We start from the raw sequence: 115,343 nt of genomic DNA on the forward strand, positions 1-115,343 counted from the left end.
CCGCCCCAAGCCAAGTCGGACATGATCGCCCTCGAGGGCGCGCCTGCCCTGTCGCCATTTCGCCGCGACCGCCTGCAGGCCCGCCTGCAGACCTTCGTCCCAGAACTGCGGATTCTCGGCAGCTGGCACGGATACTGGATCGAACCCGAACCCGGCAGCGCGCCGGACGTGGCGGCGCTGTGTCGCATCCTGCAGGCGGACGATCGCTTCGCGGCGCCCGATCCTGAAACCGTCACCCGCTTCATCGTGCCCCGGCTGGGCACGCTTTCGCCCTGGGCCAGCAAGGCCACCGAGCTGCTGCGCGGGGCCGGTCTGCCGGTGCGACGGGTCGAGCGCGGCACCCGCGTCGATCTGCGCGGCTGGCCGGCGCAGGAGGCGCTGCGTGCGGCGCTGGGTAAGATCCTGATCGATCCGATGACGCAGTCCCTGCTGGACAGCCGGGATGCCGGTGCGGCGCTGTTCACCGCACTGCCTGCCGGCGCGGTTGAAGTCATCCCGCTGGCGCAGTTGGAAACCGCCAATGCGCGCCTGGGGCTGGCGCTGGTCGACGATGAAATCGCCTACCTGCGCGAACGCTATGCCGAGTTGGGACGCGACCCGCACGATGTCGAATTGATGATGTTCGCGCAGGCCAATTCCGAGCACTGCCGGCACAAGATCTTCAACACCAGCTGGACCATCGACGGCCAGGCCCAGCCGCTGTCGCTGTTCAAGATGATCAAGAACACCCAAGCCAGCACGCCCGATCACGTGCTGTCGGCGTACAGCGACAACGCGGCCGTGGTGGAAGGCTACGCCGCCTCACGCTGGCGCCCGGATCCGGCCAGCCAGCGGTATCGCTGCGAGCCGGTGACGGATTCGGCGTTCTGCATCAAGGTCGAAACCCACAACCACCCGACCGCGATCGCGCCGTTTCCCGGCGCGTCCACCGGCGCCGGCGGCGAGATTCGCGATGAAGGCGCGACCGGCCGCGGCGGCCGCCCGAAAGCGGGGCTGTGCGGGTTTTCGGTGTCGCATCTGCGCATCCCGACGCTGGCGCAGCCGTGGGAAACGCCGCGCAGCCTCAATCCGCGCATGGCGTCGGCTTTCGAAATCATGCGCGACGGTCCGCTGGGCGCGGCCGCGTTCAACAACGAATTCGGCCGCCCCAACCTGACCGGCTATTTCCGCAGCTTCGAACTGTTCGAAGCCGACGGGCTGACCCGCGCCTACGACAAGCCCATCATGCTGGCCGGTGGCCTCGGGGCGATCGATCGCGGCCAAGTGGAGAAGCTCAGGCTGTCGCCCGGCGATGCGGTGATCGTGCTCGGCGGGCCGGCGATGCTGATCGGCCTTGGCGGCGGCGCGGCCTCTTCGGTGGCCTCCGGCGATTCCGCCGAAGACCTCGATTTCGCCTCGGTCCAGCGCGACAACCCGGAAATGGAGCGGCGCGCACAGGAAGTGATCGATCGCTGCGTGGCGCTCGGGGCCGACAACCCGATATTGTGCATCCACGATGTCGGTGCCGGCGGGTTGTCGAACGCCATTCCCGAACTCCTGCACGATTCCGGCGTGGGCGGGGTGATCGATCTGGATCGCGTTCCCAGCGACGATCCTTCGCTGAGCCCGATGCAGCTGTGGTGCAACGAATCGCAGGAACGCTACGTGCTCGGCGTAGCGCAGGCGCGCCTGATCGAATTTGAAGCCCTGTGCCAGCGCGAGCGCTGCCCGTTCGCAGTGGTCGGTACCGCCACCGCCGAAGAACGCCTGGTGGTCGGCCACCAATCACGAATCACCCATCACGAATCGCCGCCGCTGGCCATCGACCTGCCGATGGACGTGCTGTTCGGAAAACCGCCGAAAATGCACCGCGATGCCGCGCATCCGGCGCGGCCGCGCTGGCCGTCGCTGGAGACCGACGCGCTGGATCTGCGCGAGGTCGGGTTGCGGGTGCTGGCGCATCCGACGGTGGCGGCCAAGTCGTTCCTGGTGACGATTGGCGACCGCGCCGTCGGTGGTCTGACCGCACGCGACCAGATGATCGGCCCCTGGCAGCTGCCGGTGGCCGACTGCGCGATCACCTATGCCGGTTTTGAAGGCGCAGCTGGCGAGGCCATGGCCATTGGCGAGCGCACCCCGCTGGCCTTGCTGAATGCGGCTGCATCGGCGCGGATGGCGGTGGGTGAGGCGATCACCAACCTGATGGCGGCGCCGCTGGAATCGCTGCGCCGGGTCAAGCTGTCGGCCAACTGGATGGCCGCCGCCGGCCATGCCGGCGAGGATGCGCGCTTGTTCGATGCGGTCAAGGCGGTGGGCATGGAACTGTGCCCGGCGCTGGAGCTGGGCATCCCGGTGGGCAAGGACTCGCTGTCGATGCAGGCGCAGTGGAGCGTGATTGGTGATTCGTCATTGGTGATTGGAAAGAGCGAATCACCGCAAACGGGCGCATCCTGCGCTTCCCAATCACCAATCACCAATCACCAATCACTTTCTCCGGTCTCGCTCATCGTGACCGCGTTCGCGCCGGTGGCCGACGTGCACGGGCAGCTGACGCCGCTGCTGCGGCGGGAGGTGGCGTCCGAGCTGTGGTTGATCGGGCTGGGCGCGGGGCGTCAGCGCATGGGCGGATCGATTCTGGCGCAGTGCTTCCCGGCGGCCAACGGCGAGGGCGTGTTGCCCGCATTCGGTGGCGCGGTGCCGGATCTGGACGACCCGCAGCGGCTGCGGGCGCTGTTCGAGTTGATCCGCGAAGCGCGCGGCGAGGGCCTGTTGCTGGCCTATCACGACCGTTCCGACGGTGGCGTGTTCGCCAGCCTGTGCGAGATGGCCTTCGCGTCCCACCTGGGTCTGGACATCCGCCTCGACGGCTGGGGCGAGAGCCGCACCGGCGATCCGCTGCGGGTGCTGTTCAATGAAGAACTGGGTGCGGTGGTGCAGGTGCCGATCGAGGAGCGCGCCGCGTTCGCCGATCTGGTGGCCAGCCACGGGCTGATCGAATGCGCTCAACGCATCGCCGTGCCGACCACGGCGCCGACGATCCGGGTCAGCGATGGCGACGCGCTGCTGGCGCAGTGGCGCTGGGACGAACTGTTCGACGCCTGGTGGGCGGTCAGCCACGCGATCCAGCGCCTGCGCGACAACCCCGAGTGCGCCGACAGCGAGCGTGAGCACGCCCGTCGCTTCGATGCGCCCGGCCTGCAGCCGAAACTGACGTTCGACCCAGCGGAAGACATCGCCGCACCGTTCGTCGCCACTGGCGCCCGTCCGAAGGTGGCGATCCTGCGCGAGCAGGGCGTCAACAGCCAGATCGAAACCGCCTTCGCCTTCCATCGCGCCGGGTTTGACAGTTTCGATGTGCACATGAGCGACCTGATTGCCGGCCGCTTCGATCTCGCGGATTTCCACGGTCTGGTCGCCTGCGGCGGCTTCAGCTACGGCGACGTGCTCGGTGCCGGGCGCGGCTGGGCCACATCGATCCTGGAACGCGCCGCGCTGCGCGACATGTTCAGCCGATTCTTTGCCCGCGAGACGAGCTTCGCGCTGGGCGTCTGCAACGGTTGCCAGATGCTGGCGCAGCTGCGCGCCATCATCCCCGGCGCCGAGCACTGGCCCAGCTTCCAGCGCAATGCCAGCGAGCAGTTCGAAGCGCGGCTGGTGCAGCTGGAAGTGCAGCGGTCGCCGTCGATCTTCCTGCACGGCATGGAAGGCGCGCGGATCCCGGTGGCCTCTGCCCACGGCGAGGGCCGGGCGGTGTTTGCCGACGGCCTCGACCAGACCGCGGTGGACGTGGCGCTGCGCTACACCATCGGAACCGAGGTCGCAGGCGCCGATTGCTATCCCGCCAATCCGAACGGCTCGCCCGACGGCATTGCCGGCGTCAGCAGCCGCGACGGTCGCGTGCTGGCCTTGATGCCACACCCGGAACGCACCCTGCGGCGCGGCAATTTCAGCTGGGCGCCGGCGGCCTGGCCGGACGCTTCGCCCTGGCTGCGGATGTTCCGCAACGCCCGGGTCTGGCTCGGCTGAGGGCCGCGGACGTGGTACTTGCGGTTCCGATGCGCCCGTTGGCCTGATAAAGTCTGCGGCAGGTGCTCGGAGGGGCGCGCGTGAACGCCGTTGCAGAAGACACAGTCCAGGCCCCGCAAGGTCCGGAAGAACGCATCATCGCCCAGTTGCTCAAGTACGGTCGCCTGAAGGAGGCCGACCTCGCCAGCGCGCGCCGGTTGCAGGAGCAGGACGGGGGCGACATCCTGATCCTGCTCGCGCGGCTGGGGTTGGTGTCCGAGCGCGATCACGCGGTGGCCTGCTCGTCCGAGTACGGGCTCGAGTTGCGCAATACCAAGGACCTGCCCGATCTGCCGCCCGAGGACCTTGCGCTGAGCGTGAAGTTCATGAAGCAGTACCACGTCGTTCCGGTGGGCGTGGACGCGCAGGGCGTGGACGTGCTGCTGGCTGATCCGCAGGACCCGTACATCCTCGAAGCGGTGGGCCTGGCGCTGGGCCGCGAACTGCGCCCGGCGGTCTGCCCGCGTTCGGAAATCGACGAATTGATCGAGCGCTGGTACGGCCAGGGCCGCAGCGCGATGGACAGCATCATCGAGGGTGCCGAGGGCGGCGAGGAAATCCTCGACGACGTCGAGCGCCTGCGCGACCTGGCGTCGGAAGCGCCGGTGATCCGGCTGGTCAACCTGATCGTGCAGCGTGCGGTCGAATTGCGCGCCTCCGACATCCACATCGAACCGTTCGAGAACCGCCTGAAGGTGCGCTACCGCATCGACGGCGTGCTGGAGGAGGGCGAAAGCCCGCCGACCAACCTGACCGCGGCGATCATCAGCCGCATCAAGATCATGGCCAAGCTCAACATCGCCGAGCGCCGCCTGCCGCAGGACGGGCGGATCGTGGCACGGGTGCAGGGCAAGGAGCTGGACCTGCGCGTGAGCACGGTGCCGACCGCGCACGGCGAATCGGTGGTGATGCGCCTGCTCGACCGCGAGACCGTGGTGCTGAATTTCGACAAGCTCGGTTTCAGCGACCATTTCATGTGGCGCTTCAACAAGGTGCTCGAACAGCCGCACGGGATCATCCTGGTCACCGGCCCGACTGGCTCGGGCAAGACCACCACGCTCTACACCGCGATGTCCCGGCTCAACACGCCCGGGGTCAAGATCATCACCGTCGAGGACCCGGTCGAATACCAGATCGAGGGCATCAACCAGATCCAGGCCAAGCCGCAGATCGGGCTGGACTTCAACAACGCCCTGCGCGCGATCGTGCGCCAGGATCCGGACATCATCATGATCGGCGAAATGCGGGATCTGGAGACCGCGCGGATCGCGATCCAGTCGGCGCTGACCGGCCACCTCGTGCTGTCGACCCTGCACACCAACAACGCCGCCGGCGGCATCACCCGCATGCTCGACATGGGCGTGGAGGACTACCTTCTGACCTCCACCGTCAACGGCATCCTCGCCCAGCGACTGGTGCGACGGCTGGAGCCCACCTATGCCGAGCGCTACCTCGCCACGCCCGAGGAAATCCAGAAGTTCGGCCTGCGCAAGTTCCATCCCGACGGCGAGATCTACCTGTACCGGCCGCGGCCGTCCGAGCTGTCGCCCACCGGCTACCTCGGGCGCACCACCATCATGGAGCTGCTGGTGATGGATGACGAGATCCGGCGCGCGGTGATGCGCCATGCCGGGATGGAGGAAATCGAGCGCCTCGCCCGCCGCAGCGGCATGCACACCATGTACGACGTCGGCATCGCCAAGGCGCTGCGCGGCGAGACCACCGTCGAGGAAGTGCTGCGCGTGACCGAGGGCAACTGATCCGATGGCGCTGTACCGCTACCAGGCGCTGAACGCGCGCGGCGAAACCCTGACCGGGCAGATGGAAGCCGGCAGCGGCGCCGAGGTGGCGGCGCGCCTGCAGGAACAGGGCCACCTGCCGATGGAGGCCAGGCTCGCATCCGAGGCCGGCGCCGATTACAACTGGCGCGGATTGTTCAAACCCAAGCCGCTGGCCGGCCCGAAGCTGGTGCAGTTCACCCAGCAGCTGGCGACCTTGCTGGGCGCCGGCCAGCCGCTGGATCGCGCGCTGTCCATCCTGCTGGAACAGCCCGACGACGAGGCGTCGAAACACCTGCTCGCCGATGTCCGCGACACCGTCCGCAGCGGCACCTCGCTGTCCGCGGCGCTGGAGCGTCACCACGACAGTTTCGGCCGCCTGTACGTGAACATGGTCCGCGCCGGCGAGGCCGGCGGCAGCCTGCAGGACACCCTGCAGCGGCTGGCCGACTACCTTGAACGCGCGCGCGCGCTGCGGGTGCGGGTGACCAACGCGCTGGTGTATCCGGTGATCCTGCTGGTGATGGTCGGGCTGTCGCTGCTGTTCCTGCTGGGCTACGTGGTGCCGCAGTTCTCGGCGATGTACGACAGCCTTGGCGCCGACCTGCCGTGGTTCTCGCGGCTGGTGCTGGGCGTGGGCAATTTCGTCCGCAACTGGTGGATCGTGGTGCTGGTCGTGCCGCTGCTGGCGCTGCTGTGGATCGATCGCAAGCGCCGTGATCAGGAGTTCATGCGCCGGTTCGACGGCTGGCTGCTGCAGAACAAGCTGGCCGGCCCGCTGGTGGCCAAGCTCGACACCGCACGGTTGGCGCGCACCCTGGGCACCTTGCTGCGCAACGGCGTGCCGATGCTGTCGGCGCTGGGCATCGCCCGCAACGTGGTCGACAACCGGGTGCTGGCCGCCGACGTGGAGGCGGCCGCCGACGAGGTGCGCAATGGCCGCGGGCTGTCGGTGGCGCTGGCCAAGGGCAAGCGCTTTCCTCGGCTGGCGCTGCAGATGATCCAGGTGGGCGAAGAGTCCGGTGCGCTGGATGTGATGCTGCTCAAGACCGCCGACACGTTCGAACAGGACACCCAGACCGCGATGGATCGCCTGCTGGCGGCGCTGGTCCCGGCGATCACCCTGCTGCTGGCGGTGGTGGTGGGCGTGGTCATCCTGTCCGTGCTGGCCCCGATCTACGATCTGACCAATGTGGTCGGGTAGGCCACATCAAGTTCGAGGTGCGTGTGCTGCTCCCACGATCAGGATGATCGCCCGTCTCCCGTCTCCCGTCTCCCGTCTCCCGTCTCCCGTCTCCCGTCTCCCGGAACAACCATGCCAACCCGACCCAACTTCCGTCCCGTCCCCAAGGCCGCCCAGCGTGGCTTCACGCTGATCGAGATCATCGTCGTGGTGGTGCTGATTGGCGGCATCGTGGCATTTGCCGCCAGCCGCATCCTCGGCGGCGGCGACCGGGCCAAGGTCCGGCTGGCACAGGCGCAAATCCAGACCCTGGCCGACAAGGTCCAGGAGTACCAGACCGACACTGGCACCCTGCCGTCGACGCTGGACGCGCTGGTGACCCAGCCCGGCGATGCACAGGGCTGGCTGGGGCCGTATGCCAAACAGGGCGAACTCAATGATCCCTGGCAGCACCCGCTGCAGTACAAGGTGCCGGGGGATGGGCAGGCGTTCGACCTGATCAGCTACGGCGCCGACGGCAAGCCCGGCGGCGACAGCGTCAACGCCGACATCAAGTTCGAATAAGCCGCACGCCGCCATGCGTACGCGCGGACATCCCGCAGGAGTGCCCCGCAGGGGCGCGATGCTTCCGGTGAGGATTGGCTGCACGTTTGCTGTCGGCTTCGTTCCGGCCCTCGGGCACAGCCCTCGGGCGTTCAGCCGGCCGGGCGGCAGTGCCGCCCGAGCGGCCGGCTTCACCCTGCTGGAAATCCTGGTGGTGATGGTGCTGATTGCCGCCGGCAGCCTGCTCGCGGTCGGTGCCTTCAACGGTGGTGGCATGCGCGGTGCCAAGCTGCACGCGGCGGCGCGCGAGGTGGCGGCGCAGCTGCGCTTCACCCGGGCGGTGGCGATCAGCTCCGGGCAGCCGCAGGAGTTCAGGATCGATCCACGGGCCCGTTCCTGGAGCGCGGCCAAAGGGCGCCACGGCAGCCTGACCTCGACCGGCGAGCTGGTGTTCGTGGGGGCACGCGAGTTGCAGCAGGCGGATACCGAAGGCGTGGTCCGATTCTTTCCCGACGGCGCCGCGACCGGTGGCCGGGTCCGCTTCCTCGCCAACGGCGCCGGCTGGGACGTGGACGTAGCCTGGCTGACCGGCGAGGTGCGCGTGCAGCGCGCGCGGGAAGCGCGGTGAACGCGGCGACCGCAGGATCGGCATCTGTTCGCTTCGGGGCGGCCCGAGGGGCAGCCGGCGCGCGTCGTCAGGGGGGCTTCACCCTGCTCGAAATCATCGTCGCTTTCGGCATCCTCGCCCTCGGCCTGACCCTGCTGCTGGGCACGCTGTCGGGCGCCAGCCGGCAACTGCGCGATGCCGGCGAGGCCGGCAACGCGGCGCTGGTGGCGCAGTCCCTGCTGGCCAGCCATGCCGAACTGCTGACCCAGCCCCTGCGTCTGGACGGCAGCTCGGAAAACGGCCGCTATCGCTGGCAGCTCGATGTCACGCCCTGGCAGGACCCGAGTCTGCGCGGCAGCAGGGCGCCGCTGGATCCGGGTGCCGCGCGCCTGCTCCACGTCCGGCTCGACATGGTCTGGGGCGAGGGCGGCCCGCGCCAGCAGCTGCACCTGTCGACGCTGCGACTGGCGCTGCCACCGCGCGATGTGGAGCTGCGATGAACCGGCCTGCGCGCGCAAGCGGGAATGCGATCCGCCTTGGCCACACGCCCTCGCGGCGTTCCGCGGCGGCCGGCTTCACGCTGCTGGAAGTGATGCTGGCGGTGGCGCTGCTGGCGGCCGCGCTGGCACTGGCGTTCGGCATCCTGCGCGCGGCCGGCGCAACCGTGGAGCGCGGCGAAACCATCGCCGCCCGCAACGAGCGCATCCGCGCCGTCTCGAGCTTCCTGCGTGCGCGCATTGCCGGCAGTGAAGGCATGGTGTTCGGCTTGGATCCCGGCAGCGGGCGCTCCCTGCGCTTCGAGGGCGAGGAAAATTCGCTGCGTTTCGTTGCCGACCTGCCCGATTACCTCGGCCGCGGCGGCCCCTACCTGCACGAGTTCAAGCTCGGGCAGGACGCGGGCAAACGCGCGCTGCTGGTCGATTTCCGAATGATCCAGGGCGATGAGATCCTGCCCTCGGCGCGGCCGCCGGAACCGCTGGCCCGCGATGTCGCGACGGTCGAATTCGCCTACCGGGCGGTGGACGTGACGGGCAACCTCGGGCCCTGGCTGCCGCGCTGGACCGCGGTGGATGCTTTGCCGCAGCAGGTGCGGGTGCGGATTCGCGATGGCAACGGCGCGTGGCCGGAGCTGGTGGTGGCGATGAAGCTGTCCACGCCGGTGCCCGATGCCGGGCAGGGAGGTGGCCCGTGAAGCGCGCGCAAGGTGCCGCGTTGCTGATGGTGCTGTGGATCATCCTGCTGCTGGCCGGCCTGGTGTCCGGTTATGCGCTGAGCTCCCGGGTCGAATCCCTGCAAGGCAACGGCCTGGTGCGCGAGCTGGCGGCACGCGAGGCGGCGCGGGCGGGCGTGGAATACGCCGCCAAGCGGATGCTCGAACCAAACCCCAGGCGTCGCTTCGCCGCCGATGGCCGCGCCTATCGGCTCGTGTTCGAAGGCACGCCGGTGGACGTCGAGGTTCGCGACGAGACCGCCAAGATCGACCTCAACGCCGCCGCGCCCGAACTGCTGCAAGCTTTCTTCATGGCGCTGGGCGAGCCGCGCGACCGTGCCGTCAAGCTGGCGCTGGCGATCGTCGATTGGCGCGACCCGGACAGCCTGACCCAGCCCGGCGGCGGTGCCGAGGACGCCGACTATGCGGCCGCCGGCCTGGCCTGGGGGGCCAAGGATGCGCCGTTTGCCAGCGTCTCCGAGCTGGAACAGGTGCTGGGCATGCGGCCGGCGCTGTTCAAGGCGGCTGCCCCGTTCCTGACCGTCTACACCGGCAGCGCGCTGCCGGATCCCCAGTTTGCCGACGGCATCGTGCTGCAGGCGATGGGGATGAACGGCAAAATGCCGGCCGTCGATCCGAATTCCCCTCCCCGTCCGGGCAGCGGAACGTATAGTATCGACAGCCGTGCACGACGCACCGACGGGCGCATCGCCCGGGTGTCGGTGGTCTTGCGAATGGGAGGCAACGGTTTGCCGGGATCGACATACACGCCCCTGCGCTGGCAGGCGGACGGGGGGTGGCAGTGACGGCTGCCGCCTCCTTCACTGCGTCCGGCGCCAGGCTCGGCACCGGGCTGCGCGGTTTTTTCGGCTGGTGGGGCGCGGGCCTCGCACAGTGGCTGCCGACGCGCGTGCGTGCGGTGCTGGCGGCGCGCGGCGATCGGCTGCTGCTGGTGCCGCGCGGCGATGAATTGCTGCTGCAGCGCTGGCACGAGGGCCAGGTCAAGGAACTGACGGCGCTGCCGCTGCCGCTGCCGGCGGACCGCGATGCGCTCGACGGCGTCCTGCGCGAACCGCTGGCGGAGCTGCCGCGCTGGCTGCTGTTGCCGGCGGCCCAGGGCCTGCGTCGCCCCCTGACCTTGCCGGCCGCGACCCGCGAGCGCCTGCGCGCCGTGCTGGGTTTCGAGATCGAGCGGCAGACGCCGTTTGCGGCCGACGCGGTGCTGTTTGACGGCCGTCTGCTCGGCGAGCGTCCCGACGGTTCGCTCCAGGCCGAACTGGTGGTGGTGCCGCGCCAGCGCTTCGACGCGGTCGGCGCACGCCTGGGCGGACTGGGCGCACGCCTGGCCGGCATTGACCTGGCCGACGCCGAAGGCCGCGCGCTCGGCGTCAATCTGCTGGCGCCGGCGCAGCGTTTCCGCCGGGCGGACCCGTGGCGCTGGCTGAATCTTGGGCTGGGCGTGGTCGCGCTGCTGGCGCTGCTGCTCGGGCTGCATCAACTCCTGAACAACCGACGTGCGGCCGCGGCCGAGTTGAAAGCCACCATCGCCCAGCGCCAGACCCAGGCGCAGGGCATCAGCGCTGCCCGCCAGCGGGTGGTGGATTCGGTGGAAGGCGAGACTTTCCTGCGCGCATTGCGCAACGACAAACCCGCGTCGGTCGAAGTCATGGAAGCGCTGTCTCAGCGCATACCCGACGGGACCTATCTGGAAAAACTGGCGATCGAGGGCAACCAGCTGACCCTGGTGGGCCTGTCGAATCAGGCCGCTGCCCTGGTCGGGCAGTTGGAGGGCGCCCCGCAGTGGACGTCGGCGGCGCTCAGCGGCGCCCTGCAGGCCGATCCGCGCTCGCGCCTGGACCGTTTCACCATGATTGCCCAACTCGCCAAGACCAATGCTGCGGCAGCACCGGCACCGGCGGCAGCACCGACAGGGGGGACTGCCAGTGACGCGCGCTGAGCCCAACCGCTGGTATGCGCTGTTGCTGCTGCTGGGCGCGTTCGGGCTGGCCTACCTGCTGGTGTTGCGCCCGCTGTTCGCGGTGCCGCTGGCCGAGGTCGAGGCCAGGATCAGTGACTTGCAGGTCCGCAACGCGCGCCTGCGCAGCCTGCTGCTGCTGCGCCCGCAAATCGAAAAGCGCCTCGCCGATCTGGACGCGGAGGGCAGCGGCTTCCTGCCCCAGCCCAGCGCCGAACTGGCGACCGCGGCGCTGGTCCAGCAGCTCGAACAGGTGGTCAGCGAATCCAGCCCGGGCGGTCGTGGCTGCGCCATCGTCAATCGTGAACCGCTGGCGGATGACCGCCAGCAGGAGCGCTATCGCCGGGTGACGGTGCAGGTGCGGCTGCGCTGCGGCAATGCCGAGACGCTGAAGGTGCTGCACGCGCTGGAATCGGCGCGGCCCTACGTGTTCGTCGATGATCTGCAAATCACCGCGCAGCGCTATTTCGCGGTGCCCGGCAGCGACCAGCCGCAGGAAGGCGGCCTCGACGTCGGTTTCAATCTGTACGGCTATGTGCTGCCGTTCCCGGAGGCCGCCCGTGGCCGTTGAGCGCAGCGCTACCCGCCGCTTGCTGCAGGCCGGGCCGATGACCTGGCTGTTGACCGCGGTCTGTGGCTGGGCGCTGCTGCTGTGGCTGGCGGCCCTGGTCGGGATGGGCGGACGGATCGGATTGGTGAAGGCGCCCAAGTCCCTGGCCTTGCCCGCGCCCTTGCCGGCGGCGGCTGATCGGATCGGGCCGTTGTCCGATTTCCCGCAGGCCGCGCAGCGCCCGCTGTTCACCCAGGACCGGCACCCGCGCGCCTTCCTTGCCGCCGGCGCCGATGCGGCGGTGGCCGGCGCCGGCGGTGGCGACCTCGACTTCATCCTGACCGGCACCCTGATCACGCCGACCCTGCGTCTGGCCGTGCTCCAGCCCAGCGCCGGGGGCGATGCCCAGCGCGTGCGCGAGGGCGAGGTGCCCGAGGGCGCGGCCGGCTGGCGGCTGATCGAAGTGCAGCCGCGACGCGCCGTTTTCGAGGGCAGCGGTGGCCAGATGACCCTGGATCTGCGCACGTTCGGAGCGCCCGGCGCGCCGCCGTCGGCCACGCCCGCGGACGCTGGCGGCGGTGCGGCACCGGCACCGGATGCGGCCGCTGCACCTGCGGACGACGATGCGGCCACCGCCGCGCAAGTGGACGATATCCGCCGCCGCATCGAGGAACGCCGCGCCCAGCTGCGCCAGCGGGGTGAGGATACAGGCGACGCGAATACACCTTCACGGCCGATGTCCGGGCCAGCCAGACGATGATCGAAGCCAAACTCATGAAATCCAAGCGCACGTTTTCGACCTTCCGCCCGCTGCTGGCCGCCCTGCTGGCAGGCCTGCTGGCCGCCTGCGTCAGCGCGCCCACCGCGCAGATGCACCGCAGCGAGCAGGTGACCGACCAAAGCACCCAAGCGCCCGATGCCGATGCCATCCGTCGCGACGTGCTGGAAGAACTCGGCAACGAGAGCCCGCGTCCGGTGATCCGCCGCGGCACCGCGCCGCGCATCAACGATCGGGTCGCCGCCCTGCCGCCGCCGGCGCTGGCCAGCAGCGGGCAGGCCACCTTCAATTTCGAGGGTGAATCGGTCCAGGCAGTGGTGAAGGCGATCCTCGGTGACATGCTCGGGCAGAGCTACAGCATCGCGCCCGGCGTGCAGGGCACGGTGACGGTGTCCACCCAGCGCCCGGTCGGTGCCGCCGGCGCGCTCAGCCTGCTTGACCAGGTGCTGGCGCAAAACGGCGCGCGCATGGTCTACAGCGACGGCCGCTACAACATCGTGCCGGCGGATCAGGCGCTGGTGAACGGCGTCGTCCCGCGCACCGGCTCGCCGGCGCTGGCGCGAGGCTACGAGTCGCGGGTGATCGCGCTGCGCTACATCTCGGCCGCCGAGATGGAGAAGATCCTCAAGCCTTACGCGCGGCAGGGTTCCATCGTCAGCGTCGATTCCGGCCGCAACATCATCACCATTGCCGGCACCCGCGCCGAGTTGGAAAACTACCAGCGGACCGTGCAGATTTTCGACGTCGACTGGATGTCGAGCATGTCAGTGGGCGTGTATCCGCTGCAGTCCGGACGCGCCTCCGACGTGGTGCAGGACCTCGAACGGGTGTTCGGCGAGCAGGGCCGTACCCCGGTGGCAGGCATGTTCCGCTTCATGCCGCTGGATTCCACCAATTCGGTGATGGTGATCACCAGCCAGCCTGCCTACCTCGACCAGATCCAGCAGTGGATCGACCGCATCGAGGGCGGCAGCGGCGACGGCCGTCTGTTCTCGTATGAGCTGAAATACATCCGCGCCCGCGACCTGGCCAACCGGCTGGCCGAGGTGTTTGGCGGCGGCAGTGAGCGCGGTGGTAGCAATGCCGGCCCGGTGTCGCTGATGCCGGGGCTGGAATCGACCGAGATCCGCGATTCCGGCGTCGATGACCGCAGCGGCGGTTCGGCGGCCACGATCGGCGGTTCGCGTGACAGCGGCGGCGATGTCGGTGGGGCCGGCGGCGGCAGCACCATCGGTCGCGGCGAAGGCGCCAGCCTGCCGCAAAACACCGCCTCCGGCGGCAGCCGTGTGACGCTGCGGGTGGACGGCAGCACGGTGGGCGTCTCGGCGGTGGACGACACCAATTCGCTGCTGGTGCGCGCCACCCCGGGCCAGTGGCAGTCGATCCGGCAGGTGATCGAACGCCTCGACGTGATGCCGATGCAGGTCCACATCGAGGCGCAGGTGCTCAGCGTCGCCCTCAAGGGCCAGCTGCAGTACGGCGTGAACTGGTTCTTCCGCAACTCGCTGCCGTCCGCGCTGCTGCCGTATCCGACCGGGCGCAACAGCTTCGGCGGCTACGCCGGCAGCCTGACGCCGCCGGTGCTCGGCGGCGACAGCGCGCTGAGCTGGACTTTCCTCGGCCACAGCGCGGCGGCGATCGTCAACGCGCTGGACAGTGTGACGGACGTGCGCACCCTGTCCTCGCCGTCGGTGCTGACCCAGAACAACCGCGAGGCCACGCTCAACGTCGGCCAGAAGATTCCGATCGCCTCGGTCAGCTTCAATCCGGCCATGGGCGGCGCCAACGGCACCTACAGCCAGGTCCAGTACCTGGATACCGGCATCATCCTCAAGGTGCGCCCGCGCATCACCCGCGACGGCATGGTCTTCCTCGACATCGTGCAGGAAGTCAGTCGCCCGACCGGGATTGCCGATGCCAACGGCAACGTGCGGATCGACACCAGCCGGGTCAGCACCAGCGCGGTGGCGCCCAGTGGCGAGACCGTGGTGTTGGCCGGCTTGATCAGCGACGGCACCACCCAGGGTTCCTCCGGCATCCCGGGCCTGAGCCGGATCCCGGTGCTCGGCGGCCTGTTCGGCCAGCAGGGCAACAGCAAGACCCGCGACGAGCTGGTGATCCTGATCACCCCGACCGTGGTCCGCAATCCGCAGGAAGCGCGCGAGTTGACCGACGAATACGGGCAGCGCTTCCGCGCCCTGGAGCCGATCTACAAACCCAAGCAGTGAGCCCGGCCGGCGCGCCCACGCCCATCGTCCTGCTGCCGGTCGGCAGCGATGAGGGCGCGCTGGATGCCTGTCTCGCCGCGCTGGATGCGGGGACGCCGCCCGGCACCCGGGTCTGGCTGGCCGACAACGCGCAGTCAGGCCCGCGTGGTATCGATTTGATCGAAAGCTGGCTGGCGCGAACGCGCCTGCAGGCAGGCTATACGCGGCGGACCGCGCCGGTTGCCGAGGCTGCGCATCTGGCCGAAGCGCTGCGCGCCTGCGGTGATTCCGTTGTCGCCGTGCTCAGTCCCGACGCCCGCCCGACGCCGGGCTGGCTGGGCGCGCTCGCCGACTGCTTCCGGCACGATCCGAAAATCGCCACCGCGACCCCGTGGTGCAATGCCGGTGAAACCGCGGCCTGGCCCCGGATCGGCGAGATTGAAACGAACCTGCCTGCGCCGGCGCCGTTGGCCGAGGCCTGCGCCCGGCTCGCGGCCCGGGCGTCCGAGCTTCCTGCCGCCGTCGCCCACGCGGTGCTGCTGCGCGGCAGCGCCTGCGCGGCGGCGGGCGGGCTCGACGCAGTCAGTTTCCATTCCTGGCCGGTGGCCCTCATCGACCTGTCGCTGCGATTGGCCGGACTGGGCTGGCGCAACGTGCTGTGCCCGTCGGCGTTCGTTTTGCGCGAAGTCGAAAGCGTTCCCGGCGCGGGCGACATGGATGCGCTGGCCGCGCGCTGGCCGAACTGGAACGCGCGGATCGCCACCTTCCTGATGGACGATCCGCTGCGGGCGCTGCGCGAGCAGCTGCACGCCGCGCTGGCCGTCGCTCCCGGGCAATCGCCGCAGCTTGACCTGTTTCCGGACGCGACGTGAGCGCGCCCGACATCGCCGTCGTGGTGGTGACTTGGGACAGCGAGGAAACCCTGGATGCCTGCCTGACGCGGCTGCGCGCTGCCGAAGGCGTGGTCGAGATCCGCGTGGTGGACTGCAACTCGACCGACACGACGATGGCCATCGTGCAGCGCCACGCCGTCGTCGACCCGCGCCTGCACTTCATCGCCAATCCCGACCATCCGGGGCTGGGCCCGGCGTGCAACCAGGGCGTGGCCGATAGCCGCGCACCCTGGCTGGCGCTGCTGGATCCGGGCTGCCTGATCGAGCCTGACACGCTGATGCAATTGCGCGACCGGGCGGCGAGCGGCAACGCGCTGGTGGGTGCGGATCCGGTGGACGAAGCCGGCGTGCGCGAGCCGGAGGCGCGGCTGCGCGATTCGGGCAGCAACTCGGCCGACTGGCGCTGGCCGAGGCTTGAGCCAGCGCCGATCACTGCCGAGGAGCTGCAGGACGTCACGGCGATTTCGGGCGCGGTGATGATGCTCTCGCGGGCGCTGTTCGAGGCGCTGGGCGGCTTCAATCCGGCCTATTTCACCGGGATTGGAAACCTCGACCTGTGCCGCCGCGCCCATTCGGCCGGCGCGCGCGTGGCCTGTGCGAATGCCGTGCGAATCACCCGCATCAGCGGCATGGCAGCGCGAACGCACCCGCTGCACCTGACGTGGCACCAACGCCTCGACGCATCACGCTACCTGTGGCGCTGCGGTCCACGCACGGCCGCACTGCTGGCGTGTCCGCGCATTTGGGCACGCTTCCCGCTGGACCTGCTGCGCGTCCTTGCTCGCACCGGCGCGCAGGCGCCTTGAACGCTCAGCCTTCCTTGTGGGCGTGCAGCATCGTGTCCAGCGCGAGATTGGAATGCGCATAGGCGCCACCGGCACGCATCTCCGCCGCCACCCAGATCGCCTCCATGATCTGCGCCTCGGTGGCGCCGTGCTTGAGCGCCTCGGCGGTGTGGCCCTTGATGCAGTAGGGGCACTGGGTAGTATGCGCCACCGCCACCGCGATCAGCTGCTTGGTGACGTTGGGCAAGGCGCCGTCTTCGAACACCGCCGCGCTGAAATTGCGGAACGCCTCCAGCTGCCTGGGCGCCAGCTCGCGGCGCTTGCGCGACAGCTCCCGGTCCGGGGTTGGATACATTGCGTTGTCCATGCTGTTTTCGCCTTCGAATCGACTGGCACATTGTGTGGTCACGCGCGTATGCGGCGCGTGAGCGCGGCGGCGGCCCTCAGCGATGGCGGTTGATCGCGTCGCGCAACTCACACGCGGCGTTCGCCGCCGCCTCCGCGTAGTCCTCGCCGCGCGAGGCGTACAAAATCCCGCGCGATGAATTGATCATCAGGCCGGTGCCGTCCGCGGTCTTGCCGTTGCGCACCACCGCCTCCACGTCGCCGCCCTGCGCGCCCACGCCGGGGATCAGCAGCGGCATCTCGCCGACGATGCCGCGAATCACCTTCAATTCTTCCGGGAAGGTCGCGCCGACCACCAGCGCACAATTGCCGTCGGCGTTCCAGTCGCAGGCAATCGTGCGGGCGATGCGCTGGTACAAGGGCTCGCCGCCGACGTCGAGTTCCTGAAAATCGCGCGCGCCCGGGTTGGAGGTGTGGCACAGGAAGATGCAGCCACGATCGTTGTATTCAAGGAAAGGCACGGCGGAATCCCTGCCCATGTAAGGATTGAGCGTGACCGCATCGGCGCCGAAGCGCTCGAACGCCTCGGCCGCGTACTGCTGCGCCGTGCTGCCGATGTCGCCGCGCTTGGCATCGAGGATCACCGGCACCTCGGGATGCATTCCGTTGATATGCGCGATCAACCGCTGCAGCGCCGCCTCACCGCCGTTGTGGGCGGCGAAGTAGGCGATCTGCGGCTTGAACGCGCAAGCGTACTGCGCGGTGGCATCGGCGATGTCGCGGCAGAACGCGAACAGCGCCTCGCCCGCATCCGGATCGTCGCCGTCCACGAAGCGGTCGGGAAATTTCGCAGGATCCGGATCCAGCCCGACGCAGACCAGCGTATTGGCCTCATGCCAGCGATTGCGGAGTTTTTCGATGAAGGTCATGCCAAGCTCCGTTCGTCCTGAGCCTGTCGAAGGATGAACGGGGCTTGGCGGCCCCCTGCATGTGGTTCGACAGGCTCACCACGCGCGGTTTCGTTGTGCTGTTCGTGGTTCGACAGGCTCACCACGAACGGGGGTACGGTTTACCACGAACGGGCGTGCTGTTCTCTAAGAATGAACGGAATCTGATCACTTCAACGCCTTGAACCGCAGCCGCTTCGGCGCGGCGTCGTCGCCCATGCGGCGGCGCTTGTCTTCCTCGTATTCGCGGTAGTTGCCCTGGAAGAACTCCACGTGCGAGTCGCCTTCGAAGGCGAGGATGTGGGTGGCGATGCGGTCCAGGAACCAGCGGTCGTGGGAGATCACGAAGGTGTTGCCGGGGAATTCCAGCAGGGCGTCTTCCAGCGCGCGCAGGGTTTCGATGTCGAGGTCGTTGGACGGTTCGTCCAGCAGCAGCACATTGCCGCCCTGCAATAGCGTCTTGGCCATGTGCAGGCGACCGCGTTCGCCGCCGGACAGGGTGCCGACCAGCTTTTGCTGATCTTGACCCTTGAAGTTGAAGCGGCCGATGTAGGCGCGCGACTGGATTTCGACGCCGTTGATGTTGAGGATGTCGCGCCCGCCAGAGACTTCCTGGAACACGTTGTTGTCGGGATTGAGCGCGCCGCGGCTCTGATCCACGTAGGCCAGGTTGACGGTCGGGCCGATGTTGATCGAACCCGAATCCGGTTTTTCCTGCCCGGTGATCATCTTGAACAGGGTGGACTTGCCCGCTCCGTTGGGGCCGATGATGCCGACGATGGCGCCGGGCGGCACGATCATCGACAGGTCATCGATCAGCAGGCGGTCGCCGAAGCTCTTGCTGACGTTCTTGAACTCGATCACCGAGTTGCCAAGGCGCTCGCCCGGCGGGATGAAGATTTCGTTGGTCTCGTTGCGGCGCTGGTAGTCGACCGATTGCAGTTCGTCCAGCCGCGCCAGGCGCGCCTTGCCCTTGCTGCGGCCGCCCTTGGCGTTCTGCCGCGCCCATTCCAGTTCCTTCTGGATCGCTTTCTGGCGCGCCTTTTCCTGGTTTTCTTCCTGCTTCAGGCGCTCGTCCTTCTGCACCAGCCAATCGGTGTAATTGCCCTTCCACGGGATGCCGCGGCCGCGGTCGAGTTCGAGGATCCACTCGGCGGCATTGTCGAGGAAGTAGCGGTCGTGGGTGACGGCCACCACGGTGCCGGTGTAGCGGTGCAGGAACTGCTCCAGCCATTCCACCGATTCGGCGTCGAGGTGGTTGGTGGGTTCGTCCAGCAGCAGCATGTCGGGTTTTTGCAGCAGCAGGCGACACAGCGCCACGCGGCGTTTTTCACCGCCCGAGAGCTTGCCGACGATGGCGTCCCAGGGCGGCAGGCGCAGCGCGTCGGCGGCCACTTCCAGCTGGTTTTCCAGCGTGTGCGCGTCGCCGGCGGCGAGGATAGCTTCGAGGCGTTCCTGCTCCTTCGCCAGCGCGTCGAAATCCGCGCCTTCCTCGGCGTAGGCGGCGTACACCGCATCCAGCGCGGCCTGCGCTTGCAGCACTTCGCCCACGCCTTCTTCCACCGCCTGGCGCACCGTGTGCTCGGGGTTCAGTTCCGGCTCCTGCGCCAGATAGCCGACCTTGATGCCCGGCTGCGGCCGCGCTTCGCCATCGAAGTCCTTGTCCACCCCGGCCATGATCCGGAGCACGGTGGACTTGCCGGCGCCGTTCAGGCCGAGCAGGCCGATCTTGGCGCCGGGGAAGAACGACAGCGAGATGTCCTTGATGATCTGCCGCTTGGGCGGAACGATCTTGGACACGCGATTCATGGTGTAGATGTACTGCGATGACATGGATTCTTCAGGACTCGGATGAAGGATGCGTGGATTGCGAGCGCGCAGCGGACGCGGGCACCGGGCCGGCGCCGCTGGGCAATTCGGGAAACGTCGAATTATAGCGTTTGCACCCCGTCATGACGGGCCGGCAACGCATAAAGCCGCTAAAATCGGAGTTCCCGCCACGACCTGGAGCCGCGGATGTATTCCCGTGCCGTCACCCTTGCCGCTTTCGACCCCGAACTTGCCCGTGCGATTGCCGATGAGGACCGCCGGCAGGAGGACCATGTCGAACTGATCGCCAGCGAAAACTACGCCAGTCCGTGCGTGATGGAAGCGCAGGGCAGCCAGCTCACCAACAAGTACGCCGAAGGCTATCCCGGCAAGCGTTATTACGGCGGCTGCGAGCACGTGGACGTGGCCGAGCAGCTGGCCATCGACCGCGTCAAGCAGCTGTTCGGTGCCGACTACGCCAACGTGCAGCCGCATTCCGGCTCGCAGGCCAACCAGGCGGTCTATCTGGCGCTGCTTTCGCCTGGCGACACCATCCTCGGGATGTCGCTGGCGCACGGCGGCCACCTGACCCACGGCGCCAAGGTCAACGTGTCCGGCAAACTGTTCAACGCCGTGCAGTACGGCGTCGACGCGAACGGCCTGCTGGATTACGCCGAGATCGAACGGCTGGCGCTCGAGCACAAGCCGAAGATGCTCGTGGCCGGGTTTTCGGCGTATTCGCAGGTGATGGACTGGGCGCGCTTCCGCGCGATTGCCGACAAGGTGGGCGCGTGGCTGTTCGTGGACATGGCCCACGTCGCCGGCCTGGTGGCCGCCGGCGTCTACCCCAGCCCGATGGCGCACGCGCACGTCGTGACGTCGACCACCCACAAGACCCTGCGCGGCCCGCGCGGCGGGATCATCCTGGCCAGCAAGGCCGGGATGGGTGCGGCTGCGGAGGAGATCGAAAAGAAGCTGCAATCGATCGTGTTCCCCGGCATCCAGGGCGGCCCGCTGATGCATGTGATCGCGGCCAAGGCGGTGGCGTTCAGGGAAGCGCTGGAGCCGGCGTTCAAGACCTACCAGCAGCAGGTGGTGAAGAACGCGCAGGCGATGGCCAGGACGATCATCGGGCGCGGCTACAAGATCGTGTCCGGCGGCACCGAAGATCACCTGATGCTGATCGACCTGATCGGCAAGAGCCTGACCGGCAAGGCCGCCGAGGCGGCGCTGGGCAAGGCCCACATCACCGTCAACAAGAACGCGGTGCCCAATGATCCGCAAAAACCCTTCGTCACCTCGGGCCTGCGCATCGGCACCCCCGCTGTCACCACCCGCGGCTACAAGGAGCCCGATTGCGTGGCGCTGGCCAACTGGATCTGCGACGTGCTGGACAACCCGAACGACGACAACGTGATCGCCGGCGTGCGCGACAACGTGACCATGCAGTGCAAGCAGTTTCCGGTGTATGGCTGAAGTGCGTGATTGGTGATTCGTGATTGGTGATTCGAAAGAGCAACAGCATTTCGAGCCGACACGTTTCCCTCCAATCACCAATCACCAATCACCAATCCCGGCCCCCCATGCATTGCCCCTTCTGCCAGCACAGCGACACTCGCGTGATTGATTCGCGGGTATCCGAAGACGGCGCCACCATCCGCCGGCGACGGGAGTGCGAGGCGTGCGGGGAGAGGTTTTCGACGCAGGAAGCGGTGGAGCTCAAGCTGCCGGCGATCATCAAGTCCGATGATCGCCGCGAGGCGTTCGACGCCCGCAAGCTGCGCGTCGGCTTCGACCGCGCATTGCAGAAGCGGCCGGTGTCGGAGGAGCAGATCGAGGCCGCGGTGCGGGCGGTGGTGCACCAATTGCGGATGACCGGCGAGCGCGAGATCGCGGCGCGTCGGATCGGGGAGTTCGTGATGGTCGAATTGCGCAAGCTCGACCACGTCGGCTACGTGCGCTTTGCTTCGGTGTATCGCAGCTTCGAAGACGTGGCGGATTTCCGCGAAGAGCTCGATCGGCTGGAGCATGATCTGCCGAGCGAAGGCCAGCTGTCGCTGCTGGGCGGGGAAACGATGGGCAAGGGGAGGCGAGGATGAGGGCACTGCAATGGATGCTGGCATGCCTGTTGGCCGGCTGTTCCAGCGCGAATCTGGCGCAGGTACCAACCACGGCAGGGCAAGCGGCCGCAAATGCCACCGCCGCGCAGGTGGGCGTGCCGCATGCTGACGCTGCTCTGGCCGGGGAATATGCCTTGGCCGGGGTGATGGAAACCGGGTCCGGCCTGTTGTTGCGCAGCGACGGCAGCTTCGAGTGGTACTTCAGCTACGGAGCGCTCGACCTCGGCGCGCGTGGCACCTGGGCGCGGCAGGGCGATGGCGTGGAGCTCAAGGTGTCCGAGATGGGCTTCCCGCCGCAATACCCGGAAATGAAGTTTGAGCGGATGCACTTGCGCATCGACGGCACTGCCCTTATACCGGCGTGGCCCTGGGACATGGATGACTTCCAACAGGGTGCGGAGCATGGCCGTTACGAGCGGGACGAGCCATGAGCTACACCGTCACCGACCACGCAATGATGGCGCGGGCACTGCGCCTGGCCGAACGCGGTACCTATACCACCCGGCCCAATCCGATGGTCGGCTGCGTGATTGCGCATGGCGATGAAATCGTTGGCGAGGGCTGGCACCAGCGCAAGGGTGGGCCGCACGCGGAAGTCCATGCCCTGCAGGTAGCTGGCGAGCGCGCCAGCGGCGCAACCGCTTACGTCACCTTGGAGCCTTGCGCGCACGTCGGCAGTACCGGGCCCTGCGCCGATGCGCTGATTGCCGCCGGCGTCACGCGGGTAGTGGCGGCGATGCGCGATCCGTTTCCGAAGGTGGACGGTGCCGGCTTCGAGCGGTTGCGGGCGGCGGGGATCACCACCGAATCCGGTCTGATGGAACGTCAGGCGCGCGAGCTCAACAACGGCTTCATCGCCCGCATGGAGCGCGGCTGGCCGTGGCTGCGGGTGAAGCTGGCGACCACGCTGGACGGGCGCACGGCGACGGCTTCCGGCGATTCCAAATGGATCAGCGGCGAGCCCGCGCGCCGCGACGTGCACCGCTGGCGCGCCCGCTGCGGGGCCCTGCTGACCGGGGCCGGCACCGTGCTGGCCGACGATCCGAGCCTGACCGTGCGCCTTGGCGACGATACCCCGTTCGTTCCGCCGCTGCGGGTGGTGCTGGATCCCGGGCTGGCCACCGTTGCCCGCGGCCGCGTGCGCGAAGGCGACGCGCCGACGCTCTATGTGCACGCGCCGGATGCCAAGGTGCCGCGTGGCGTGGAGATCGACCATGTCGCGGTGCCGGTCGAAAAAGGGCGCTTCGATCCGGGTGGCGTGCTGCGTCTGCTCGGCTCGCGCGGCATCAATGAAGTCCAGATGGAAGCAGGCGCAACGCTGGCCGGTGCCTTCCTCGATGCCGGTTTGGTCGATGAGCTGCTGCTGTACGTCGCGCCGGTATTGCTTGGGCCGCACGCGCGGCCGCTGTTCGACGGCCTGCACATCGACCAGATGACCCAGCGGCTGAAGATGCGGCGCATCGACAGCACCGTGATCGGCGAGGATTTCCGCTTGCAGCTGCGACCGGAGCCGCGTTGATGTTCACCGGGCTGGTCGAAGGCGTGGGCCGCCTGCGTGCGCGCGAACCGCGCGGCGGCGATGCGCGGTTGGTCATCGAAGCCGGCAGCCTGTCTTTCGATGCCGTGCAGCTGGGCGAGAGCATCGCGGTCAACGGCTGCTGCCTGACCGTGGTTGCGTTTGACGCGACTTCGTTCGCGGTCGATGTCTCCAACGAGACCTTGGCCCTGACCACGCTGGGTCAGCTGCCCATCGGTGCGCCCTTGAACCTGGAACGCGCGATGCGGCCCGGTGACCGCCTCGGCGGCCACCTGGTCAGCGGCCATGTCGACGGGCTGGCCACCGCCGTGCAGCGCTGGCACGACGCCCGCGCGGTTCGATGGCGGTTCGAACTCGATCGGGCGCTGCTGCGCTACGTGGCGTACAAGGGCTCGGTGTGCGTGGACGGCGTCAGCCTGACCGTGAATGCCGCCGATGATCGCGGCTTTGAAGTCGCGCTGATTCCGCACACCATCGAGCACACCGCCTTCCACGCGCTGGAAGTCGGGGCTCGCGTGAATATCGAAATCGACCTGCTGGCGCGTTATGTGGAGCGCTTGGGTCAGTTTCCGTCGTCATGAATAGCGTCCGCCGCATTCGCCTGCCTCGGGGCAGGCCTGGGTTCTTGCCCACACGCACGCGTGATGTTTGTTCCCATTCGTGTGTAGTGTTTTCCCATTCGTGTGTAGTGTTTTCCCGTTCGTACGAATTGTTTTTCCCGTTCGTGGTGAGCCTGTCGAACCATGAACGGAGGAGATGAAGATGCCGTTTGCAACGATTCCTGAAATCCTCGACGAACTGCGCGCCGGGCGCATGGTGGTGATCGTCGATGACGAGGACCGCGAGAACGAAGGCGACCTGATCATGGCCGCCGAACTGGTCAAGCCTTCCGACGTCAATTTCATGGTGACCCACGCGCGCGGGCTGGTGTGCCTGTCGCTGACCCGCGAGCGCTGCGCCCAGCTGGGCCTGAACCCGATGGTGCGCGACAACACTTCGCAGCACCACACCAATTTTACGGCCAGCATCGAGGCCGCCGAAGGTGTGACCACCGGCATCAGTGCCTACGACCGCGCGCATACCGTGCGCACCGCCGTGCGTCCCGATGCCAAGCCATCCGATCTCAGCCAGCCCGGTCACATCTTCCCGCTGATGGCCCAGCCCGGCGGCGTGCTCAGCCGCGCCGGCCACACCGAGGCGGCGGCCGATCTGGCCTTGCTGGCGGGCTTCGAGCCGGCCGGGGTGCTGGTGGAAATCCTCAATGCCGATGGCAGCATGGCGCGCCGGCCGCAGCTGGAGGTGTTCGCGCAGGCCCACGAGTTGAAGATCGGTTCGATCGAAGACCTGATTCGCTACCGCCTGGACACCGAACACACGGTGGAGCGCATCGACAGCCGCGCCATTTCTACCGACCACGGCGAATTCACCCTGCACACCTACCGTGACCGTCTGACCCGTGGCCTGCATTTCGCCCTGGTACGAGGCGAGGTGGCGGGCGACGCGCCGGTGCTGGTGCGGGTGCAGGTGCAAAACCCACTGGCCGATGCCCTGCATTGGCGTCGCGATGACTTCGGCCCGTTGGTCGGCGATGTGCTGGCGATGATTGCGGAAGCGGGGCGTGGCGTGCTGGTGCTGCTGGGGGATGCGCCCGATGCCGAGGCCACGCTGGCCCGCATCCGCGAACAGCCGACGACGCCGACCAGCAAGACGGCCGCGCTGGCGCAGTGGCGGCGCAACGGCGCCGGCGCGCAGATCCTCGCGGGTCTGGGTGCGCGCCGCCTGCGTGTGCTCGGCACCCCGCGCCGGCAGGTGGGTCTGGGCGGCTACGGGCTGGACGTGGTGGAGTACGTGGCGATGCCGGCGCGGTAAACTGGCCCACCCTGTCCCGGCCCACCATGATGCCGCACTACGAAGGCGATCTGCGCGCCCATCCGGATGCGCGATTCGCGGTCCTCGCCGGCCGCTGGCATCCGCATGTCGTCGATGCGCTGGTGACGGGCGCATGCGCCACCTTGCAGTCGCATGGCGTGGCCGAGGACGCGATCGACGTGGTGCGGGTGCCCGGGGTCTGGGAATTGCCGCTGGTCGCGCGCGATCTGGCGCGGGCCGGACTGCATGTGGCCATCGTTGCCTTGGGCTGCGTGGTACGCGGCGATACTCGCCACTATGAAGAAGTTGCCGACGGTGCGGCCAATGGCCTGATGCAGGTGGCGCTGGAGACCGGCGTGCCGGTGCTCAACGGCGTGCTGGCGGTCGAGCGGATGGAGGATGCGCTGGCGCGGGCCGGCGGCGTCCGTGGCAACAAGGGCGAAGAGGCGACAATGGCGGCGATCGAGATGGTGGACCTGCAGCGCAAGCTCGCGGCCGGGCTGCGCTGAGGCTGGGCGTCCACACTGCAAGGAAGGGAGCCGACGAATGAACAAACATCGCAAGGACGGGATCGATCCGGTGGCGCGCTCGCGCTCGCGCCGGCGTGCCCTGCAAGCCATCTATGCCTGGCAGCTCAGCGGCGGCGATGTCCGTGGCCTGATCGCGCAGTTCGCCCACGAACAGGCGCACGAGGAAGCCGACCTCGAGTATTTCGAGGACCTGGTGCGCGGCGTGCTCCTGCATGCGGAAGAACTGGATGGCACGCTCACGGCACACCTGGACCGCGGCATCGAGGCGGTCGACCCGGTCGAACGCGCCGCGCTGCGTATCGCCGGCTATGAGCTGATCTATCGGCCCGATGTGCCGTATCGCGTGGTGATCAACGAGGCGATCGATTCCACCAAGCGCTTCGGCGCCGAACACGGCCACACCTACGTCAACGGCGTGCTGGACAAAGTGGCGCTGGCGCTGCGTGGCATCGAAGCCCGGCGGACCCAGTAGGCCGCCGGCCGATCGCCGCGGACGTGGCTGCGAGGCGGACATGGACGAATTCGAATTGATCAACCGCATTCGCGTGCGCGCCGGTGCGCGTGCCGACGTCGTGCTTGGCATCGGCGACGACTGTGCGCTGCTGGAGGTGCCCGCGGGGCTGCAGCTGGCCGTCACCTCGGATACCCTCAACGCCGGCGTGCATTTCCCGCCCGAAACCGCAGCGTTCGACATTGGCTGGAAGGCGCTGGCGGTGAATCTGTCGGATCTTGCGGCGATGGGCGCGCGGCCGGCCTGGTGCACGCTGGCGCTGGCGCTGCCCGAGGCGGATGCAGGGTTTGTCGCAGGATTTCTGGACGGTTTTTTCGCGCTGGCGGATCTGCATGACGTGGCGCTGGTTGGCGGCGACACCACCCGCGGCCCGCTGTCGATCAATGTCACGGCGCACGGCTTCGTTGCGCCCGGCGCCGCGCTGCGCCGCGACGGCGCGCGGGTGGGCGATGACGTCTGGGTCAGCGGCACGCTGGGCGATGCGGCCGCGGCGCTGAGGCAGTGGCGCGATGGCCAGCCGGTCGATGGTGACCTGCGCGCCCGGCTGGATCGCCCGACGCCACGGGTTGCGCTGGGTCAGGCCTTGGGCGGCGTCGCGTCGGCGTGCATCGACCTGTCAGACGGCCTGCTGGCCGATCTAGGGCACGTCTGTCGTGCCAGCGGCGTCGGTGCGCGGATCGAGGTGGAGGCGCTGCCGGCCTCGGCGGCGCTGCTTTCGGCTGGCGATGCCCAGCGCCGACGCACGCTGCAGGCCACCGGCGGCGATGATTACGAGCTGTGTTTCACCGCGCTGCCGGCGTGCCGACAATCCGTGCTGGACGCGGCCCGCTCCAGCAGGGTGCCGGTGACACGAATCGGCCGGATCGACCACGGGAACGTGGTGCTGGCGCTGTCCGCCAATGGCGATGCATGGATTCCCGCGCACGCGGGGTTCGTGCATTTCGGTTGATCGGCGCAGGTGGGGCCGTGTGGACGCCGCCGCCAGGCCCCGCGCCCGGAGCGGATTCAGCGCCTGCGGCGTGGATCCAGTTGTTCTTCGTCCTGTGACGGCAGCGCCTGGATCAGCGGTGCGATCAATGCGCCCGGCACCACCGTGACGGCGCCGCCGTCGCTCAGGCCGGACTGGGCTTCAAGTGGCCGGTCAGTGGCCACGGCGGTGTTGTACGGCAACAGCGGCGCGCGGATCTGCAGGTCACGCGCGCTCGGGGCGTTGCCGGTGATGTCGCGGTACAGTGCCAGCGCCAGCATCAGCGAGGCCTGGATGCTGGGCTGGTTGGGTTCCGGAAACAGCACGGCCTCCGGCTGGGCCTTCCGCAGCGCATTCAAGGTGCCGGCGGCGTTGAACAGCTTGGCGTCGAGATCGCGGGCGACCGAACCGATGCTGAACATCAGGCGGCTATCCCATTTGCGATCCGGCCCCCAGCTGGCGAACAGCAGGACCTTCGCTCCACTCGCCCGCGCTTGTTCGGCGAAGGTCTTGTAGGCGTGCCGGCTGGCGACGCAGGGAGCGCTGCGCTGCGCCTTGGTCTGGCAGGCGGCCAGATTGCCGCCCTGTTCCTGCAGGAGGACCACGTCGTAATGGTTGCGTGCGAGCGCCGCGGAGGCGTGCCCGTCGTTCAGGCGATCGCTGAGGGTGCCGCCCGGGGCAGCGAACGTTTCGGTGATGATCGGCGTGCCCTGCGCGGCGCCGATGGCGCGCAGCAGCGCCGGCAGATTGTTGGTGTAGGACATGGCATTGCCGACCAGCAGCACGCGGTACTGCGTCGGCGCGGCGGCGGCAGCCGGAGCCGCCTGCGCCTTGGATGGCTGCGGGAACAGGGCTGACAGTGACAGTGCGAGTGCGGCAAGCCAGGTGCGCATGAGGGGTTCCTCCCAAGTCGTCGATGTGGATGAATTGAATTTGCTGTGAACAGGTGAAAACCGCCCGATGTCTTATGGCATCCGGAACGCGTTGTTGCCGCGGTCGGCATCCGGCAATGCGTGGTCGGGATCGAGCGACAACTGGGTCACGGGCTGGTGGCTGTCCACGCTGATCGAAGGCGTTGCGCCATAGCGCCATGCTTCCACCGGCACCCGCACGTCGCGCTGGCTGCCGTCGGCAAAGGCAATGCGCAGTGTCGCCGGCATCACCAGCTTCTGCCGGCTCGCCAGCTGCACCTTGAGGCCCTTGGCCGGATCGTTGTCGACATAGCTGGCGCCGGTGATGCCCAGATCGAGCTGCCAGTTGTTGAAATACCAGCCGCGCCACCACCACGACAGATCCTCGCCGGCTGCGCTTTCCATGAAGCGGAAGAAATCCGACGAAGTCGGGTGCTTCCAGCTCCAGGTGGCGATGTAGCGGCGGAACGCCGGGTCGAAGCGCGCGGGCCCCAGGATCTGTTCGCGCAGCAGCACCAGCCCGAGCGCGCCCTTGAAATAGGTGAGCGGGTGGCGGTATTTCTCGCTGATGGTGTCGGGCATGGCCATCAGCGTCGGCGCGTTGGCGTCGGCCAGCAGCGGCAGGATTTCATCGACCGGATTGCCGCCGCCGGGCGCGTATTCGCCATCACGCTTGGGCGCGTATTCGCCGTGGTTGAAGGCGTCCTGTGCGTAGACGTCGATGAAGGTGTTGAAGGCCTCGTCCATGAAGGCTTCGCGGCGTTCGTTGGAGCCGACCATCATCGGAAACCAGGTGTGGCCGATCTCGTGGGCGGTGATCCAGAACAGGAACTTGCCGCCATCGTTGAAGCCATCGAACACGATCCCCGGATATTCCATCCCGGCGCCGTGGCCGCCGAGGTTGATCGCGACCGGCCACGGATACGGCGCCCACTTCGACGAGAAATGCTCCAGCGCGCCTTTCAGGTATTCGGTGGAACGGTCCCATTTGTCCGCGCCAACGGCTTCGGCCGGATACACCGACATCGCCAGCGCGTGCTTGCCGTCCGGCAGGTTGACCCGCGCCGCATCCCAGACGAAGGCGGGCGAGGCGGCGAAGGCCACGTCGCGGGTCGGGCTCATGTGGAAGCGCCAGGTCTGGGTGCCGGCGCGGGTCGGGCGCGAGGCCGGATCGCCCACTTCTTCGGGCTTGCGGATGTAGACGGTAGCGTCACTTTGCGCGGCCTGCGCGAGGCGCTGGCGCTGCGCCGGTGTCAGCACTTCGGCCGGATTCACCAACTCGCCGGAACCGGCGACGATCCAGTTCCACGGCACCGTCACCGAATAATCAATCGTGCCGTATTCGAGATAGAACTCGGAGCCAAGGTAGGGCAGGGTGTCCCAGCCGCGCAGGTCGTCGTAGACCGCCATGCGCGGGAACCACTGGGCGATTTCGTAGATCTCGCCGTTCCTGGTCGGGGTGATCGCGGTGCGCCCGCCCCAGGTGCCGGGCACCGTGTAGTGGTAGCGGATGCGCAGCTTGAGCTGGCCGCCGTGGCCGCGCAGGGCGGTCGGCAGATCGACGCGCAGGCGGGTGTCATCGGCCAGATAATGCAACGGCTTGCCGTCGAGTTCGACCGCGTCGAGTTGGTAGCCCTCGGTGGACAGGTTCGGTTTCTCCGGCCGTGGCGGCGTGGCCGGTGGGCCGCGCAAGCCCGACCGATTCCGACCGTCACCTGCCGATCCAGCAGATCTGGTCAGCGCGCCTCGCGAGTCGGCGCGGTAGGCGTTCTGGTCGAGTTGCAGCCACAGCGCGTCCAGCGCATCCGGGCTGTGGTTGGTGTAGGTGATGGTTTCATCGCCGTGCAGGCTGCGCGTGGCCGGGTCGATGCGCGCGCGGATCGCGTAGTCGGCGCGGTTCTGCCAGAACGCGCTGCCGGGGCGACCGGCACCATCGCGGATGGCAGTGGCGGGGTTGGGCAGTTGCAGCGGCGCGAACAGGGCCTGCGGGTCGAAGGCGGTGCTGGCCGGTGCCGTTTGCGTAGCCGCGGGAAGGCAGGCCGCGAGTGCAAGCGCGCAGCACAGGGACGCCGGGATCCACACTTTCATCGGATGACTCGCTCGCGTTGGCAACACTGGATTCTGCGCCATCGGCAAGGTGCGGCTGATAGGCCGAAAGTCACCAATGATCGGCGTGGCTCAGGACGCGTCCGGCAGCAACTTGCCTGGATTGAGGATGCCGTCCGGATCGAACGCGGCTTTGACCGCGCGCATCGTCGCCAGCGTGGCTGGATCAAAGGCACCCGCCATGAAATCGCGCTTGGACAGGCCGATGCCGTGTTCGCCGGAGAGTGCGCCACCGAGCGCCAGCGCCAGGTCGAAAATGCGCGGCAATGCCGCCTGTGCGCGCGCGGTTTCGTCGGCGTCGTCCGGGTGATACAGGATGTTGATGTGCAGATTGCCGTTGCCGGCGTGGCCGAAGCTGACGATGGTGAGCGCGGATTCCGCGGCCAGCTCCTCCACGCCGGCCACCAGATCGGGAATGCGCGAGACCGGCACCACCACGTCTTCGTTGAGCTTGCCGGGTGCGATCGTGCGCAGCGCCGGGGACAATGCGCGGCGGGCGGCCCACAGGCGCGCGCGGGCGGCACCGTCCAGTGCCACGTCCATGTCCAGCAGGCCCACACCTTCGGCGGCGGCGCCGAGCGCGGCGAGGCTGTCGGGCAGGGTGTCCACGCTGCCATCGGCTTCGATCAGCAGCATCGCGCCGGCCTCGGGAATCTCGCTGCCGTTGCGACGCAGCAGTTCGAGACTGCGACGATCCATGAATTCAAGCGCCGCCGGTACCTCAGGCTGCGCCATCAGCCGCGAGACGGCGGCGGCGGCACTGCGGGCATCGCGATAGAACGCGCGCAAACCGGCTTGCGCGATGGGCCGCGGGGACAGCTTCAGCGTGGCCTCGACGATCAGCGCCAGGGTGCCTTCGCTGCCGACCAGCAGATGGGTCAGGTCATAGCCGCTGGAATTCTTGCTGTACGCACCGCCGACCCGAATCAGCTCGCCGGTGCCGGTGACGGCGACCAGTCCCAGCACGTTGTCGCGGGTGGCGCCGTACTTCACCGCGCGCGGGCCGCCGGCATTGGTGGCGAGGTTGCCGCCGATGCTGCATGTCTCGAAGCTGGAAGGATCCGGTGGCCAGAACAGGCCGTGCGCTTGCAGCGCCGCTTGCAGGTCGCCGTTGAGGACGCCCGGCTCGACCACCGCGCAGCGGTCTTCGGCGCGGATGGCGAGGATGCGGTGCATGCGTGTGAATGCCACCACGATGCCGGCTTGCGTGGGCACCGCCGCGCCGGTGGTGGCGGTGCCGGCGCCGCGCGCAATGATCGGTACCTCGTGCGCGCGGCAGGCGCGCACGAGGGCAATGACTTGTTCGCGTGTCTGCGGCAACGCCACCGCCGCAGGCAAGGCGTGACGGCGGGAGTCGTCCTGCGCGTGCGCCTCGCGGCTGGCCGCGTCCATGCGCCAACCATCACCCAACAGCGCGGACAGTTCGGCAACGAGGGCGGCGGGCAGCGTCATCGATCAGCACTCGTCGGCGCGGAAGGCATCGCGCAGCCATTCGATATCCGGCGCGGCGGGATCGCCGTGTGCCGCGATCACGTCGAACCGGCAGGGCGCGTTGGCCAGGCGCGGATGGTGGGCCAGGAAAAACTGCGCAGCGCGTACCAGCTTGCGACGCTTGCCGCGATCCACCGAGGCGGCGGCGCCGCCGAATGCGGGGTCCGCGCGATAGCGCACCTCGACGAAGACGAGGCCTGCGCCATCTTGCATCACCAGATCCAGCTCGCCGCCGCGTGCCTGGACGTTGCGTGCCAACAGCCGCAGACCGCGCGCCTGCAGGTAGGCCAGCGCGGCGTGTTCGACCGTCGCGCCGATGGCCTTGCGATTCGGCTCAGCGGGCGCCATCGCCCAGCGACACCGGCACGCCGCCGGTGAACTGCGACCAGCTTGGGCGTCGCAGGATGTTGCCGAAGCCGTCCAGGCTCAGGCGGCCGGTAGCGCCGGATACGCTGGCGTTGGGATTTTGCGCCAGCTGTTCCAGATGGCCGGTCAACAGCCAGGCGTCGTAACCGAAGGCGAACAGCCGTGCCGCCGGGCCCTTGGCGGTCTTGGCCTGCGCGGCCGCGCTGGCCTGCGAGGGCAGGCCGGGAACGCGCCGCACCAGCCAGGTTTCGGTGGGGAAGATGATCCCGTCCAGCGCCGCGTCCTCGGCGGGCTTGCCGGTTCCCGACGTGATCTGCGAGCTGGCGTAGCGTGGCAACGAAGCCAGCCCCGCCGACGCAAGCTGCGGCGCGAGGGTGCGCGCCTGCGGGCCCTTCAGCACCAGCAGCACCGCATCCGGGGCAGCATCCGAGTGATTCAACGCATCGGTCATCTGCGTGCCGTAAGCGAGATTGCCGATGATGCGCACGCCACGCCGCTCCAGCGCGAGCTTGGCGGACTGGGCGGTGCGTCGCTGCACGTCCTCGCTGCCGGCGATGATCAGCACGGCGCGGCTGCCGCGATCGATCAACGCCTGGGCGAGACTCACGCCCTCGTCTTCGGGAGACAGGGAGAATGCCGCGCTGCCCGCTGACGGGGGTTTGTTGCCGCGATTGAGTGCCAGCATCGGCACATCCGATGCGTCATTGCTGAAGGCGGTGTCAACCTCTTCCCGCGTCAGCGGGCCCACCAGCAGGTCGTTGCCATCGGCGGAGGCGCGCGCGTAGGCGGCGCCGAAGCCAGTGCTGGTGTCGTAGAAACGCAGGCTCGGACGCCGACGCGCCTCGCCGTAATAACCGGTCAGGTAACCATCACGCACCGATGCGGCGGCAGCGGCCTGACTGCCGGCAAGCGGCAGCAGAATGCCGACCCGCAGCGGCGGGCGATAACCGTCGCTGTCTGCGGGAGGACGATTCGCGCTGCCGAAGGAAACATCCCCGCGATCGAAGGCATGCGGCAGCGGCAGGCCACGGCGCAGCAGCGCGCGCCCGGCGAAGTTGTACAACGGATCGCCGGCCGGGAGTCGGGCGGCATCACGGGCGAGGGTGGCATCATCGAGTTGCGCCAGCAGTCGGTCGATGGCAGCGGCGTTGTCGCGGCGGGCCGAGCCACTGAGGCCTGCATGCCCTGCGGCCAGTGGCCGTGCTTCATTGAACGCGGTGGAATAGCTGACCGCCGGGGCCCGCGACACGTGGGAGACGTTGCCGCAGCCCGCCAGCGCCAGCGCCAGGACGAGGAAAAGCGATCGCATCGAAAACACGGCTTTGGGCGCCTGTCGATAAACTTGGGTGGGATTCTAACCGGCTGGACGCAGACAGGCATGGACGAACCGGGAATGCTGTATGTCGTCGCCACCCCGATCGGCAATCTGGGGGATATCGGCGCGCGCGCGCTGGACACGCTGCGCACGGTCGCCGCGATTTGCGCCGAGGACACCCGCCGCAGCGGGCAATTGCTGTCCCACTTCGGGATTTCCACGCCTTTGCTGGCCTTGCATGAGCACAACGAAGACGCCATCGCGGCGCGGATCGTTGCCCGCCTGCAGGCGGGCGAGTCGCTGGCCCTGGTGTCCGATGCCGGCACCCCGCTGGTCTCCGATCCCGGCTTCCGGCTGGTGCAGGCGGCGCGTGCCGCCGGAATCCGGGTCAGTCCAGTGCCCGGGGCCAGCGCGCTGATCGCCGCGCTCAGCGTGGCCGGCCTGCCCAGCGACCGGTTTGCCTTCGAAGGCTTCCTGCCGGCCAAGGCCAGCGCACGCCGGGAGCGCCTGCAAGGCTTGGCGACCGAGACACGCACCCTGATCTTCTACGAATCCTCGCACCGGATCGGCGAAGCTCTGGCCGACATGGCGCAAGCACTTGGTGGCGAACGCCGCGCAGTGCTGGCGCGTGAGCTCACCAAATTGTTCGAGACCGTGTTGGACGGCAGCCTGGCGCAGTTGCAGGCACGGATCGAAGCCGATCCCGATCAGCGCAAGGGCGAGTTCGTGCTGTTGGTGCATGGCGCAGGCGATGACGCCGACGCCAAGGTGGCCGAAGGCCGCCGCCTGTACGCCAAGCTCAGCCAGCACCTGCCGCCCTCGACAGCGGCCAAGCTCGCTGCGGAGCTGTCCGGCGCGCCGCGCAAGGCCCTGTACGGGGCGGAGTAAGCGTGCAGGCCGTAGAATAGCCAATGGCGGAGTCGGCCAGGCAGTCGCGTCATCGGGCAACCGGTGCCGAGGAAAGTCCGGGCTCCACAGGGTACGGTGCCAGGTAATGCCTGGGCGGCGCGAGCCGACGGACAGTGCAACAGAAAGATACCGCCAGCGGCCTTTCGAGGTGCGGGCAAGGGTGAAATGGTGCGGTAAGAGCGCACCGCGAGTCTGGCAACAGACCGGCACGGCAAACCCCACCGGGAGCAAGACCAAATAGGGAGGCGGTGATGCGGCCCGCAGAGCCTCCGGGTAGGTTGCTTGAGCGTACGGGTGACCGTGCGCCTAGAGGAATGACTGTCCCAGACAGAACCCGGCTTATCGGCCGGCTCCGCCGCTCTTCAACCTGGCCGTTTCATGCCGGGTCATGCGGGTTCTTGTGTCAGCGTGGTTTCACCGAGGAAGACGCCTTCCGGCCCGAACCGGCGTTCGATGATCGTGCCGCGGTTGTCGCGGTCGATGAGCACCAGCGTGCTGGCGCGGGTGCCGTAGCCCTCGCCGCGGACGAAGTTCGCGGACAGCCGCCGTTCCATTTCGACTGAAATGCCGGTTTGGGGCAAGTCCGCGACGTCGGCGATTTGCTCGTCCGCCAGTGCGGCCCACAACGGCTCCAGTGCCTGTGAACCGCGGTCGGCCCAGGATTTCAGACTGGCCTGCAAGCGACGCACCTTCGGCCAGGGCGCATCAAAGGGGCCATTCGAGAGGGCGTGCACGCCGGGCGGGATTGGCCGCATGCCCAGCGCGGGATGGTTGCCGACGTGAACGCAGGCGTGGGCGTCCGCCAGCACCAGGTTGAACGGGGCGTAGCGATCAGCCTGGCTGGCGATTGCCTGGGCACTGGCCGCGGCCGTGATGGTGCCGGCGAGGAAATCGGCGGGCAGGGCGCCGCGCGAGGGGCCGTCGAACGGCGTGGGCGGGCCGTCGCGGACATTGGTGACCACCGCCACCCGCCCGCACGGCCCGAGGCCCATCCAGGTCCCGCCTGAACGCAGATCGCGCCCGGCCAGCACCGGAGCATCCGCCCACGGCGCCAACGCGGCGGTCGGCCGATCGTGCATTTCATCGCGATTGCCGGCCATGACCAGGCGCCAACGCGGGTGGGTTTTCCAGGCAAAACCGACAAGACACATGGGCCGATTGTGGCGCATCGGGCAGGCAGGAGATTTGTGCGGCGCAACATCACCCGAAAATTTGACGTTCCCGCATTCGCATCGGCGCGAGGGAATGACGGGATTTCAAAATCTGAAGGCAAACATTGGCTTGTGGATAACTCTTGAGCAATTTCTTGAAGTTTGCCGCAAGTCCTTGACCGGACAACGGAAAATTCTTCCAAAACTTGTTGACAGCGGTGTGGGGGCTGCCTATGGTGGTGGCTCGTGGGAAAACCGGGGAATTTGTGGTTTTCTTGGGCCGCAGCTGAGCAATCGAGGCATCAGGACAGGATGTTTCAGGGCGAAACCGCCATCACCATCGACGACAAGGGCCGGCTGGCGATTCCGACCGCCTACCGGGAGCTGGTCGCGCAGGCCTGTGGAAACCGCCTGGTCCTGGCCTACAGCCCGTTCGATGCCGGCTGCCTGTACCTGTATCCGCACGCGGTCTGGGAGCGGGTGCGCGATCAGGTCAATGCCCTGCCGCGGATCAAGAGCGACAGCCGCCTGCTGCAACGCAAGTTGGTGGGAGCGGCCGCGTTCGTCGAGCCGGACGGCAATGGCCGCATTTCGCTGCCGGCCAGCCAGCGGGCCGCTACCGGGATCGATCGCAAGGCGGTCCTGCTGGGCGTCGGCGACAAGTTCGAATTGTGGAGCGAGCAGGCGCATCACGAGCAGGTGCGGTTGACCTTCGGGGATGCCGACCTCGGTGAGCATCTGCTGGGTCTGGATTTGTGAGCGGCGGTGGCGCGGACGCCGCGTCCGCCCACCTGCCGGTGATGTTCGCCGAGGTCATGGACGGTCTGGCGGTGAAACAGGACGGAACCTATCTGGATGGCACCTTCGGGCGCGGGGGGCACGCCCGCGGGATCCTGCAACGGCTGGGCGCAAAGGGGCGGTTGTTGGCGATGGACAAGGACCCGGACGCGATCGCGGTGGCCACCCGGATGGCCGACGGCGACGCGCGCCTGCAATGGCGCCGGGGCAGCTTCGCTGGCCTTGCCGATTGGGAGGTCGCCGTCGAAGGCCTGGATGGCGTGCTGCTGGACCTGGGCGTGTCTTCGCCGCAGCTGGATGTCGCCGAGCGCGGATTTTCCTTCGCCAAGGACGGCCCACTCGACATGCGCATGGATCCGGAGTCCGGCGAAAGCGCCGCCGACTGGTTGCAGCGCGCTTCGGAAAAGGACATTGCCGACGTGCTCTGGCACTACGGCGAGGAGCGCCAGAGCCGCCGGATCGCCCGCGCCATCGTGGCCCGGCGGGCGGAAGCGCCGTTGCAGCGGACCGCCCAACTCGCCGAGCTGATTGCCTCGATCCTGCCGCGCGGCGCCAGCAAGACGCATCCGGCCACACGCAGCTTCCAGGCCATTCGCATTCATATCAATCGCGAGCTGTCCGACCTTGAATCCGGACTCGATGCCGCGCTGGCGTGCCTCAAGCCGCAAGGCCGGATGGCGGTGATCAGCTTCCATTCGCTGGAAGACCGGATCGTCAAGCAATTCATGCTGCGGCACGCCAAGGCGCCGCCGGCGAACCGGCGCATGCCGGTCGAGATCGCGTTCACCCCGAGCCTGGCCTTGATCGGTGGCGCACAAAAAGCCGGCGAGGCCGAACTGGCCGCCAACCCCCGTGCCCGCAGCGCCGTGCTGCGCGTCGCCGAAAAACTGGGTCCGGACGCGCCGCTTTCCCCAATCCCCAATCCCCAATCCCCGATCCCGGCCGACGCGGAGCGTCGGCCATGATCCGCGCCTTCATCATCGCCGTGCTGCTGCTGGCCAACGTCGCCACCGCGCTGCTGGTGGTTCGCGATCGGCATGAGCATCGGCAGGCGTTCATCGTCCTGACCCGGCTGGAGAAAGCGCGCGACGAGCTGAACATCGAGTTCGGCCGGCTCCAGATCGAGCAGGCGACCTGGGCGGAAAGCGGCCGCATCAACCAGATGGCGACCACCCGCCTGGGCATGGTGTTCCCGCGCACCGAAGACATCGAGGTGCTGCGCCGATGATGACGCATTTCCGCAAGCGTCCGCGTTGGCTGGGCGGCGGCGATCGCCGCGAGCGCACGCCGCCGCGTCCGCGCGCCCGGGCCGGGTTCGACCTGCACCGGCGGATGTGGGTGGTCGGCGCGCTGCTCGGCCTTGGTTCGGTGACGCTGGTGGGGCGCGCGGTGCAGCTGCAGGTGTTCGATCGCGGCTTTTACCAGCAGCAAGGGGATGCGCGCTTCGTCCGCGAGCTGCCGATCGTGGCCTCGCGCGGCATGATCACCGATCGCAACGGCGAGCCGTTGGCGATTTCCTCGCCGGTCGAATCGATCTGGGCCAACCCCAAGGAGTTGCTGCGGGCGCCGGAGCGGATCCCGGAGCTGGCCGATGCGCTGGGAATCCCGCGCGATGAACTGGCCAGCCGGCTGAGTGCGCGTGCCGACAAGGAATTCGTCTACCTCAAGCGGCGCATGAACCCGGATGAGGCGGCGCGGATCGTCGCGCTCGACATTCCCGGCGTGTCCAGCCAGCGCGAGTATCGCCGCTTCTATCCGCAGGGTGAGGCGATGGCGCACATCCTCGGCTTCACCAACATCGACGATCGTGGCCAGGAAGGGTTGGAGCTGGCCTTCGATGACTGGCTCACCGGCACCCCGGGCGCCAAGCGTGTCATTCGCGACAACCGCGGCCGGATCGTCGAGAACGTCGATCTGGTGCGCGCCGCGCAGCCCGGGCACGACCTGACGCTGAGCATCGATCGGCGGATCCAGTACCTGACCCAGCGCGAATTGCGCAATGCCATCACCGAAACCGGTGCCAGCAGCGGTTCGGCGGTGGTGCTCGACGTGCGCACCGGCGAGGTGCTGGCGATGGCCAACCTGCCGACTTTCAATCCCAATGCGGTCGGCAGTTCGCCGCGCGACGCCCACCGCAACCGCGCCGTCACCGACCTGCTCGAACCGGGTTCGACGATGAAGCCGCTGACCGTGGCCGCGGCGCTGGAAGCCGGCGTGATCACCCCGGAAACGCTCTTCAACACCAGTCCGGGCTGGATCGCCAATGGCAGGTACCGGACCACCGATACCCACAATTACGGGGTGCTCGACACCACCGGCGTGATCCGCAAAAGCTCGAACGTCGGGGCCGCGCTGATCTCCAGGCGGCTGAGCGACGCCCAGTTCAACGAATTCATGCGTCGCTTCGGCTATGGCAGCACGACCGGCAGCGGCTTCCCCGGCGAGGCGGCCGGCCTGTTCCCGCAGCCGGCGCGCTGGAGCGGGACCACCAAGCAGACCATGAGCTACGGCTACGGGCTGTCGGTGACGCCGCTGCAGATCGCCACCGCCTACGCCGCGCTCGGCAACGGCGGCCTGCTGCACCAGCCGAGCTTCATCCGCGGTGAGCACAAGCCGGCGCGACGGGTGCTGGATCCGAAGATCGCCAATGAAGTGCTGCACATGATGCAGACCGTCACCGAACCTGGCGGCACCGCCACCCGCGCCGCGATCCTCGGCTACCACGTCGCCGGCAAGACCGGGACCTCGCGCAAGGCCAGCGGTGGCGGCTATTCGCGGCGCTACATCGGCTACTTTGCCGGACTGGTGCCGGTCGACCATCCACGCTTCGCCATGGTGGTCGCGGTGAACGATCCGGACCCGGCGCGCGGCAGTTATTACGGTGGCGTGGTCGCCGCGCCGGTCTTCCACAACGTGATGGAAGGCGCGCTGCGGCTGATGGATGTCTCCCCGGACAATCTCGAGGCCTGGCTCGCCGTGCGGGCGGCCGCGGACGCCAAGCGCCAGCGCGCGCTGGGCCGGGCCACGCCATCGGCCCCGGCGGCGACGGCAGTCGCGGGGAGGGCGCCATGACCCGCTCGATGCTGCTGCGCGACCTGCTGCCGGAACTGGAGGGGCTGTCGGCCGACCTCGCCATCACCGGGCTGGTGCAGGACAGTCGCGAGGTGCAGCCGGGCAATGCTTTCGTGGCGATGCTGCCAGCACGTCAGGAAGTGCCATCGAGCCACGGTATGCATTTCGTGCAACAAGCGCTTGCGGCTGGAGCGGCGGCGATCCTGTACGAACCGCCGGCCCCGGCGGATGCGGCCGTGCCGGCCGATGCCATCGCGGTTCCTGGACTCCAGGCCAGACTGGGCACGCTGGCCGACCGTTTCCACGACCACCCCAGCGCGCACATGGCGATGGTCGGCGTCACCGGCACCAACGGCAAGACCTCGACCGTGCAATTGCTGGCGCAGGCGTGGACCCTGCGTGGCCAGAAAGTCGGCACGATCGGCACGCTCGGCGCCGGGATCTGGCCGAACGCGGTGCCGACCGGTTTCACCACCCCGCTGGTGCTGCGCCTGCATGCGCTGCTCGCGGAACTGCGTGATGAAGGTGCGGCCGCGGTGGCGATGGAAGTGTCCTCGCACGCGCTCGACCAGGGCCGCGTCGATGGCGTGCATTTCGATGTGGCGGTGTTCACCAACCTGACCCGCGACCACCTCGATTATCACGGCGACATGGCCCACTACGGCGCCGCCAAGGCCAAGCTGTTCCACCTGCCGGGCCTGCGCGCGGCGGCGGTGAACCTCGACGATGACTTCGGTCGCGAACTGTTCGAGGCCGTGGGCGGCAAGGTGCGCGCGCTCGGGTTTTCCTCGCGCGGTGCGGCGGGGGCGACGGTGCGCGCCGAGGACCTGCGGCTCGACGGCGCCGGGATCGGCTTCATGCTGCATGCCGGCGGCCAGGCGCATCCGGTGCGCTCGTCGCTGCTGGGGCGCTTCAACGTCGACAACCTGCTCGGCGTGGCCACCACCCTGTTCGCGCTGGGCATGGCGCCAGCGCTGATCGCGCAGACCCTGTCCGAGCTGTCGCCGGTGGACGGGCGCATGAATCGGCTGGGCGGCGGCCTGTCCGAGGATGGCGTGGCCCTGCCGCTGGTCGTGGTCGATTACGCGCACACGCCCGATGCACTGGAGCAGGCGCTGGCCTCGCTGCGCGCGCATACGGTCGGCAAGCTGACCTGCGTGTTCGGCTGCGGTGGCGAACGCGATACCGGCAAGCGCCCGCAGATGGCGGCGATCGCCCAGCGCCTGGCCGATCGCGTGATCGTCACCGACGACAACCCGCGGCACGAGGATGGCGACGCGATCGTCGCCGATATCCTGGCCGGGTTCAGTGATCTGACCCACGTCGCCGTCCAGCGTGACCGCGCACGCGCCATTGCCGGTGCGATTGCCGCAGCCGGCGCCGATGACGTGATCCTGATCGCCGGCAAGGGCCACGAACCTTATCAGGACGTGGGCGGCGTCAAGCATCCATTCGAGGATGCGGCAGTGGCGCGCGAGTGCCTGCGGAGGCGCGCATGAAGCCGCGCCTGCTGTCCTGGATCGCGCAGGTGACCGGTGGTCGCCTGCCGGGCGTCGATCGCGCGATCGATGCGATCGCCACCGATACCCGCGCACTGCCGCAGGGCGGGGCGCCGCTGTTCGTGGCGCTGAAGGGCGAGCAGTTCGACGGGCACGCCCACGTGCAGGCTGCAGCGAATGGCGGCTGCATCGCCGCGCTGGTGGCGCATGCGGTGGACGTGGACATTCCCCAGGTCATCGTCGCCGATACCGAGCGCGCGCTGGGGGATTTCGCCGCCGCCGTGCAGCGCGAGCGGATGACGAAGGTGCTCGCGATCACCGGCAGCAATGGCAAGACCTCGGTCAAGACTCTGCTGCATTCGATCCTGGCCGAGCTGGGCGCCGCCTACGCCAACCCCGGCAATCGCAACAACGAGATCGGCCTGCCGCTGGCGGTGCTCGCCGCGCCCGATGACGCGGCATTCGCGGTCTACGAGATGGGCGCCGGCAAGCCGGGCGACATCGCCTATCTCGCCGCGATCGCGCCGCCGACCGTGGCCCTGGTCAACAACGTCGCCGCCGCGCACCTGGAGCGCATGGGCAGCCTGCAAGGCGTTGCCGAGACCAAGGGCGCGATCTACGACGCCTTGCCGGCGGACGGCGTGGCGGTCGTCAACGCCGACGACGCGTTCGCCCTGTATTTCGCCGAGCGCGCCCACGGGCGCAAGCTCCTGCGCTTTGGCATTGACGCGCACGCCGACGTGTCGGCGCGCGGCGTGCACGCCGGCTTGGGTGGCTCCCGTTTCACCCTGGTCGCGCCCGGTGGCGCGGTCGAAATCACCCTGCCGCTGCCTGGCCTGCACAACGTGCGCAACGCGCTGGCCGCGGCGACGATGGCATTGGCGGTCGGTGCCAACCTCGAGCAGATTCGCGCCGGGTTGGAACAGTCCACGCCGGTGGCCGGACGGTTGGTGACGCATCGACTGGATGACGGCACGCTGCTGATCGACGACAGCTACAACGCCAACCCGGGTTCGCTGGCGGCGGCGATCGCGGTACTCGCCAGTGCCGCCGGCGCGCGCTGGCTGGTGTTGGGCGACATGCGCGAGCTTGGCGTTGATGCGGCGGCGCTGCACGCCCGCGCCGGTGAGCAGGCGCGCCAGGCCGGGATCGAGCGGTTGTACGCGCTGGGCGAACTGAGTGCGCATGCGGTCGCCGCGTTCGGCGACGGCGCGCGCAGCTTCGATACCCACCAAACCCTCACTGCGGCCGTGCTCGCCGACTTGTCCGCGACCAAGGAACCGCTCTCCCCAATCACCAATCACCAATCACCAATCACGGTTCTAGTCAAAGGTTCGCGTGGCAGCGCGATGGACCGGGTCGTGCGCGAACTGCTCGAACGCGGGGGTGGCCCATGACCACGCGCCGCCCAACTTCCTTCCACCAGGTCACCCCCCATGCTGCTTGAACTCACCCGCTGGCTGGAGCAGCTGCAGCGCCATTTCGGGCTGTTCAACTACCTCACCTTCCGCGCCATCCTCGCGGCGCTGACCGCGCTCGTGCTGGCGCTGTGGTGGGGGCCGGCGATGATCCGCTACCTGTCCACCCTCAAGGGTGGCCAGCCGATCCGCAGCGATGGCCCGAAGTCGCACTTCTCCAAGGCCGGAACCCCGACCATGGGCGGCTCGCTGATCCTGGCGTCGATCACGGCCACCGTGCTGCTATGGGGCGATTTGCGCAACAAGTACGTGTGGGTGGTGTTGGTGGTGATGCTGAGCTTCGGCGCGATCGGCTGGGCCGACGACTGGATCAAGATCGTCAAGCGCGACCCCAACGGCATGCGTTCGCGCACCAAATACGCGCTGCAATCCGTGCTCGGACTGGCGGCAGGGCTCTACCTGTACATCTTTGCCGACGTGCCGGCGGCGACCACCTTCTACGTGCCGCTGTTCAAGTCGGTGGCGTTGCCGATGGCCGGGGTTGGTTTTGTCGCCATCGCCTACCTGTGGATCGTCGGTTTCTCCAACGCGGTCAACCTGACCGACGGTCTCGACGGTCTGGCAATCATGCCGACCGTGCTGGTCGCCTGCGCGCTGGGCGTGTTCGCCTATGCCTCCGGTCACGCCACCTTCGCCCAGTACCTGCAAATCCCCAAGGTCCCGGGCGCGGGTGAATTGATCATCATCTGCACCGCGATTGCCGGCGCCGGGCTCGGTTTCCTCTGGTACAACACCTACCCGGCGATGGTGTTCATGGGCGATATCGGCGCGCTGGCGCTGGGCGCGGTGCTGGGCACCATCGCGGTGATCGTGCGCCAGGAGCTTGTTCTGGTGCTGATGGGCGGGATCTTCGTGATCGAAACCCTGTCGGTGATGATCCAGGTGTTGAGCTTCAAGTTCACCGGCAAGCGCGTGTTCAAGATGGCGCCGATCCACCACCACTTCGAGCTGAAGGGCTGGCCGGAACCGCGCGTGATCGTGCGCTTCTGGATCATCAGCGTGGTGCTGGTGCTGGTGGGTCTTGCGACCTTGAAGGTGCGCTGATGACGGCCGTTCTCGACAGCGCGCGCCAGGCCACCCGCATCCACGAGATCGGCGGTCGCTATGACCCGTGGCTGCTGGGCAGCGTGCTGGCGCTGGCCTGCCTCGGCGTGGTGATGATCGGTTCGGCGGCGATTGCCGGTGGCGGCCAGGGCGCGGGGCCCTGGTACTTCCTGAGCCGTCACGCGTTCTATCTCGGCTGCGGTCTGGTGCTGGCGGCGGCGACGATGCGGATCGAGCTGAAGTCCATCGAAAAATACGGCCAATGGCTGCTGCTGGCCTGTTTCGTGGTGCTGGCAATGGTGTGGCTGCCTTTCCTGGGCAGGAGCGTGAACGGCGCCCGGCGCTGGATCAACCTCGGCCCGGCCAGCTTCCAGGCGGTGGAGATGGTGAAGGTGTTCTTCATCATCTGGCTGGCCAGTTATCTCAAGCGCTTCAACGAGGATGTCGCCGAAACCGCCTACGCCATGTTCAAGCCGGTCGGGGTTGCATTGCTGTTGGTCGGGCTGTTGTTGCTGCAACCGGATTTCGGATCCTCGGTGCTGCTGCTGGGGATCACCACCGGCATGCTGGTGTTGGGCGGCGCTTCGATCAAGAAACTGATCGTGCCGGTGCTGGTGATGGTGCCCTTCCTGATCGCGCTGGTGGTGCTGGAGCCGTACCGCCTGCGCCGCGTCACCTCGTTCATGGATCCCTGGCAGGACCAGCTCGGTGCCGGCTACCAGCTCAGCAATGCGCTGATGGCGATCGGGCGCGGCGAGTGGTTCGGCGTCGGCCTTGGCGCGTCGGTGCAGAAGCTGTCTTACCTGCCGGAAGCGCATACCGACTTCATCTTCTCGGTGCTGGCCGAAGAGTTGGGGTTGGTCGGCGTGTGCGTGGTGGTGGGCTTGTACGTCCTGCTGGCGGGCCGCGCGTTCTGGCTGGGCCTCAAGTGCGTGGAGATGAAGCGCCACTTCTCCGGCTATCTCGCCTTCGGGATTGCGCTGTGGATGACGCTGCAGAGCTTCGTTTCGATCGGAGTCAACCTCGGCATTCTGCCGACCAAGGGCCTGACCCTGCCGCTGGTGTCCTACGGCGGTTCCAGCGTACTGATGACCTGTGTGGCGTTGGGACTGCTGCTGCGGGTGTCGTGGGAATACGAGCGGGCGGTGCGGCAGGTGGCGCTGCGGCGTGCCGTGGGCCATGCGTCGGCCCAGGGCAGCGCGCCGCAACCTCTGGCACCGGCGGACAGTCCCGTGCGCAACAGCGCGCGCGGACGCCCCCGGATCGAGCCGGTGCTGGCGCGTGCGCCGGTCGAATCCGCGGCGCTGTCCGCACTCAGGAGGGCGCGTTGAAAGTGACCTCGCCCCTGGTGGTGGTGATGGCCGGCGGTACCGGTGGCCATATCTTCCCCGGCCTCGCGGTGGCGCAGGCGCTGCTGGATGCCGGCGCGCGCGTGCGCTGGCTGGGCGCGGACGGCGGCATGGAGACGCGGCTGGTGCCGCAGCACGCCATCGCCATCGACACCATCGCGGTCAAGGGCGTGCGCGGCAAGGGGCTGCTGGCCCTGCTCGGCGCGCCGCTGCGGGTGCTGCGCGCAGTCCGCGCGGCATCGCGCGTGTTTGCCGGTGATCGGCCTGACGCCGTGATCAGCTTCGGTGGTTATGCGGCCGGGCCGGGTGGCATCGCGGCTTGGACGCGCGGAATTCCGCTGCTGGTGCACGAGCAGAACCGCGCCGCCGGCATGACCAACAAGGTGCTGGCGTTTTTTGCCAGACAAGTGCTCGTCGGCTTCCCGGACACGCTGGCGCGGGAAACCCTGGTCGGCAACCCGGTGCGTGCGCAGATCGCGCAGGTACCGCCGCCGCAGGCGCGCCAGTTCGATCATGGCGGCCCGCTGCGGCTGCTGGTGCTGGGCGGCAGCCAGGGCGCTCGCGCGCTCAACGCGGCGGTGCCGGCGGCGGTCGCGGCGCTGGGCCAGCCGGTGGACGTATTGCATCAGGCCGGCGAAAAGCTGCTCGATGAAGCCCGCAAGGCCTATGCCGACGCGGCCGTCGAGGCGCGGGTGGAGCCGTTCATCGCCGACATGGCCAGCGCCTATGCCTGGGCCGACCTGGTGGTGTGCCGCGCCGGTGCCTTGACCCTGGCCGAGCTGTGCGCGGTGGGCGTGGGCAGCGTGCTGGTGCCGTTCCCGCAGGCGGTGGACGACCACCAGACCCGCAATGCGCAGTATCTGGTCGGGCGCGGTGCGGCGTTGCTGTTGCCGCAGTCGGACGACCTCGGGCAGCGCCTGCGCGAGGTGCTGGTCGAGCTGTCCGCGTCTCCCGAAAAGCGCCTAGCGATGGCGACCGCGGCACGCGCGCTGGCGCGCCCGGACGCCGCCCGCGCCGTGGCCGATGCGGTGTTTGCCACCCTGTCTGACGAGGCGGCTCGATGAACGCGCATGTTCCCTACCTGCGGCAGATCGGCGATGCGAATCGCGCCTTGCCGCGCGTCCACTTCGTCGGTATTGGTGGCGCCGGCATGAGCGGTATTGCCGAGGTGATGCGCACCCAGGGCTATCGGATCACCGGCTCCGATGCCGCCGAGAGCCCCGTCACCCGGCGGTTGTCGGAGTTGGGGATCGAAATTCACAAAGGGCATGCGTCGGCCCACGTGCTCGGCGCCGATTGCGTGGTGATTTCCAGCGCGATCAAGCCGGACAACCCGGAGCTGCTGGAGGCGCGCGCGCAGCGCATCCCGGTGGTGCCGCGGGCGGAAATGCTGGCCGAATTGATGCGCTTCAAGCGCGGTGTCGCGGTCGCCGGCACCCACGGCAAGACCACCACCACTTCGCTGACTGCCAGCGTGCTGGCCGAAGGCGGCCTGGATCCCACCTTCGTGATCGGCGGCAAGCTGCTGGCCGCCGGCGCCAACGCGCGCCTTGGCAAGGGTGATTGGCTGGTGGCCGAAGCCGACGAAAGCGATGGCAGCTTCCTGCGCCTGAACCCCGCGGTGGCGGTGATCACCAACATCGATGCCGACCACCTGGAAAATTACGGCGGAGATTTCGAACGCGTGAAGCAGGCCTTCGCCGAATTCCTGCACCGGCTGCCGTTCTATGGCTTGGCGGTGCTGTGCATCGACAACCCCGAAGTGGCGGCGTTGGCCCACGGCATCACCCGCCATCTGGTGACCTACGGCTTCGACCCCGAAGCCGATGTGCGGGCCGCCGATGTCCGCCAGCAAGCGGGGCGGATGCTGTTCACGATGTGCCTGCCGGATGGAACGCGGACGGCGTGCAACCTCGCGCTGCCGGGCCGCCACAACGTCCAGAACGCGCTGGCCGCCGCCGCCATCGGCTGGCAGCTGGGCGTGCCGAATGCCGCCATCGCGCGCGCGTTCGAGAATTTCCAGGGAATTGGCCGGCGTTTCAACCGGCTGGCGGAGCTGACCCTGCCGGGTGGCGGCGTGGCCACCCTGGTGGATGACTACGGCCACCATCCCAAGGAGCTGGCGGCGGTGTTCGCGGCCGCCCGCGGTGGCTGGCCCGAACGCCGGTTGGTGGTGGCGTTCCAGCCGCACCGCTACACCCGCACCCGCGACCTGTTCGATGAATTCGCGGCGGTGCTTTCCAGCGTGGACGCGCTGCTGCTGACCGAGGTCTATCCGGCCGGCGAAGCGCCGATCGTCGGCGCCGACGCCAAATCGCTGGCGCGCTCGATCCGCACCCGCGGTCGGGTGGATCCGGTGGTCGTCGGCGGCGTAGCCGAACTGGGCGAGGCCCTGGCGGGAATGCTGTGCGACGGCGACCTGCTGCTGTTGATGGGCGCCGGCGACATCGGCGCGGCAGCCCAGCAGCTGGCCCGCGATGGCTTGCCGAACGGCCAGATCCCGGGAGAACCGGCATGAACCAGAATCTGCCGCCGCTGCGCATCAAGGATGCTTCTGCGTTCGGGCGCGTCGCCGTGCTGATGGGCGGAACCAGCAGCGAGCGCGAGGTGTCGCTCGATTCCGGGCGCAACGTGCTGGCCGGGTTGCAGGCCCGCGGCGTCGATGCGCACGCGGTGGACGGCATCCCGGCGCTGGTCGATGCACTGGTGCACGGCCAGTTCGACCGCGTCTTCAACATCCTGCACGGCAACCGGGGCGGCGGTGAGGACGGCGTGCTGCAGGGCTTCCTGGCGGCGTTCGAGATTCCCTGCACAGGCTCGGGCGTGCTCGGCAGCGCGCTGACCATGGACAAGATCCGCACCAAGCAGGTGTGGATGAGTTCGGGCCTGGCGACCCCGCGCTTCCTGCGGCTTCCGCCCGGGGCCGATCTGCATGCGGCCGCTGCGGAGCTTGGCTTGCCGGTGTTCGTCAAGCCGTCCTGCGAAGGCTCCAGCGTTGGCGCGGTGCGGGTGGAAACGGCCGCGGCGCTGGACGAGGCGCAGCGGGTGGCGCGTGAGTACGGAGGCGAAATGCTGATGGAGGCGCTGGTCGTCGGCGATGAGCTGACCGTCGGCATCCTCGGCGATCTCGCGCTGCCGTCGATCCGGATCGTGCCCAAGTCCGGTTGGTACGACTACCAGGCCAAGTACGTCGCCGAAGACACCCGGTATCTGTGCCCGGGCCTGGAAGGCGAGGAAGAGACCGCGATCCGGGAGCTGGCGCTGGGTGCTTTCCAGGCCGCCGGCGCCAGCGGCTGGGGCCGGGTCGACGTGATGCGCGATGCCGGCGGCCAGCTGTGGCTGCTGGAAGTCAACACCGCACCCGGCATGACCAGCCACTCGCTGGTGCCCAAGGCCGCGCGCGAATTCGGCCTGTCCTTCGAGGACCTGTGCTGGCGGATCCTGGAGCAGACGGTATGAAGATGCCGGGATTGGTGATTCGTGATTCGTCATTCGCAAAGGCAACAGCGGCGATGCGTTTCGCCATGCCACTGGAATTGCGCGCTCTTTCCAATCACCAATCACCAATCACCAATCCCGCTGCCCGGAGGGCAGCCCCATGACCGCCCTCGCGCGCCTGCTGGCCTGGCTGCTGGCGCTGGCGCTGGTCGCGCTGCCGGTGGCGGGCGTGGTCCGAGGCTGGTGGGGCGGCGGCTACTGGCCGCTGCGCACCCTGCGGGTGCAGGGGCCGCTGCAGCGGGTGGATCGGGCGCAGTTGCAGGCGGCAGTGCGGCCGCTGGCGCAGCGCGGATTCTTTGCGGTCGATCTGGCTGCGATCCAGGCGGCGGTGGGCAAGTTGCCGTGGGTCGAACACGCGGAAGTGCGCAAGCAGTGGCCGGACGTGCTCGAAGTGCGGATCCGCGAGTACCGGCCGGTGGCACGCTGGGGGCAGTCGCGAGTGCTGTCCGAGCGCGGTCACCTGTTCCCGGCCGGCGCGCTGCGCCTGCCGCCGGATCTGCCGCTGCTGGACGGGCCGGAAGCACGGGTGCCGGAGGTGGTTGCGCTCTACAACGCCGCGCGCGCGCAGTTGGCCCATGCCGGCGGCGTGCGCGCCGTCACGATCGATCGCCGCGGCAGCTGGTCGATCACCCTGCGCGACGGCACCGCCCTCGTGCTGGGGCGCAGCGACCCGGCGGCGCGGCTGGTGCGGTTCGCAACGCTGCTGCCGCAGTTGCAGGCACAGGACCCGCGCCGGCGGCTGGCCCGCGCCGACCTGCGCTACACCAACGGCTTTGCCCTGACCTGGGTGAAGGCAGAACCCGCGGCCTTGCCCGCGCCCGTGAACGCTCCTGGCAGCCGCAATGCTGCCACCAGCACGAACCCGAACCCGAACCCCGGCTCCAGGACATGAATTCCAAAGGCGGCAAATCCCTCATCGTCGGCCTCGACATCGGCACCTCCAAGGTGACCGCGCTGGTTGGCGAATACGCACCCGGTGAACCGATCGAAGTGATCGGCATCGGCACCCATGAATCGCGCGGCATGCGTCGTGGCGTCGTGGTCGACATCGATTCCACCGTGCAATCGATCCAGCGCGCGGTCGAGGAAGCCGAGCTGATGGCCGGCTGCGAGGTGCGCAGCGTCTACGCCTCGATCTCCGGCAACCACGTGCAGTGCCAGAATTCCAACGGCGTGGTGCCGATCCGCGACGGCGAGGTGAGCTACGACGACCTCAACCGCGTGCTGGAGGCGGCCAAGGCGGTGGCGATCCCGGCCGATCAGAAGATCCTGCACGCGATTCCGCGTGAGTACGTGCTGGACAATTCCCAGGAAGACATCAAGAACCCGGTCGGCATGACCGGCGTGCGGCTGGAAGTCCACGCCCACATCATCACCTGCGCGCAGTCAGCGGCGCAGAACATCAGCAAGTGCGTGCAGCGCTGCGACCTGCAGGTGGATGAGTTGATCGTCTCTTCGCTGGCGTCCAGCACCGCCGTGCTCACCGACGACGAGCGCGAGCTGGGCGTGGTGCTGGTCGACATGGGCGCGGGCACGACCGACATCGCCGTGTTCGTGCAGGGCGCGATTTGCCACACCGCCAACCTGCCGGTGGCCGGCGACAAGGTGACCGAGGACATCGCGCACATGCTGCGCACGCCGACCCCGCATGCGGAAGACATCAAGGTGAAGTACGCCTGCGCGCTGGCGCAGCTGGCGCGCGCCGAGGAGAGCATCCAGGTGGAAAGCGTGGGCGATCGCCCGCCGCGGCGGTTGCCGCGTCACGCGTTGGCGCAGGCGGTGCAGGCCCGCTACGAGGAAATCTTCGAACTGGTCCAGGCCGAGCTGCGGCGCTCCGGCTTCGAGCAGCGGGTGCGCGCCGGCATGGTGCTGACCGGCGGCGCCGCGAAGATGGAAGGCGTGGTCGAGCTTGCCGAGGAAATGCTGCAGATGCCGGTGCGGATCGGCGTGCCCCAGCACGTCACCGGGCTGGGCGAAGTGGTGGGCAATCCGGTCCACGCCACCGGCGTGGGCCTGCTGCTGATGGGCAGCCGGATCGAGGCACCGAGGCGGCCGAAGCTGACGGCAGGCAAGCCGGGCGGACGCCTGGACAAGGTTTTCAAGTGGTTCCGCGGCGAGTTTTGAGGGCAGGCAGACGGCAGGCAGATCGCGCAACAAACAATCACCAATCACCAATCACCAACAAGAAAGGACACGGACATGGCACATTTCGAACTGATCCAGCAGGCGGTACCCAATGCGGTGATCAAGGTCATCGGCGTCGGTGGCGGCGGCGGCAACGCCGTGGCGCACATGGTCAACAACGGGGTCGAAGGCGTGGAGTTCATCACCGCCAACACCGACTCGCAGGCGATCAAGAACTGCAGCACCAAGCTGCACCTCGGCGCCAACGTCACCAAGGGCCTCGGCGCCGGCGCCAATCCGGAAGTGGGCCGACAGGCGGCGCTGGAAGACCGCGAGGCGATCATGGACATGCTGCAAGGCGCCGACATGGTGTTCGTCACCGCCGGCATGGGTGGTGGCACCGGCACCGGCGCGGCGCCGGTGGTGGCGCAGCTGGCCAAGGAAATGGGCATCCTGACCGTGGCCGTCGTCACCAAGCCGTTCCCGTTCGAGGGTCGCCGACGCATGCAGGTGGCGCTCAAGGGGATCGAGGAATTGGGCCAGCATTGCGATTCGCTGATCACCATCCCGAACGAAAAGCTCATCACCGTGCTTGGCCGCAACGCCACCATGATCCAGGCCTTCCGCGCCGCCAATGACGTGTTGCAGGGCGCGGTGCAGGGGATTGCCGACCTGATCGTGCGTCCCGGCCTGATCAACGTCGACTTCGCCGACGTGCGCACGGTGATGTCGGAGATGGGCCTGGCGATGATGGGCAGCGGCAGCGCCCGCGGCGATGACCGCGCCCAGGCGGCGGCCGAAGCGGCGATCCAGAATCCGCTGCTGGACGACGTCAACCTGACCGGCGCCAATGGCATCCTGGTCAACATCACCGCCGGCCAGGACTTCACCATGGCCGAGTTCGACGAGATCGGCCGCACCATCGAGCAGTTCGCCTCCGAGGACGCCACCGTCATCATCGGCACCTCGCTGGACCACGAGCTGCAGGACGAGGTGCGGGTGACGGTGGTGGCCACCGGCCTGAGCCGCGCCACCGCCGGCCTGCGCCAGCCGCTGGCCGACGCCCGGCGTTCGGAGGTCCGCTTCGAACCCGTCAGCGAAGCGCCGCGCCGGCCGCAGGTGCAGCTGATCAATGCCCACGCGCGCCGCGATGGCACCACCGGGCTGGCGATCGATGCGGTCACCGATCCGTTCGAACCGGCGGCGGCGACCTCGTTTGCCAGTGCGCTGCGGCGCGGCGGCGCAGGCGCCGCTTCGGCCCCGGTCAGCGCGGAACTGCCCAAGGACGATTATCTGGACATTCCCGCGTTCCTGCGCCGGCAGGCGGATTGAGCAAGACGCGTCGGCCGGGAGCGGCCGGCGCAGGCGAGGGTCCGCGGCTGCTGCGGATCGGCGCCTGAAGGTGCCGCAGGGAAGCGGTGTCCGGTCCCACGCTGTGGTCGGTCAGGCCGCAGCGTCATTCGGCCGGTCGGTACGCCGACCGGCCGCTTTCATTGGGCGGGTGCAACGCCGTTTCCATATGCGCTTCGGGCTGGGTTCAGCCACCTGCGTGCTAGGCTTTCCGGATGCTCCGTCAGCGCACCCTCAAAAACATCGTCCGCGCCACCGGCGTGGGCCTGCACGGCGGCGAAAAGGTCTTCCTGACCCTGCGTCCGGCCCCGATCGACGCCGGCATCACCTTCCGCCGCACCGACCTCGATCCGGTCGTGGAGCTGCCGGCCAGCGCGGTGCTGGTGAATGAAACCACGCTGTGCACCGGGCTGGGCCGCGATGGCGTCAGGGTGCAGACGGTCGAGCACCTGATGTCGGCGCTGGCGGGCCTGGGCATCGACAATGCCAGCATTGACCTGACCGCGCCGGAAGTGCCGATCATGGACGGCTCGGCCGGGCCGTTCGTGTTCCTGCTGCAGACGGCGGGCGTCGTCGAGCAGAACGCGCCCAAGCGCTTCATCCGCATCCGCAAGCCGGTGGAAGTGCGCCAAGGCGACAAGCTGGCGCGGTTCGAACCGTACGACGGGTTCCGGCTCGGGTTCACGGTCAAGTTCGACCATCCGGCGATCCCGGACGCGCTGTCGCGGGTCGAGCTGGAGTTCTCGACCGAGAATTACATCCGCGAGATCAGCCGCGCCCGCACCTTCGGCTTCATGCGCGACCTGGAATCCATGCGCGAGCACAACCTCGGCCTCGGCGGCTCGATGGACAATGCCATCGTGCTCGACGAGTTCAGGGTCCTGAACGAGGACGGCCTGCGCTACGCCGACGAATTCGTGCGCCACAAGGCGCTGGATGCGATCGGCGACCTGTATCTGGCCGGGCACGCGATCCTGGGGGCCTACGAGGGCTACAAGTCCGGGCACGCCCTGAACAACGCGCTGGTGCGTGCGCTGCAGGCCGACGCGCAGGCCTGGGAGATCGTCAGCGCCGAGGCCGCGGAAACGCTGCCACTGCCGTCCTACGGGGCCGCCCAGCCGGCCTGAGGCACTGTGACCGCGCTCACGCATCGCGCGACGGGCCGGCATTGCCGGGTCTGCGGGGCGGTTTCCTGAACGGATATTTCGGGTTTCTTAACAAATTCCGGCAGTTGCGCGGTTAGGATGCGCCGTGGCCGGTTTCGGGGACCGCTTGCGTTCCCCGCCCTTTCCGGCCCGGCAACCGTCCTTCCGCGGGCTTTTCCGCGGGGTTCGGTCGCAGCAGATCCAGTGCAGTCGCCAGCCCGGTGCGGGCGGCTGCCGAGATCGGGGCACGACCCCCCGCGCCTGGCGACATCGGGCGCAGCGGGCCGGCGGTCGTCCTGACGCCAAGGTCGTTCACCTCGAGCCCGACGGAGCGGGCGACGTCGATCAATGCGGGTGCGGCAAGCCGAAGTTTGGCGTGCCACACCGGAGCGTCGACGACGTACACCAGCTTGTCCTTGCGAACATTGGCAAGGCGGGCATGCGCCGCCAGTCCCTGGGGCAGGTGGGGTCGCAACAACTGGTCCACCGCGTCGAGCCATTGGGCGCGACGCAGGAGGTCACCGGCCGAGCCGGCGAGCAGCGCTTCCAGCGCCGCGCGCGGGCCAAGGGTCGGGGCGCCGCCCCGCGGGGGCGTGGATCGCGAACCAGGCATGGCAGATGACCGAATCGAACAAGCTCCAGGACAACCTGCACGATACCCGCAACCGCGCCCAACTGTCGTTGGAGCGCTTCCGGCATTGGGCCACCGCGCGGCCGCTGGCGGCGCTGGCGCTGCTGCTGGGGGCCGGCATGCTGTGCGGCGCCGGATTGCGCAGTGCGGTGGGCCTGGCCCAGGTCGAGGCCCTGCAGGCGACCAATTCCGAGAAACAGGCCGAGCTGGACCGCGCCAAGCGTGATGCCCAGCGTGAAGTCAATGCGCTGGCGGCGCGACTGGCCGAGCTGCAGGCGCAGGCCAACCGCCTGAACGCGCTGGGCAGCCGCCTGACCCAGACCGGCCAGCTTGAGGATGGAGAATTCGACTTCCAGCGGCCGGTCGGCCAAGGCGGTCGCGGCCGCAGCAGCGACATGCCGGTGGGGGAATTGAAACTGCGGCTGTCGGCGCTGGAAGCCGACTATCGCCAGGCCGATACCCAGCTGTCGGTGATCGAATCCTTGTTGTTCAACCGCCAGCTCGACCTGCGCGCCACGCCCTCGCGCTTTCCGATCGCTGGCAGCTTCATCACCTCGGGCTTTGGTCGGCGCGCCGATCCGTTCGGCGGCGGCGGCGAGTTCCACCGGGGGATCGACTTCGAAGCCAACGCCGGCGATCCGGTGCTGGCGGTGGCCGATGGCGTGGTCAGCTTCGCCGGCGTCCGCAACGGCTATGGCAATACCATCGAGATCGACCACGGCAATGGCTATGTCACCCGCTATGCGCACAATTCGCGGTTGACCCACCAGGTCGGTGACCTGGTCCGCACCGGGCAGGAAATCGCCCGCGCCGGTTCCACCGGCCGTTCCACCGGCACCCACGTCCACCTCGAAGTCTGGCAGGACGGCGTGGTGGTCGATCCGCGCCGCTTCCTTGGCCACAACGACGCCTTGGCCCGCCACGGGCCGACGCACGGCTGACCCGACGGGCGCTCCGCCGGCACGGCGGACCGCGTCCCGTTAAACTGTCTGGCTTCGCTCGGGACGTGTGCCCGCAGCGGGGCCTGACGTTGTCGCCGCTTCCGATGTCGCGCCGCCAGCGCGCATCCCGCCAAGGACTGCACTTCCCATGTTCAACAGTTTGCTCACCAGCGTTTTCGGCAGCCGCAACGAGCGCCTGCTCAAGCAATACGGCACCATCGTCAAGAAGATCAACGCGCTCGAACCGAAGATGCAGGCGCTTTCGGACGCCGAGCTCAAGGCCAAGACCGACGAATTCCGCACCCGCATTGCTGAAGGCCAGACCTTGAACCGGCTGCTGCCGGAAGCGTTCGCGGTCTGCCGCGAAGCCTCGGTGCGGGTGTTCGGGATGCGCCATTTCGACGTCCAGCTGATCGGCGGCATGGTGCTGCACGCCGGCAAGATCGCGGAAATGCGCACCGGCGAGGGCAAGACCCTGACCGCCACCCTGGCGGTGTACCTGAACGCGCTGGAAGGCAAGGGCGTGCACGTCGTCACCGTCAATGACTACCTCGCCCGCCGCGACTCGGCGCAGATGGGCAAGCTCTACAACTGGCTGGGCCTGTCGGTGGGCGTGATCTATCCCGGCATGAACCATGCCGACAAGGGCCCGGCCTACGCCTGCGACATCACCTACGGCACCAACAACGAATTCGGCTTCGACTACCTGCGCGACAACATGGCGCTGGCGAAGGAAGACCGTTTCCAGCGCGGGCTGAATTTCGGCATCGTCGACGAAGTCGATTCGATCCTGATCGACGAGGCGCGCACCCCGCTGATCATTTCCGGCCCGGCCGACGAATCGCCGGAGCTGTACATCAAGGTCAACCAGATCGTCCCGTCGCTGGTCCGGCAGAAGGAAGAAGAGGGCGAGGGCGACTACTGGGTCGACGAGAAGCAGAAGCAGATCCACCTGTCCGAGGACGGCCAGGAGAATGCCGAGCAGAAGCTGCGCGAGATCGGCGTGCTCGGCCCCGAGGAGAGCCTGTACGCGGCGCAGAACATCCACATCGTCCACCACCTGAACGCGGCGGTGCGCGCCCACGCGCTGTTCCAGCGCGACGTCGATTACATCGTCAAGGATGGTGAAGTGATCATCGTCGACGAGTTCACCGGCCGCACCCTGCCGGGCCGGCGCTGGTCCGACGGCCTGCACCAGGCGGTTGAAGCCAAGGAAGGCGTGCCGGTCCAGCGCGAGAACCAGACCCTGGCCTCGATCACCTTCCAGAACCTGTTCCGCATGTACGCCAAGCTGTCGGGCATGACCGGCACCGCCGACACCGAGGCGTTCGAGTTCGACAACATCTACGGGCTCGAAGTGGTGGTCATCCCCACCAACCTGCCGATGATCCGTGTCGACAACTCCGACCAGGTCTTCCTCAATCGCCCGGGCAAGTACCGCGCCGTGATCCGCGACATCGAAGACTGCGTGCAGCGCGGCCAGCCGGTGCTGGTGGGCACGACCTCGATCGAAGTGTCGGAGCTGCTCAGCAGCGCGCTGGATTCGGCGAAGATTCCGCACGAAGTGCTGAACGCCAAGCACCACGAGCGCGAGGCGCAGATCGTCGCCAACGCCGGCGTGCCCGGATCGGTGACGATTGCCACCAACATGGCCGGCCGCGGCACCGACATCGTGCTGGGCGGTTCGCTGGAAGTGGCGCTGGCCGCGCTGGGCGACGACGCCAGCGCGCTGGACCGCGACCGCGTCAAGAGCGAATGGCAGCAGCGCCACGACGCCGCCATCGCCGCCGGCGGCCTGCACATCATCGGCACCGAGCGGCATGAGAGTCGGCGCATCGACAACCAGCTGCGCGGCCGCTCCGGCCGTCAGGGCGACCCGGGTTCCAGCCGCTTCTACCTGTCGCTGGAAGACAACCTGATGCGCATCTTCGCCGCCGACTGGGTGCAGAAGGTGATGGCGAAGATGGGCCTGAAGGAAGACGACGTCATCGAGTCGCCGCTGGTGACGCGCCAGATCGCCAACGCCCAGCGCAAGGTCGAGGCCCACAACTTCGACATCCGCAAGCAGCTGCTCGAGTACGACGACGTCAACAACGATCAGCGCAAGGTGGTCTACGGCCAGCGCCGGGAGCTGCTGGAAGCCGAGAGCATCCAGGAGAACATCGACGGCATCCGCGAGGACGTGGTCGCCGCGATGGTCGAGAAATTCGTGCCGCAGGATTCGATCGACGAGCAGTGGGACCTGCCGGGGCTGGAAGCCGAATTGCTGGGCCAGCTGGGCGTGCAGCTGGACCTGGTCGGCCTGCACCAGCGGGAAACCGAACTGGACGCCACCGGGATCCTCAAGCACGTGGAGGAGGCGGTGGCGGCGCTGTTCGCCGACAAGGAAGCGCAGATCGGCAGCGACACCATGCGCATGCTGGAGAAGCACGTGATGCTCAACGTGCTCGACCAGAGCTGGAAGGAACACCTGGCGCGGATGGACTACCTGCGCCAGGGCATCGGCCTGCGCGGCTACGCGCAAAAGCAGCCCAAGCAGGAATACAAGCGCGAGGCGTTCGAGCTGTTCACCGAGCTGCTGGAGAAGGTCAAGCTCGAAGTGGTCTCGCTGCTGGCGCGGGTCCGTATCCGCAACGAACAGGAAGTGGCCGAGGCCGAGGCGCAGGAGCGCGCGCGCGCCGAGGCGATTGCCCGACAGTCCTCGTTCCAGCACCCCGAGACCGGCAGCCTGGGCGCCGACGACGAGGCGGCAGACGTCGAGCGTGCGCTGGCGCAGGCCAATGTCGGTCGCAACGACCCCTGTCCCTGCGGCAGTGGCAAGAAGTTCAAGTATTGCCATGGGAAGCTCAGCTGAGGCACGCCTGCCGAAAGTCGGGCGTGTTGCGCGGCTTGGGCGGATCGCCGCGGCGACCGGCGCGGCCGTGGATAGCTTGGGGCAGTGGTTTCGACCCGCCGCACGGGCCGCATTGAGCGCATGAAACGGATCCACGTCGTTGCCGCCGTACTGCGCGACCCGCGCGGACGCATCCTGCTGGCGCGCCGCACCGAAGGGCGCGAGCTGGCCGGGCTGTGGGAGTTTCCCGGCGGCAAGGTCGAGCCCGGCGAAGCGCCGGAGGCGGCGCTGGTGCGCGAATTGCGCGAGGAACTGGGGATCGAGGCCGCGGTGGGCATCGCGGTGGTTTGCGTCACCCATGAAGACACCGACAAGTGCCTGTTGCTGGACGTGCGCGAGGCCAGTTTCAGCGGCCGCCCGCGCGGGCTGGAAGGTCAGGCGCTGGCCTGGGTGCCGCTGCACAAGCTGGGCGAGTATCCGATGCCACCGGCAGACCAGCCGGTGGTGGCGGCGCTGCTGGCGCGTGCTTGATCCGGGAGACGGGAGACGGGAGACGGGAGACGGGAAGCGGGAAGCGGGAAGCCGCTGATTGCAATGACTTCCGGATTCGGGAATCAGGGCGTGGTTCGAGGCCCGCTTCAGCGCCGGACTTCCGAGGCCAGCTTGCGGTACAGGCGATCCAGAGCGGCGATCTGCGGGTCCAACGCTTCGGGCGGTGCTTCGTTGGACAGCACGTCGTCGGCAATGACCAGCCGCTGCGCGCGAGTGGCCTGCGCGGCGAGCATCGAACGCGCCAGCGCCGCGTCGATTCCGTCGCGCTGCTGCAAGCGCCGCAGTTGCGTGTCTTCGGCAACGTCGATGACCAGGATGCGTTGCAGCCAGGGATAGGCTTGGCGCCCGCCGGCTTCGGCCAGCAGGGGGATTGAAGCGATGGCATAGGGCCCCTGCGCCGCCACGCATTCGGCGCGCAGCGCAGCGCGCACGCGCGGATGAATGATGGCTTCCAGCCGTTGCCGTGCCTGCGGGTCGGCGAACACCCGCTGGCGCATGGCGGCGCGGTCGAGGTGGCCGTCCGCCGTCAGGACGCCGGTTCCGAAGGTTCGCACCACTTCGGCCAGCCCGGAAGTGTCCGGCGCCACCGCCGCGCGCGCCGCCGCGTCAGCGTCGGCGATGGCCACACCCAGCGCACGAAAGCGTGCTTCGACGGTGGATTTCCCGGACGCCACGCCGCCGGTGAGGCCGAGGATGAAGGCCGTCATGGGCGGGTCGCTGTGGGCATCGTCATCGCCGTGGTCGTGCGGGGTCAATCGTTGGCAGCTGACAGCTCGGCGCCGCGCAACCGCGCCGCGTGGATGGCGTCGGCAACCAGTCCGCGCAGGCCGCCGGCTTCGAACCGTTCCAGCGCGGCCTGGGTCGTGCCGTTGGGGGACGTCACCCGCTTGCGCAACTCGGCGGCATCGACCCCGGATTCAACCAGCATGCGGCCGGCGCCGAGCACGGTTTGCAGGGCCAGCTGGCGTGCGGCTTCCGGCGCCAGGCCTTCCCGGATGCCGGCGTCGATCATCGCTTCGGCCAGCAGGAACACGTAGGCCGGGCCGCTGCCGGACAGGGCCGTCACGGCGTCCATCTGGGTTTCGTCGTCGATCCAGACCGTCGTCCCCGCCGCCGCCAGCAGCGCCTGCGCCAGCGCCCGCCCGCCGGCATCGACGCCGGGACGGGCGTACAGCCCGGAAGCGCCCGCCGCCAACAGCGCCGGGGTATTGGGCATCACCCGCACGACCCGGATGCCACCGCCCAACCAGCGGTCGATCTGGGCGCTGGTGATGCCGGCCGCGATCGAGATGACCAGCGGCGCCTGCGCCTGCGCCGGCGCGGCCAGCCCCTCGCACACCGGGCGCATGACCTGCGGCTTGACCGCGAACACCCAGGTGTCAGCGCCTTCGACCGCCTGCGCCGATTGCTCGAACACGGCCACGCCGAAGTCGGTCCGCAGCGCCTCGCGCAACGGCAGTACCGGCTCGGCGACGCGGAGCCGCGCCGGATCGACGCCTTGGCGCAGCAGTCCGCCGATCAGGCTGCGCGCCATGTTGCCGCCGCCGATGAAGGCGAGGGATCGGGAATCGGTGATCGGGATCTTGGAAGGGTTCATGGCGGTGTGCGTGATGTTCAGGGCTTGGGCGGGCGCGGACCGAACAGGGCGCTGCCGACCCGGACCATGGTCGCACCTTCTTCGATGGCGGTGGCAAAGTCCTCGCTCATGCCCATCGACAGGGTGTCCAGGTCGGGGTGGTCGGCTCGCAGGGCGACGAACAGGGCGGCCATCGCCCGGAACGCGGCGCGCCGACGATCGAAGTCCGGTTCGGGTGCGGGAATCGCCATCAGCCCGCGCAGGCGCAGGCGCGGCTGGGCGGCGATGGCGGCGGCCAGCGTGGCAACCTCCTGCGGCCTGCATCCGCTTTTGCTGGTTTCATCGTCGATGTTGACCTGGATCAGGACGTTCAGCGGCGCCAGCGCCGTCGGCCGATGGCGCGCCAGCGCGGCCACCAGCTTGGGCCGATCCACGGTCTGCACCCAGTCGAAGGCGCGCGCGGCCAGCTCGGCCTTGTTCGATTGCAGGTGCCCGATCAGGTGCCATTCCAGCCCCAGCGGGCGCAGCGCCTCGATCTTGGGCAGGGCTTCCTGCACATAGTTTTCGCCGAAGGCGCGCTGCCCGGCCGCGGCGATGGCGGCGATCGCCGGCGGCGGCCGGGTTTTCGAAACCGCCAGCAGACGCGCGGCTGGCCTGCCGCGGGCGCGGCTTGCGTTCCCGATCAGTGAGAGAATCCGCGCGAGCGCGGCGCTGGGGTCAGGCGGTGCAGGCATGGGGCTGATTCTGGGCTGGACCGGGGCTGGACCGGGGCTGGATCGTGGCGTGAGCCCGGCGGTTGAACGCGGACGCATCTGGCGCTCATACTGCGCCATGGGTGCCGTGGCGCCAACCGGCGGTACAGTACAGGGAATCCACATCAACTGAACGGCGCGGGGGAAACGCATGGACATTGCCGAACTGCTGGCATTTTCGGTCAAGAACAAGGCTTCGGACTTGCATCTGTCGGCCGGCGTGCCGCCGATGATTCGCGTGGACGGCGACGTGCGCCGCATCAACATCCCCGCGCTCGACCACAAGCAGGTCCACGCGCTGGTCTACGACATCATGTCGGACAAGCAGCGTCGCGACTACGAAGAATTCCTCGAATGCGACTTTTCGTTCGAAATCCCCGGGCTGGCGCGCTTCCGCGTCAATGCGTTCAACCAGAATCGCGGCGCCGGCGCGGTGTTCCGCACCATTCCCTCGGAAGTGCTCACCCTTGAGGACCTCGGCTGCCCGCGCATCTTCAAGGAGCTGATCGAACAACCGCAGGGGCTGATCCTCGTCACCGGGCCGACCGGCTCGGGCAAGTCGACCACGCTGGCGGCGATGATCGATCACATCAACAAGAAGGACTACAGCCACATCCTGTCGGTCGAAGACCCGATCGAATTCGTCCACACCTCGCAAAAATGCCTGATCAACCAGCGCGAAGTGCACCGCGATACCCACGGTTTCAACGAAGCGCTGCGCTCGGCGCTGCGTGAGGACCCGGACATCATCCTGGTCGGCGAATTGCGCGACCTGGAAACCATCCGCCTCGCCCTGACTGCCGCGGAAACCGGCCACCTGGTGTTCGCCACCCTGCACACCAGTTCGGCGGCCAAGACCATCGACCGCATCATCGACGTGTTCCCCGCCGGCGAAAAGCCGATGGTGCGCTCGATGCTGTCCGAATCCTTGCGCGCGGTGATCGCCCAGGCGCTGCTGAAGAAGATCGGTGGCGGCCGCACCGCCGCCTGGGAAATCATGGTGGGCACCCCCGCCATCCGCAACCTGATCCGCGAGGACAAGGTGGCGCAGATGTATTCGTCCATCCAGACCGGCCAGGCCGTGGGCATGCAGACGCTGGACCAGCATTTGCAGGACCTGACCAAGCGCGGCATGGTGAGCCGCAAGGAAGCCCACGATTACGCCAAGGACAAGCGGTTGTTCGAGTGAGGGTGGTCATTGGTGATTCGTGATTCGTGATTCGTAAAAGCCGAGGTTCGATGAACGATCTGGTGGGGATGCGAAGGGCGGTCTGCTCTCTCGAATCACCAATCACCAATCACGAATCCCGGCTCCGCAGGAGCCAAACATGAGCAGCATCGATTTCACCTCGTTCCTCAAGCTGATGGCGCACCAGAAGGCGTCGGACCTGTTCATCACCGCCGGGATGCCGCCGTCGATGAAGGTGAACGGCAAGATCAGCCCGATCACCCAGAACCCGCTGACCCCGCAGCAGTCGCGCGATCTGGTGCTGAACGTGATGTCGCCGCAGCAGCGCGAGGAGTTCGAAAAGACCCACGAGTGCAACTTCGCCATCGGCGTGTCCGGGGTGGGCCGCTTCCGCGTCAGCTGCTTCTACCAGCGCAACCAGGTCGGCATGGTGCTGCGCCGGATCGAGACCCGCATCCCGACCGTCGAAGAACTCAGCCTGCCGCCGGTGATCAAGACCCTGGCGATGACCAAGCGCGGCATCATCCTCTTCGTGGGCGCCACCGGCACCGGCAAATCCACCTCGCTGGCGTCGATGATCGGCTACCGCAACGCCAATTCGACCGGCCATATCATCACGATCGAAGATCCGATCGAATTCGTGCACAAGCACGACGGCTGCATCATCACCCAGCGCGAAGTCGGCATCGACACCGACAGCTGGGAAAACGCGCTGAAGAACACTCTGCGCCAGGCGCCGGACGTGATCATGATCGGCGAGGTGCGCACCCGCGAGGGCATGGACCACGCCATCGCCTTCGCCGAAACCGGCCACCTGGTGCTGTGCACGCTGCACGCCAACAACGCGAACCAGGCGATGGACCGCATCATCAACTTCTTCCCGGAAGACCGTCGCAGCCAGCTGCTGATGGATCTTTCGCTCAACCTCAAGGGCGTGGTGGCGCAGCAGCTGGTGCCCACCCCGGACGGCAAGGCGCGGCGGGTGGCGATGGAAATCCTGCTCGGCACGCCGCTGGTGCAGGACTACATCCGCGACGGCGAAATCCACAAGCTCAAAGAGGTGATGAAGGAATCCGTGCAATTGGGCATGAAGACCTTCGACCAGAGCCTGTTCGAGCTGTATCAGGCCGGCGAGATCAGCTACGAGGACGCGCTGCGGTTTGCCGACTCGTCCAACGAAGTGCGCCTGCGGATCAAGCTGGCCCAGGGCGGCGATGCCAGCACTCTGGCGCAGGGGCTGGACGGCGTGCAGGTCGCCGAGGCGCGCTGATCGCGTTGCGACGGCAGCGGCGGGCCTGCGTCCGGCGCGGGCTTCGCCATCCGGGCTGGCGATCCGGGCCGGATGGTGAGTGATCGCCGTGGCATTGCCTTAGAATGCGGCTCATGGACGCGCACGAACACGGCTTTGGCAACCACCTGCTGATCGCGCTGCCGGCGCTGCACGACGCCAATTTCGAGCGCAGCGTCACGCTGATTTGCCAGCACGACGGCGACGGCGCGATGGGCGTGATCGTCAACCGGCCCTCCGAATACACGATTGGCGAGATCCTGCGCCAGATGGGCGTGGAATGCGGCGATGATGCGCTCGGTCAGCGCCCGGTACTCAGCGGCGGGCCGGTGCATCCCGAGCGCGGCTTCGTCGTGCATGACGGCGGCCGTGGCTGGGATTCCAGCCTCGAAGTCGGCGACGGCCTGTACCTGACCACCTCGCGCGACGTGCTGGAAGCGATGGCGCGTGGCGAGGGGCCGCCGCAGGCGCTGGTGGCGCTGGGCTGTGCCGGCTGGGGCGCGGGCCAGCTCGAGCAGGAATTGGTGGACGACAGCTGGCTGCTGGTGCCGAGCCGGCGCGACGTGCTGTTCGACCTGCCGCTGGCGCAGCGCTGGCAGGCGGCGGCGGGAACCATCGGCGTGGATCTGGTCAACCACGCCAGCCACAGCGGGCACGCGTGAGCGCTGACGAGGACGCACCCAATCCAGCGCTGGCAGTCGCGCCGGCGATCCGCAGCGATGGCACGGTGCTGGGCTTCGACGTTGGCGCACGCCGGATCGGGGTGGCGGTGGGCAACGCCATGACCGGCAGCGCCCGCGCGGTGGCGGTGATCGACGTGCATGCCGCCGGTCCCGACTGGGCCCATGCCGACAAGCTGCTGCGCGAATGGCGGCCTGACGGGCTGGTGGTCGGTGACCCGATGACGCTCGACGGCGGTGACCAGCCGATCCGCCAAGCGGCCCACGCCTTCGCCCGTGCGCTGCGCCTGCGCACCCGGCTGCCGGTGGTGATGGTCGATGAACGCAACAGCTCGCAGGAAGCAGCGCGCCGGTTCGCCGCCGCGCGCGCCGAGGGCCGCAGCAAGCGGCGTGACGCCGACGCCCTGGATGCGGTGGCGGCGGCGGTCATTGTCGAGCGCTGGCTGGCATCGCCGCACGACGGGCAGCCGGTGGGATGATGGCTGCCGATGCCGCTGAAATGCTCCCGGCCGCTCCGGGCCAGGCAGAGCGAACCGGGCCGGAATTTCTGTCCTGTCCCAGCTTGATTCCATGACCTGCATGAACCCACAAATCGACGCCCACGGACGCCTGCACCACCTGCTCGATCTGGCAACCCTGTCGGTCGCCGCCCTCGATGCCCTGCTGCAGCGCGCGCAGGCGTTCGCCGACGGTGCGCAGGCGCCCGCGGCGCTGGCCGGCCAGGCGGTGTGCACGCTGTTCTTCGAGCCATCCACCCGCACCCGGTTGAGCTTCCAGCTGGCGGCGCAGCGGCTGGGCGCGCAGATCCTCAACTTCGACGCCTCCACCGCCTCGACGACCAAGGGCGAGTCCGACCTCGACACCTTCCGCAACCTGCAGGCCATGGGCGTGCGCGGCTTCGTCATTCGGCACAAGGCCGACGGCGCGGTGGCGGCGCTGGCGCAGGCGGCTGCGCCGGGCGTGGCGGTGGTCAACGCCGGCGATGGCCGCAGCCACCATCCCAGCCAGGGCCTGCTTGACATGCTGACCCTGCGGCAGGCCAAGGGCGCGGATTTCTCGAATCTGAAGGTGGTGATCGTCGGCGACGTGAAGCATTCGCGGGTGGCCCGCAGCGACCTGCACGCATTGCGCAAGCTGGGCTGCGGCGAGATTCGCGTCTGCGGCCCGCAGGTGCTGCTGCCTGACGCGCAGACCCTGCATGGTTGCGTGGTCAGCCACGATTTCGACGCGGCGCTGGACGGCGTGGACGCCGTCATGATGCTGCGGCTGCAGCGCGAGCGCATGGTCGAAGGTTTGGTCGAATCGCTGGAGGCGTACCACCGCGATTACGGCCTGACCGAAACCCGCCTGCGCCGCGCCGCGGCGGATGCGATCGTCATGCACCCCGGGCCATTGAACCGCGGCATCGAGATCACCGACGCGGTGGCCGATGGACCGCAGTCGTGGATCCTGCGCCAGGTCGCCAACGGCGTGGCGGTGCGGATGGCGGTGCTGGAGGCGGTGCTGGGCGGCTGAGGGAATCAATGCCCGGATGCGGTGGCTCGCCGGGCTAGGCTGGCAGGGCCAGAGTGCTGATGTTCCATCGTGCATTGAGCCAGACGGCGACGGCGACCAGATTGCAGATAACCATCAGCAGGAAAACGCGCTGATAGGAGCGTTTGCTGGATTTATGCCGGAACAGATGTTGCGCCAGCCAGGCGGCAGGCCAGCCGCCCAGCACTTCGAGCCCATGCAAAATGACCTCAGGTGTACGTTGTCCACCGCGTGAGGCTGATTGCTTGTCTCGCCAGTACGCCACGACAGTGACCAAGTTGATGGTTGCCATATAGACATGCACATGGACGGGCACCAGATTGAGCAAGGTCGCCCATGACCATGTTGCTGCGAATACCGACAACAGTATTGCAACCAGCTTTGACAGGATTGGCCGTTTGCTGCGTTGCAGGGCAGAAGGTGCAGCTTCTGATGATTTGACCTTGGGTGGTCGAGCGTTTCTGGCACGCCATCGCCCGTCTGGCTGCTTGTACGGAACGTACTCAAGCGTGCTCCCGATGGATGGCTGTATGCCACCACAGTCGCGGATATGAACAAACAGGTCCGGCAGCGGGCCACCGTTCGGTTTGATGAAGCCGTAGCTTCCGGCTTCATTCCATTTCGTCAATGTGCCGAGTTCGGTCTTGTCCATTCGCTTCAGCGCAGCAGCACCAGCGTCGCCAGCCCGAGGAAGGTGAAGAAACCCAGCGAATCGGTGAGCGCGGTCAGGAAGATGCCGCTGGCCAGGGCAGGGTCGAAGTGCATGCGCTTGAGGGTCAGCGGGATCAGCACGCCGGCGGTGGCGGCGATCAGCAGGTTGCAGGTCAGGGCGATGAAGATGACCGCCGACAGCCCGGCGTTGCTGAACCAGACCCAGACAATGACCGCGAGCACCGCGCCCATCAGCAGGCCGTTGAGCAGGGCCACGCGCAGTTCCTTCCACAGCAGGGTCATCACATTCGCCGCGCCGATCTGGCCCAAAGCCAGGCCGCGCACCATCAGCGCCATCACCTGGGTGCCGGCGTTGCCGCCGAGCCCGGCGACCATCGGCATCAGCACCGCCAGCGCCACCAGCTGGTCGATGGTGTGCTCGAACTGGCCAACCACGTTGGCGGCGATGAAGGCGGTGCACAGGTTGACCGACAGCCACACCAGCCGCCGGCGCATGGCGCGCCAGACCGGGCTGAACAGGTCTTCGTCCTCGTCGAGGCCGGCGGCCGACAGCGCCTGGTGCTCGGCCTGTTCGCGGATGATGTCGACCACGTCATCAATCGTGATGCGGCCGAGCAGGACGTTGTTGGCGTCCACCACCGGGGCGCTGATCCAGTCGTGGTCGGAGAATTTGCGCGCCACCTCGCCGGCGGTCTCGTCGACGTCGATGGCCGGCTGTTCGTCGTCGATCAGCTGGTTGATCGGGGTGCCTGGTTCGTGGGTCAGCAGCGCTTGCAGCGCGATCCGGCCCACGTACTGGTGTCGCTTGCTCTCGACATAGAGATGGTCGGTGTGGTCGGGCAATTCGCCGCGCAGGCGCAGGTAGCGCAGCACCACGTCGACGGTGGTGTCGGTGCGCACCGTCACCACGTCCGGGTTCATCAGGCGGCCGGCGGTGTCCTCCTCATAGGACAGCACCTGTTCGAGGCGATCGCGGTTCTCGCGATCCATCGATTTCAGGACTTCCTCGATCACCGTATCCGGCAGGTCTTCGACCAGATCCGCGAGGTCGTCGATGTCGAGGTCGGAGGCGGCGGCGATCAGCTCGTCCGGATCCATGTCGGCGATCAGTCCTTCGCGCACCTCGTCGCCGACGTGGACCAGCACCTCGCCGTCGTCTTCGGAATCGACCAGGCCCCACACCACCGAGCGCTTGGCCGGTGGCAGCGATTCGAGCAGGTTGCCGATCTCGGCCGGCGACAGCGTGTTGACCAGCCGCCGCACCGGGCCCAGCCGGCCACTGTCCAGCGCGTCGGACAGCAGGCGCAGCTGGCGCGCAGGCTTGTCGTGGCGGATGTCTTCGGCCATGAGGGAGTTCCGGCGGTGAGAAAGGGCGACTCACGCGGCGGAACGCGCGGACGCCGAATCAAGTGTCCATGGTGGCCGCATTATCCCCTGCATCGGCCGGATCGGCCAGCAGCTGGGTGCTGAAGATCAGTGCTTCGCGCTGCGGTGCGCGTCGAGCCAGCGTTCGATTCCGGCGCGGGTGCGGGCGCGCAGCAGCGCCGGCGCGTCGGCGCGCAGCCGCGTCAGCTCGCAGCCGCGGATGGCTTGCCGCACTTCCAGCAGGTGCGATGGGTGCAGGCTCAATTCGTCCAGCCCCAGCGCCAGCAGCAGAGGCGCGAACGCCGGTTCGGCCGCGATTTCGCCGCACAGCGTGACGGGCACGCCGCGTCGGCGGGCGGTCCTGGTCACATCATGCAGCACCCGCAGCACCGCCGGGTGCAGGGGCGTGTAGAGCGCCTCCAGTGCCTCGTTGGTACGGTCGGCGGCGAGCAGGTACTGGACCAGGTCGTTGCTGCCGATGGCCAGGAAATCGGCCAGCTTGAGGAAGGACGGCAGCGCCAACGCCGCCGCCGGCACTTCGATCATCGTGCCCAGCGGCACCTTGGCGGCGATTTCACGGCCTTCGGCGCGCAGCTCCCGCATGGCGTTGTCCAGCGAACTGCGGACCGCTTGCAGTTCCTCGATGCCCGACAGCATCGGGATCAGCACCCGCACCGGCCCATAGCCCGAAGCGCGCACGATCGCACGCAGTTGGGTGCGCAGCATGCCCGCCAGCGCCAGCGACAGGCGCACGCCGCGCAGGCCCAGCGCCGGATTGGCTTCCTGGCGCAGGGCCAGGCCGGAGCGTTCGGCCTTGTCCGCGCCCAGATCCAGGGTGCGGATGGTGACCATGCGCCCGGTCATCGCCAGCACCACGTCGCGGTAGGCGCGGAACTGGGTTTCCTCGTCCGGCAATTCGCCGCGGCCGAGGAACAGGAATTCGGAGCGGAACAGACCGATGCCGGCGGCGCCGAGCGCGTGCGCCTCGCTGGCGTCGTCGCGGGTTTCGGCGTTGGCCCAGAGCTTGATGTCGACGCCATCCAGGGTGCGCGAGGGTTCGCGTCGCAGGCGGTTGAGCTGGCGGCGTTCCTGGCGCACCTGAGTGACGCGGGCGTGGTGCGCACGCAGGTCGGCGGCGTCGGGTTCGAGGATGACCAGGCCACTGCCGCCGTCGAGCAGCAGCACGTCGCCATCCCTGGCTTTCAGCAAGGCCTGGCTGGCGCCGACCACCAGCGGCAGATGCAGGCTGCGCGCCATGATGGTGCTGTGCGAGAGCGGGCTGCCGGCGGCCGTGACGACCCCGACCACGCCCTGAGCTTGCAGCTGCGCCAGTTCGGCCGGGGCGATGTTGTCGGTGATCAGGATGTCGCCGGAGACGCCGGGCAGGGCGGCCTTGCGGTTGTGCAGCGCGCCGTGCAGGCGTTCAATGATGTGGTCGATGTCGTCGATGCGGCTGCGCAGGTAGGCGTCGTCCATCTCCTCGAACGCCGCGGTGATGCGGTTGCGTTGCAGGCGCAGGGCGTAATCGGCGGAGTAGGGGCCGGTGCGGATCAGGGTGTCGATGCCCGACAGCAGTTCCGGGTCGTCGAGCAGGAGGGCGTGCAGGTCGACGAAGTCGCCCAGTTCGGAGGCCAGTGCGCCTTGCAGGCGCTCGCGCAGGGCGCGCATTTCGGCACGGACCTCGGCAACGGCGGCGCGAAAGCGCGCGATTTCCGCAGCGACAGCGTCCGCCGCAATGGTGCTGACTTCGATCTCCAGTCGGTGCGGCAGCCGCATCCGCGCGCGACCGAGCGCACACCCGCGCGCCGCCGCCACGCCGGAAAGCAGCTGCCGCATCAGCTGTCCTCGTCGAAGCGGCGCTCGAACAGCGCGGCCACCGCGTCGGCCGCGGCCTGCTCGTCGGCACCGTCGACCCGCAGCACCACCTCGGCACCGGGCCCGGCGGCCAGCAGCATCACCCCCATGATGCTCTTGGCGTTGACCTCGCGGCCGCGCACCTCCAGCGTGGCCTGGCTCTGGAATGCCGACAGCACGTGGACCAGCTTGGCGGTCGCCCGTGCGTGCAGGCCAAGTCGGTTGATGATCCTGAGTTCGCGCCGGATCATGCGCGACCCCTGTGGAAGGACGGTGGCGGGCGGGGGTCAGATGTCATCCGTGATGGCTCCGTTGCGTGCACCGGCGGCGGCCACCGCCGGCAGATCGTCCAACTCCAGTTCGGCGTAATTCATCACCCGCATCAGCATGGGCAGGCTGAGCGCGGAGACCCGGCGCACCGGGGTCCCCAGGCGCGAAAGCCGTGCCGCCACGTTGCTCGGGGTGGCACCGTACAGATCGGTCAGAATCAGGACGCCATCGCCCTGGTCCACCCGCCGCAGCGCCGCGCTGGCCTGTGGCAGCAGCGTCGTCGGATCGCCGTCGAACGGCACCTCGAAGGCCTCGCAGGCCAGCGGCAGCTTGTGCAGCAGGCGTGCGGCGACCGCCACCAGCGCGTGGCCGATGCCTTCGTGGGTGATCAGCAGGACGCCAACGGACATGCCGACAAGTTAGCAGACGCGAACGATCCTGCGGAAGCGGGCGCGTGCGGCGCTGGCGGATCTTGTGGCCTGCGCCCGGTTCAGTGCTCCAGATACAGGTCCGGCAGCAAGCGGGCGCTCGGGTCGACCGCATAGCCGGACAGGTCGGTGACGCCGGCTTCGGCCAGCACCTCGTCATCGATCAGGAAATGGCCGGCAAAGCCCCTGGCCTCGCGCGTCAGCACCGCGTGGGCGGCGTCGGCGAGGATGGCCGGATGGCGGCCGTTGCGGCGGTCCACGCCGGGGATCATGTTCAGCGCTTCGGTGGCGATCAGGGTGCGCGGCCACAGCGCGTTGACGGCGACGCCCTTGGGGCCGAACTCGGCGGCAAGCCCGAGGGTGACGAAACTCATGCCCATCTTCGCCAAGGTGTAGGCGGTGAACGGCCCCCACCATTTCGGATCCAGCGAGGGCGGCGGGCACAGGGTGAGGATGTGCGGATTGGCGGACTTGAGCAGGTGCGGCAGGCAGGCCTGTGCGCACAGGAAGCTGCCGCGACTGTTGACCTGCTGCATCAGGTCGAAGCGCTTCATCGGCGTGTCCAGGGTGCCGCGCAGCCAGATCGCGCTGGCGTTGTTGATCAGGATGTCGATGCTGCCGAACGCTTCCACGGTGGCGGCAACCGCGGCCTGCACCTGCTCTTCTTCGCGGATATCGCATTTGATCGCCAGGGCCTTGCCGCCGGCGGCTTCCACTGCGGCCGCGGCGGTGTGGATCGTCCCCGGCAATTTCGGATTGGCGACATCGGATTTGGCGGCGATGACGACGTTGGCGCCGTCGCGGCCGGCGCGCTCGGCGATGGCGAGGCCAATTCCGCGCGAGGCACCGGTGATGAACAAGGTCTTTCCAGCAAGCGTCGTCATGCGTACGTGTCCGTATTGATTCATGGAGAGTGTAGCGCGCAGGCCGTATCCTTTCGCCAATGCACGGCGCCTGGTTCGACAACCTGCTTGCCTGGATCGGCGCCCACCCGGTGGCGGCGGGCGCCCTGGTGTTCCTGATCGCCTTCTGCGATGCGCTGATCATCCTTGGCGCGATCGTGCCGGCGCTGCCGCTGATGATCGCGATCGGGGTGCTGATCGGCATGGACCAGATCGCCGGTCCCTATGCAGTGCTGTGCGCGGCGGCGGGCGCGTTCTGCGCCGATGGCCTGAGCTACTGGGTTGGCCGACGCTGGGGCGATGACCTGCGCGGGGTGTGGCCGTTCCGGCGCTATCCGGGCCTGCTGGAGCGCGGCGAAACCCTGTTCCGCCGCAATGCCAACAAGAGCCTGCTGATCGCCCGCTACGTCGGCGCGGTGCGTCCCTTCGTGCCGGCCATCGCCGGCATGTCGCGCATGCCGCTGTCCCGCTACCTGCGCATCAGCGGCTTCGCCTGCCTGAGCTGGGCGGTGCTGTTCCTGCTGCCGGGCTGGGCGCTGGGCGAAGCCTACGAAGCAGTGGCCGCGGTGGCGGACAAGCTCGCGCTGGCGCTGCTGGGCCTGGTTGCGGTGCTGGCGCTGGTCTGGGCGCTGGTGCTCTACACGTGGCGCTGGTTTGCGCGCAACGCCGATGGCCTGCTGGCGCGCGCGCTGCGCTGGAGCCAGACCCATCCGCGGCTGGGGCGGGTGGTGCGTTCGGTGATCGATCCGGCGCGGCGGGAATCGGTGTCGCTGCTGCTGCTGGCCTGCTGCCTGTTCGGCTTCGCCTGGGCCTGGGCCTGGCTCAGCGGCAGCCTGCTGGCCAGCGGCGGCCCGCTGCGGATCGATCACGAGGTCTTCGCCTTCATGCGCGCCCTGCGCAACCCGCTGGCCGACCGCACCATGGCCACGCTGGCCGCGTTGGGCAGTGCGCCGGTGCTGGGCAGCGCGTTTGGCGGGGCGATGCTGTGGCTGCTGTGGCGGCGGCGCTGGAAGGCCGCGTTGCACTGGGGCGTGGCGGTTGCGGTCGGGTTGGGGCTGACCGAAGCGCTGGCGGCCGTGGTCCACATGCCGCGCCCGCCGACCGCAGCGGCGGGCTTCGGCTTCCCGTCGATCGCCGTCACCATGACCACGGTGGTATTCGGCTTCTTCGCCGTCTTGATCGCCCGCGAGCTGCCGGGCCGGCAGCGGGTGTGGCCCTACCTGCTGACCGGCGTGGCCACGGCGCTGGTCGGCTTCGCCCGCCTGTACCTGGGCGCGCACTGGCTGACCGATATCGTGGGCGGCGTGCTGCTGGGCGCGATCTGGGTGCTGTTGATCGGGATTGCCTACCGCCGCCACAGCGAGCGTTCGTTCTGGATGCCGCCACTGGGCTGGATTTTTTACGGCTGCTTCCTGCTGGCCGCGTTCTGGTACGTGCCGCGCATCACGCCCGCCGTGCTGGCCACCTTCGAGCCGCCGGAGCCGACGCGGGTGCTGGCCGATGCGCAATGGCAGGCGCAGGGTCTGGAACAGGGTCGCAGGCCCTTCGATCTGGAAATCGCCGGCGATCCGGCCCTGCTGCAAGGCCTGCTGGAAGCGCGCGGCTGGAAGGTGCAGGTGCCGATGGATTGGTCGGATGCGCCCGAGCTGCTGGATGAGGACACCCCCCCGACGCAGCGCCCGGTGCTGCCGGTGGCGCTGGAGGCGCGGCCGGAGCGCCTGCTGCTGCGCCGCGCGGTGGCGGGCGGGGACGATCGGATCGAAGTCCTGCGGGTGTGGCCGGCGCCGGCGCGTCTGGACGGTGGCGCGCCGCTGTGGGCGGTGCGCTACGAAACCCTGCACCTGCGGCGCTTGCTGCGCCTGGCCAGCCTGTGGATGCCGGAACCGCCGGCGCATGCGCTGCCTGCGGATCTGGCGAATCTGCCCGACGCTTCGCAAGGCCGGCTGCGGGTGGTTGCGCACCCGCGCTGAGCCGCGCTGGCGGCCAAAGCCTCAAGGCCCTGCCTGTCGCGCGCAGGGCGCGCTCCCACGGGGCGTTCCAACGCCATCAGGCCGATGCCAACGCGGCCAGGAACCGCCGTGGCGCGCCGTCGAAACCACCGTTGGACATGAAGATCACGTGGTCGCCGGCGCGCACGAATGCGCGCAGATGCGCGATCAAGGTGTCGGTATCGGCCACCGCGTCGCCGCGTCCGCGCAGCGCGGCGATCACCTTGCCGGCGTCCCAAGGTAATTCCGGACGGGCGAGGAACACCACCTCATCGGCCAGTTCCAGCGACGGTGCCAGCGCGGCGGCATGCGCGCCCAGCCGCATCGAATTGCTGCGCGGCTCCATCGCCACCACGATCCGCGCCGCGCCCACCTTCGCGCGCAGGCCGGCCAGGGTGGTGTGGATGGCGGTCGGGTGGTGGGCAAAATCATCGTAGACGGTGATGCCATCGTGCGCGCCGATCACTTCCAGCCGCCGCTTGACGCTGTGGAAGCCCGCCAGCGCCGGCAGCACCGCGGCCACGTCGACGCCCACCGCCGCGCAGGCCGCCAGCGCGGCCAGCCCATTGAGCACGTTGTGGTCACCCAGCAGCGGCCAATGGACATGGCCGAGCTCCGTTCCGCGTTGGCAGACCGCGAACGCGCTGCCATCCTCGGCAAATTTACGCGCACTCCACTCGAACGCTGGATCGAAGCCAAAGCGTTCCACCGGCGTCCAGCAGCCCATCGCCAGCACTTCGGCCAGGCGCGCGTCGTGGCCGTTGACAATCAGCCGCCCACGTCCCGGCACGGTGCGCACGAGATGGTGGAACTGGCGCTGGATTGCGGCGACATCGGGAAAGATGTCGGCGTGGTCGTATTCGAGGTTGTTGAGGATGGCGACCAGCGGGTGGTAGTGGACGAACTTGCTGCGCTTGTCGAAAAACGCGGTGTCGTATTCGTCGGCTTCCACAACGAACAACGGTCGGTGCGGCAGCGCCGACACCTCGCTTCCTTCTCCCTCCGGGAGAAGGTGGCGCGTAGCGCCGGATGAGGGCACGTCGACCGGTGAGCCACCCAGCCTTGCCGAAACGCCAAAATCCTCCGCCACGCCGCCGATCAGAAACCCCGGCGCCCGCCCTGCGGCTTCCAGCAGGTAGGCCAGGATCGTGGTGGTGGTGGTCTTGCCGTGGGTGCCGGCCACTGCCAGCACGTCGCGGCCGGGCAGCACGTTTTCGGCCAGCCATTGCGCGCCCGAGGTGTAGCGCCGGCTGGCGTCGAGCACTGCCTCCACCGCCGGATTGCCGCGCGAGAGGGCGTTGCCGACGATCACCTCATCGCAGTCGGGGCTGATGTTGTCCGGCAGATAGCCCTGGCGCAGCGCGATGCCCAGCGTTTCCAGCTGGGTGGACATCGGTGGATAGATGTTCTGGTCGCTGCCTTCGACGGCATGCCCGAGTTCGCGCGCCAGTGCGGCGACGCCGCCCATGAAGGTTCCGGCGATACCAAGGATGTGAACTTTCAAGCCATCTGCTCCAGAGTGAGCGAGTCATGGGCAGGCAAGCCTCGCAAGTCGCTCCCCGATACTCGCTTGGTTGCGAGGCTTGCCTGCCCATGACTTGTAAACGGATGCCGCCGCAGGCCCGTGGCCCACTGGCGGCGAGTGTCCGCGTCAACCAACCTCGTGCCCGAGCCGGATCGCCTCGATGATCCGCGCGAACACCTCGTCCAGCGCGCCTTCGCCATCGACCACGGCCAGCTGGCCATGCTGGCGGTAGTAATCGACCACCGGCGCGGTCTTTTCCTCATAGACGCCGAGGCGGTGGCGCACCGCTTCCGGGCTGTCGTCGGTGCGGCCCTCGGCCTTGGCGCGACCGGCAAGGCGTTCGATGATCTTTTCGTAATCGACGACCAGTTGCACGGCGGCATCGAATTTCTGGCCGAGTTCGGACAGCAGCGTGTCCAGCGCCGCCGCTTGCGCAAGATTGCGCGGATAGCCGTCGAGAATGAAGCCCGTCCTGGTGTCATCCCGTGAAAACCGATCTTTCAGCATCCCCAGCAGGATCTCGTCACTGACCAGATCCCCGCGTGCCATCACTTCCTTGGCCTTCAGCCCCAGCGGGCTGCCTGCGGCCACCTCGGCGCGCAGCAGATCGCCGGTGGAGATGTGCGGCACCTGCAAATGCTCCTTCAAGCGTGCGGCCTGCGTGCCCTTGCCGCTGCCCGGCGCCCCCAACAAAACCAGTCGCATGTGGATTGCTCCCGAATGAACAAGCGGACCCGCACAATGCCGGCTAGCCTGCCCGCAACCGGGCATTGCTTAAACTGGCGAGGTTCCGCAGCCCTGCCACTTTACCGCAGCCGCCCCCGTCGCCAAACGCCCACGGAGTCCTTCCATGCCCCAAGGCACCCTGCTGTACGCTCAAAGCGGCGGCGTCACTGCCGTCATCAACGCCACCGCCGCCGCCGTGCTGCAGGCCGCGCGGGTGCGGCGGGTGCGGGTGCTGGGTGCGCACAACGGCATCCTCGGCGCGCTGCGCGAGGATCTGATTGACGCCAGCGCGCTGGCGCCGGCCGAGGTCAAGGCGCTGTTCCACACGCCCGGCGGGGTGTTCGGCAGCTGCCGGCTCAAGCTGAAATCACTGGACGTCGATCGAGCGAAGTACGAACGCCTGCTGGAGGTCTTCCGCGCCCATGACGTGCGCTGGTTCCTCTACAACGGCGGCAACGATTCGGCCGATACCGCGCTGAAGGTCTCGCGGCTGGCCGAGGAGTTCGGCTACCCGCTGACCTGCGTCGGCGTGCCCAAGACCATCGACAACGACCTGGCGCTCACCGATTGCTGCCCGGGCTTCGGCTCGGCAGCCAAGTACACCGCGGTCTCGGTGCGCGAATGCGCGCTCGACGTGGCGGCGATGGCGGAAACCTCGACCAAGGTGTTCATTTACGAGGCGATGGGACGCCACGCTGGCTGGCTGGCCGCCGCCGCCGGGCTGGCGGGCTCTGGCCGCGATGCCGCGCCGCACCTGATCCTGTTCCCGGAGCGGCCATTCGACGAAGCCGATTTCCTCGCCCGCGTCCAGGCCACGGTCCGGCGCGTGGGCCACTGCGTGGTGGTCGCCAGCGAAGGCATCCGCGACGGTGACGGCCGCTTCATCGACGAGGTGGCCGCCGCCGATGCCTTCGGCCACGTCCAGCTGGGCGGCGTGGGCTCGCATCTGGCAGCGCGGGTCGAGCACGCGCTGGGGCTGAAGGTGCACTGGGCCATCCCCGACTACCTGCAGCGCTCCGCCCGCCACATCGCCAGCAAGACCGACCTCGAACAGGCGCAGGCGGTCGGCCGCGCCGCCGTCGATTGTGCGCTGGCCGGGCACAACGGGGTGATGCCGGTGATCGTGCGCGACAGCGACGCGCCCTACCGCTGGCACATCGACATCGCGCCGCTGGAGCGCATCGCCAATCGCGAAAAGAAGCTGCCGAAAAACTTCATCCGCGCCGACGGCTACGGCATCACCGCCGCCGCGCGCCGCTACCTGAGCCCGCTGATTGCCGGCGAAGCCGCGCCCCCCTACGCGGCGGATGGCCTGCCGGTTTACGTGACACCGTCGCTGCGGTTCGTGAAGCGCCGGCTGCCCCGGTTTGACCCCGCAGGTTGAGGGCGGCCCTGCCACGGCCCGTTGTCGCGCAGGCCCAAAGCCCCGTCCACCGGAACCCTGTAGCATGGCGGCATGCCCCCCGCATGTCCGGGATAGCCCCCCGAATTGCGTTAGTGTTCCATTGACGCAGGAAAGCTGGACGCTGGACGTCCGGCAGCACGCGGACCACGCAACCCGACTGCCGCACCACTATCTGGATTCGATTTCGAGGAACCTCATGAAGAACGTGCTTACGGCCCTGACCCTCGCCCTGACCGTTGCCCTGGCCAGCAGCCCGGCCTTCGCCGGCAAAAACGACCCGCGCGGATCGGCCGCGGGCAGGAATTCCAACAACTCCAATCCGACCCTGGAACACTGCGATCGCACGCTCGGCACCGTCGCCGTCGTGGAGGAACAGGACGGCGACTGGTATCGCTACCTCACCTCCGACCTGCGCCTGCCGTCGACCATCCCGGTCATCCGCATGCTGATCCAGCAGTCCAACTGCTTCGTGGTGGTCGAACGCGGCCGCGCGATGCGCAACATGATGCAGGAGCGCGAGCTGATGAACAGCGGCGAACTGCGCGAGGGCAGCAATTTCGGGCGCGGCCAGATGGTCGCTGCCGACTACACCATCAACCCCAGCATCACCTTCTCGCAAAGCGATGCCGGCGGGATCGGTGGCCTGATTGGCTCGTTTGGCGGCAAGTGGGGCGCGGCCGGCGCCCTGATCGGCGGGCTGAAGTTCAAGAAAGCCGAAACCATGCTGACCCTGATCGACAACCGCTCCGGTGTGCAGCTGGGCATCGCCCAGGGCAATGCCACCAAGACCGACTTCGCGCTCGGCTTCGGCGGCGGCGGCGGTTCGGGCTTCGGTGGTCTCGGTGGCTACACCAGCACGCCGGAAGGCAAGGCGATCGCCGCAGCCTTCGTCAATGCCTACAACAATCTGGTCGTGTCGCTGCGCGAATACCAGGCGCAGGAAGTCGATGGCGGCCTCGGCCGCGGCGGCAACCTGCCGGTCGGAGAGTAAGGCCCAAGCATCCGGCTTGACCGGGCAGGGCGCCTGCGTCCTGCCCGCGCGTGCCGCTGCGGACAGTGTCGGCGTCGCCCGGTGCGGGGTTGCGCCGGTTTCACCGTTTCCGACGAACGGTCGCCCGAGGCGACCGCATCGGCGTATGGTCAAGGGCACTTCCATGCACTGGAGGTGCCCATGAAAATCCGGATCTTGCGAGTATTTGCGGCAGTCCTGTTGTTGTCGTTCGCACTGCCCTCGGTCGCCCAGAACGTCCGCTACGAGCAGCAGGGGACGGCGTATGTCACCGCCGAAGACCAGTGGATCGCCGATCGCCTGGTGGATCAGGCCATCGGCGCCCCGCAGGGGGCGGATGCGCAGGTGGTGTTCTATCGAACCCATGACCAGGTTCCGGGACCCGTTCGGGTGGATGGCGGTGCCGGTCCCTTGGCGCTGCTCGAAAGCGGCACCTGCGTTGCGCTGCGCCTTGTCCCGGGTTCACATGCCTTCGTGATTGACGGCCGGACGGTGACGGTCAGGGTCGAGCCGGGTGAACGCGACTATGTCCGGATCACGAGTGCACCCACCGGGCCCAAGGTTGCCATCAGCAATGCGTTGACCTTCCTGCGCCTGGTGACCGGCAAGCGCGATCCGCTTTACGCCAGCAATTGAGCGCGGGCGTGGGGCCTGCCACCTGCCACGGTATCGCACTGTCGCGATGCCGCAGTTGGCCGTGTCGTGTTTGCAACCCGCACGGCCGCGGCGTGCGATCCTGTCGCCATGCCCGTCCTGCAGATCAAGGCCAAGCCCAATTCCCGTGCGTCGGCCTTGATCCAGCAGGCAGACGGTACATGGCTGGCCCAGCTCAAGGCCCCGCCGGTGGACGGCAAGGCCAATGCCGAACTGGTTGAATTGGTCGCACGGACCTTTGGCTGCGCCAAATCGGCGGTGATGATCAAGTCCGGCAGCGGTGGGCGGCTCAAGCGGGTGGTGATACCGGATTGAATTGCCATGGAATCACCGGCAATCCCGCCTTGGTGGAAGTTCGATAGCGGCCCCGTTCACCCTTCGACAAGCCAGTCCTGAGCCTGTCGAAGGGCTCAGGGCGAATGGGGTGGGCCGTGGCGGTGGACGGGAAGCAGGGAGCAGGGGTCAAGCAGTGCGACGATTCCGTTCGTGGTGAGCCTGTCGAACCATGAACGAAATCATTGCCGATCAAGCCACGCCCCCCTATCGGCATTCCCTGCCCTGCACGGCCAGCTGCACCGCGTAGCGCGGGATGGCTTGGTGCTGGGCGGCGTTGGCGGGCGCCAGGTTCTCGCGCAGGTACACCCGCACCCGGCCCTGGGCATCACGCTTGGGCGTCTCGTTCGGGTCGCGTTCGCGCCACAGGCGAACCACCGCCAGCTGCGCCGGGCAGCGTGCGCTGGGCACGCGGATCTCGTCATTGAGGACCCAGCCGCGTTGCACGCTTGGCCGCACGCTGGCGGCTTCGACCAGCTGTGCACGCGCCATGCAGCGGGGACGCGACGGTTCTGCGGCCAGCGCAAAGGGCTGGCCTTTCTTGCCGGTAAACCGCCCCTCCAGCCGCGCGCAGGCTTCCGGAATCACGCGCAGGGTGAAGGCAGCGCCATCCGCTTGTGCGGGCAGCGGCTGGCGGCGGATTTCCGGTGCCGGATCGGCGGCGTTCGCCGCGCCGAGCGGGCCGAGCAGGCTCAAGACCAGTACGCAAGCCAGTCCTGGCGCAGGGCGGATGGATGGCATGAACTCCCCCAGATGGCCGGAAATGGCCCGGAAACGGCCTTCCAGACTGGCATGATTCGCCTGAATCCGGGGTATTGGCCGGTTTTTCGATCCAAACCCGTTCCGATTGCCCCGCATCTGCGCGATAATTGCAGGGTTGCCCCGGACGCGGGCACGCCAAACACCGCAATTTTCACGCTACTCCGGGGAGAGTTCCATGCTGGAGCAATACGGTTTAGTGCTGGCGCTGGTCTGCGCCGGTATCGCGATCCTCTACGGCCTGTGGGCGGCCGCGTGGATCAACAGACAACCCGCCGGCAACGAGCGGATGCAGCAGATCGCCGGCGCGATCCAGGAAGGCGCGCGCGCCTACCTCAACCGCCAGTACACGACCATTGCCGTCGCCGGCGTGGTGCTGCTGGTGCTGATCGGGTTCTTCCTGAGCTGGCACACCGCGATTGGCTTTGCCATCGGCGCGATCCTCTCCGGCGCCGCCGGCTACATCGGCATGAACGTCTCGGTGCGCGCCAACGTGCGTACTGCCGAGGCGGCCCGTGCCGGCATGGGTCCGGCGATGAACGTGGCCTTCAAGGGCGGCGCGATCACCGGCATGCTGGTGGTGGGCCTGGGCCTGCTGGGCGTGGCCGGCTACTGGTACGTGCTGACCAGCGTGATGGGCGTGGAGCAGGAAAAGGCCCTGCACGCGCTGGTCGGGCTGGCCTTCGGCTCGTCGCTGATCTCGATCTTCGCCCGCCTCGGCGGCGGCATCTTCACCAAGGGTGCGGACGTCGGCGCGGATCTGGTCGGCAAGGTCGAAGCCGGCATCCCCGAGGATGATCCGCGCAACCCGGCGGTGATCGCCGACAACGTGGGCGACAACGTCGGCGACTGCGCCGGCATGGCCGCTGACTTGTTCGAAACCTATGCCGTCACCGTGATCGCCACCATGCTGCTGGGCGGGCTGATGGTCGCCACCGCCGGTACCCACGCGGTGCTGTACCCGCTGGTGCTGGGCGGCGCCTCGATCATCGCCTCGATCATCGGCGCCTTCTTCGTCAAGGTCAGCGGCAGCAACCCCAACATCATGGGTGCGCTGTACCGCGGCGTGATTGTTTCCGCCGTCCTCGCCGCTGCGGCGTTCTATCCGATCACCCACCAGCTGATGGCGGATTCGTCCTTCGGCGCGATGAACCTGTACGGCTGCGCGCTGATCGGGCTGGTGCTGACCGGCGTGATCGTGTGGATCACCGAGTACTACACCGGCACCCAGTACGCGCCGGTCAAGCACGTCGCGCAGGCGTCGACCACCGGCCACGGCACCAACATCATCGCCGGCCTCGGCGTGTCGATGAAGTCGACCGCGCTGCCGGTGCTGGCGGTGTGTGCCTCGATCCTCGGCGCCTACGAGCTGGGTGGCCTGTACGGCATTGCCATTGCCGCCACTTCGATGCTGTCGATGGCGGGGATGATCGTGGCCCTGGACGCCTACGGCCCGATCACCGACAACGCCGGCGGCATCGCCGAAATGAGCGAGCTGCCGGCCGACGTGCGCAACGTGACGGACCCGCTGGACGCGGTGGGCAACACCACCAAGGCCGTCACCAAGGGCTATGCGATCGGTTCGGCCGCATTGGCTGCACTGGTGCTGTTCGCGGACTACACCCACAACCTGGAAGCCGCCAACGGCGGCATGAAGTTCGCCTTCGACCTGTCCGACCACATGGTCATCATCGGCCTGCTGATCGGCGGCCTGATCCCGTACCTGTTCGGCGCGATGGCGATGGAAGCCGTGGGCCGTGCGGCCGGCGCGGTGGTGGAAGAAGTGCGCCGCCAGTTCCGCGAGATCAAGGGGATCATGGACGGCACCGGCAAGCCGCAGTACGACAAGGCCGTGGACATGCTGACCAAGTCGGCGATCAAGGAAATGATCGTGCCGTCCCTGCTGCCGGTCGCGGTGCCGGTGGTGGTCGGTCTGGCGCTGGGCCCGCAGGCGCTGGGTGGTCTGTTGATCGGCACGATTGTGACGGGCATCTTTGTGGCCATTTCGATGACCACCGGCGGTGGCGCCTGGGACAACGCCAAGAAGTACATCGAGGACGGCAACTTCGGCGGCAAGGGCTCCGAGGCGCACAAGGCCGCCGTGACCGGCGACACCGTGGGTGATCCCTACAAGGACACCGCCGGCCCCGCCGTCAACCCGCTGATCAAGATCATCAACATCGTGGCGCTGCTGATCGTGCCGCTGCTGCCGGTCAACGTTGCCAACACCACGCCGACCGCCGCGCCGGTGGCGATCGAAGCCACGGCCACCGAGGTGGTGGTCGATACCGCGGCAGCGGTGGATCAGGCAGACACCGCGACCGTCGGTGAAACCGCAGCGACGTCGCCGGAGGCCGTCCCTGCGGACGACGCGGCAATGCCGAATGCGGCATCGGCCGACGGCGCGGATACTCCCGCGCAAGCCGGACACGAGAGCCCGAACGGCCATTGATCGCGGCCAGCGGTGAAAACGAGAACGGCGGCCCGCTAGGCCGCCGTTTTTCTTTCTGCCGGGAAGTCGAGGTGGATGCTGGCCTGCGCCGGCATGACGGATAGATGCCGACGCTTAAGCCATCCCCGACACCCGCAGGTACCATCCCACCAGATTCGGGCCCCACATGAAGCTGACCCAGCCGGCCACGGCCAGATACGGGCCGAACGGGATCGGCGTGGCCTTGTCGCGGCCTTTGGCCAGGAGCCAGATCGAGCCGATCACGGCGCCGAGGAACGAGGAAATCAGGATCGTGGGCAAGATCCCCGCCAGTCCGGTCCAGGCCCCCAGTGCGGCCAGCAGCTTGAAATCACCGTGGCCCATGCCTTCCTTGCCGGTCAGTTGCTTGAACACCCAATACACCGACCACAGGCTCATGTAGCCGGCCATCGCGCCCAGCAGCGCCGGCTTGGCCGGCATGTACAGGTTGTCGCTGGCGGCTATCAGTCCCAGCCACATCAAGGGCAGGGTCAACTGATCCGGCAGCAGCTTGGTGCGCAGGTCGATCCCGGACAGTGCAATCAGGAAGCTGGTCAGGATCAGCGCGCCGAAGCACTTCCAGCCGAAGCCGAAGCGCCAGGCGCAGGCCAGGAACAGCAGCCCGGTGATCAACTCGACCAGCGGGTACTGGAAGGAAATCGGCTGCCTGCAGTTGCGGCATTTCCCGCCCAGCGCCAGCCAGCTCAGCAGCGGGATGTTCTCGAACCAGGCCAGCGGGTGGTTGCAGCGCGGGCAATGCGAGCGCTCCACCACGATCCCCGGCGGCGGCGGCTCGTACAGATCGGTCTGTTCGAGGATCTCACGCGCATCGCGCCGCCAGCCCCATTCCAGCCGCGGCGGCAGGCGCAGGATGACGACGTTGAGAAAGCTGCCGATCAGCAGGCCCAGCCCGGCCACGGCGGGAAAGCCGAGGCCGGGATGCGCATCGAGGTAGGCCATCTGGAATTCGGGATCCGCCTTACATCACGGTCGCGGCGAGCTTGAAGATCGGCAGGTACATCGCGACGATGATCGAACCCACCAAGCCTCCGATGATCACCATCACCATCGGTTCAATCAGGCTGGACAGCGAATCCACGGTGTTGTTGACTTCTTCCTCGTAGAACTCGGCGATCTTGAACAACATGGTGTCGAGCGCGCCGGCCTCTTCGCCGATCGCCGCCATCTGCACCACCATGTGCGGGAACAGGCCCACCTGTTTCATCGCCACGTTGACCGGATAGCCGACCGCCACGTCTTCCTGGATCTTGCGGACGGCGACCTCGTACACCCGGCTGCCGGTGGCGCCGGCCACGCTGTCCAGCGCTTCCACCAGTGGCACGCCGGCCTTGAAGGTGACGGCCAGGGTGCGGGCAAAGCGGGCAATGGCGGATTTGTGCAGGAGCTCGCCGATGACCGGAATCTTCAGCATGGCCCTGTCGACCGCCTGCTTCAGGTTGTCCGAGCGCTTGTAGACGTAGAAGAAGCCAGTGAAGGCAGCGAAAAGGATGATGCCGATCAGCCAGAAGTACTTGACGACGTAGTCGGAGATGCCGAACACCAGTTTGGTGAACGCCGGCAGGTCGGCGCCGAAGCTCGAGAACGCTTCCTTGAACATCGGGACCACGAAGATCATCAGCACCGCGCTGATGAGGATCGCCACGGCAATGACGGCCGCCGGATAGAACAGCGCCTTCTTGACCTTGCCCTTGATGCTCTCGATGTTTTCCTTGTAATTGGCGATCGTCTCCAGCACGGTTTCCAGCACGCCCGAGGCCTCGCCGGCGCGCACCAGGTTGCGGTAGAGCTCGTCGAACTGGACCGGGTACTGGCTCATCGCCTCGTAGATGGATGAACCGCCTTCGATGTCGTTGCGAAGGCTGTTAACCATCTTCTTCATGTTCGGATTCTTGTTGCCCTGCGCGATGATCTCCAGCGCCTGCACGATCGGCACGCCGGATTTCATCATGGTGGCAATCTGGCGACTGAAGATCGCGATATCGCGTGCCGAGATCTTCTTGCCGCTACCGCCAAACAGGGGCTTGGGCTTGGCCTTGACCGTGGTCGGGGTGATGCCCTGCTTGCGCAGCTCGGCGCGCAACAGGTTGACGGAGCGTGCCAGCTGTTCGCCCTTCATTTCCTTGCCGCGCTTGTCGCGGCCTACCCAGACGAACTCCTGCAACTGGTTCGCCTGGCGGGACTCGGCCTTGCTGCGGGCCTTGCTGACGGCGGCTCTGCGTGCTGCGGACATGGTGTTCCCCTTCAGTCCTTGGTGACGCGGTTGATCTCGATGAGGCTGGTGATCCCCTGTTTCACCTTGTCGAGCGCAGAGCGCCGCAAATCGCGGACACCGCTGCGCGCCGACGCCTCGGTCAATTGTTGGACATTACCACCAGCGAGGATGATTTGCTGGATTTCTTCGGTCATCGGCATCACCTGGTAGATGCCGGCACGGCCCTTGTAGCCGCCGGTGCACTGGTCGCAGCCCACCGCTTCGTACACGGTGATGCCTTCATGGATCTCGTCCGCGTTGAAGCCTTCGGCCAGCAGCGCGTTCTCCGGCAGCGGCACCGCGCGCTTGCAGTCGTGCAGGCGACGCACCAGGCGCTGGGCAATCACCAGGTTCACCGAACTGGTGATGTTGTAGGGCGCGATGCCCATGTTCATCATGCGGGCGATGGTCTGCGGGGCGTCGTTGGTGTGCAGCGTCGAAAGCACCATGTGGCCGGTCTGGGCCGCCTTGACCGCGATCTCGGCGGTTTCCAGGTCGCGGATTTCGCCGACCATGATCACGTCCGGGTCCTGGCGCAGGAAGCTGCGCAGGGCGGCGGCGAAGGTCATGCCGCGCTTGGCGTTCTGCTGGACCTGGTTGACGCCGGGCAGACGGATTTCGACCGGGTCTTCCACCGTGCTGATGTTGCGGGTTTCATCGTTCAGGATGCCCAGCGCGGTGTACAGGCTCACGGTCTTGCCCGAGCCGGTCGGGCCGGTCACCAGCACCATGCCGTAGGGCTTGTGGATCGCGTCCAGGAAGAGCTTTTGCTGCTCGGGCTCGTAGCCGAGCTTGTCGATGCCCATCCTGGCCGCGCTGCTGTCGAGGATACGCAGCACCGCCTTTTCGCCAAACATGGTGGGCAGGATGCTGACGCGAAAGTCGATCTGCTTGGTCTTGCTGATGTTGAGCTTGATGCGCCCGTCCTGCGGCACGCGCTTTTCGGCGATGTCGAGCTGCGCCATCACCTTCAGTCGCGCCGAGATGCGCGAATGCATCTTCACGGGCGCCTTCTTGGCAATGCGCAGGATGCCGTCGATGCGGTAGCGAACCCGGTAATCGGTTTCGTAGGGTTCGAAGTGGATGTCGGAGGCTCCCTTCTTGATCGCGTCCAGCAGCGCCTTGTTGACGAACCTGACGACCGGGGTATCTTCGCCACCGGCATCCGGGGCGGCGTCGTTGTTGAGGTCATCATCGCCGCTGCCGATGTCCAGGTCCTCCAACCCCTCCGCGTCTTCGAGGTCGTTGGCCAGGGCATCGGCCGCTTCCAGCCACAGTTCTAGGCAGCGCTTGATCTGGTCGGCATCGACCAGCAGCGGCTCGACGGTCAGGTTGGTGTGGAACTTGAGCTCTTCCAGCGCATGGTTGTTGGTCGGGTCCGAGGTGCCCACGAACAACCGCCCGCCGCGCTTGAACAGCGGCAGCACGCCGTGCTTGCGCAGCAGATCCTCCTTGACCAGCGCCATGCCCGACTGCGCCGGGTCGATCGCCAGTGCGTCCACCAGCGGCATCCCGAATTCCGCCGAATTGGCGGCCGCGACGGCAGCGGACGAGACCATCCGGTGTTCCAGCAGATAGGTGGGCAGGGGAGTCTTTTCCGCCGTCGCCGCGTCCATCGCCTTGCGCGCGACGGCCTCCTCCAGCGCCCCGTCCAGCACCAGACGCCGGGCGATGCCGGTGATTCCCATCAGATTGGCGGCGGGGGTGGCTGTGGCCATGGTGCAGGCGCTCCTTTGCTTGTTGTGGACTTTAGCGCAATCCGGCCAGGAAGCGTACAGGGCCGGGGCCACAAAGGGTTTCCGTGCCGGGGAGGCCGTTCATTCCGGCGCGATCATTCCAGATTGGACGGGCATTGATTCCAGATTGGACGGATCTATAATCCAGATCGGACGGTTCTCGACGATTGCGTTGGACAGTGGATATCACATCCGGAAAACCGCTTCCAAGATTCATGGCCAGCTTGGTCGGACAAGCGCTGGCCGACACCCCCGTGGTTCTGGTCAACGGCCCGCGCCAGTGTGGGAAGACCACGTTGGCCCGACAGTTCTCCGGCGTTGCCCGCGCATGGATGACGCTGGATGACGAAACCCAGTTGGCAGCCGCACTCGCCGACCCGGTTGGCTTCATCGATGCGCATGGGGACATGGCCATCGACGAGGTGCAGCGCGCGCCGGCATTGCTGCGCGCCATCAAGCGCTCGGTCGACGAGAACCGCAAGCCGGGACGCTTCCTGCTGACCGGCTCCACGGATGTCCTGTCCTTGCCAAGTATCGCCGACAGCCTGGCAGGGCGAATGGAAATCGTGGAGCTGCTGCCCTTTTCCCAGGCTGAATTGCGGGGTCAGCCCTCCGGGCTGTTGCCCAGATTGTTTGCGGGCAAGCTGCCACAGGTGGAGGCCCGAGTGCCCCTCGGCGCGCCCACGCTTGAGCAGCGTGTGTTGTTGGGCGGATACCCGGAGATGCTTGCCCGCGCCCTGCCGGCCCGTCGCCAGGCGTGGGCACGCGATTACGTGCGCGCCATCGTGCAGCGTGACGTGCGTGACATCGCCCAGATCGACAAGCTGGACAAGCTTCCATTACTGCTTCGTGCCACCGCGCAGCAAAGCGCGCAACTGGCCAACTTCAACCAGCTTGCCGGGCAACTGGGCATGGATGCCAAAACGGCCCGCAAGTACGCGGGCATCCTTGAACAGGTTTTCCTGATCAAGCGTCTGGAACCTTGGGCCAACAACTACCTCTCACGTCTGGTCAAAACCCCCAAGCTGCATCTGCTGGATACCGGCCTGTTGGCAACCTTGCGCGGGCTGACGCACGAGCGCCTGATCCGCGACCGCAAGGCCTGGGGCGTGCTTCTGGAAACCTTCGTCCATGCCGAATTGCTGAAGATGCTGCCGCTGCAAGACCAGGCCTGCCGCCTGTTCCACTACCGCGACAAGGACCAGCTGGAAGTGGATGTCGTGCTGGAAACCGACGGCGGTGACGTGGCGGGCTTTGAAGTGAAGGCCGCAGCCTCGGTGAACGCCGGCGATTTCACCGGCCTGCGCAAACTGGCGAAGCTTTCCGGAGGTGCTTTCATCGGCGGCATGGTGCTGTACGACGGAGCCCATGTCGCCAGCTTTGGCGGGAACCTCCACGCCGTTCCTTTTTCCGCACTGTGGACGCCGTGACGGCCTTGCCAAATGACAGGTGCCGGAATCGCACGCCAAAAACCCGGCCCTTCCCTAAGTCCCTCAATCAAGCTACCTTGCCGTGATGGGCCAATCCGCTTCCCTCAGCATCGTCCTGCCCGCAAAAAACGAGGCGGAAGGCCTGCAGCGCACCCTGCCCGAGCTGCGGCAGCGCTTCCCCGAGGCCCAGATCATCGTGGTGGACGACGGCTCCACCGACGCCACCGCCGACATCGCCGCCGGCCACGGCGCCCAAGTGTTGCGCAGCCCCTATTCGATGGGCAATGGCGCCGCCGTCAAACGCGGCGCCCGCGCCGCCAGCGGGGACATCCTGGTGTTCATGGACGCCGATGGCCAGCACGGCGCCGAGCACGTGGCGGCGCTGTTGGCGAAACTGGCGGAAGGTTTCGACATGGTGGTGGGCGCGCGCAACGCCAGCGGCCAGGCCAGCCTGTCGCGCGGGCTGGCCAATGCCTTCTACAACCGTCTCGCCAGCTGGATGACCGGCCACCGCGTGGAAGACCTCACCTCCGGCTTCCGCGCCGTGCGTGCCGACAAGTTCCGCGAGTTCCTGCACCTGCTGCCGAACGGATTTTCCTATCCCACCACCAGCACCATGGCGTTTTTCCGCAGCGCCTATGCCGTTGCCTATGTGCCCATCCCGGTGGCCAAGCGCGTGGGAGCCAACAGCCACATCCGCCCGATCAAGGATGGCATCCGATTCCTGCTGATCATTTTCAAGATCGCCAGCCTGTATTCGCCGTTGAAGCTCTTTGCACCGACGGCAGTTGTTTTTTTCGGTGCTGGCGCGGGCTGGTATGCGTGGACCCTCCACGAATCGGGCCGTTTCACCAACATGAGCATGCTGCTGTTCAGCGCGGCAGTAATTGTCTTTCTGATTGGATTGATTTCAGAGCAGATCACCAATCTGACTTATCGCCGCGATGGGTGAAATTGGTTGGAGTCCGCGTGCCATCAACTTCAGTGAAGTGCGGACACGGATGTGACCAGACGGTCAGGTGCGCATGCGCACCACGCGTGCCGGAACACCGGCTACGACCGCATAATCGGGGACGTCCTTGGTGACGACAGCGCCAGCCGCGACGATGGCCCCACGTCCGATGCGCGTGCCGCCGAGCAAGATTGCGCCTGCACCGATCCAGGCGTCCTCGGCGATCATGATCGGTGCCTGTTCCGGGCCTGACCAGCGCATCGGCTCATCGTGACGGTCGGGGATGCGATGCCCGGAGCTGATGAGTTTGCTGCCGTGTCCTACCATGCTGCGTGCGCCGATGAACACATTGCCGCCACACAGCAGAATCACGCCGTGGCCGATGGTGACATCGTCGGCGATCTCGAGTTTGCGGTAATCATCTACCCACACGCCGCGCCAGATCTTGACGCGTGCGCCAAGTTTGCTGCCTCGAGCACGCACCAGTGAGGTCTTGACCCACATGCTCATGGCATCCTGTGGCAGGACGGCCATCGCCAGCTCCACGCCATAATTGAGGAGTGAAGTGAAAAAGCTGCGCCGAGGATTCGCGGTGAGTGTCATCAGGGTTTGAGAATGAGGCCTTGGCCTGTGGGCAGGACAAGTAAAGGCACGTCGTGCTCATGGGCGAAGGCATCGAACGCAAGTCGCTGGGCGCCGTGTTTGCGCCAGCCGTAGTCGTCCAAAACCATGGCCGCTCCAGGCGACAGGCGATCCCAGAACCTCTCAGCGGCGGCAATCTCGGGGGCCGTCGCATTCATGTCAATGGACAGGAATGCGATGCGCGTGGCGTCCACCTGATCCAAGGTGTCAGGCACTGTCCCTCGAATGATGCGTACTTGGTCGGTGAAGGGCGCGAAGGTTCGTTGTACGGCTTCGTGGCATGGCACATAGCCGCCACCGCGCAGCCCGGCTTGGCGCTCTCCATCCGTCAATTGACTCTCCACGAGTCCCTCGAAGGTGTCGAGAAGAAAGAAGCGCTTGCCCAGCTTCGGGAAATCCGTGTAGCGGATCACGCTCATCGCGTACCCGCCGCGATTGACTCCGCACTCCACGAAGTCACCGGGCAGTGCCGCACCGCGCGCTGCGGCCCAGCACACTACGTGGGCGCGCCAGCGCAGATCGCCGTGTGGCCACGAGCCGGTATCTTGGCCTGCCGCATAGGCCTCCAGAAATGCCTTGTCGTCCTCGAAGCTCGGGTAATGTGCTGAGACCAGACCGTCTTCGTTGTAGCGCGCACGCCCATACAGCGGGCGGTTCAGCCAGTTGCCGCTGTGGCGATTGATGCGGCGTACCATCCGCTCCAAGGTGGAATCCGGGATGCGGTCCTTGAGCCAATTGCGCAGGCCTTGCATGGTCATGCCTCAGCGCGTGGCGCGAATCATCAGGTGCCAGCCCGCAAGCCGCGACAGCAGCCGATACAGCGGCCGCGGTGTCAGCCTGAACAGGCGACCATACCCTTCGCCGAAAACGAAATCGCTTTGCACTTGGACACTTGAGAACTTCGCGAACATCTGTTGTACCTCGGCTTTCGTGAAGCGACGCACCACCGGGCACAGCTCGTCGCGATCCTCGAACGGGACACGCGTCAGGCGATGTGCCCATTCATTGAGCGATCGGCGGTGGTACAACATGACCAAGGCCTGTCCGCCGGGCTTGAGCACCCGCCAAGCTTCGTCGATGCAGGCCTGAGTGTCCGGAGCATGGTGCAACACGCCGAATGAATACACGTAATCGAAGGCCTGGTCCGGAAATGGCAGCGCGTCGCCGCTTGCGCACAGGTAGCGTGCGTCCCAGCCATGCTGGCGAGCACGGCGCTCGGCTGTCGCTGCGCCGATGTGGGTCAAATCCACGGCGGTCACGCGCAGGCCATGCTCCACCATGCGCGCGCTGTCCAAGCCGATGCCGCAACCGACTTCAAGAACGTGCAACCCCGGCTGCATGGATGCAATCCAGGCGGGCAGGTGTCGATGGGAGCGATAGCGTTGGATCTCAAGGTCGAGGAAGTACTTGTCCGAGCCACGCCCGCCATCGCTGACCGTTCGACCCATGATGCGTTCGGCGTTGACATTGCGCGTCCAGAAGTCCGAGACCTCCCGGTGCAGGCCGGGAGTGGAGCCGCGGTTGGCGGATTCAATTGGTTTCATCGGGACGCGGTTGCAGCAAAGGTGAGAGCACTAGACTAGCCTACCGGGCGCGCTTCGTCGTCGTGAGCCCGGGGGGCGTGATTCGGCCAGAACAGGGAGGGCAACCAGGCAATTGTTATCGTCAACCCACGCAGCACCAGATAGACGCCCAACACGGATTGTCCGCGCAAGCCGATCAACGCGAACAGCGCCATCGCGGAGACTTCAACCGTGCCGAGGCCATTGAAACTCACCGGCACATAGGCCACAAGCCCGGCGCCGTGGGCGATGGTCGTTGTTGCAAGGTAGCTGGGCGCAACGAGCGATGTTTCACGCAACAGGAGCCAGTAGGCCAAGCCGGTCAGCGCCATCTTCAGCAACGTCACGCCCAAGTTTCTCAAGACCAGTGGCACCGGCGTCCCGGCGGCATCCAGAATGACGCGCACGAACCGCCAGCCGCTTGCCGCCGGAGTCAGCCTGTTGCGCAAATGCCGAGCGCCCAGCCAACCTGCGAGTCCCGCCGCCAGCATTCCCGTGAGTGCCCAGAGGGTGGATGCGCCAGTGGCCCGGCCGGTGAAAAACGGAATGCACGCGGCGGTGGCGGCCATGCAGGCAACCGTGATGAGCTTGTCGGCCAGAATGCGAGAGGCGATGAATGGCAAATGGCTGGCGCGGTAGCGCTTCAATTGCCACGCCGTGCTGAACATGTCGGCGACCTGGCCAGGGAGCGAGATCCCGATGGCCCACGAGCGCCAGAAGATGCCGAGAAATGACGGGAATCCGAGGATGCCGCGCAATTCGGCGATGTCGTACAGATTCCTGGCGCCGAGGATGGTGCCAGCAACCACGGCCAGAGCCGCACCGGCGATCGACAGCGGGTTCATTGATCCGATCACGGTCATGACCCTGCCGATGCCGGCCAGCTGCAGAGCCCACGCCATCAGGCAGAGGCCCAGCAGGGTCAACAGGTAGCGGTTTGGAGACTTCACGGATTGCGGTCGACGGTCGCCCGGTCGGAGACCTCGATGGCCAGGCGGGAGCTTGCGAAGTATCCATCGACGCCAATGGCAGGCCCGGTGCCGGCCGCGGCAGCGAGAAATGCCGCCAATTGCGCCCGGTGGCCCTTGTCCACGGCAAGGCGCGCGGTGGTCTTGTGGCGCCACCAGCGTCCCGGGGTCTCCAGTGTTTTGAAGTCGATCAGGCGCGCCTGGTGACCGCCGCTGCACGCCTCGACGGTTTCGGTCGGGAAGCGCGGGTTGCCGTTGGACAGGTAAGACACCGTGGCCACCGAGCCATCGGCAAAGCGCAACGTCACCGCAACCGATTCCACCGGCGTGTCACGACGGCTCTGACCAAGCGGTGCCACATGAAAGTCGGTCAGAGGCGCCCCCACCAGCCAGCAGCAAAAATCCAGATGATGGCAGCCTTCACCCAGGATCACCCCGCCGCCTTCGCGGGGATGATGCAGCCAGTGCTCTGCCGGGCGTGCGCCGACATTGGCGAGGTAGTTCACGAACATCGGCTGGCTGCGTGCCTGGAAGCCGGCTTTCATTCGCACCGCGAGCGGCGCGTAGCGGCGATTGAAGCCCACCATGACCTGTTTGCCGCTGCGTGCCTGCGCATTGATGACGGCTTCCAGCGAGGGTCCATCCAGTGCCAATGGTTTCTCGACGAATACATGCTTGCCGGCTTCCAGCACCTGGCGGGCGATCTCGGCGTGCGAATCGTGTCGGGTCAGTACCAAGACGGCGTCGGTGGAATCATCCTCCAGCACCGCCGCCAACTCGGAGGCTGCAAAGGCAAACCCGTGGCGCTGCGCCAGGGCTTGGGCGCGCAGTCCGGTCTGCGAAACCACCCCACGCAGGTGAACCCGCATGCCCTTGAGCAGCGGCAGAAACTCGTGGGTGGCAAAGCTGCCGGCACCGATCACGCTCAGGCCCGGTTCGGCATTGCCGTTGCTGCTGGAGGGTTTCACCTGGACGCATGGCACGCGCCGCTGGGTTGCTACGGGCGGGCCCCCGGCATAGGTCAACAGCACGCCGATACCACGCGCTTCGGCAGCGCTGCCCAACGCAGCAAACGCATCGGCTGCGTTGCTCACGGCGAATCGGTGGGTGGCCAGCGGCGTCAGGTCGATGTTCCGCAAGGCAAGCTGGTCAAGAAAGGCGGCCAGATTGCGCTCTTCGGTAAAACGCACATAGCCCAGCGGATAGTCGTGCCCGTCCACCTCGTAGCCAGGATCACCGGTGCCGGGGCCATAGGCCATCGAGGTGTGCAGCGACAGTTCCTTGAACAGATAAGTCTCACGCGGAGCGTGCATCAGGGTGCGACCAACGACGACGACGCGCCCCTTGCGGCGACAGAGCTCGCCGGCAAGCTCGACTGGCCCGGCATCATCGGTGGCCGCGGTGATGATGACCGCGTCGGCACCATGGCCGGCGGTAAGGCCATGGACCATGCCCGCCACTGCGTCGCCGGCTTCGATGGCATCGCCCCAGCCGTTTTCGCGCAACAGCGCCACACGATGTGGATCGATGTCCACCCCAATCACCCGACAGCCATTGGCGCGCGCCAACTGGCACACCAGCAGGCCCACCAGACCCAGCCCGATGACCACCACCGTCTCGCCCAGTCTGGTTTCCGCAATGCGCAGGCTTTGCAGCGCGATGGCGCCGACCGTGGCAAATGCGGCGTGCTCGTCGCTTACCGCATCAGGGATCGGAACGCACAGGCGGCGTGGCACGCTGACGAAATCAGCGTGGCTGGCCCAGCCTTGGCCTGCGCAGGCCACGCGTTGGCCTGGCTGGAGTCCCTGGCAGTCCGCGCCGACTGCCTCGACCACGCCGGCGCAGCTGTAGCCCAGCGCCACCGGCATGTCGAGCGCGCGCTGCGCCACCTGGTAGGCCGTGAGTGGGCCCTGCGCGCGTGCCAGTTCGATGAGTTTCAAGGCCTGTTCCGGCCGTGCAAGCGCCTTGCCGAATGGGTTCTTGCGACCCAATTGCAGGGTTGCGCTTTCAGTGCCGGCGCTGATCAGCGAAAACGTGTTGCGCACCAGCACGAAGCCGGGACGGCCCACGGGAGCGGGCACCTCACGCACCTCGATGGAGCCATCTCGAAGGTTGGCGACGACCTGTCTCAAGGTTCAGCTCCTGAAAGCGGGCGAGCGATGACGATGAATCCCTTGTGCAGCAATTCCTGCTCGCTGTAATCGGCAAGCTCTGCGCGAATATCCGGTGTCAAGAGAGCCTCTCCTTCCTTGGGCAACCAGCGCCATTCCTGGATCCGGAATTCGCGCTCCAGAAGACGCCGATAGTCCGCCGCCCGCGCTCGATTGAGCCAAGAGGGTATCTCCGTGTGGCGGCGTGCGCGCAGTTGGTCCCACGGCGCAACCTTGCGTGATGGTGCGGTATCAGGATGTTTCCAGGCGATATGGTGACCGCCGGAGAGGCTGGTGAAATGATGCACGTACAGATAGGCAATGCCGTCCGGTTTGAGCGTGCGGCGCATCTCGGCGAAGGCCGCCTCCAGATCGTCGACATGTTCCAGCACTTCATGCGAGATGATCACATCCAGCGAGTGGTCCTGGAGTGGGAGCTTGTTGTTGACGATATGCGCAAGTTGCAACTTGTCGAACCGCAACGGCTTGCCGAATTCGCGCTCGAGACGACGGTAGTAGCGGTTTGCGAATGCAAGATCCCATGCGGCGGTTCGCAGTGTCCGCTCCAGGCCGTTGCTCCCCAGAAGTTGCCGATACTTGGACCAGGAACGCGCGGTCTGCGTCACTTCGGTGTCTGCTCCGATTGCGTCGGCGCCGTCGGAAGCCAGCAGCAGGCTGAGCCAGAAGGTTTTTCCGCAACCGAAATCCAATATTCGGCGGCCCGTGACCTCCCCGTAGAAATCCCGGAAGCTCCGGTAGAACTCGGAGTGCTCGACTGCAAAATCCGGCGTATTGCGCAATGCGTACACCAACATCGACGCGTACAGACCTGGCTTCCCGGGGAAAATCGGATCAGGCATCGTGCGGTCCCGGGTTTGCAGCTTGTCGTTCAGTCATGTCAGGCAATGCGCCGGGGAACGGTAGCAGACTCGACAACGCTCTCGCCATCCAGCCATTGTTCCAGCGCAGGAAAAAAGTGCGCTGTGTGCGCCAACGCGTTTGCCGGTACCAGAACGCGCCCTTGCCATCATACAAGTGCCGGATCGCCCAAGTGGCAATGCGTTCCGCGAGCTCTGGAAATTCTGACTGATGGCGGCTGAAGGTCAGAATTCCTTGTGCGCTGCCGTGGACATCGTGAGGGTAGCGTTGGTCGCTCATCCAACGTGGCGCACCATCGGATTCGAACAGCCGTGCTGCGTAGAAGGCAAGTCCGTTCTGGTAGGCAGGCATCCATTCAAAATCGCCGGTTGCGTGCATGTAGCGCCAAAGCGCATCCAGGATGAATCCGGTGTGGTAATTGTCGATGCGCACGGGCGAAGCTTCGGGTGGGTCGGTGTACCACCAGGCCCCCTCCGCGGTCTGCCGATCCACGACAAAACGGACCAGACGCCGCGCAGTGTCTGGGTGGCATGTGGTATTGCGCACGGCATCCAACCGGGCGAGCAGGGCGCCGATCAGGATGCTTACATCCATCACCCGCATGTGCATCTTCAGTGGCATGTAGCCAAGGCAAAGCTGATTGACGGTTTGATGCAGAATGGGCAGGTCGTTGAGCAGAAACGGCAGGGCGTCCTCTACCAGTTGCAGCGGTCTTGATTGTCCGTTGGCCGCGTGGAGATCGAGCAGCGCTTCGCAGACGAAACAGGTGACCACCGCATTGGGCATGCCGCGGGGCGCAAAGAAACCCAGATCCTGCCATGGATATTGATACCCCCAAGCCTGTCCCGACCAAGCTCCCTTGGCGCTGCGCAGGCCCTCCAGCAGCGCGCATAAAGCCTCTGCTTGATGCAAGTCTTCAGCCCGGCCTTGTGCGCGCCAGCGCTGGACAAAGGTTTGCAGGAACAGCGCCAGACCTTTTGGGTTGTGGACCTCGGGTACGCGCAGCAACGTGCGCAAGTCTACGGGGAATCGCATCACGCCTTGCAATGCGAGGATCCGAGTCGGTCGACTCCATCCGCACAGCGCCCGGAGCAGCGGGCTGTTCAGGCCGTCGTGCTTGTCGTGGCCACGCCACTGGCTGGCGGCGCTGAATGCAAGCACCTGATCAAGGATATGCGCCAGTTGCAGGTCCTGCCCACGTGTCGGGTTCATGGCAAGACTCTGGCGATGGGCGGCGCATGGCGTGGTGGTGCAGCAGCCTGTTCGAACAGTTCCAGCCAGCGATGGGACAGCGCCATCAGCAGCAACATGAAAAAATGCCAGCGGTGGGCGCGGCGTCGATCCAACGCCTGGAGCCGGGTCACGAAGGAGGGGTTGAACAGACCGTGTCGATGCACGCGTTCCGGCGATAGCCAATCCGCGAGGATCGGGCCAAACAGGTGATCCAGATTGGCGGCGATATCCAACTGGAAGCCGCTCTTCGGGCGATTCAGCAGATGCGCTGGCAGCGTGTTCGCGAAAGCGGCGCGCAGGCGATTCTTGCGACCCGGCCGATCCTGCGGCGGCCACCCGGCCGCGGCAACAAGCCATGAATCTACGAACGGCACCCGCACTTCCAGCCCCACGCCCATGCTGACCCGGTCTTCCTGCCAGAGCAGATCATCCACCATTTTGTTTCGCCATTCGAAGGTGGCCATGGCCGCAACTGGATCAAGCTCTTCTGGCCAGCGCTCGGCAATCCAGGCTTGCGCGTCAGGAAGCGGCTGATCCAGCATTCTTGGGCCGTAGATGCTTTCACGTGGGAGGCTGCCGTCCCAGACATTGCGCAACAGGCCGTAGGCGTATGCCGGTTGCCGAGCATGCGCCAACATGCTGGCGGCACGGCCGGCTTCTCCGAAACCGCCGTGGTGCCGGGCGAGCAGTCCAGCGGCGATGCGGCCAACCGGACGTGCCAACGGCCCCAACAATCTGCCGGCCTGCGACCAGCGCGCCAGGTGCGCGTGCGCTCGATAGCCGAGGAACAATTCATCGCCACCCAAGCCCGACAGGCAAACCTTGCTTTGACCTGCGGCCAGTTGTGCGACCGCTGCCGATTGCAGCGCGTTGATTTTCGGAACTTCCAGATGCCACAGCAGCCAGTCCAGGATCTCGGTTCCGACCGGGGCAAGATCGCCTGCAAAGTGATCGATACCAAGCCAGCGTGCTGTCTCCCGTGCGTTGGCGAGCTCTGCCGGGTCATCGCCAACGTTCATCGTGAAGCTGGTGATGCGTTGCTCGGCCAGCTTCGCCGCCGCGTGGGTGATGATGCCGGAATCGAGGCCGCCCGAGAGATAGCATGCGACCGGCACATCGGCCACCAAATGCGCCCGGACGGCATCGAAGATTGCATCGTGCAAATCCGTCGCAGCGACAGGACCAGGCGTCTGCACATCGAATTGCCGCACGTGCTGGCGCCCTGAAGTCCATTCAAGATATGTGCCCGGTGCAAGCTGGCTGACCCCACGCAGAAGACCGCTACCTCCTGCGGGGTACCGCATGTTGAGCAGCAGGTGCAACTGGGCCGCGTCGAGTTCCGGTCTCCAGCCCGGGATGGCGAAGAACGCCTTGGCTTCGGAAGCGAACCAGAGACATTGCGAGTCTCTGCGAAGGAACAGCGGCTTGATGCCAAGGGCGTCGCGCGCCAGCAGGCCGACTCCGCTATCCCCGTTCCAGAAGGCGAGTGCGAACATGCCGCGCAGCTTGCCGAGCGCGCTGGCACCCTCACGCCGCAGCAGTTCCAGAACGACCTCGGTATCGGAGTGTGTGCGCAAAGCTGCGCCATCACGCACCAATTCGTCCCGCAATGACTGATAGTTGTAGATCTCGCCGTTGAAGGTGATTGCGCAGCGTTCGTCGGCCGACCACATCGGCTGCTGACCGCCCTCGGGGTCGATGATTGCCAGGCGCACGTGCCCGAGAAAACCTGTCGCATCAGGAAGGCAGGCCACACCACGCCCGTCCGGACCGCGATGGGCGATCTGGTCAAGCATGCGCTGTGCGAGGGCGTGACCCGCGTCGGGCGAGACGCCAGACCCAAACCAGCCGGCCAGGCCGCACACCGTCAGCGGCCTGCCGCTGCAGCCGCAAGCACCGTGTCTGCGGCAAACGCTGCCACGTCCACGGTCTCGGCCAGAAGCTTCGCGCGGGCGGCTTTGCAGGTCGTTTGATCCTGTGCCAAAAGCCAGTCGCAAGCAGCAAGGACGGAAGTCGCGTCCAGTTGCCTCACGTTGCGCACAAGCCCGTAGCGGGACTCCTGTTCATTGGTGTACCCGCGTGGCGAGTGTGCGGCATATACGGCGGGAACGCCAAGCACTGCGGATTCCGATGCCATGGTCGCGCTTTCGCCGAAATAGCCGGCACAGAAAGCCATCAGGTGGTGCAACTCGCTGACCATGCCCGTGTACTGGTATTCGCGCAGCGCGTCGGGCAAGGGAGTTTCGGAGGAAATCACCACCTTGCCGTGCGCGGAGAGGCGTTCGACGATCTGCTGCGCACGTTGTATGGACAATCCGCTATCGCCCAGATCGTGGTTGGCGGTCCACGCGACGAGGCGCAGCAAAAAGGTGGGTCGAGTTGCGTCGAGGCCCGCCTGCAAGGCGCGTCCGTGATCAGGCTGGAACCGACCCGGTCGCAGATAGGACAACTCGTGATAGCCGGCGTAGCGGAGCTCGCGGCGCCTGGGGACCCAGCTCTCGTAGCAGCGTGGGACCGCCACCCGGCTTGCCAAGGGATAGGTCATGGCGTTTTGCAGTTTGGCGATTTCGGTGTCGTAGAACACGACCGCGGGAATGCGAGCCAGGAACGCCGCGTGTGCCGCGAAAACGCCGCCGATGGCCGTGATGACTTCCGCTCTCGTTTGCCGAGCAAAGCGGAAAAGAGCCAGATCGCGATGCATCAATTCACGCGCAAGTCCGGCAATTCCGGAGCGAGACGCACCCATGGATTGGCAATCCAGACCGAATTCGCGAATCAGCGGCAACGCCACGTCCTTGTCACGCGCGGCCATGTAGACCTCGTGACCGGCCTCCCGCCACAACTGGATCGGGTTCCGGAAGAAATGCACGTGGGCCGGATGGCACAAATCAACGAGAATGCGGCGCGGCGTGGATGACATGGGATGCACGAAAGGCTGGGTGAGGGCACTTGTTGCCGGTTTCAGGTGCCTCCAGTGTGGGACAAGCGGGTCAGTCTTGCGAGTACCCGAACCGATCGCACTCGGCGCGGGGGAGTGCTTGTGCGTCTCACTGCCCAGGCACATTGCAGTGCGCTGCAGCTTCAGGCCGCAGCTCGCCTGCCGCCATCGCCAGCAGGAAATTGCGGGCGCGTGCCTCGTTTTCATTCATGGGAATGCGCGCCCCCAATCGGCGGTGGGCGTTGCAAACGGCCTCCCAGTTGCCCTGCGCCGCATCGGCCGCCAGAAGGGCAAGCAGTGCGGTGCCATCCATGGTTTCGGCTTCCGGATACGCGCCATCTTGACGCAGCGAAAACCAGGCTTCGCCTGCGGCTTTCATCGCCTGCGGATCGCGACTGGATGTGCTTTCGATCAGCGCAAGCGCGTGGTCGAAGGCCGGGCTCGACAGTCTGCATGTCTGCAGCACGGGCAGATGCCAGACGGGCGCAAGTGCGTCCGCAGGCAGGTAGGGCATCGTGCGTCCGGCGATCTCGTTCAAGTGTTCAAGAAGGCCCCGCAGTGGCGCGTCGTTGTCAGGACAGCGCGCTGCCAGCGTGAGGAACTGCGTGAGCCTGGCGCGCGTGTCCAGATCCAGCGCAGTCGCACTTGCTGGGTCGAGCAGAAATGCGGCTCTCTGGCGTGCTTCGACGGTGCGCTGCTCGGCGGTGAACAGATCGCTCAGCGGCAACGGGATGGAAGTTGGCAATGCGTGGCGGATGCCCAGCATCTCCAGCACGGGTTGATCGAGGATGGTCAAGCCCGTGAAGCCGCCGGCGGCGAGGCGCATGAAGCGTGTTCGAGGAGCCTCCAAACTCAGATAGGGGTAGTAATCAGAGTTTTCCTCCCCACCGTACTCGCGCCCGAGGGCGCGCAGCAGTCGGGCGTCGGCGACTTTGTGGAAGGCCAGTTGTTCCCGAGATGTGATCCCGAGTCGTGAAAATTCGGTGCCGAGTACGCCACGGAGAACGCGAGAGTAATCCACGGGTGGCAATTGAGGCTGAAGCGTGGCAACGATGATCAGGTCAGAGTCGCTGCTCAACCACGCGGCGTAATCCCCGAACTCGGGGGTAAGCGTGTTCAGGATTGAGCTGACGAGGTGGTCGTCGATTTCGTAGAGCTGCACCCATTGCACGAACAAGCCATCAGGTTTCAGGTGACGCGGGATGAAGCGATAAAATTCCTTCGAAAAGAGTGAAGCAACGCCGCTGACCCAAGGGTTGGAGGGTTCGGAAATGATGATGTCGTATTTGTTCCTGCGCCCCGCGAACCACGCTTTCGCGTCGTCGATCACGATGTGTGAGCGCGGGTCGGTGTAGGCGCGGCTGACCTGCGGCATGAACGCCATGGCTCCCTGAACCATGGCGGGCTCGATCTCCACCGTGTCCACTCGACGTACCCTTGAATCGCCCAAGGCGGTGTGTGTGGTGAGGCCCGAGCCGAAGCCGATGATGCCGACGTCGGCAGGAGTTGAGAGCATGGCCAATGGCAGTGCAGCCGCCAATCGCATGGTGAGCTCTTCGTCTACCGGGCGTATTTCCGGTCGCATGGACAGTCCTGCGTCCACTTTGCCATTGGTGGCGATGGCTCCCAAGCCATTTTGGCTTGCAATCACGGAAACGCTTGCCGTCTTTCCATCCCGGTAGAAGACGACGCGATTGGATGGATCAAGTCTCGCGTGCCCGTTGCGAAAGACGCCTGACGCCAGCTGCAACGGATCAAACGGCACCTGTGTCACCGCCAGCCCCAGCGCCATGGCTGCGGCCAGTCCGGCGCCGGCAAACCGCGTCATCTCCCGGCGGGAATCCGCGCACGCCCGCAGCAGAGCCAGCCCGACCGCCATGTCGATGAGCGCCGCGGTGCTCAGGGCCAGCTTCAGGCCCAGGAAAGGAATCAGGAAGTGGATGGCGAAGAACACGCCAACGATCGCCCCCAGCGTGTTCCAGGCGTAGACCCGGCCGATGGAGCGCTCGCCAAACCCGGCGCGCAGCAGCGCCACGGTGAACAGCGGCAGCGTGGTCCCGGCGAAGAACGCGGCCGGCAGCATGATCGCGATGGCAACCGCCGCCGTGCCGAGATTGAACAAGACGTAGCCCCCGTTTGAAGGAGGGAGGTTCTTGACCAGCCAACCGACCCATTCGAACGAATTGGCATACAGCACCAGCGAGGCCAGCGCTGCCAGACCCATGGCGACCTGCATCCAGCCAGCCAGACGAAGCGGTACCGGCGAGCTATCAGCTCGCTTGCGAACCCACAGCCCGCCAAAGGCGATGCCTGCGATGAAGGAAGCCAGCATCAGTTCGAAGGCGTGCTGGGTGCTGCCGACCGCCAGGCTCAGCATCCGGATCCAGGTGATTTCATAGACGAATGATGCGGCCCCCGAAATCGCCGTTGCCAGCAACACGCCGTACAGGAGTTTTTGCCGCAGTCCTTGACCAGCGTCCTGCGCGGCGGTGGGCGCTGGTGGCGATTCGGTGGCATGCCCCAGCCGCCAGGCCAGAGCGGCCACCGCGAAATTGAGCAGACCGGCGGTGATTGTCGTGCCCGGCAGCCCGACCGCCGGGATCAGCACGAAGACACTGACCAATGCGCCGATCGCGGCGCCGATGCTGTTGGTAAAATACAGCCCGCCCAGCGTATCGCCATCCTGTCCCGGAAAGCGCCGGATCAGGCCGCCGCTCATCAACGGGAAGGTCATGCCCAGCAAGATTGTTTGCGGCAGGATCAGCAGGCTGGCCAGCCCCCATTTGACGACTGCGACCGCTGGCGCCGAATCCAGCATCGGAATCAGGGTGTCGTAGCCGAACGCGGTGGCGTGGGTGAAGATCCAGTGGAAGGCCAGCCCGAGCGTGCCGATCACCAGCTCCACCACGGCGTAGCCGCGCAGCAGGTTGCGCCAGCGCGTGCCCACCCGCGCGATCCACGCCGAGCCCACCGCCATGCCGCCCATGAACAGCGCCAGCACCAGCGCCTGCGCATAGGCCGCATGGCCAAGGAACAGGCCCAGATAGTGCGACCACACCGACTGGTAGATCAGCCCGGCAAAGCCGGACAGCACGAAGATGGCGAGCAGCCAGAGGCGTGCAGCCGATCGGTTGGCCATGTGTGAAGTTCCTTGAGTTGACCGCGACATCATGGTGCTTGCCCCGCAGTAGCGCAATGCGGTGCGGCATCATCGGGCGGTGCTGCGCGTGGCGGTGTGGTTTGCTGCTGAAGCTAGCGTCTCGGCACACGCCTCCTGTCCACGCCTGCGCAGGTCCTGCGGGAGTTCAGTGAGGCGAGGATCGTCGGCCGGAAGATGGCGGATTGCCTGCTCGAAATATTGGCAGGCATCGTCGGCGTAGGCCGCATTGCCGAGGACGAAATAACCGATGACGATGAACTCGTCTGGCGTGAAGCCGGCGCGCGCGCTGACGATGTTCAGTGCCTGGAGGACCCGGCCCGGATCCAGCCGGTCGCCAGCGAGTACACGTGATAGCAGGATCCAGGCCGATCGGCGGTTTTCGACGTGCATCACAACATGTCGCATACGCTCCAGGTAGGCATCCCAATCGGCCTGCGTGACGGTGCCGTTGCGGGTTTTGTACTCGATGACCAAAGCGAGCGGTGCGGCCGAGCTGCCGATCGCGCCGCCGCGTTCGCACGCGGCGATGGCTTTGCCGAAGTACGGGTTGGAGGGATCGCCCCCGCTCAGGTCATGGTCGCGCAGGCAAAGGGTCATCCATGCGCGCGGCGATTGCGGTGCCAGCCGTGGTGCGGTTTCGGCGAATCGCGTCGGGTCGCCCCAGATCGAGGCGCGTGCCCAGGTGCCAGCGCCCAAGCCTGCGACGAGCAAGGCACACGCCGCATAGACCGGTATCCTGCGTGGTTCCAGCCGCTGCGCGAGTAGTGCAATCAGATCCGCCACGGCCAACACGATGCCGATCAGCGGCAATTGGTTGCGATGTTCGAAGACCAACTCCAGACCGATCACGTTGCTGGTCATGAAGTGGCCGGCGAAGAAGAACAGGACGCCGAAGGCGAACAGTGGCCGACGTGTGCGCAGACGCCACGCCAATGCCAACAGCGCGGCAATCAGCAGCAATGCTGGCAGCGTTGTCCACGGCTGTACCAAGCTGCGGGAAATCTCGAAGTTGTCATAGAAGAAGGGAAACCGGCTGGGGAGCGGCCACAGAATCTGTCCGAGGTACATGACCAGCACTCGGCCCTCTGTCAGCAACCGCTCCAAGGTGGAGAAGTCGCGGCCCGGATAGGCATCCCAGCGCCAGTAATGGGGGACGACCCAGACCAGATAGACCAGCAAACCGATGAGGGCAAATCCGGTGAATCCCGAGCGCAGCAGCCGGCGTGTCGCCGGCGCGGAGGCGCGAAAGCCGAGTAGCGTCAACTCCAGCAGGAGCACGTAGAGCGGGAACAGGGCGGCGTCTTCCTTGGAGGCCAGCGCCAGCAGCCAGCACAGCAGTGCAATCAGTCCGGCCAGCCGGCCCGGCCTGCCGTCTGCTTGAGCCAGCCGCATCTTCAGCCAGCCCCACAGCGCCAGCACGAGAAACAGCGTGCACAAGGCCTGCATCCGCTGCACCACATACAGGACCGTTGACACCTGCATGGGGTGCAGCGCCCAGGCCAGCGCCATTGCGGCTGCTGCCAGGCGCGCATTGCGCTGCTGCCATCCGCGGGCAGACAGCAGGGTCTGGAAGAACCCGGCCAGGGCCAGCATCGTCAAGGCGTGTATGGCGAGGTTGGTGGCTTTGAATGCGAATGGGTTCAGGCCCCAGTTGTAGTAGTCGAGGGCGAATGTCAGCTCCGGGAGAATGCGCAGACCACCGCGGGCAACGAAGCTGTACGTGGCCTGTTCGAGGCTGGCCAGATCCAGATTGTCGATGTGCAGCGCAACGTTCTGCTCGATGTTGTCCCCGTCGTCGAGGAGGAACTCACCGCTCAAGCCGGGCCAGAAGCACAGCATGACCAGCAGGGTGCAGACGCAGCCCAGCAGTAGGGTGGTGAATGGTTTACGGAATGCGGAGTTCACGCAGAAGGTGGCAAGCGGCGCTGGGCGGACCAGTGTAGCCGTGCCGGCACGCCGCTTGTATCAGCCAATCCCGAGTGCGTAAAGACCGAAATCAAGGCGGAGTGCATCCTCTGTGCGCACCGTTGTGATGCTCAGCGGGGTATATCGTCTGGAACGAGATTACGGTGCCAAGGAGCAACTGCCATTGCCTGCATCGCAGTTGGTGTTTTTCAGGACGGCCGGGTTGCCCCGGGATTCGGGGACGAAGACCGCCACGGTGCCGGCGTTCCAGTCGGCCGGGGTCAGCTGCGCCGGGGTGCCGCTGGCACAGGCGCTGGCTGTGAAAACGGTGCTGTTGCGATTGTCGGAGATATCGGCCGAGGCCGTGTGCATGAATGCGTTGGCTTCCTGCAGGCACGCCGCATTGGCCGAGCGCTGCATGTAGTCGCGGTAGGCCGGCAGTGCGATCGCTGCCAGGATGCCGATGATCGCCACCACGATCATCAGCTCGATCAGGGTAAATCCTGCATTGATCTGCTTCACTGGGTACGTCCCCGCCATTGATTCCCGCAAAAATATGCAGCAAGAAACGTGCCAAAATTGGGCGGTGTGGCACGGAATCGCGGGCCTGCGCTTGTTTCTTGGGTAGCCGCAGCATTGCTTTCTGGGGTCAGGGGCGGATGCGCTCGCCCTCGCCCTGGGCATCGTTGGCGAGGGCAACCGACCGCGCCCAGTCATTGCGCCACTGGCCCGGAGCGTTCCAGCACTGGGCCGATGTTCGGGTCGCCGTGGGGCAGGGCTTTGGCGGCACGGAGGAAGTAGGGCAGGGCAAGCCGTGGCTGTCCCGAATGGGCGTACAGGAATGCACCGATCTGGATGTCTTCGATGGGCGAGAAGTCGATGCGTTGACCGAGGACCGCGATCAAGTGAACAACCTGGTCGCGGTCGAGGGGAATGCCTGCGCGCACGTTTTGATGTTGTTCCACAGGATGTCTTTTTCGCGGGGGCCGGGCTGGATTTCACCCAGTCGCTGGAAAAGATGCTGCCAGTCCGCCGCCGTTGCCGTGCCGCGGATGCTCTTGTACGTCACCACGTTGGCATAGGCGGAGGCTGATCCTGTACGCGCGGCGCCCGCTGCCGATATCGCGATGGCCCGGTCCAGGTCGGTGTTGCTTCGGCTTTGCTTGTAGCGGTCAAACCACGTGCCGGCCAGGGCCAGCCAGGCGCGTGGCGAGTCAGGGGCAACTCGTACGCTGTATTCCGCAAAGCGAACCGGCTCGCCCCAATGCCAGGCGCGCAGCGCGCCGGCGCTGCCCGTCGCCAACAGGACCAAGGCCAGGCCGACAGCAAGCCTGCCACCGGGAACCTGCCAGCGTGCGCTGGCCGCCTGCAGCAGATCGGCCAGAGCAAGCAAAATGCCGAGCAAGGAAGTTGGTTCCGGTGCTCGAAGACCAGTTCAAGCGGAATGACATTGCTGGTGATGAGGTGGCCGGCGAAGAACAGCAGTACGCCAAAGGAAAAAATCGGCCGCCGGCGACGCCAGCGCCAAGCCCAGACCAGAAGGCCGGCAAGAAGCAGCAGGGCTGCAAGGGTAGCGGGAGGGTGCAGCAGGCCGCGCGAGATGGGAAAGGTGTCGTAGTTGAACGGCATCCGGCTCGGTAGCGGAAACAGCATCTGTCCCAGATACAGCGTCAATACGCGGCCTTGGGTCAAAAGCCGCTCCACGCTGTTGAAGTCGCGCCCCGGGTAGGCCTGCCAGCTCCAGTAGTGCGGCAATACCCACAGCAGGTACAGGCCGAGGCCGGCGATTGCCATCGCCAGGTAGGTGCGGCGCAGGCTCTGGCGGCGCAGGGGCTGCCTAGCGTCAAATCGCAGCACGGTCAGCTCCAGCAGCAGGCAATACAGCGGGAAAATGACCGCGTCTTCCTTGCTGAGCATGCCAAGTAGCCAACAGGCCCCGGCCGCCAGCCCCCAGCGCCAAGCGGGCCGGCCTGCCATTTGCGCTTGTCGCAGCGCAAAATAGGCCCACAGCGCCAGCACCACGAAAAAAGTGGACAGCGTTTGCATCCGCTGCACCACGTACAGCACTGCAGAAACCTGCAGCGGGTGGATGCCCCAAGCCATTGCAATGACCAGGGCGCCCGTGGTTGCATGACGACCCGACCAGTTCGCCAACATGAGCAGCTTTCGCAACATCCAGGCCAGCGCAAACGTGGTGAGGACGTGGATCAACAGGTTGGTGGCCTTGAAGGCAGGTGCATCAATGCCTCCGTGCCTCCAGTAATCCAGCGCGAAGCTGAGCATGGCCAGCGGGCGGCTGCCGTGCCCGGCCTGGAAACTTGCGGCAGCTGTCAGCAGCGATTCCCGATCCAGTTGGGTGATGCGGATCAGCGGGTTGTTGACGATGGTTTGGGCATCGTCCAGCACGAAGCCACCGCCAATGCCCAAGCCCATCAGGGCGCTGGCGGCCAGTGCGCACAGTACGGAAAGCAGCAGGAAGCGTCGGGTTTCAACGTTCATTTGCGCTCGCTTGCCAGCCGGCGAATCTTTTCGGCAATGGCAACGTAGCCGTTTTCCTGCAGCTCCGCGGCCAGCGTCAAGGCGAGAGGATCACCGGGAGGCGACGCTTCGATGGCGCGAACGAAGTACGGCAGAGCTTGTTCGGGTTGTTTCAGTTCGTCCAGTACCGCATAGCCGACGTGGATCAGTCGCTCCGGACTGGCCCCGGTTCTTTGCAACAGCAGGTCCAGCGCCTGCCGAACCTGGGCTTTGTCCATGGCCACGCCAAGCCCCGCGTAATAACTCAAGACGAAGGGCGCGCGAGCGTTGTCCCAGCTCATGCGGGCGCTGCGCAGGCGGCCTTGGAAGCGTGCCCAGTCGTTTGGTGTGACATCGCCGCGCAGGCTTTTGAGGGCAATGAGGACCGCAAGGCTGTTCAACGTTTCCGGATTGGCATCGGCGCCGGCCTCGCAAGCCGCAATGGCACGGTCAAGGTACGGGTTGTGGCGTGTTTGCGCGCCGCCGCCTGCCTGCAGATAGCCCACGCACAGGTCGATCCACGCGCGCGGTGACGCAGGCGCGGCTTGGGTGGCAGCTTGCGCCAGGCTGACTGCGCTGCGCCAAGTATGGGCACGCAACGCAGTTGCGCCGCACAGTATCAGCAGCAGGGCGGCACATAGACCGGCTTGGGCGCGAGTCGGCAGGTGCCGCCGCCGTGCCGCTTCAGCGAGCAGGCTGCCCACCGCCAGCACCGCGCCGATCAGGGCGAAGTGATTGCGGTGTTCGTAGGCCAGTTCCAGCCCGATGACATTGCTGGTGATGAAATGGGCGCTGAAAAACAGGAACACGCCCAGAGCGAGCAATGGCTGCCGGTGACGCAGGCGCCAGGCCAGCGCCAGCAGGCCGACGATCAGCAGGAGGGCCGGCAGGGTGGTCCACGGGTGCAGCAGGCCCCGTGAGGGTTGAATCCAGTCGTAGTAGAACGGCATGTGCCGCGGCAGCGGCAGCAGGGTCTCCCACAGGTACCGGCACAGCACTCGCGCTTCGGTCAGCAGCCGCTCGGCCGAGTTGAAGTCGCGGCCGGGATAGGGTGCGCTGCTCCAGTAGTGCGGGATCACCCAAAAGACGTAGGTGCCGATGCCGACAAGTGTTGCCGCAAGATAGCCGTGCTTCAGGCGCTGGCTGGTGCGGGCATTGGCCGCCGCAAAGCGCAGCACGGTCAACTCCAGCGCCAGCGTATAGGCCGGCAGCAGCACGGTGTCTTCCTTGCAGTTGAGCGCCAGCGCCCACAGCAGCGCCGTCAGCAAAAAGCCGCCCCGTGCCGGTCGCCCGGCGATCTGTGCCTGCCGCGCCTTCAGATAGGCCAGCAGCGCCAAAACAAGAAAGAGCGTGCCCAGCGTTTGCAGGCGCTGCACCGCGTACAGCACCGAAGACACTTGCAGCGGATGTGCGGCCCAGGCCAAGGCCAGCGCGGGCGCCAACCATGCGGCCCGCTGCGCTGGCACCCGCGCGGCCGCCAGCAGGTTCCGGAACAGCCAAGCCAGTGCGAAGGCGGTCAGTGCGTGGATGAGGAGATTCGTGGTCTTGAACGTGGCTGGATCGGCCACGCCGCCAGCGCGCCAGTAATCCAGAGCGAAGCTCAGCGTGGGCAGCCCGCGCATACTGCCCGAGGGCTGTGGCGTGCTGAGGACGGTGTACAGATTGCCCAGGCTCAGGCTGTGGATCTGAATGCTGGCGTTGTTGACGATGTTGGGGATGTCGTCGAACAGAAACGCGCCCGGCAGGCCGGGAAGGAACAGTGCGCCGGCCAACAGCGCGGTACCAAGGCTGGCCAGCAGGAACGGGCGCGTGGCGGGGTTGCGGACTGACAAGGGGGCCTTGGCGGATCAGTTGGAGCTGGGAAGTGTAGCGAGCGGTTGCACCAGACTGGGTCACTGCGGCGGCATGAGCCAGACAGGCCCATGCCAAGGCAATGCCCACGGCCGGGTTTGCAAGTGGATGAAAACACGAAAGGCGCCTTGCGGCGCCTTTCGCTTGAAACCCTGTGGCCGTATGAAGCTTACGGCGCCAGGCTGCAGGTGCCCGAACCGGCGGCGCAGTTCGTGTTCTTCTTCAGACCCGGCGTACCGCGGACTTCGGCAACATAGCTGATCGTGGCGTTGCCGGTGAAGTCAGCCGTCGTCATGGTAGCGCCCGAAGCACAAGCGGCTGGCACGAAGGCGACCGGAGCGCGGTTGTCAGCGGCGTCGGCCACGGCGGCGTTGATGTAGGCCTTGGCTTCGGCTTCGCAGGCGGCGTTGGCCGAACGCTGCATGTAGTCACGGTAGGCCGGCAGCGCAATCGCGGCCAGGATGCCGATGATCGCGACCACGATCATCAGTTCGATCAGGGTGAAGCCTTGCTGCTTGTTCATAGGTGTATCCCCTAGGGTTGGTTGGGTGGTTCACGCGCCGGTGCTGCCTCTGGTACCGGTCCCAGCACGGGCATTGGGGCGCGTGCAGTGACTATAACGCAGGAAGCGTGCCAATGGCGGACAGGCATGCCGATCTGCGTTTTTTGAATCATGGGTCACGCTTTGGCGCGGGTTCGGTGTGGACCGGATGCGCGCGATGCGTCATGTTGTGACAATTTGTGACAGTACCGGAAGGCGGTTCGTGGGAACGCGCCCTGCGCGCGATGGGGTGCTTTGAGGTTTCGGTTGCGGGCAGCGGCCCGAGCCTGCAGCGCGGTCAATCGATCCCCAGCTTCTTGAGCTTGTAGCGCAGGGCGCGGAAGGTGATGCCCAGGGCGGCGGCGGTCCTGGTCTTGTTGTAGCGGTGGTCCTGCAGGGCCTGTTCGATCGCCTTGCGTTCGATTTCCTCGATGAATTCGGGCAGGGCGCTGCTGGCCGATTCGCGCGGGTCGAGGCTGCGTGGGTCGAGGTTGGCCGGGGTGCGTGCGGCGGGCTCGATGGCGGGTGTCGTGGACGTGCTGCGGGCTTCGGGCAGGCGCAGGTTGTTGGCGCGGATGCCGTCGTCGTCGGCCAGCGCGAAGGCGCGTTCGAGGATGTTTTCCAGTTCGCGCACGTTGCCGGGGAAGGTGTAGTGGCCCAGCGCTTCCAGCGCATCGACGTGCAGCACGGGTTTTTCGCGCCCCTGCGCGGCGGCCAGCCGGGTGAGGATGGCATCGATCAGCACCGGCAGGTCTTCGCGGCGCTCGCGCAGCGGCGGCACCCGCAGTTCGATCACGTTGATGCGGTAGTACAGGTCGTGGCGGAACTTGCCATCGTCAGTCAGCGCGGCCAGGTCCTTGTGGGTGGCCGACAGGATGCGCACGTCCACCGCCACCTCGGCATTGGCGCCGACCGGGCGCACCGATTTTTCCTGGATCGCGCGCAGCAGCTTGACCTGCATGTGCATCGGCAGCTCGGCGATTTCATCGAGGAACAAGGTGCCGCCGTCGGCAGCCTGGAACAGCCCGGTCTTGTCGGCGTGGGCGCCGGTGAAGGCGCCTTTCTTGTGGCCGAAGAATTCGCTTTCCATCAGCTCGGTCGGGATGGCGCCGCAGTTGACCGGGATGAACGGCCCGCCGGCGCGCGAGCTTTCGCCGTGGATGGTGCGCGCGACCAGTTCCTTGCCGACGCCGGATTCGCCGACGATGTAGACCGGCGCCTGGCTGCGGGCGACCTTGGTGAGGGTGGCGCGCAGGGCGTTCATCGCCGCGGACTGGCCGAGCAGTTTCGACAGCGCCGAAGCGTCCGCTGCGGCATCCTTGCCGGACTCGGCGGCCCCGCGCAGCTTGAGCGCATGCTGGACCAGCCCGCGCAGGACGGCCAGATCCACCGGCTTGCTGACGAAGTCGAAGGCGCCGGCCTTGAGCGCATCGACCGCGGCTTCCTGATTGCCGAAGGCGGTGATCATCGCCACCGGGGTGTGGGCGTGGAGCTGGGTGATCTCGCGCACCAGCTCGATCCCCGAGCCGTCGGTCAGGCGCATGTCGGTCAGACACAGCGCGTACTGGTGGCTGCGCAGCAGGGCGCGGGCGTCGCGCAGGGAGGACGCGGTATCGCACTTGACGCCCATCCGGCCGAGGGTCAGCACCAGCAGTTCGCGGATATCGCGCTCGTCATCGACGATCAGGGCGTTGGGCGGGGCGCTGCTGGCCTGGGGCGGATTCATGACGGCACGATAACCGCTTGCCGCGCTGCGTCCAAGTGCGACGTTTTGCGTCAGGTCGGCGTGGGCAGGGGCTAGTGGGTGGTGATCGTGCGGGCGCTGGCCAACCGGATCCGGAAACAGCAGCCGCCGGCGGGCCGGGGAACGTGCTGCAGGTTGGCCTGGCTGGCCAGACACAGCTCGCGGGCGATGTACAGGCCCAGCCCGGTGCCGTGGCTGGAGGTGGTGAAGAACGGCCGGAACAGCTGGGCGGCGACCGCTTCGGGGATGCCCGGGCCGTGGTCGATCACGTCCAGCAGCGGCGCGTCCTTGGGGTCGAGGTGGGCATGCAGCTCGATCCGGGCCGGCTCGCCCGGCATCCGGCCGTAAATCCGGGCGTTGTGGACCAAGGCGGTCACGGCTTGCTGCAGCTGGCGCTGGTCGACCAGGCAGGGAATCGGGGTCTTGGTGGTGCGCGCTTCCAGGGTGTCCTGTTCCAGCGGCTGGGTCTGCTGGTAGTCCTCCACGAACTTGCGGGTGAATTCGGCCAGGTCCACGTGCTCGGGCTGGGCGCGTTCGCGCCGGGCCAGGCTCAAGACATCTTCGATGATGCCGTTCATGCGCCGGGTCTGCTGGTAGATGATCTCCAGCAGGCGGCGGTCGGATTCGGGGATTTCGCGGGATTCTTCCAGCAGTTGGGTGGCGTAGCTGATCGCGGCCAGCGGATTGCGGATTTCGTGGGCCAGGCTGGCCGAGAAGCGGCCGAGCGTGGCCAGGGTCAGGGTTTCGGCGCGGCGCGAGGCCAGTTCGGCGTCATCGAGGAAGACCAGCACCTGGTCGCCTTCGGCCAGCAGCTGGGCAAAGCGTGGCAGGACTTCCGGCAGGTCGGGTGCGAGCTGCAGCGGGGTGGCATCCATGTGGCCGTCGCGCTTCCAGCGGCGCAGCCGCAGGTCCAGCTCGGGGGCGGCGGTGGCCAGCAGCCGGCGACCCTCGCCGGCGCTGCCGACCTGAAGGATTGCCGCCTCGTTGGCGAGGAGGATCTCGTCATTGCCATCCACCAGCAGCACGCCGGTGCGCATGCGGCGGATGATCAACTCGTTGACCTCGGCCAGGCTTTCGGCCTGGCTGCCGCGACGCGCGGCCAGCGCCTGGCTCAGCCGGACCTGACGGCCCACCAGGGTGGTCAGGCTGGCCAGCGCAAGGTAGCTGATCCCGAACATCAGGATTTCCACCGTCGGCTGTCGGGGCGCATCGCCGCTGAACAAATGCCACAGGTGCTGGGCCAGCAGCGCCGTGCCGGCGCTGGCGGCGGCCGCCATCCCGACCCGCAGCGGCAGCAGCAGCGCGGCCGCGCCGATGTTGAACAGCAGCATCATTGCCACGCCCGAGGCCACGCCGGGCTGCGCGCCGATGGCCAGCGCGGCGACGATGATGTCCACGCTGACCCCGATTGCCGCCTGCCGGACGATGTGGCCACGGCGGCCGCTGAAGAACAGCGCGCCGGACGCCAGCAGATAGCCCACGGCAATCAGCCGCGACAGCAGCGAAGGGTCCGCGCCGCCCAGCATGATTCCCACCGGGCTGAACGCCGCCAGGCACAGCAGTGCGGCTTCGAACAGCCGATACAGGGTGAAATAGTGCAGCTCGCGGCGGCTTTCGCTGCCCGAGGAGGCGACGGACGGCGACGTGTCTGGCCCGGTCATTGGCGAAAGTATGCGCGAAGCCCGACCGGCTGCGTCACGTGATGCGCCGCAACAGGTTAAAATGGGCGTTCGTTTCGTGCACAAATCTCCGTGCACGTCCGCATTTCCTCCCTCTGGGGTGATCCATGAATTTCCACGAATATCAGGCAAAACAGCTGTTTGCCGACTACGGCATCGCGGTTCCGGCGGGGCGCGTGGCGCGCGGCCCGGACGAGGCGGTGGACGCCGCCAAGGCTCTCGGTGGCAGCTTCTGGGTGGTCAAGGCCCAGATCCACGCCGGCGGCCGCGGCAAGGCCGGCGGCGTCAAGCTGGCCAGGACCCTGGATGAAGTGCGCGAGTCCGCGCGCGCCTTGCTGGGCACCCGGATGGCCACCTACCAGAGCGCCGGCGTGGCCCTGCCGATCGACAGCGTGCTGGTGTGCGAAGCCACCGACATTGCCAAGGAGCTGTACCTGTCGGTGCTGGTCGATCGCGATACCAAGGCGATCACCTTCATCGCCTCGGCCGAGGGCGGCGTGGAGATCGAGCAGGTCGCCCGTGAGACCCCGGACAAGATCAAGTCGCTGCACGTCAATTTTGTCCAAGGTCTGCAGCCCTACGAGTGCCGCGACCTTGGCTTCGCGCTGGGCCTGAACGCCAAGCAGGTCGGCCAGCTCACCAAGATCATGCTGGGCCTGTACAAGCTGTTCAACGAAAAGGACCTGGCGCTGGTCGAGCTCAATCCGCTGGCGATCCTCACCGACGGCAACCTCGCGGTGCTCGACGGCAAGATCAATTCCGACGACAACGCGACCTTCCGCCACGAAGACTTGGCCGCGATGCGCGACATCCGCCAGGAAGACAAGACCGAGGTGCGCGCCAGCCAGTACGGGCTGAACTACGTGACCATGGACGGCAACATCGGCTGCATGGTCAACGGCGCTGGTCTGGCGATGGCGACCATGGACGTGATCAAGCTCAACGGCGGCGAGCCGGCGAACTTCCTCGACGTCGGCGGCGGCGCCACCAAGGAGCGTGTGACGGAGGCGTTCAAGCTGATCCTCAGCTCCGACAAGGTGAAGGCGATCTTCGTCAACATCTTCGGCGGGATCGTGCGTTGCGACATGATCGCCGAAGGCATCATCGCGGCGGTCAAGGAGGTGGGCGTGCAGATCCCGGTGATCGTGCGGCTGGAAGGCACCAACGTGGAAGCCGGCAAGGCGCTGCTGAAGGGCTCGGGCCTGGCCATCATTCCGGCCGACGACATCGACGACGGCGCCAAGAAGGCGGTGGCGGCCGTCGCCTGACCACACTTCCTGCAGGAGCGCACCGCAGGGGCGCGATCAGGTGCTCGGTCAAGAGCATTCACGCCTCTGCGGTGCGCTTCCACAGGGCAATCAAGGAAATTCAAATGTCCGTATTGATCAACAAGAACACCAAGGTGCTGGTGCAGGGCTTCACCGGCTCGCAGGGCACCTTCCACGCCCAGCAGATGCTGGACTACGGCACCCAGGTCGTCGGCGGTGTCACCCCCGGCAAGGGTGGCAGCGAACACCTGGGCCTGCCGGTCTTCAACACCATGGCCGATGCGGTCAAGGCCACCGGCGCCGACGCCTCGGTCATCTACGTGCCGCCGGCGTTCGCGGCTGACGCCATCCTGGAAGCGGCCGCGGCCGGCATCCGGGTCATCGTCTGCATCACCGAGGGCATTCCGGTGCTGGACATGCTGCGGGTGAAGAACGTGCTCAAGGGCCATCCGGACGCCGTGCTGGTCGGCCCCAACTGCCCCGGCGTGATCACCCCCGGCGAATGCAAGATCGGCATCATGCCCGGTCACATCCACCTGCCCGGCAAGATCGGGATTGTTTCCCGCAGCGGCACCTTGACCTACGAAGCGGTCAAGCAGACCACCGACGTCGGCCTGGGCCAGTCCACCTGCATCGGCATCGGTGGCGATCCGATCAACGGCACCAGCTTCATCGACGCGCTCAAGCTGTTCCAGGCCGACCCGCAGACCGAGGGCATCATCATGGTCGGCGAGATCGGCGGGCGGGCGGAAGAAGACGCCGCCGAATACATCGCCCAGCACGTCACCAAACCGGTGGTCGGCTTCATCGCCGGCGCCACCGCGCCCAAGGGCAAGCGCATGGGCCACGCCGGCGCGATCGCCTCGGGCGGCTCGGGCACGGCCGAAGGCAAGTTCGCGGCGATGGAAAAAGCCGGGATCACCACCGTGCGCACGCCGGGCGAGCTCGGTCGGGCGATTGCCCAGCGGCTGGAGAAATAAGCCGACAGCCTCGATCCGCGAACTGCGGCAGGCAAGCGCGACACGCAAGAACGGCGACCCTTGGGCCGCCGTTCTTGCGTTTGCAGTCAGCGCGCGTGCTTGCGAGCACGCGGCGCCGGAGCGCCGGGTTTACTTGACCTTGTTCGGGAACTGCGCCGCGATACCGCCCGCCAGCGCATCGGCGATCGTGTTCATGTGCTCCTGCATGGCCTTCCAGGTCTGCGCCTCGGCGGTCATGTTGCCGGCCATGATCTGCGTCACCTGCGCCTTGTGATGGGCGGCGTGGGCGAGCAGCAGGCCATCGACGGTGGCCTCCGGCCAGTTGTTCGGATTGGCGCCGTGCAGGAACTTGGCGATTTCACCGGCGTTGGCCGACAAATCCTGCATCGCCTTGTCGATGCCGGCCTGGTTGCCTGCGTGGGCGGCGTCGGTCAACGCTTTCACCCCGGCCCAGTGGCCGCCGAGCAGCTTCATCATGCCCTTGCCGGCATCCGCGCCGTAGAAACCGGCGACGGCATCGGCAATCTGCTGGGCGTTGGCAACGGTATCGCGCTCGGCCTTGGCCGCCGCCGCGGTGTCGCCTGCCTTCACGGCCATCGCGTAGGCGCGGGTGTTCACCACGTGGCCGTGCCACAGGGCGCGCAGGTCGGCGTGCAGCTTGGGTGCGGCCGGCACGGCAGGCGCGGCCGTCTGCGCGGTGGCATAGGCGGCGTGCTGCGCGGCCGGGGTGACGGAAAAGGCGACCATCGGCATTCCCAAACCCAGCGCGATGGCGCAAGCGATGACGAGCGATTTCATGTGACTGTCCTCCAGAAGGGTCGCGGGGCGCTGGAATCAGTGCCTGCCGCGGCTGGAGGAAAGTCTGGGCGCCGGCGCGTGAAGAACCCGCATCGAACGCACGATACGGGCGCTGCGGTCAGTCGCTCTGCGCCGGCACGATGGATTCCTGATCCGGCAGCGCGGTGCCGCATTTGCGGCAATACCAGGCGTCCATGTTGTGTTCGTTCAGGCTGCATCCGGGGCAGCGCACCTGCCGGCGCCCGTGGGCGCGCACCGTGCGCATCAGCTCGGCGCTGTAGATGCCGGTAGGCACCACGATGATGCTGTAGCCGATGATGATCAGGGCCGAAGTCAGCAGCCGGCCCAGCCCGGTGGCAGGCGACAGATCGCCGTAGCCGACGGTCGCCATGGTCACGATCGCCCAGTAGATGCCGGTGGGAATGCTGGTGAAACCGTGCTCCGGCCCTTCGACCAGATACATCAGCGCGCCGAAGATCACCGCGATGGTGAGCAGCGACATGATGAAGATCAGGATCTTGCGGCGGCTGCGAATTAGGGTCTGGATCAGCATCCCGGCTTCGTCGGAATAGCGCACCAGTTTGAGGATGCGGAAGATCCGCAGCAGGCGCAGGATGCGCACCACCACCAGCGACAGACTGGTCGGGAACAACAGCGACAGGAAGGTCGGCAGGATCGCCAGCAGATCGATGATGCCGAGGAAGCTGGCGGCGTAGCGCAGCGGTTGCCGTACCACCCACAGCCGGGCGATGTATTCGATCGTGAACAGGATCGTGAAGAACCACTCGGCCACGTACAGCGCGAAGTGCCAGTGCGCCGCGAGGGTCGGTTCGGTATAGATCATGACCACAATGACGCTGGCGACAATTGCCGCGATCAGGGCGAGGTCAAAATTGCGCTCGTCGCGGGTGGCGTGGTGGAACATCAGCCGGTACCAGCGATAGCGCAGGCCCTCCCGGCTCGCCGGCCAGTGCGACTTGTCGAGCAGGCCGCCCGCGCTGGTATCCGT

99 protein-coding genes, 1 other RNA gene and 3 pseudogenes (1 of these 103 running past the window's edge) are annotated in these 115,343 nt (G+C 67.0%); 58 read left to right on the plus strand and 45 right to left on the minus strand.

Annotated elements, in window-relative coordinates; all coding sequences use genetic code 11:
* Positions 1-21: 21 nt before the first annotated feature.
* From purL to M9902_RS04385, 14 genes are all read left to right on the plus strand, one after another.
* Positions 22-4,005 carry a phosphoribosylformylglycinamidine synthase gene (purL, locus tag M9902_RS04320; protein ID WP_297221337.1) on the plus strand — a complete coding sequence of 1,328 codons (3,984 nt, stop codon included), beginning with the start codon at positions 22-24 and terminating at the stop codon, positions 4,003-4,005.
* Between the two features lie 80 nt (positions 4,006-4,085).
* A complete protein-coding gene (gene gspE / locus M9902_RS04325; RefSeq protein ID WP_297173336.1) occupies positions 4,086-5,804 on the plus strand; it encodes a type II secretion system ATPase GspE in 1,719 nt (572 codons plus the stop codon).
* A gap of 4 nt (positions 5,805-5,808) precedes the next feature.
* A complete protein-coding gene (locus M9902_RS04330; RefSeq protein WP_297173338.1) occupies positions 5,809-7,026 on the plus strand; it encodes a type II secretion system F family protein in 1,218 nt (405 codons plus the stop codon).
* A gap of 111 nt (positions 7,027-7,137) precedes the next feature.
* Positions 7,138-7,569, plus strand: coding sequence for a type II secretion system major pseudopilin GspG (gene gspG / locus M9902_RS04335; RefSeq protein WP_297173341.1), 432 nt, complete (start codon positions 7,138-7,140; stop codon positions 7,567-7,569).
* Between the two features lie 58 nt (positions 7,570-7,627).
* A complete protein-coding gene (locus M9902_RS04340) occupies positions 7,628-8,176 on the plus strand; it encodes a GspH/FimT family pseudopilin (protein WP_297221338.1) in 549 nt (182 codons plus the stop codon).
* A complete protein-coding gene (locus M9902_RS04345) occupies positions 8,173-8,655 on the plus strand; it encodes a prepilin-type N-terminal cleavage/methylation domain-containing protein (RefSeq protein WP_297221339.1) in 483 nt (160 codons plus the stop codon). Before M9902_RS04340 ends, M9902_RS04345 begins: the two co-directional genes overlap by 4 nt.
* Positions 8,652-9,347, plus strand: coding sequence for a prepilin-type N-terminal cleavage/methylation domain-containing protein (locus M9902_RS04350; RefSeq protein ID WP_297221340.1), 696 nt, complete (start codon positions 8,652-8,654; stop codon positions 9,345-9,347). Before M9902_RS04345 ends, M9902_RS04350 begins: the two co-directional genes overlap by 4 nt.
* Positions 9,344-10,171, plus strand: coding sequence for a type II secretion system protein GspK (locus tag M9902_RS04355; protein ID WP_297221341.1), 828 nt, complete (start codon positions 9,344-9,346; stop codon positions 10,169-10,171). Before M9902_RS04350 ends, M9902_RS04355 begins: the two co-directional genes overlap by 4 nt.
* Positions 10,168-11,322: a PilN domain-containing protein gene (locus M9902_RS04360; protein WP_297221342.1), complete on the plus strand. Its 1,155-nt coding sequence runs from the start codon at positions 10,168-10,170 to the stop codon at positions 11,320-11,322. The genes M9902_RS04355 and M9902_RS04360 overlap by 4 nt, the downstream gene beginning before the upstream one ends.
* A complete protein-coding gene (gspM, locus tag M9902_RS04365) occupies positions 11,309-11,911 on the plus strand; it encodes a type II secretion system protein GspM (RefSeq protein ID WP_297175518.1) in 603 nt (200 codons plus the stop codon). The genes M9902_RS04360 and gspM overlap by 14 nt, the downstream gene beginning before the upstream one ends.
* Positions 11,901-12,650 carry a hypothetical protein gene (locus M9902_RS04370; RefSeq protein WP_297221343.1) on the plus strand — a complete coding sequence of 250 codons (750 nt, stop codon included), beginning with the start codon at positions 11,901-11,903 and terminating at the stop codon, positions 12,648-12,650. The genes gspM and M9902_RS04370 overlap by 11 nt, the downstream gene beginning before the upstream one ends.
* 14 nt (positions 12,651-12,664) lie before the next feature.
* A complete protein-coding gene (gspD, locus tag M9902_RS04375; RefSeq protein WP_297175522.1) occupies positions 12,665-14,896 on the plus strand; it encodes a type II secretion system secretin GspD in 2,232 nt (743 codons plus the stop codon).
* On the plus strand, positions 14,893-15,747 hold the full coding sequence (locus M9902_RS04380; RefSeq protein WP_297221344.1) for a glycosyltransferase: 855 nt from the start codon (positions 14,893-14,895) through the stop codon (positions 15,745-15,747). Before gspD ends, M9902_RS04380 begins: the two co-directional genes overlap by 4 nt.
* The gene (locus tag M9902_RS04385; RefSeq protein WP_297221345.1) at positions 15,744-16,574 is read left to right on the plus strand and encodes a glycosyltransferase family 2 protein; all 831 of its coding nucleotides are present in this window, start codon (positions 15,744-15,746) and stop codon (positions 16,572-16,574) included. The genes M9902_RS04380 and M9902_RS04385 overlap by 4 nt, the downstream gene beginning before the upstream one ends.
* A 4-nt stretch (positions 16,575-16,578) precedes the next feature.
* Here the strand turns inward: M9902_RS04385 and M9902_RS04390 are convergent, their stop codons facing one another.
* From M9902_RS04390 to ettA, 3 genes are all read right to left on the minus strand, one after another.
* Complete coding sequence (locus M9902_RS04390) at positions 16,579-16,920, minus strand: carboxymuconolactone decarboxylase family protein (RefSeq protein ID WP_297174103.1); 342 nt, start codon at positions 16,918-16,920, stop codon at positions 16,579-16,581.
* A gap of 76 nt (positions 16,921-16,996) precedes the next feature.
* The gene (gene pyrF / locus M9902_RS04395) at positions 16,997-17,827 is read right to left on the minus strand and encodes an orotidine-5'-phosphate decarboxylase (protein ID WP_297174100.1); all 831 of its coding nucleotides are present in this window, start codon (positions 17,825-17,827) and stop codon (positions 16,997-16,999) included.
* 186 nt (positions 17,828-18,013) lie between these two features.
* Entirely contained in the window at positions 18,014-19,678 is a 1,665-nt protein-coding gene (gene ettA / locus M9902_RS04400) for an energy-dependent translational throttle protein EttA (RefSeq protein ID WP_297221346.1), read from the minus strand.
* A 183-nt stretch (positions 19,679-19,861) separates the two neighbouring features.
* Here ettA and glyA point away from each other — a divergent pair, with 183 nt between their 5' ends.
* The 9 genes from glyA (at position 19,862) to thiL (ending at position 27,170) form a co-directional block, all read left to right on the plus strand.
* Positions 19,862-21,130, plus strand: coding sequence for a serine hydroxymethyltransferase (gene glyA / locus M9902_RS04405; RefSeq protein WP_297174095.1), 1,269 nt, complete (start codon positions 19,862-19,864; stop codon positions 21,128-21,130).
* Positions 21,131-21,237: 107 nt separating this feature from the next.
* Entirely contained in the window at positions 21,238-21,753 is a 516-nt protein-coding gene (nrdR, locus tag M9902_RS04410) for a transcriptional regulator NrdR (protein WP_297174092.1), read from the plus strand.
* A complete protein-coding gene (locus M9902_RS04415) occupies positions 21,750-22,205 on the plus strand; it encodes a hypothetical protein (RefSeq protein ID WP_297174089.1) in 456 nt (151 codons plus the stop codon). The genes nrdR and M9902_RS04415 overlap by 4 nt, the downstream gene beginning before the upstream one ends.
* Positions 22,202-23,293 (plus strand): bifunctional diaminohydroxyphosphoribosylaminopyrimidine deaminase/5-amino-6-(5-phosphoribosylamino)uracil reductase RibD, encoded by a 1,092-nt coding sequence (gene ribD / locus M9902_RS04420; protein WP_297174086.1) that lies wholly within the window; start codon positions 22,202-22,204, stop codon positions 23,291-23,293. The genes M9902_RS04415 and ribD overlap by 4 nt, the downstream gene beginning before the upstream one ends.
* Entirely contained in the window at positions 23,293-23,892 is a 600-nt protein-coding gene (locus tag M9902_RS04425) for a riboflavin synthase (protein WP_297174082.1), read from the plus strand. Before ribD ends, M9902_RS04425 begins: the two co-directional genes overlap by 1 nt.
* A 181-nt stretch (positions 23,893-24,073) precedes the next feature.
* A complete protein-coding gene (gene ribB, locus M9902_RS04430; RefSeq protein WP_297174078.1) occupies positions 24,074-25,180 on the plus strand; it encodes a 3,4-dihydroxy-2-butanone-4-phosphate synthase in 1,107 nt (368 codons plus the stop codon).
* A gap of 29 nt (positions 25,181-25,209) precedes the next feature.
* Entirely contained in the window at positions 25,210-25,689 is a 480-nt protein-coding gene (gene ribH, locus M9902_RS04435; RefSeq protein WP_297174112.1) for a 6,7-dimethyl-8-ribityllumazine synthase, read from the plus strand.
* 37 nt (positions 25,690-25,726) lie between these two features.
* On the plus strand, positions 25,727-26,182 hold the full coding sequence (gene nusB, locus M9902_RS04440; RefSeq protein ID WP_297174075.1) for a transcription antitermination factor NusB: 456 nt from the start codon (positions 25,727-25,729) through the stop codon (positions 26,180-26,182).
* A 40-nt stretch (positions 26,183-26,222) separates the two neighbouring features.
* Entirely contained in the window at positions 26,223-27,170 is a 948-nt protein-coding gene (gene thiL, locus M9902_RS04445; protein WP_297174072.1) for a thiamine-phosphate kinase, read from the plus strand.
* A gap of 56 nt (positions 27,171-27,226) precedes the next feature.
* Here the strand turns inward: thiL and M9902_RS04450 are convergent, their stop codons facing one another.
* The 5 genes from M9902_RS04450 to M9902_RS04470 all read right to left on the minus strand — a co-directional run bounded on the left by M9902_RS04450 (position 27,227) and on the right by M9902_RS04470 (position 33,371).
* Entirely contained in the window at positions 27,227-28,081 is an 855-nt protein-coding gene (locus M9902_RS04450) for a hypothetical protein (RefSeq protein ID WP_297174069.1), read from the minus strand.
* Positions 28,082-28,153: 72 nt separating this feature from the next.
* Positions 28,154-30,187 carry a M1 family metallopeptidase gene (locus M9902_RS04455; protein WP_297174066.1) on the minus strand — a complete coding sequence of 678 codons (2,034 nt, stop codon included), beginning with the start codon at positions 30,185-30,187 and terminating at the stop codon, positions 28,154-28,156.
* A gap of 90 nt (positions 30,188-30,277) precedes the next feature.
* Positions 30,278-31,657 carry an FAD-linked oxidase C-terminal domain-containing protein gene (locus M9902_RS04460; protein WP_297221347.1) on the minus strand — a complete coding sequence of 460 codons (1,380 nt, stop codon included), beginning with the start codon at positions 31,655-31,657 and terminating at the stop codon, positions 30,278-30,280.
* Positions 31,658-31,660: 3 nt separating this feature from the next.
* Positions 31,661-32,044, minus strand: coding sequence for a YraN family protein (locus tag M9902_RS04465; RefSeq protein ID WP_297221348.1), 384 nt, complete (start codon positions 32,042-32,044; stop codon positions 31,661-31,663).
* On the minus strand, positions 32,031-33,371 hold the full coding sequence (locus tag M9902_RS04470; protein WP_297221349.1) for a penicillin-binding protein activator: 1,341 nt from the start codon (positions 33,369-33,371) through the stop codon (positions 32,031-32,033). Before M9902_RS04470 ends, M9902_RS04465 begins: the two co-directional genes overlap by 14 nt.
* Positions 33,372-33,440: 69 nt before the next feature.
* Between M9902_RS04470 and rsmI the strand changes: the two genes are divergently transcribed.
* Both rsmI and rnpB read left to right on the plus strand, forming a co-directional pair.
* Positions 33,441-34,265, plus strand: a complete 825-nt coding sequence (gene rsmI / locus M9902_RS04475) for a 16S rRNA (cytidine(1402)-2'-O)-methyltransferase (RefSeq protein ID WP_297174056.1) — start codon at positions 33,441-33,443, stop codon at positions 34,263-34,265.
* A gap of 28 nt (positions 34,266-34,293) precedes the next feature.
* Positions 34,294-34,644: RNase P RNA component class A (gene rnpB, locus M9902_RS04480), an RNA gene on the plus strand.
* A gap of 28 nt (positions 34,645-34,672) precedes the next feature.
* On the opposite strand, the gene M9902_RS04485 is transcribed toward rnpB, so the two are convergent.
* A complete protein-coding gene (locus M9902_RS04485) occupies positions 34,673-35,437 on the minus strand; it encodes an NRDE family protein (RefSeq protein ID WP_297221350.1) in 765 nt (254 codons plus the stop codon).
* Positions 35,438-35,749: 312 nt separating this feature from the next.
* Here M9902_RS04485 and mraZ point away from each other — a divergent pair, with 312 nt between their 5' ends.
* The 15 genes and pseudogenes from mraZ to lpxC all read left to right on the plus strand — a co-directional run bounded on the left by mraZ (position 35,750) and on the right by lpxC (position 52,776).
* Complete coding sequence (gene mraZ / locus M9902_RS04490; protein ID WP_297174050.1) at positions 35,750-36,196, plus strand: division/cell wall cluster transcriptional repressor MraZ; 447 nt, start codon at positions 35,750-35,752, stop codon at positions 36,194-36,196.
* Positions 36,193-37,200, plus strand: coding sequence for a 16S rRNA (cytosine(1402)-N(4))-methyltransferase RsmH (gene rsmH / locus M9902_RS04495; protein WP_297221351.1), 1,008 nt, complete (start codon positions 36,193-36,195; stop codon positions 37,198-37,200). The genes mraZ and rsmH overlap by 4 nt, the downstream gene beginning before the upstream one ends.
* Positions 37,200-37,463: a cell division protein FtsL gene (gene ftsL / locus M9902_RS04500; RefSeq protein ID WP_297175416.1), complete on the plus strand. Its 264-nt coding sequence runs from the start codon at positions 37,200-37,202 to the stop codon at positions 37,461-37,463. Before rsmH ends, ftsL begins: the two co-directional genes overlap by 1 nt.
* Positions 37,464-37,567: 104 nt before the next feature.
* Entirely contained in the window at positions 37,568-39,307 is a 1,740-nt protein-coding gene (locus M9902_RS04505) for a penicillin-binding transpeptidase domain-containing protein (RefSeq protein ID WP_343231871.1), read from the plus strand.
* Positions 39,304-40,806 (plus strand): UDP-N-acetylmuramoyl-L-alanyl-D-glutamate--2,6-diaminopimelate ligase, encoded by a 1,503-nt coding sequence (locus M9902_RS04510; protein WP_297221352.1) that lies wholly within the window; start codon positions 39,304-39,306, stop codon positions 40,804-40,806. Before M9902_RS04505 ends, M9902_RS04510 begins: the two co-directional genes overlap by 4 nt.
* Positions 40,803-42,203 carry a UDP-N-acetylmuramoyl-tripeptide--D-alanyl-D-alanine ligase gene (gene murF / locus M9902_RS04515; protein WP_297221353.1) on the plus strand — a complete coding sequence of 467 codons (1,401 nt, stop codon included), beginning with the start codon at positions 40,803-40,805 and terminating at the stop codon, positions 42,201-42,203. The genes M9902_RS04510 and murF overlap by 4 nt, the downstream gene beginning before the upstream one ends.
* Positions 42,204-42,242: 39 nt before the next feature.
* The gene (gene mraY / locus M9902_RS04520; RefSeq protein WP_297221354.1) at positions 42,243-43,328 is read left to right on the plus strand and encodes a phospho-N-acetylmuramoyl-pentapeptide-transferase; all 1,086 of its coding nucleotides are present in this window, start codon (positions 42,243-42,245) and stop codon (positions 43,326-43,328) included.
* The gene (gene ftsW, locus M9902_RS04525) at positions 43,328-44,659 is read left to right on the plus strand and encodes a putative lipid II flippase FtsW (RefSeq protein ID WP_297221355.1); all 1,332 of its coding nucleotides are present in this window, start codon (positions 43,328-43,330) and stop codon (positions 44,657-44,659) included. Before mraY ends, ftsW begins: the two co-directional genes overlap by 1 nt.
* A gap of 2 nt (positions 44,660-44,661) precedes the next feature.
* Positions 44,662-45,708 (plus strand): annotated as a pseudogene (murG, locus tag M9902_RS04530) (undecaprenyldiphospho-muramoylpentapeptide beta-N-acetylglucosaminyltransferase); the annotation flags it as partial.
* A 29-nt stretch (positions 45,709-45,737) separates the two neighbouring features.
* Positions 45,738-47,195: a UDP-N-acetylmuramate--L-alanine ligase gene (murC, locus tag M9902_RS04535; protein WP_297221356.1), complete on the plus strand. Its 1,458-nt coding sequence runs from the start codon at positions 45,738-45,740 to the stop codon at positions 47,193-47,195.
* Positions 47,192-48,136: a D-alanine--D-alanine ligase gene (locus M9902_RS04540; protein WP_297175394.1), complete on the plus strand. Its 945-nt coding sequence runs from the start codon at positions 47,192-47,194 to the stop codon at positions 48,134-48,136. The genes murC and M9902_RS04540 overlap by 4 nt, the downstream gene beginning before the upstream one ends.
* Positions 48,137-48,275: 139 nt before the next feature.
* Positions 48,276-49,067: a cell division protein FtsQ/DivIB gene (locus M9902_RS04545; RefSeq protein ID WP_297221357.1), complete on the plus strand. Its 792-nt coding sequence runs from the start codon at positions 48,276-48,278 to the stop codon at positions 49,065-49,067.
* On the plus strand, positions 49,064-50,299 hold the full coding sequence (gene ftsA / locus M9902_RS04550; protein ID WP_297175388.1) for a cell division protein FtsA: 1,236 nt from the start codon (positions 49,064-49,066) through the stop codon (positions 50,297-50,299). The genes M9902_RS04545 and ftsA overlap by 4 nt, the downstream gene beginning before the upstream one ends.
* 75 nt (positions 50,300-50,374) lie before the next feature.
* Complete coding sequence (gene ftsZ / locus M9902_RS04555; RefSeq protein WP_297175385.1) at positions 50,375-51,631, plus strand: cell division protein FtsZ; 1,257 nt, start codon at positions 50,375-50,377, stop codon at positions 51,629-51,631.
* 233 nt (positions 51,632-51,864) lie between these two features.
* Positions 51,865-52,776: a UDP-3-O-acyl-N-acetylglucosamine deacetylase gene (gene lpxC / locus M9902_RS04560; RefSeq protein WP_297221358.1), complete on the plus strand. Its 912-nt coding sequence runs from the start codon at positions 51,865-51,867 to the stop codon at positions 52,774-52,776.
* A 112-nt stretch (positions 52,777-52,888) separates the two neighbouring features.
* Here lpxC and M9902_RS04565 read toward each other — a convergent pair whose 3' ends face one another.
* Entirely contained in the window at positions 52,889-53,407 is a 519-nt protein-coding gene (locus tag M9902_RS04565; RefSeq protein WP_297221359.1) for a DciA family protein, read from the minus strand.
* A gap of 5 nt (positions 53,408-53,412) precedes the next feature.
* Here M9902_RS04565 and M9902_RS04570 point away from each other — a divergent pair, with 5 nt between their 5' ends.
* The 3 genes and pseudogenes from M9902_RS04570 to mutT form a co-directional block, all read left to right on the plus strand.
* Positions 53,413-54,366, plus strand: a complete 954-nt coding sequence (locus M9902_RS04570; protein ID WP_297175376.1) for a M23 family metallopeptidase — start codon at positions 53,413-53,415, stop codon at positions 54,364-54,366.
* 148 nt (positions 54,367-54,514) lie between these two features.
* A complete protein-coding gene (secA, locus tag M9902_RS04575; RefSeq protein WP_297221360.1) occupies positions 54,515-57,220 on the plus strand; it encodes a preprotein translocase subunit SecA in 2,706 nt (901 codons plus the stop codon).
* Positions 57,221-57,340: 120 nt separating this feature from the next.
* Positions 57,341-57,715, plus strand: a pseudogene (mutT, locus tag M9902_RS04580) (8-oxo-dGTP diphosphatase MutT); the annotation flags it as partial.
* A 122-nt stretch (positions 57,716-57,837) separates the two neighbouring features.
* Here the strand turns inward: mutT and coaE are convergent.
* From coaE to M9902_RS04595, 3 genes are read right to left on the minus strand one after another with little or no spacing between them, the layout of a single operon-like run.
* A complete protein-coding gene (gene coaE, locus M9902_RS04585) occupies positions 57,838-58,458 on the minus strand; it encodes a dephospho-CoA kinase (protein ID WP_297221497.1) in 621 nt (206 codons plus the stop codon).
* 44 nt (positions 58,459-58,502) lie between these two features.
* Positions 58,503-59,348: a pyrroline-5-carboxylate reductase gene (gene proC, locus M9902_RS04590; protein ID WP_297175371.1), complete on the minus strand. Its 846-nt coding sequence runs from the start codon at positions 59,346-59,348 to the stop codon at positions 58,503-58,505.
* 17 nt (positions 59,349-59,365) lie between these two features.
* On the minus strand, positions 59,366-60,061 hold the full coding sequence (locus M9902_RS04595; RefSeq protein ID WP_297175368.1) for a YggS family pyridoxal phosphate-dependent enzyme: 696 nt from the start codon (positions 60,059-60,061) through the stop codon (positions 59,366-59,368).
* A 169-nt stretch (positions 60,062-60,230) separates the two neighbouring features.
* Between M9902_RS04595 and M9902_RS04600 the strand changes: the two genes are divergently transcribed.
* The 5 genes from M9902_RS04600 (at position 60,231) to M9902_RS04620 (ending at position 64,751) form a co-directional block, all read left to right on the plus strand.
* Entirely contained in the window at positions 60,231-61,268 is a 1,038-nt protein-coding gene (locus M9902_RS04600; RefSeq protein WP_297221361.1) for a type IV pilus twitching motility protein PilT, read from the plus strand.
* A gap of 139 nt (positions 61,269-61,407) precedes the next feature.
* Positions 61,408-62,538: a PilT/PilU family type 4a pilus ATPase gene (locus M9902_RS04605; RefSeq protein WP_297175361.1), complete on the plus strand. Its 1,131-nt coding sequence runs from the start codon at positions 61,408-61,410 to the stop codon at positions 62,536-62,538.
* 113 nt (positions 62,539-62,651) lie between these two features.
* Entirely contained in the window at positions 62,652-63,218 is a 567-nt protein-coding gene (locus tag M9902_RS04610; RefSeq protein ID WP_297175356.1) for a YqgE/AlgH family protein, read from the plus strand.
* A 29-nt stretch (positions 63,219-63,247) separates the two neighbouring features.
* Positions 63,248-63,715, plus strand: a complete 468-nt coding sequence (ruvX, locus tag M9902_RS04615; protein WP_297175412.1) for a Holliday junction resolvase RuvX — start codon at positions 63,248-63,250, stop codon at positions 63,713-63,715.
* 91 nt (positions 63,716-63,806) lie between these two features.
* Positions 63,807-64,751: an aspartate carbamoyltransferase catalytic subunit gene (locus M9902_RS04620; protein ID WP_297221362.1), complete on the plus strand. Its 945-nt coding sequence runs from the start codon at positions 63,807-63,809 to the stop codon at positions 64,749-64,751.
* A gap of 34 nt (positions 64,752-64,785) precedes the next feature.
* Here M9902_RS04620 and M9902_RS04625 read toward each other — a convergent pair whose 3' ends face one another.
* The 6 genes from M9902_RS04625 to M9902_RS04650 form a co-directional block, all read right to left on the minus strand.
* Positions 64,786-65,421 (minus strand): DUF1294 domain-containing protein, encoded by a 636-nt coding sequence (locus tag M9902_RS04625; protein ID WP_297221363.1) that lies wholly within the window; start codon positions 65,419-65,421, stop codon positions 64,786-64,788.
* 5 nt (positions 65,422-65,426) lie between these two features.
* The gene (mgtE, locus tag M9902_RS04630; RefSeq protein WP_297175352.1) at positions 65,427-66,788 is read right to left on the minus strand and encodes a magnesium transporter; all 1,362 of its coding nucleotides are present in this window, start codon (positions 66,786-66,788) and stop codon (positions 65,427-65,429) included.
* A gap of 126 nt (positions 66,789-66,914) precedes the next feature.
* Positions 66,915-68,642, minus strand: a complete 1,728-nt coding sequence (ptsP, locus tag M9902_RS04635) for a phosphoenolpyruvate--protein phosphotransferase (protein ID WP_297221364.1) — start codon at positions 68,640-68,642, stop codon at positions 66,915-66,917.
* Complete coding sequence (locus tag M9902_RS04640) at positions 68,642-68,911, minus strand: HPr family phosphocarrier protein (RefSeq protein WP_297175348.1); 270 nt, start codon at positions 68,909-68,911, stop codon at positions 68,642-68,644. The genes ptsP and M9902_RS04640 overlap by 1 nt, the downstream gene beginning before the upstream one ends.
* Before the next feature lie 36 nt (positions 68,912-68,947).
* On the minus strand, positions 68,948-69,340 hold the full coding sequence (locus M9902_RS04645; RefSeq protein ID WP_297221365.1) for a PTS sugar transporter subunit IIA: 393 nt from the start codon (positions 69,338-69,340) through the stop codon (positions 68,948-68,950).
* Positions 69,341-69,420: 80 nt separating this feature from the next.
* Positions 69,421-70,242, minus strand: a complete 822-nt coding sequence (locus M9902_RS04650; RefSeq protein WP_297221366.1) for an NAD(P)-dependent oxidoreductase — start codon at positions 70,240-70,242, stop codon at positions 69,421-69,423.
* Between the two features lie 59 nt (positions 70,243-70,301).
* Between M9902_RS04650 and M9902_RS04655 the strand changes: the two genes are divergently transcribed.
* Positions 70,302-72,230: a bifunctional DedA family/phosphatase PAP2 family protein gene (locus M9902_RS04655; protein ID WP_297221367.1), complete on the plus strand. Its 1,929-nt coding sequence runs from the start codon at positions 70,302-70,304 to the stop codon at positions 72,228-72,230.
* Between the two features lie 76 nt (positions 72,231-72,306).
* Here the strand turns inward: M9902_RS04655 and mpl are convergent, their stop codons facing one another.
* Both mpl and M9902_RS04665 read right to left on the minus strand, forming a co-directional pair.
* Positions 72,307-73,752, minus strand: coding sequence for a UDP-N-acetylmuramate:L-alanyl-gamma-D-glutamyl-meso-diaminopimelate ligase (gene mpl / locus M9902_RS04660; RefSeq protein WP_297221368.1), 1,446 nt, complete (start codon positions 73,750-73,752; stop codon positions 72,307-72,309).
* A gap of 147 nt (positions 73,753-73,899) precedes the next feature.
* The gene (locus tag M9902_RS04665) at positions 73,900-74,478 is read right to left on the minus strand and encodes an adenylate kinase (protein WP_297175334.1); all 579 of its coding nucleotides are present in this window, start codon (positions 74,476-74,478) and stop codon (positions 73,900-73,902) included.
* Between the two features lie 145 nt (positions 74,479-74,623).
* Here M9902_RS04665 and M9902_RS04670 point away from each other — a divergent pair, with 145 nt between their 5' ends.
* The 4 genes from M9902_RS04670 (at position 74,624) to M9902_RS04685 (ending at position 77,882) form a co-directional block, all read left to right on the plus strand.
* Entirely contained in the window at positions 74,624-75,883 is a 1,260-nt protein-coding gene (locus M9902_RS04670; RefSeq protein WP_297221369.1) for a 6-phosphofructokinase, read from the plus strand.
* Between the two features lie 217 nt (positions 75,884-76,100).
* Positions 76,101-76,895, plus strand: a complete 795-nt coding sequence (locus M9902_RS04675) for a CsgG/HfaB family protein (protein WP_297175328.1) — start codon at positions 76,101-76,103, stop codon at positions 76,893-76,895.
* 180 nt (positions 76,896-77,075) lie between these two features.
* Positions 77,076-77,549 carry a hypothetical protein gene (locus M9902_RS04680; RefSeq protein WP_297221370.1) on the plus strand — a complete coding sequence of 158 codons (474 nt, stop codon included), beginning with the start codon at positions 77,076-77,078 and terminating at the stop codon, positions 77,547-77,549.
* 108 nt (positions 77,550-77,657) lie between these two features.
* Positions 77,658-77,882 carry a DUF167 domain-containing protein gene (locus M9902_RS04685; protein WP_297221371.1) on the plus strand — a complete coding sequence of 75 codons (225 nt, stop codon included), beginning with the start codon at positions 77,658-77,660 and terminating at the stop codon, positions 77,880-77,882.
* Positions 77,883-78,107: 225 nt separating this feature from the next.
* On the opposite strand, the gene M9902_RS04690 is transcribed toward M9902_RS04685, so the two are convergent.
* Positions 78,108-78,641 (minus strand): hypothetical protein, encoded by a 534-nt coding sequence (locus tag M9902_RS04690; RefSeq protein ID WP_297221372.1) that lies wholly within the window; start codon positions 78,639-78,641, stop codon positions 78,108-78,110.
* A gap of 196 nt (positions 78,642-78,837) precedes the next feature.
* On the opposite strand from M9902_RS04690, the gene M9902_RS04695 reads away from it, so the two are divergent.
* Complete coding sequence (locus M9902_RS04695; protein WP_297221373.1) at positions 78,838-81,111, plus strand: sodium-translocating pyrophosphatase; 2,274 nt, start codon at positions 78,838-78,840, stop codon at positions 81,109-81,111.
* 114 nt (positions 81,112-81,225) lie between these two features.
* On the opposite strand, the gene M9902_RS04700 is transcribed toward M9902_RS04695, so the two are convergent.
* The 3 genes from M9902_RS04700 to pilB are packed head-to-tail and all read right to left on the minus strand — an operon-like array spanning position 81,226 to position 85,119.
* Positions 81,226-82,089, minus strand: a complete 864-nt coding sequence (locus M9902_RS04700) for an A24 family peptidase (protein WP_297175314.1) — start codon at positions 82,087-82,089, stop codon at positions 81,226-81,228.
* Between the two features lie 19 nt (positions 82,090-82,108).
* The gene (locus M9902_RS04705; RefSeq protein ID WP_297175311.1) at positions 82,109-83,380 is read right to left on the minus strand and encodes a type II secretion system F family protein; all 1,272 of its coding nucleotides are present in this window, start codon (positions 83,378-83,380) and stop codon (positions 82,109-82,111) included.
* 11 nt (positions 83,381-83,391) lie between these two features.
* Positions 83,392-85,119, minus strand: a complete 1,728-nt coding sequence (gene pilB / locus M9902_RS04710; RefSeq protein WP_297175308.1) for a type IV-A pilus assembly ATPase PilB — start codon at positions 85,117-85,119, stop codon at positions 83,392-83,394.
* Between the two features lie 233 nt (positions 85,120-85,352).
* Between pilB and M9902_RS04715 the strand changes: the two genes are divergently transcribed.
* Together M9902_RS04715 and M9902_RS04720 are read left to right on the plus strand one after the other, a co-directional pair.
* Positions 85,353-86,567 carry an ATP-binding protein gene (locus M9902_RS04715; RefSeq protein WP_297221374.1) on the plus strand — a complete coding sequence of 405 codons (1,215 nt, stop codon included), beginning with the start codon at positions 85,353-85,355 and terminating at the stop codon, positions 86,565-86,567.
* Between the two features lie 85 nt (positions 86,568-86,652).
* Positions 86,653-87,519, plus strand: coding sequence for a glycosyltransferase family 2 protein (locus M9902_RS04720; RefSeq protein ID WP_297221375.1), 867 nt, complete (start codon positions 86,653-86,655; stop codon positions 87,517-87,519).
* Between the two features lie 63 nt (positions 87,520-87,582).
* Here M9902_RS04720 and M9902_RS04725 read toward each other — a convergent pair whose 3' ends face one another.
* The 18 genes and pseudogenes from M9902_RS04725 to M9902_RS04810 all read right to left on the minus strand — a co-directional run bounded on the left by M9902_RS04725 (position 87,583) and on the right by M9902_RS04810 (position 111,270).
* Positions 87,583-88,122 carry an acyltransferase gene (locus M9902_RS04725; protein WP_297221376.1) on the minus strand — a complete coding sequence of 180 codons (540 nt, stop codon included), beginning with the start codon at positions 88,120-88,122 and terminating at the stop codon, positions 87,583-87,585.
* Positions 88,122-88,919, minus strand: a complete 798-nt coding sequence (locus M9902_RS04730) for a TylF/MycF/NovP-related O-methyltransferase (RefSeq protein WP_297221377.1) — start codon at positions 88,917-88,919, stop codon at positions 88,122-88,124. Before M9902_RS04730 ends, M9902_RS04725 begins: the two co-directional genes overlap by 1 nt.
* 3 nt (positions 88,920-88,922) lie before the next feature.
* The gene (locus M9902_RS04735; RefSeq protein ID WP_297221378.1) at positions 88,923-89,705 is read right to left on the minus strand and encodes a class I SAM-dependent methyltransferase; all 783 of its coding nucleotides are present in this window, start codon (positions 89,703-89,705) and stop codon (positions 88,923-88,925) included.
* A 35-nt stretch (positions 89,706-89,740) separates the two neighbouring features.
* On the minus strand, positions 89,741-90,649 hold the full coding sequence (locus M9902_RS04740; protein ID WP_297221379.1) for a lysylphosphatidylglycerol synthase domain-containing protein: 909 nt from the start codon (positions 90,647-90,649) through the stop codon (positions 89,741-89,743).
* A 20-nt stretch (positions 90,650-90,669) separates the two neighbouring features.
* Positions 90,670-92,823: a bi-domain-containing oxidoreductase gene (locus tag M9902_RS04745; protein ID WP_297221380.1), complete on the minus strand. Its 2,154-nt coding sequence runs from the start codon at positions 92,821-92,823 to the stop codon at positions 90,670-90,672.
* Positions 92,820-93,701, minus strand: coding sequence for a class I SAM-dependent methyltransferase (locus M9902_RS04750; RefSeq protein WP_297221381.1), 882 nt, complete (start codon positions 93,699-93,701; stop codon positions 92,820-92,822). Before M9902_RS04750 ends, M9902_RS04745 begins: the two co-directional genes overlap by 4 nt.
* Positions 93,694-94,932, minus strand: coding sequence for a hypothetical protein (locus M9902_RS04755; RefSeq protein WP_297221382.1), 1,239 nt, complete (start codon positions 94,930-94,932; stop codon positions 93,694-93,696). The genes M9902_RS04750 and M9902_RS04755 overlap by 8 nt, the downstream gene beginning before the upstream one ends.
* Positions 94,929-96,818 carry an asparagine synthase (glutamine-hydrolyzing) gene (gene asnB, locus M9902_RS04760; protein ID WP_297221383.1) on the minus strand — a complete coding sequence of 630 codons (1,890 nt, stop codon included), beginning with the start codon at positions 96,816-96,818 and terminating at the stop codon, positions 94,929-94,931. Before asnB ends, M9902_RS04755 begins: the two co-directional genes overlap by 4 nt.
* Before the next feature lie 2 nt (positions 96,819-96,820).
* Positions 96,821-97,873: a DUF354 domain-containing protein gene (locus tag M9902_RS04765; RefSeq protein ID WP_297175284.1), complete on the minus strand. Its 1,053-nt coding sequence runs from the start codon at positions 97,871-97,873 to the stop codon at positions 96,821-96,823.
* Positions 97,874-98,000: 127 nt separating this feature from the next.
* Positions 98,001-101,087 (minus strand): fused MFS/spermidine synthase, encoded by a 3,087-nt coding sequence (locus M9902_RS04770; protein WP_297221384.1) that lies wholly within the window; start codon positions 101,085-101,087, stop codon positions 98,001-98,003.
* 12 nt (positions 101,088-101,099) lie between these two features.
* A complete protein-coding gene (locus M9902_RS04775; RefSeq protein ID WP_297175281.1) occupies positions 101,100-102,956 on the minus strand; it encodes a hypothetical protein in 1,857 nt (618 codons plus the stop codon).
* A gap of 408 nt (positions 102,957-103,364) precedes the next feature.
* Positions 103,365-103,469, minus strand: a pseudogene (locus M9902_RS04780) (prepilin-type N-terminal cleavage/methylation domain-containing protein); the annotation flags it as partial.
* 200 nt (positions 103,470-103,669) lie between these two features.
* Positions 103,670-103,903 carry a hypothetical protein gene (locus M9902_RS04785; RefSeq protein WP_297221385.1) on the minus strand — a complete coding sequence of 78 codons (234 nt, stop codon included), beginning with the start codon at positions 103,901-103,903 and terminating at the stop codon, positions 103,670-103,672.
* A 118-nt stretch (positions 103,904-104,021) separates the two neighbouring features.
* Complete coding sequence (locus M9902_RS04790) at positions 104,022-105,362, minus strand: hypothetical protein (RefSeq protein WP_297221386.1); 1,341 nt, start codon at positions 105,360-105,362, stop codon at positions 104,022-104,024.
* 89 nt (positions 105,363-105,451) lie between these two features.
* Positions 105,452-107,305, minus strand: coding sequence for a hypothetical protein (locus M9902_RS04795; protein WP_297221387.1), 1,854 nt, complete (start codon positions 107,303-107,305; stop codon positions 105,452-105,454).
* 188 nt (positions 107,306-107,493) lie between these two features.
* The gene (locus tag M9902_RS04800) at positions 107,494-107,847 is read right to left on the minus strand and encodes a prepilin-type N-terminal cleavage/methylation domain-containing protein (RefSeq protein WP_297221388.1); all 354 of its coding nucleotides are present in this window, start codon (positions 107,845-107,847) and stop codon (positions 107,494-107,496) included.
* A 316-nt stretch (positions 107,848-108,163) separates the two neighbouring features.
* Positions 108,164-109,591, minus strand: a complete 1,428-nt coding sequence (locus M9902_RS04805; RefSeq protein WP_297221389.1) for a sigma-54 dependent transcriptional regulator — start codon at positions 109,589-109,591, stop codon at positions 108,164-108,166.
* Positions 109,592-109,662: 71 nt separating this feature from the next.
* A complete protein-coding gene (locus M9902_RS04810; RefSeq protein ID WP_297221390.1) occupies positions 109,663-111,270 on the minus strand; it encodes a histidine kinase dimerization/phospho-acceptor domain-containing protein in 1,608 nt (535 codons plus the stop codon).
* A gap of 125 nt (positions 111,271-111,395) precedes the next feature.
* Here M9902_RS04810 and sucC point away from each other — a divergent pair, with 125 nt between their 5' ends.
* Together sucC and sucD are read left to right on the plus strand one after the other, a co-directional pair.
* Positions 111,396-112,556 carry an ADP-forming succinate--CoA ligase subunit beta gene (gene sucC / locus M9902_RS04815; RefSeq protein WP_297221391.1) on the plus strand — a complete coding sequence of 387 codons (1,161 nt, stop codon included), beginning with the start codon at positions 111,396-111,398 and terminating at the stop codon, positions 112,554-112,556.
* A gap of 104 nt (positions 112,557-112,660) precedes the next feature.
* On the plus strand, positions 112,661-113,536 hold the full coding sequence (gene sucD, locus M9902_RS04820; protein WP_297221392.1) for a succinate--CoA ligase subunit alpha: 876 nt from the start codon (positions 112,661-112,663) through the stop codon (positions 113,534-113,536).
* A 129-nt stretch (positions 113,537-113,665) separates the two neighbouring features.
* Here the strand turns inward: sucD and M9902_RS04825 are convergent, their stop codons facing one another.
* A complete protein-coding gene (locus M9902_RS04825; protein WP_297221393.1) occupies positions 113,666-114,334 on the minus strand; it encodes a hypothetical protein in 669 nt (222 codons plus the stop codon).
* A 118-nt stretch (positions 114,335-114,452) separates the two neighbouring features.
* Positions 114,453-115,343: the 3' portion of an ion transporter gene (locus M9902_RS04830; protein ID WP_297221394.1), read on the minus strand. Its footprint extends 24 nt past the window's final position; the window shows 891 of its 915 coding nt (coding positions 25-915); its start codon lies beyond the right edge, outside the window; its stop codon occupies positions 114,453-114,455.

Origin of the sequence: Thermomonas sp. (assembly GCF_023953935.1) — a bacterium.
GTDB lineage: Bacteria > Pseudomonadota > Gammaproteobacteria > Xanthomonadales > Xanthomonadaceae > Thermomonas.

Coding starts and splice junctions, on each gene's coding strand:
- proC (WP_297175371.1), bottom strand. CDS start 59,348: ATGAACCCTTCCAAGATCCCGATCACCGATTCCCGATCCCTCGCCTTC.
- M9902_RS04455 (WP_297174066.1), bottom strand. CDS start 30,187: ATGAAAGTGTGGATCCCGGCGTCCCTGTGCTGCGCGCTTGCACTCGCG.
- M9902_RS04540 (WP_297175394.1), top strand. CDS start 47,192: ATGAACCAGAATCTGCCGCCGCTGCGCATCAAGGATGCTTCTGCGTTC.
- M9902_RS04470 (WP_297221349.1), bottom strand. CDS start 33,371: ATGCGATCGCTTTTCCTCGTCCTGGCGCTGGCGCTGGCGGGCTGCGGC.
- gspD (WP_297175522.1), top strand. CDS start 12,665: ATGAAATCCAAGCGCACGTTTTCGACCTTCCGCCCGCTGCTGGCCGCC.
- M9902_RS04665 (WP_297175334.1), bottom strand. CDS start 74,478: ATGCGACTGGTTTTGTTGGGGGCGCCGGGCAGCGGCAAGGGCACGCAG.
- M9902_RS04735 (WP_297221378.1), bottom strand. CDS start 89,705: ATGAAACCAATTGAATCCGCCAACCGCGGCTCCACTCCCGGCCTGCAC.
- M9902_RS04690 (WP_297221372.1), bottom strand. CDS start 78,641: ATGCCATCCATCCGCCCTGCGCCAGGACTGGCTTGCGTACTGGTCTTG.
- M9902_RS04675 (WP_297175328.1), top strand. CDS start 76,101: ATGAAGAACGTGCTTACGGCCCTGACCCTCGCCCTGACCGTTGCCCTG.
- M9902_RS04485 (WP_297221350.1), bottom strand. CDS start 35,437: ATGTGTCTTGTCGGTTTTGCCTGGAAAACCCACCCGCGTTGGCGCCTG.
- M9902_RS04720 (WP_297221375.1), top strand. CDS start 86,653: ATGGGCCAATCCGCTTCCCTCAGCATCGTCCTGCCCGCAAAAAACGAG.
- M9902_RS04595 (WP_297175368.1), bottom strand. CDS start 60,061: ATGCCTGCACCGCCTGACCCCAGCGCCGCGCTCGCGCGGATTCTCTCA.
- M9902_RS04670 (WP_297221369.1), top strand. CDS start 74,624: ATGCCCCAAGGCACCCTGCTGTACGCTCAAAGCGGCGGCGTCACTGCC.
- purL (WP_297221337.1), top strand. CDS start 22: ATGATCGCCCTCGAGGGCGCGCCTGCCCTGTCGCCATTTCGCCGCGAC.
- M9902_RS04350 (WP_297221340.1), top strand. CDS start 8,652: ATGAACCGGCCTGCGCGCGCAAGCGGGAATGCGATCCGCCTTGGCCAC.
- sucC (WP_297221391.1), top strand. CDS start 111,396: ATGAATTTCCACGAATATCAGGCAAAACAGCTGTTTGCCGACTACGGC.
- sucD (WP_297221392.1), top strand. CDS start 112,661: ATGTCCGTATTGATCAACAAGAACACCAAGGTGCTGGTGCAGGGCTTC.
- glyA (WP_297174095.1), top strand. CDS start 19,862: ATGTATTCCCGTGCCGTCACCCTTGCCGCTTTCGACCCCGAACTTGCC.
- secA (WP_297221360.1), top strand. CDS start 54,515: ATGTTCAACAGTTTGCTCACCAGCGTTTTCGGCAGCCGCAACGAGCGC.
- M9902_RS04730 (WP_297221377.1), bottom strand. CDS start 88,919: ATGACCATGCAAGGCCTGCGCAATTGGCTCAAGGACCGCATCCCGGAT.
- ptsP (WP_297221364.1), bottom strand. CDS start 68,642: ATGCGGCAGCTGCTTTCCGGCGTGGCGGCGGCGCGCGGGTGTGCGCTC.
- ftsA (WP_297175388.1), top strand. CDS start 49,064: ATGAATTCCAAAGGCGGCAAATCCCTCATCGTCGGCCTCGACATCGGC.
- M9902_RS04565 (WP_297221359.1), bottom strand. CDS start 53,407: ATGCCTGGTTCGCGATCCACGCCCCCGCGGGGCGGCGCCCCGACCCTT.
- M9902_RS04645 (WP_297221365.1), bottom strand. CDS start 69,340: ATGTCCGTTGGCGTCCTGCTGATCACCCACGAAGGCATCGGCCACGCG.
- M9902_RS04640 (WP_297175348.1), bottom strand. CDS start 68,911: ATGATCCGGCGCGAACTCAGGATCATCAACCGACTTGGCCTGCACGCA.
- M9902_RS04695 (WP_297221373.1), top strand. CDS start 78,838: ATGCTGGAGCAATACGGTTTAGTGCTGGCGCTGGTCTGCGCCGGTATC.
- M9902_RS04680 (WP_297221370.1), top strand. CDS start 77,076: ATGAAAATCCGGATCTTGCGAGTATTTGCGGCAGTCCTGTTGTTGTCG.
- M9902_RS04620 (WP_297221362.1), top strand. CDS start 63,807: ATGACCTGCATGAACCCACAAATCGACGCCCACGGACGCCTGCACCAC.
- M9902_RS04655 (WP_297221367.1), top strand. CDS start 70,302: ATGCACGGCGCCTGGTTCGACAACCTGCTTGCCTGGATCGGCGCCCAC.
- M9902_RS04460 (WP_297221347.1), bottom strand. CDS start 31,657: ATGACGCTGCCCGCCGCCCTCGTTGCCGAACTGTCCGCGCTGTTGGGT.
- lpxC (WP_297221358.1), top strand. CDS start 51,865: ATGCTCCGTCAGCGCACCCTCAAAAACATCGTCCGCGCCACCGGCGTG.
- mgtE (WP_297175352.1), bottom strand. CDS start 66,788: ATGGCCGAAGACATCCGCCACGACAAGCCTGCGCGCCAGCTGCGCCTG.
- gspG (WP_297173341.1), top strand. CDS start 7,138: ATGCCAACCCGACCCAACTTCCGTCCCGTCCCCAAGGCCGCCCAGCGT.
- ettA (WP_297221346.1), bottom strand. CDS start 19,678: ATGTCATCGCAGTACATCTACACCATGAATCGCGTGTCCAAGATCGTT.
- M9902_RS04810 (WP_297221390.1), bottom strand. CDS start 111,270: ATGACCGGGCCAGACACGTCGCCGTCCGTCGCCTCCTCGGGCAGCGAA.
- M9902_RS04330 (WP_297173338.1), top strand. CDS start 5,809: ATGGCGCTGTACCGCTACCAGGCGCTGAACGCGCGCGGCGAAACCCTG.
- nusB (WP_297174075.1), top strand. CDS start 25,727: ATGAACAAACATCGCAAGGACGGGATCGATCCGGTGGCGCGCTCGCGC.
- M9902_RS04605 (WP_297175361.1), top strand. CDS start 61,408: ATGAGCAGCATCGATTTCACCTCGTTCCTCAAGCTGATGGCGCACCAG.
- M9902_RS04415 (WP_297174089.1), top strand. CDS start 21,750: ATGAGGGCACTGCAATGGATGCTGGCATGCCTGTTGGCCGGCTGTTCC.
- ftsZ (WP_297175385.1), top strand. CDS start 50,375: ATGGCACATTTCGAACTGATCCAGCAGGCGGTACCCAATGCGGTGATC.
- M9902_RS04705 (WP_297175311.1), bottom strand. CDS start 83,380: ATGTCCGCAGCACGCAGAGCCGCCGTCAGCAAGGCCCGCAGCAAGGCC.
- M9902_RS04505 (WP_343231871.1), top strand. CDS start 37,568: ATGTGGGTGGTCGGCGCGCTGCTCGGCCTTGGTTCGGTGACGCTGGTG.
- M9902_RS04465 (WP_297221348.1), bottom strand. CDS start 32,044: ATGGCGCCCGCTGAGCCGAATCGCAAGGCCATCGGCGCGACGGTCGAA.
- M9902_RS04800 (WP_297221388.1), bottom strand. CDS start 107,847: ATGAACAAGCAGCAAGGCTTCACCCTGATCGAACTGATGATCGTGGTC.
- ftsW (WP_297221355.1), top strand. CDS start 43,328: ATGACGGCCGTTCTCGACAGCGCGCGCCAGGCCACCCGCATCCACGAG.
- ribD (WP_297174086.1), top strand. CDS start 22,202: ATGAGCTACACCGTCACCGACCACGCAATGATGGCGCGGGCACTGCGC.
- ribB (WP_297174078.1), top strand. CDS start 24,074: ATGCCGTTTGCAACGATTCCTGAAATCCTCGACGAACTGCGCGCCGGG.
- M9902_RS04725 (WP_297221376.1), bottom strand. CDS start 88,122: ATGACACTCACCGCGAATCCTCGGCGCAGCTTTTTCACTTCACTCCTC.
- M9902_RS04805 (WP_297221389.1), bottom strand. CDS start 109,591: ATGAATCCGCCCCAGGCCAGCAGCGCCCCGCCCAACGCCCTGATCGTC.
- M9902_RS04340 (WP_297221338.1), top strand. CDS start 7,628: ATGCTTCCGGTGAGGATTGGCTGCACGTTTGCTGTCGGCTTCGTTCCG.
- rsmI (WP_297174056.1), top strand. CDS start 33,441: ATGGACGAACCGGGAATGCTGTATGTCGTCGCCACCCCGATCGGCAAT.
- nrdR (WP_297174092.1), top strand. CDS start 21,238: ATGCATTGCCCCTTCTGCCAGCACAGCGACACTCGCGTGATTGATTCG.
- mraY (WP_297221354.1), top strand. CDS start 42,243: ATGCTGCTTGAACTCACCCGCTGGCTGGAGCAGCTGCAGCGCCATTTC.
- M9902_RS04450 (WP_297174069.1), bottom strand. CDS start 28,081: ATGCGCACCTGGCTTGCCGCACTCGCACTGTCACTGTCAGCCCTGTTC.
- murF (WP_297221353.1), top strand. CDS start 40,803: ATGAAGCCGCGCCTGCTGTCCTGGATCGCGCAGGTGACCGGTGGTCGC.
- M9902_RS04425 (WP_297174082.1), top strand. CDS start 23,293: ATGTTCACCGGGCTGGTCGAAGGCGTGGGCCGCCTGCGTGCGCGCGAA.
- M9902_RS04390 (WP_297174103.1), bottom strand. CDS start 16,920: ATGGACAACGCAATGTATCCAACCCCGGACCGGGAGCTGTCGCGCAAG.
- M9902_RS04610 (WP_297175356.1), top strand. CDS start 62,652: ATGGACGCGCACGAACACGGCTTTGGCAACCACCTGCTGATCGCGCTG.
- M9902_RS04650 (WP_297221366.1), bottom strand. CDS start 70,242: ATGACGACGCTTGCTGGAAAGACCTTGTTCATCACCGGTGCCTCGCGC.
- murC (WP_297221356.1), top strand. CDS start 45,738: ATGAACGCGCATGTTCCCTACCTGCGGCAGATCGGCGATGCGAATCGC.
- M9902_RS04825 (WP_297221393.1), bottom strand. CDS start 114,334: ATGAAATCGCTCGTCATCGCTTGCGCCATCGCGCTGGGTTTGGGAATG.
- M9902_RS04570 (WP_297175376.1), top strand. CDS start 53,413: ATGACCGAATCGAACAAGCTCCAGGACAACCTGCACGATACCCGCAAC.
- M9902_RS04715 (WP_297221374.1), top strand. CDS start 85,353: ATGGCCAGCTTGGTCGGACAAGCGCTGGCCGACACCCCCGTGGTTCTG.
- M9902_RS04625 (WP_297221363.1), bottom strand. CDS start 65,421: ATGGACAAGACCGAACTCGGCACATTGACGAAATGGAATGAAGCCGGA.
- thiL (WP_297174072.1), top strand. CDS start 26,223: ATGGACGAATTCGAATTGATCAACCGCATTCGCGTGCGCGCCGGTGCG.
- pilB (WP_297175308.1), bottom strand. CDS start 85,119: ATGGCCACAGCCACCCCCGCCGCCAATCTGATGGGAATCACCGGCATC.
- coaE (WP_297221497.1), bottom strand. CDS start 58,458: ATGACGGCCTTCATCCTCGGCCTCACCGGCGGCGTGGCGTCCGGGAAA.
- M9902_RS04600 (WP_297221361.1), top strand. CDS start 60,231: ATGGACATTGCCGAACTGCTGGCATTTTCGGTCAAGAACAAGGCTTCG.
- mraZ (WP_297174050.1), top strand. CDS start 35,750: ATGTTTCAGGGCGAAACCGCCATCACCATCGACGACAAGGGCCGGCTG.
- M9902_RS04685 (WP_297221371.1), top strand. CDS start 77,658: ATGCCCGTCCTGCAGATCAAGGCCAAGCCCAATTCCCGTGCGTCGGCC.
- M9902_RS04755 (WP_297221382.1), bottom strand. CDS start 94,932: ATGAACCCGACACGTGGGCAGGACCTGCAACTGGCGCATATCCTTGAT.
- M9902_RS04545 (WP_297221357.1), top strand. CDS start 48,276: ATGACCGCCCTCGCGCGCCTGCTGGCCTGGCTGCTGGCGCTGGCGCTG.
- M9902_RS04750 (WP_297221381.1), bottom strand. CDS start 93,701: ATGCCTGATCCGATTTTCCCCGGGAAGCCAGGTCTGTACGCGTCGATG.
- M9902_RS04700 (WP_297175314.1), bottom strand. CDS start 82,089: ATGGCCTACCTCGATGCGCATCCCGGCCTCGGCTTTCCCGCCGTGGCC.
- M9902_RS04510 (WP_297221352.1), top strand. CDS start 39,304: ATGACCCGCTCGATGCTGCTGCGCGACCTGCTGCCGGAACTGGAGGGG.
- pyrF (WP_297174100.1), bottom strand. CDS start 17,827: ATGACCTTCATCGAAAAACTCCGCAATCGCTGGCATGAGGCCAATACG.
- M9902_RS04765 (WP_297175284.1), bottom strand. CDS start 97,873: ATGTCATCCACGCCGCGCCGCATTCTCGTTGATTTGTGCCATCCGGCC.
- ribH (WP_297174112.1), top strand. CDS start 25,210: ATGCCGCACTACGAAGGCGATCTGCGCGCCCATCCGGATGCGCGATTC.